General features: G+C 72.9%; 101 protein-coding genes and 5 tRNA genes (2 of these 106 only partly in view). 38 read left to right on the top strand and 68 right to left on the bottom strand.

Annotated elements, in window-relative coordinates:
- Positions 1–467, bottom strand: the 5' portion of a protein-coding gene (locus tag FHX39_RS04745) for a hemerythrin domain-containing protein (RefSeq protein WP_183337023.1). The gene continues 43 nt to the left of window position 1, outside the view; only the first 467 of its 510 coding nucleotides appear in the window; its start codon is at positions 465–467; its stop codon lies off the left edge, out of view.
- A gap of 21 nt (positions 468–488) precedes the next feature.
- Positions 489–989: a methylated-DNA--[protein]-cysteine S-methyltransferase gene (locus tag FHX39_RS04740; RefSeq protein WP_332836667.1), complete on the bottom strand. Its 501-nt coding sequence runs from the start codon at positions 987–989 to the stop codon at positions 489–491.
- Positions 990–1,022: 33 nt separating this feature from the next.
- On the opposite strand from FHX39_RS04740, the gene FHX39_RS04735 reads away from it, so the two are divergent.
- Positions 1,023–1,523, top strand: coding sequence for an SRPBCC family protein (locus FHX39_RS04735; protein WP_183337021.1), 501 nt, complete (start codon positions 1,023–1,025; stop codon positions 1,521–1,523).
- A gap of 4 nt (positions 1,524–1,527) precedes the next feature.
- On the opposite strand, the gene proB is transcribed toward FHX39_RS04735, so the two are convergent.
- The 4 genes from proB to rplU form a co-directional block, all read right to left on the bottom strand.
- Entirely contained in the window at positions 1,528–2,661 is a 1,134-nt protein-coding gene (proB, locus tag FHX39_RS04730) for a glutamate 5-kinase (protein WP_183337020.1), read from the bottom strand.
- Positions 2,645–4,123 carry a GTPase ObgE gene (obgE, locus tag FHX39_RS04725; protein WP_183337019.1) on the bottom strand — a complete coding sequence of 493 codons (1,479 nt, stop codon included), beginning with the start codon at positions 4,121–4,123 and terminating at the stop codon, positions 2,645–2,647. Before obgE ends, proB begins: the two co-directional genes overlap by 17 nt.
- Before the next feature lie 107 nt (positions 4,124–4,230).
- Entirely contained in the window at positions 4,231–4,539 is a 309-nt protein-coding gene (gene rpmA, locus FHX39_RS04720; RefSeq protein ID WP_183337018.1) for a 50S ribosomal protein L27, read from the bottom strand.
- 9 nt (positions 4,540–4,548) lie between these two features.
- Entirely contained in the window at positions 4,549–4,857 is a 309-nt protein-coding gene (gene rplU / locus FHX39_RS04715; RefSeq protein ID WP_183337017.1) for a 50S ribosomal protein L21, read from the bottom strand.
- 160 nt (positions 4,858–5,017) lie between these two features.
- On the opposite strand from rplU, the gene FHX39_RS04710 reads away from it, so the two are divergent.
- From FHX39_RS04710 to FHX39_RS04695, 4 genes are read left to right on the top strand one after another with little or no spacing between them, the layout of a single operon-like run.
- Positions 5,018–5,761: an NAD-dependent epimerase/dehydratase family protein gene (locus FHX39_RS04710; protein ID WP_183337016.1), complete on the top strand. Its 744-nt coding sequence runs from the start codon at positions 5,018–5,020 to the stop codon at positions 5,759–5,761.
- On the top strand, positions 5,758–6,558 hold the full coding sequence (locus tag FHX39_RS04705; protein ID WP_332836666.1) for a HipA family kinase: 801 nt from the start codon (positions 5,758–5,760) through the stop codon (positions 6,556–6,558). The genes FHX39_RS04710 and FHX39_RS04705 overlap by 4 nt, the downstream gene beginning before the upstream one ends.
- Positions 6,555–6,971, top strand: a complete 417-nt coding sequence (locus FHX39_RS04700; RefSeq protein WP_183337015.1) for a DUF3037 domain-containing protein — start codon at positions 6,555–6,557, stop codon at positions 6,969–6,971. The genes FHX39_RS04705 and FHX39_RS04700 overlap by 4 nt, the downstream gene beginning before the upstream one ends.
- 31 nt (positions 6,972–7,002) lie before the next feature.
- Positions 7,003–7,917, top strand: a complete 915-nt coding sequence (locus FHX39_RS04695; RefSeq protein ID WP_183337014.1) for an aldose 1-epimerase family protein — start codon at positions 7,003–7,005, stop codon at positions 7,915–7,917.
- A gap of 32 nt (positions 7,918–7,949) precedes the next feature.
- Here the strand turns inward: FHX39_RS04695 and FHX39_RS04690 are convergent, their stop codons facing one another.
- From FHX39_RS04690 to FHX39_RS04640, 11 genes are all read right to left on the bottom strand, one after another.
- Positions 7,950–8,360: a BLUF domain-containing protein gene (locus FHX39_RS04690; protein WP_183337013.1), complete on the bottom strand. Its 411-nt coding sequence runs from the start codon at positions 8,358–8,360 to the stop codon at positions 7,950–7,952.
- 44 nt (positions 8,361–8,404) lie between these two features.
- Positions 8,405–9,961 carry a xylulokinase gene (locus tag FHX39_RS22005; RefSeq protein WP_183337012.1) on the bottom strand — a complete coding sequence of 519 codons (1,557 nt, stop codon included), beginning with the start codon at positions 9,959–9,961 and terminating at the stop codon, positions 8,405–8,407.
- Positions 9,958–11,202: a multiple monosaccharide ABC transporter permease gene (mmsB, locus tag FHX39_RS04680; RefSeq protein WP_183337011.1), complete on the bottom strand. Its 1,245-nt coding sequence runs from the start codon at positions 11,200–11,202 to the stop codon at positions 9,958–9,960. The genes FHX39_RS22005 and mmsB overlap by 4 nt, the downstream gene beginning before the upstream one ends.
- A 4-nt stretch (positions 11,203–11,206) precedes the next feature.
- Entirely contained in the window at positions 11,207–12,739 is a 1,533-nt protein-coding gene (gene mmsA / locus FHX39_RS04675; protein WP_183337010.1) for a multiple monosaccharide ABC transporter ATP-binding protein, read from the bottom strand.
- Positions 12,740–12,836: 97 nt separating this feature from the next.
- A complete protein-coding gene (gene chvE, locus FHX39_RS04670) occupies positions 12,837–13,970 on the bottom strand; it encodes a multiple monosaccharide ABC transporter substrate-binding protein (RefSeq protein ID WP_332836665.1) in 1,134 nt (377 codons plus the stop codon).
- Between the two features lie 85 nt (positions 13,971–14,055).
- Positions 14,056–15,558: an L-arabinose isomerase gene (araA, locus tag FHX39_RS04665; RefSeq protein WP_183337009.1), complete on the bottom strand. Its 1,503-nt coding sequence runs from the start codon at positions 15,556–15,558 to the stop codon at positions 14,056–14,058.
- Between the two features lie 66 nt (positions 15,559–15,624).
- The gene (locus tag FHX39_RS04660) at positions 15,625–16,305 is read right to left on the bottom strand and encodes an L-ribulose-5-phosphate 4-epimerase (RefSeq protein ID WP_183337008.1); all 681 of its coding nucleotides are present in this window, start codon (positions 16,303–16,305) and stop codon (positions 15,625–15,627) included.
- Entirely contained in the window at positions 16,302–17,357 is a 1,056-nt protein-coding gene (locus tag FHX39_RS04655) for an ABC transporter permease (RefSeq protein WP_183337007.1), read from the bottom strand. The genes FHX39_RS04660 and FHX39_RS04655 overlap by 4 nt, the downstream gene beginning before the upstream one ends.
- Complete coding sequence (locus tag FHX39_RS04650) at positions 17,354–18,385, bottom strand: ABC transporter permease (protein WP_183337006.1); 1,032 nt, start codon at positions 18,383–18,385, stop codon at positions 17,354–17,356. The genes FHX39_RS04655 and FHX39_RS04650 overlap by 4 nt, the downstream gene beginning before the upstream one ends.
- Complete coding sequence (locus FHX39_RS04645) at positions 18,382–20,004, bottom strand: sugar ABC transporter ATP-binding protein (RefSeq protein WP_183337005.1); 1,623 nt, start codon at positions 20,002–20,004, stop codon at positions 18,382–18,384. The genes FHX39_RS04650 and FHX39_RS04645 overlap by 4 nt, the downstream gene beginning before the upstream one ends.
- Before the next feature lie 87 nt (positions 20,005–20,091).
- Positions 20,092–21,276 carry a substrate-binding domain-containing protein gene (locus FHX39_RS04640; RefSeq protein ID WP_183337004.1) on the bottom strand — a complete coding sequence of 395 codons (1,185 nt, stop codon included), beginning with the start codon at positions 21,274–21,276 and terminating at the stop codon, positions 20,092–20,094.
- Between the two features lie 291 nt (positions 21,277–21,567).
- Between FHX39_RS04640 and FHX39_RS04635 the strand changes: the two genes are divergently transcribed.
- On the top strand, positions 21,568–22,590 hold the full coding sequence (locus FHX39_RS04635) for a LacI family DNA-binding transcriptional regulator (protein WP_183337003.1): 1,023 nt from the start codon (positions 21,568–21,570) through the stop codon (positions 22,588–22,590).
- On the opposite strand, the gene FHX39_RS04630 is transcribed toward FHX39_RS04635, so the two are convergent.
- The 3 genes from FHX39_RS04630 to FHX39_RS04620 form a co-directional block, all read right to left on the bottom strand.
- Positions 22,587–23,954 carry an NAD(P)-binding protein gene (locus FHX39_RS04630; protein WP_332836664.1) on the bottom strand — a complete coding sequence of 456 codons (1,368 nt, stop codon included), beginning with the start codon at positions 23,952–23,954 and terminating at the stop codon, positions 22,587–22,589. The two genes, FHX39_RS04635 and FHX39_RS04630, sit on opposite strands and share 4 nt — an antisense overlap.
- 14 nt (positions 23,955–23,968) lie before the next feature.
- On the bottom strand, positions 23,969–26,941 hold the full coding sequence (locus tag FHX39_RS04625) for an Rne/Rng family ribonuclease (protein ID WP_183337002.1): 2,973 nt from the start codon (positions 26,939–26,941) through the stop codon (positions 23,969–23,971).
- Between the two features lie 515 nt (positions 26,942–27,456).
- Positions 27,457–28,173, bottom strand: coding sequence for a TIGR03936 family radical SAM-associated protein (locus FHX39_RS04620; RefSeq protein WP_198423257.1), 717 nt, complete (start codon positions 28,171–28,173; stop codon positions 27,457–27,459).
- A 120-nt stretch (positions 28,174–28,293) separates the two neighbouring features.
- Between FHX39_RS04620 and FHX39_RS04615 the strand changes: the two genes are divergently transcribed.
- Positions 28,294–29,805: a Dyp-type peroxidase gene (locus FHX39_RS04615; RefSeq protein WP_183337001.1), complete on the top strand. Its 1,512-nt coding sequence runs from the start codon at positions 28,294–28,296 to the stop codon at positions 29,803–29,805.
- A gap of 44 nt (positions 29,806–29,849) precedes the next feature.
- On the opposite strand, the gene FHX39_RS04610 is transcribed toward FHX39_RS04615, so the two are convergent.
- Positions 29,850–30,500 (bottom strand): pyridoxamine 5'-phosphate oxidase family protein, encoded by a 651-nt coding sequence (locus FHX39_RS04610; RefSeq protein ID WP_183337000.1) that lies wholly within the window; start codon positions 30,498–30,500, stop codon positions 29,850–29,852.
- 41 nt (positions 30,501–30,541) lie between these two features.
- A complete protein-coding gene (locus FHX39_RS04605) occupies positions 30,542–32,509 on the bottom strand; it encodes a TIGR03960 family B12-binding radical SAM protein (protein WP_183336999.1) in 1,968 nt (655 codons plus the stop codon).
- Between the two features lie 107 nt (positions 32,510–32,616).
- Here FHX39_RS04605 and FHX39_RS04600 point away from each other — a divergent pair, with 107 nt between their 5' ends.
- Complete coding sequence (locus FHX39_RS04600; protein ID WP_183336998.1) at positions 32,617–33,453, top strand: alpha/beta fold hydrolase; 837 nt, start codon at positions 32,617–32,619, stop codon at positions 33,451–33,453.
- Complete coding sequence (locus tag FHX39_RS04595; RefSeq protein ID WP_183336997.1) at positions 33,446–34,024, top strand: TetR/AcrR family transcriptional regulator; 579 nt, start codon at positions 33,446–33,448, stop codon at positions 34,022–34,024. Before FHX39_RS04600 ends, FHX39_RS04595 begins: the two co-directional genes overlap by 8 nt.
- Here FHX39_RS04595 and mnhG read toward each other — a convergent pair.
- From mnhG to FHX39_RS04540, 11 genes are all read right to left on the bottom strand, one after another.
- Positions 34,017–34,430: a monovalent cation/H(+) antiporter subunit G gene (gene mnhG / locus FHX39_RS04590; RefSeq protein ID WP_183336996.1), complete on the bottom strand. Its 414-nt coding sequence runs from the start codon at positions 34,428–34,430 to the stop codon at positions 34,017–34,019. The two genes, FHX39_RS04595 and mnhG, sit on opposite strands and share 8 nt — an antisense overlap.
- Entirely contained in the window at positions 34,427–34,768 is a 342-nt protein-coding gene (locus FHX39_RS04585) for a monovalent cation/H+ antiporter complex subunit F (RefSeq protein ID WP_183336995.1), read from the bottom strand. Before FHX39_RS04585 ends, mnhG begins: the two co-directional genes overlap by 4 nt.
- Positions 34,765–35,421 carry a Na+/H+ antiporter subunit E gene (locus tag FHX39_RS04580; RefSeq protein ID WP_183336994.1) on the bottom strand — a complete coding sequence of 219 codons (657 nt, stop codon included), beginning with the start codon at positions 35,419–35,421 and terminating at the stop codon, positions 34,765–34,767. The genes FHX39_RS04585 and FHX39_RS04580 overlap by 4 nt, the downstream gene beginning before the upstream one ends.
- Positions 35,418–36,998: a Na+/H+ antiporter subunit D gene (locus FHX39_RS04575; protein WP_183336993.1), complete on the bottom strand. Its 1,581-nt coding sequence runs from the start codon at positions 36,996–36,998 to the stop codon at positions 35,418–35,420. Before FHX39_RS04575 ends, FHX39_RS04580 begins: the two co-directional genes overlap by 4 nt.
- On the bottom strand, positions 36,995–37,579 hold the full coding sequence (locus tag FHX39_RS04570; protein ID WP_183336992.1) for a Na(+)/H(+) antiporter subunit C: 585 nt from the start codon (positions 37,577–37,579) through the stop codon (positions 36,995–36,997). The genes FHX39_RS04575 and FHX39_RS04570 overlap by 4 nt, the downstream gene beginning before the upstream one ends.
- A complete protein-coding gene (locus FHX39_RS04565; protein WP_183336991.1) occupies positions 37,576–40,515 on the bottom strand; it encodes a Na+/H+ antiporter subunit A in 2,940 nt (979 codons plus the stop codon). Before FHX39_RS04565 ends, FHX39_RS04570 begins: the two co-directional genes overlap by 4 nt.
- A 91-nt stretch (positions 40,516–40,606) precedes the next feature.
- Positions 40,607–41,029: a nucleoside-diphosphate kinase gene (gene ndk, locus FHX39_RS04560; protein WP_183336990.1), complete on the bottom strand. Its 423-nt coding sequence runs from the start codon at positions 41,027–41,029 to the stop codon at positions 40,607–40,609.
- A complete protein-coding gene (locus FHX39_RS04555) occupies positions 41,026–41,982 on the bottom strand; it encodes a phosphotransferase (RefSeq protein ID WP_183336989.1) in 957 nt (318 codons plus the stop codon). The genes ndk and FHX39_RS04555 overlap by 4 nt, the downstream gene beginning before the upstream one ends.
- A 21-nt stretch (positions 41,983–42,003) precedes the next feature.
- On the bottom strand, positions 42,004–43,806 hold the full coding sequence (locus FHX39_RS04550; RefSeq protein ID WP_183336988.1) for an ABC transporter ATP-binding protein/permease: 1,803 nt from the start codon (positions 43,804–43,806) through the stop codon (positions 42,004–42,006).
- Between the two features lie 149 nt (positions 43,807–43,955).
- Positions 43,956–44,345, bottom strand: a complete 390-nt coding sequence (locus FHX39_RS04545) for a DUF4233 domain-containing protein (protein WP_198423256.1) — start codon at positions 44,343–44,345, stop codon at positions 43,956–43,958.
- Positions 44,342–45,829: a bifunctional folylpolyglutamate synthase/dihydrofolate synthase gene (locus FHX39_RS04540; protein WP_183336987.1), complete on the bottom strand. Its 1,488-nt coding sequence runs from the start codon at positions 45,827–45,829 to the stop codon at positions 44,342–44,344. Before FHX39_RS04540 ends, FHX39_RS04545 begins: the two co-directional genes overlap by 4 nt.
- Positions 45,830–45,876: 47 nt before the next feature.
- On the opposite strand from FHX39_RS04540, the gene valS reads away from it, so the two are divergent.
- Positions 45,877–48,477 carry a valine--tRNA ligase gene (valS, locus tag FHX39_RS04535; RefSeq protein ID WP_332836663.1) on the top strand — a complete coding sequence of 867 codons (2,601 nt, stop codon included), beginning with the start codon at positions 45,877–45,879 and terminating at the stop codon, positions 48,475–48,477.
- A gap of 39 nt (positions 48,478–48,516) precedes the next feature.
- Here the strand turns inward: valS and FHX39_RS04530 are convergent, their stop codons facing one another.
- Positions 48,517–49,551, bottom strand: a complete 1,035-nt coding sequence (locus FHX39_RS04530) for an NADPH:quinone reductase (protein ID WP_183336985.1) — start codon at positions 49,549–49,551, stop codon at positions 48,517–48,519.
- 50 nt (positions 49,552–49,601) lie between these two features.
- Here FHX39_RS04530 and FHX39_RS04525 point away from each other — a divergent pair, with 50 nt between their 5' ends.
- Complete coding sequence (locus FHX39_RS04525) at positions 49,602–50,081, top strand: glutathione peroxidase (RefSeq protein WP_183336984.1); 480 nt, start codon at positions 49,602–49,604, stop codon at positions 50,079–50,081.
- 518 nt (positions 50,082–50,599) lie between these two features.
- A complete protein-coding gene (locus FHX39_RS04520; RefSeq protein WP_183336983.1) occupies positions 50,600–51,307 on the top strand; it encodes a hypothetical protein in 708 nt (235 codons plus the stop codon).
- 297 nt (positions 51,308–51,604) lie between these two features.
- Here FHX39_RS04520 and clpX read toward each other — a convergent pair whose 3' ends face one another.
- The 6 genes from clpX to FHX39_RS04490 all read right to left on the bottom strand — a co-directional run bounded on the left by clpX (position 51,605) and on the right by FHX39_RS04490 (position 58,427).
- Positions 51,605–52,894 carry an ATP-dependent Clp protease ATP-binding subunit ClpX gene (gene clpX, locus FHX39_RS04515; RefSeq protein WP_183336982.1) on the bottom strand — a complete coding sequence of 430 codons (1,290 nt, stop codon included), beginning with the start codon at positions 52,892–52,894 and terminating at the stop codon, positions 51,605–51,607.
- A 184-nt stretch (positions 52,895–53,078) separates the two neighbouring features.
- Complete coding sequence (locus FHX39_RS04510; protein ID WP_183340911.1) at positions 53,079–53,681, bottom strand: ATP-dependent Clp protease proteolytic subunit; 603 nt, start codon at positions 53,679–53,681, stop codon at positions 53,079–53,081.
- Positions 53,682–53,782: 101 nt separating this feature from the next.
- Positions 53,783–54,433 (bottom strand): ATP-dependent Clp protease proteolytic subunit, encoded by a 651-nt coding sequence (locus tag FHX39_RS04505; protein ID WP_183336981.1) that lies wholly within the window; start codon positions 54,431–54,433, stop codon positions 53,783–53,785.
- Between the two features lie 286 nt (positions 54,434–54,719).
- Positions 54,720–56,192, bottom strand: coding sequence for a trigger factor (gene tig, locus FHX39_RS04500; protein ID WP_183336980.1), 1,473 nt, complete (start codon positions 56,190–56,192; stop codon positions 54,720–54,722).
- Between the two features lie 124 nt (positions 56,193–56,316).
- The gene (locus FHX39_RS04495) at positions 56,317–57,840 is read right to left on the bottom strand and encodes a flotillin family protein (RefSeq protein WP_183336979.1); all 1,524 of its coding nucleotides are present in this window, start codon (positions 57,838–57,840) and stop codon (positions 56,317–56,319) included.
- Positions 57,841–57,923: 83 nt separating this feature from the next.
- Positions 57,924–58,427 (bottom strand): hypothetical protein, encoded by a 504-nt coding sequence (locus FHX39_RS04490; RefSeq protein ID WP_183336978.1) that lies wholly within the window; start codon positions 58,425–58,427, stop codon positions 57,924–57,926.
- Between the two features lie 101 nt (positions 58,428–58,528).
- On the opposite strand from FHX39_RS04490, the gene FHX39_RS04485 reads away from it, so the two are divergent.
- Positions 58,529–59,077, top strand: a complete 549-nt coding sequence (locus FHX39_RS04485; RefSeq protein WP_183336977.1) for an AAA family ATPase — start codon at positions 58,529–58,531, stop codon at positions 59,075–59,077.
- A gap of 4 nt (positions 59,078–59,081) precedes the next feature.
- Here FHX39_RS04485 and FHX39_RS04480 read toward each other — a convergent pair whose 3' ends face one another.
- The 6 genes from FHX39_RS04480 to glgX form a co-directional block, all read right to left on the bottom strand.
- Complete coding sequence (locus FHX39_RS04480) at positions 59,082–59,441, bottom strand: hypothetical protein (RefSeq protein WP_183336976.1); 360 nt, start codon at positions 59,439–59,441, stop codon at positions 59,082–59,084.
- 173 nt (positions 59,442–59,614) lie between these two features.
- Positions 59,615–59,688: transfer RNA gene (locus tag FHX39_RS04475), tRNA-Gly, on the bottom strand.
- A 36-nt stretch (positions 59,689–59,724) separates the two neighbouring features.
- Positions 59,725–59,797 (bottom strand) — tRNA-Pro (locus FHX39_RS04470).
- A gap of 76 nt (positions 59,798–59,873) precedes the next feature.
- Positions 59,874–61,550, bottom strand: coding sequence for a purine-cytosine permease family protein (locus FHX39_RS04465; protein ID WP_183336975.1), 1,677 nt, complete (start codon positions 61,548–61,550; stop codon positions 59,874–59,876).
- A 152-nt stretch (positions 61,551–61,702) separates the two neighbouring features.
- Complete coding sequence (locus FHX39_RS04460) at positions 61,703–62,551, bottom strand: aldo/keto reductase (protein ID WP_183336974.1); 849 nt, start codon at positions 62,549–62,551, stop codon at positions 61,703–61,705.
- Positions 62,552–62,636: 85 nt separating this feature from the next.
- Entirely contained in the window at positions 62,637–64,832 is a 2,196-nt protein-coding gene (glgX, locus tag FHX39_RS04455; protein ID WP_183336973.1) for a glycogen debranching protein GlgX, read from the bottom strand.
- Positions 64,833–65,141: 309 nt separating this feature from the next.
- Here glgX and FHX39_RS04450 point away from each other — a divergent pair, with 309 nt between their 5' ends.
- Positions 65,142–66,518 (top strand): DNA polymerase IV, encoded by a 1,377-nt coding sequence (locus FHX39_RS04450; RefSeq protein ID WP_183336972.1) that lies wholly within the window; start codon positions 65,142–65,144, stop codon positions 66,516–66,518.
- Between the two features lie 34 nt (positions 66,519–66,552).
- Here FHX39_RS04450 and FHX39_RS04445 read toward each other — a convergent pair whose 3' ends face one another.
- Complete coding sequence (locus FHX39_RS04445) at positions 66,553–67,257, bottom strand: gamma-glutamyl-gamma-aminobutyrate hydrolase family protein (protein ID WP_332836662.1); 705 nt, start codon at positions 67,255–67,257, stop codon at positions 66,553–66,555.
- A gap of 177 nt (positions 67,258–67,434) precedes the next feature.
- Here FHX39_RS04445 and FHX39_RS04440 point away from each other — a divergent pair, with 177 nt between their 5' ends.
- Positions 67,435–67,731 (top strand): DUF503 domain-containing protein, encoded by a 297-nt coding sequence (locus FHX39_RS04440; protein ID WP_183336971.1) that lies wholly within the window; start codon positions 67,435–67,437, stop codon positions 67,729–67,731.
- A gap of 30 nt (positions 67,732–67,761) precedes the next feature.
- On the opposite strand, the gene FHX39_RS22000 is transcribed toward FHX39_RS04440, so the two are convergent.
- On the bottom strand, positions 67,762–68,577 hold the full coding sequence (locus FHX39_RS22000) for a DUF4261 domain-containing protein (protein ID WP_183336970.1): 816 nt from the start codon (positions 68,575–68,577) through the stop codon (positions 67,762–67,764).
- 86 nt (positions 68,578–68,663) lie between these two features.
- Between FHX39_RS22000 and FHX39_RS04430 the strand changes: the two genes are divergently transcribed.
- Positions 68,664–69,068 (top strand): hypothetical protein, encoded by a 405-nt coding sequence (locus FHX39_RS04430; RefSeq protein WP_183336969.1) that lies wholly within the window; start codon positions 68,664–68,666, stop codon positions 69,066–69,068.
- Here FHX39_RS04430 and FHX39_RS04425 read toward each other — a convergent pair.
- From FHX39_RS04425 to FHX39_RS04415, 3 genes are all read right to left on the bottom strand, one after another.
- Positions 69,050–69,952: an alpha/beta fold hydrolase gene (locus tag FHX39_RS04425; RefSeq protein ID WP_183336968.1), complete on the bottom strand. Its 903-nt coding sequence runs from the start codon at positions 69,950–69,952 to the stop codon at positions 69,050–69,052. The genes FHX39_RS04430 and FHX39_RS04425 overlap by 19 nt on opposite strands.
- Positions 69,949–73,263, bottom strand: coding sequence for a bifunctional lysylphosphatidylglycerol synthetase/lysine--tRNA ligase LysX (lysX, locus tag FHX39_RS04420; protein WP_183336967.1), 3,315 nt, complete (start codon positions 73,261–73,263; stop codon positions 69,949–69,951). The genes FHX39_RS04425 and lysX overlap by 4 nt, the downstream gene beginning before the upstream one ends.
- Before the next feature lie 118 nt (positions 73,264–73,381).
- Positions 73,382–74,965 (bottom strand): hypothetical protein, encoded by a 1,584-nt coding sequence (locus FHX39_RS04415; protein ID WP_183336966.1) that lies wholly within the window; start codon positions 74,963–74,965, stop codon positions 73,382–73,384.
- An 86-nt stretch (positions 74,966–75,051) separates the two neighbouring features.
- On the opposite strand from FHX39_RS04415, the gene FHX39_RS04410 reads away from it, so the two are divergent.
- The gene (locus FHX39_RS04410; protein ID WP_183336965.1) at positions 75,052–75,279 is read left to right on the top strand and encodes a hypothetical protein; all 228 of its coding nucleotides are present in this window, start codon (positions 75,052–75,054) and stop codon (positions 75,277–75,279) included.
- Here the strand turns inward: FHX39_RS04410 and FHX39_RS04405 are convergent.
- Both FHX39_RS04405 and FHX39_RS04400 read right to left on the bottom strand, forming a co-directional pair.
- Positions 75,276–75,737 (bottom strand): ribose-5-phosphate isomerase, encoded by a 462-nt coding sequence (locus tag FHX39_RS04405; protein WP_183336964.1) that lies wholly within the window; start codon positions 75,735–75,737, stop codon positions 75,276–75,278. The two genes, FHX39_RS04410 and FHX39_RS04405, sit on opposite strands and share 4 nt — an antisense overlap.
- 32 nt (positions 75,738–75,769) lie before the next feature.
- Positions 75,770–76,552 (bottom strand): polysaccharide deacetylase family protein, encoded by a 783-nt coding sequence (locus FHX39_RS04400; RefSeq protein ID WP_183336963.1) that lies wholly within the window; start codon positions 76,550–76,552, stop codon positions 75,770–75,772.
- 42 nt (positions 76,553–76,594) lie between these two features.
- On the opposite strand from FHX39_RS04400, the gene FHX39_RS04395 reads away from it, so the two are divergent.
- Positions 76,595–78,064, top strand: coding sequence for a YcaO-like family protein (locus tag FHX39_RS04395; RefSeq protein WP_183336962.1), 1,470 nt, complete (start codon positions 76,595–76,597; stop codon positions 78,062–78,064).
- A gap of 66 nt (positions 78,065–78,130) precedes the next feature.
- On the opposite strand, the gene FHX39_RS04390 is transcribed toward FHX39_RS04395, so the two are convergent.
- Entirely contained in the window at positions 78,131–78,898 is a 768-nt protein-coding gene (locus FHX39_RS04390; protein ID WP_332836661.1) for a mycothiol-dependent nitroreductase Rv2466c family protein, read from the bottom strand.
- Between the two features lie 72 nt (positions 78,899–78,970).
- Between FHX39_RS04390 and pepN the strand changes: the two genes are divergently transcribed.
- Together pepN and FHX39_RS04380 are read left to right on the top strand one after the other, a co-directional pair.
- Positions 78,971–81,538 (top strand): aminopeptidase N, encoded by a 2,568-nt coding sequence (gene pepN, locus FHX39_RS04385; protein WP_183336961.1) that lies wholly within the window; start codon positions 78,971–78,973, stop codon positions 81,536–81,538.
- Complete coding sequence (locus FHX39_RS04380; protein ID WP_183336960.1) at positions 81,520–82,404, top strand: DNA-3-methyladenine glycosylase family protein; 885 nt, start codon at positions 81,520–81,522, stop codon at positions 82,402–82,404. Before pepN ends, FHX39_RS04380 begins: the two co-directional genes overlap by 19 nt.
- Positions 82,405–82,428: 24 nt before the next feature.
- Here the strand turns inward: FHX39_RS04380 and FHX39_RS04375 are convergent, their stop codons facing one another.
- Positions 82,429–82,824 carry a DUF5130 family protein gene (locus FHX39_RS04375; RefSeq protein ID WP_183336959.1) on the bottom strand — a complete coding sequence of 132 codons (396 nt, stop codon included), beginning with the start codon at positions 82,822–82,824 and terminating at the stop codon, positions 82,429–82,431.
- Positions 82,811–83,131, bottom strand: a complete 321-nt coding sequence (locus tag FHX39_RS04370) for a hypothetical protein (protein ID WP_183336958.1) — start codon at positions 83,129–83,131, stop codon at positions 82,811–82,813. The genes FHX39_RS04375 and FHX39_RS04370 overlap by 14 nt, the downstream gene beginning before the upstream one ends.
- A 9-nt stretch (positions 83,132–83,140) precedes the next feature.
- Here FHX39_RS04370 and pyrR point away from each other — a divergent pair, with 9 nt between their 5' ends.
- Genes pyrR through FHX39_RS04350 form a run of 4 tightly spaced genes read left to right on the top strand, consistent with a single transcriptional unit; the run spans position 83,141 to position 86,886 of the window.
- Complete coding sequence (pyrR, locus tag FHX39_RS04365; RefSeq protein WP_183336957.1) at positions 83,141–83,710, top strand: bifunctional pyr operon transcriptional regulator/uracil phosphoribosyltransferase PyrR; 570 nt, start codon at positions 83,141–83,143, stop codon at positions 83,708–83,710.
- Positions 83,710–84,690, top strand: a complete 981-nt coding sequence (locus tag FHX39_RS04360) for an aspartate carbamoyltransferase catalytic subunit (protein ID WP_183336956.1) — start codon at positions 83,710–83,712, stop codon at positions 84,688–84,690. Before pyrR ends, FHX39_RS04360 begins: the two co-directional genes overlap by 1 nt.
- Positions 84,687–85,994: a dihydroorotase gene (locus tag FHX39_RS04355; RefSeq protein ID WP_183336955.1), complete on the top strand. Its 1,308-nt coding sequence runs from the start codon at positions 84,687–84,689 to the stop codon at positions 85,992–85,994. Before FHX39_RS04360 ends, FHX39_RS04355 begins: the two co-directional genes overlap by 4 nt.
- A 1-nt stretch (position 85,995) precedes the next feature.
- Entirely contained in the window at positions 85,996–86,886 is an 891-nt protein-coding gene (locus tag FHX39_RS04350) for an aldo/keto reductase (RefSeq protein WP_183336954.1), read from the top strand.
- Here the strand turns inward: FHX39_RS04350 and FHX39_RS21995 are convergent.
- The gene (locus tag FHX39_RS21995; protein WP_332836660.1) at positions 86,883–87,821 is read right to left on the bottom strand and encodes a DMT family transporter; all 939 of its coding nucleotides are present in this window, start codon (positions 87,819–87,821) and stop codon (positions 86,883–86,885) included. The two genes, FHX39_RS04350 and FHX39_RS21995, sit on opposite strands and share 4 nt — an antisense overlap.
- A 64-nt stretch (positions 87,822–87,885) precedes the next feature.
- On the opposite strand from FHX39_RS21995, the gene FHX39_RS04340 reads away from it, so the two are divergent.
- On the top strand, positions 87,886–88,536 hold the full coding sequence (locus FHX39_RS04340; protein ID WP_183336953.1) for a mechanosensitive ion channel family protein: 651 nt from the start codon (positions 87,886–87,888) through the stop codon (positions 88,534–88,536).
- 3 nt (positions 88,537–88,539) lie between these two features.
- On the opposite strand, the gene FHX39_RS04335 is transcribed toward FHX39_RS04340, so the two are convergent.
- Positions 88,540–88,965 carry an OsmC family peroxiredoxin gene (locus FHX39_RS04335; protein WP_183336952.1) on the bottom strand — a complete coding sequence of 142 codons (426 nt, stop codon included), beginning with the start codon at positions 88,963–88,965 and terminating at the stop codon, positions 88,540–88,542.
- A gap of 146 nt (positions 88,966–89,111) precedes the next feature.
- Between FHX39_RS04335 and FHX39_RS04330 the strand changes: the two genes are divergently transcribed.
- Positions 89,112–89,591: a globin gene (locus FHX39_RS04330; protein WP_183336951.1), complete on the top strand. Its 480-nt coding sequence runs from the start codon at positions 89,112–89,114 to the stop codon at positions 89,589–89,591.
- Positions 89,592–89,759: 168 nt separating this feature from the next.
- Here the strand turns inward: FHX39_RS04330 and FHX39_RS04325 are convergent, their stop codons facing one another.
- Complete coding sequence (locus tag FHX39_RS04325; protein ID WP_183336950.1) at positions 89,760–90,620, bottom strand: acyl-CoA thioesterase; 861 nt, start codon at positions 90,618–90,620, stop codon at positions 89,760–89,762.
- A gap of 2 nt (positions 90,621–90,622) precedes the next feature.
- A complete protein-coding gene (locus FHX39_RS04320; protein ID WP_332836659.1) occupies positions 90,623–92,521 on the bottom strand; it encodes an AMP-dependent synthetase/ligase in 1,899 nt (632 codons plus the stop codon).
- Between the two features lie 180 nt (positions 92,522–92,701).
- On the opposite strand from FHX39_RS04320, the gene FHX39_RS04315 reads away from it, so the two are divergent.
- From FHX39_RS04315 to FHX39_RS04305, 3 genes are read left to right on the top strand one after another with little or no spacing between them, the layout of a single operon-like run.
- Positions 92,702–93,172 (top strand): MarR family winged helix-turn-helix transcriptional regulator, encoded by a 471-nt coding sequence (locus FHX39_RS04315; RefSeq protein ID WP_183336949.1) that lies wholly within the window; start codon positions 92,702–92,704, stop codon positions 93,170–93,172.
- Positions 93,173–93,219: 47 nt separating this feature from the next.
- A complete protein-coding gene (locus FHX39_RS04310) occupies positions 93,220–96,189 on the top strand; it encodes an FAD-binding and (Fe-S)-binding domain-containing protein (RefSeq protein ID WP_183336948.1) in 2,970 nt (989 codons plus the stop codon).
- A 31-nt stretch (positions 96,190–96,220) separates the two neighbouring features.
- Positions 96,221–97,699 (top strand): hypothetical protein, encoded by a 1,479-nt coding sequence (locus FHX39_RS04305; RefSeq protein WP_183336947.1) that lies wholly within the window; start codon positions 96,221–96,223, stop codon positions 97,697–97,699.
- A gap of 80 nt (positions 97,700–97,779) precedes the next feature.
- On the opposite strand, the gene ettA is transcribed toward FHX39_RS04305, so the two are convergent.
- The 6 genes from ettA to FHX39_RS04275 all read right to left on the bottom strand — a co-directional run bounded on the left by ettA (position 97,780) and on the right by FHX39_RS04275 (position 105,533).
- Positions 97,780–99,462, bottom strand: coding sequence for an energy-dependent translational throttle protein EttA (gene ettA, locus FHX39_RS04300; protein ID WP_183336946.1), 1,683 nt, complete (start codon positions 99,460–99,462; stop codon positions 97,780–97,782).
- A gap of 180 nt (positions 99,463–99,642) precedes the next feature.
- Positions 99,643–101,310, bottom strand: a complete 1,668-nt coding sequence (locus FHX39_RS04295) for a GTPase (protein ID WP_183336945.1) — start codon at positions 101,308–101,310, stop codon at positions 99,643–99,645.
- A complete protein-coding gene (locus FHX39_RS04290) occupies positions 101,310–103,172 on the bottom strand; it encodes an ABC transporter (protein ID WP_183336944.1) in 1,863 nt (620 codons plus the stop codon). The genes FHX39_RS04295 and FHX39_RS04290 overlap by 1 nt, the downstream gene beginning before the upstream one ends.
- Before the next feature lie 11 nt (positions 103,173–103,183).
- Positions 103,184–104,668 (bottom strand): PrsW family intramembrane metalloprotease, encoded by a 1,485-nt coding sequence (locus FHX39_RS04285; protein WP_183336943.1) that lies wholly within the window; start codon positions 104,666–104,668, stop codon positions 103,184–103,186.
- Positions 104,669–104,717: 49 nt separating this feature from the next.
- A complete protein-coding gene (locus tag FHX39_RS04280) occupies positions 104,718–105,407 on the bottom strand; it encodes an alpha/beta fold hydrolase (RefSeq protein WP_183336942.1) in 690 nt (229 codons plus the stop codon).
- 52 nt (positions 105,408–105,459) lie between these two features.
- Positions 105,460–105,533, bottom strand: a tRNA-Arg gene (locus tag FHX39_RS04275).
- 47 nt (positions 105,534–105,580) lie between these two features.
- On the opposite strand from FHX39_RS04275, the gene FHX39_RS04270 reads away from it, so the two are divergent.
- The 9 genes from FHX39_RS04270 to FHX39_RS04230 all read left to right on the top strand — a co-directional run bounded on the left by FHX39_RS04270 (position 105,581) and on the right by FHX39_RS04230 (position 112,873).
- Positions 105,581–106,783, top strand: coding sequence for an MFS transporter (locus FHX39_RS04270; RefSeq protein WP_183336941.1), 1,203 nt, complete (start codon positions 105,581–105,583; stop codon positions 106,781–106,783).
- 37 nt (positions 106,784–106,820) lie between these two features.
- Positions 106,821–107,441: an oligoribonuclease gene (orn, locus tag FHX39_RS04265; protein ID WP_198423603.1), complete on the top strand. Its 621-nt coding sequence runs from the start codon at positions 106,821–106,823 to the stop codon at positions 107,439–107,441.
- 79 nt (positions 107,442–107,520) lie between these two features.
- Positions 107,521–107,596: transfer RNA gene (locus FHX39_RS04260), tRNA-His, on the top strand.
- Between the two features lie 49 nt (positions 107,597–107,645).
- On the top strand, positions 107,646–108,185 hold the full coding sequence (locus FHX39_RS04255) for a superinfection immunity protein (RefSeq protein WP_183336939.1): 540 nt from the start codon (positions 107,646–107,648) through the stop codon (positions 108,183–108,185).
- Between the two features lie 148 nt (positions 108,186–108,333).
- Positions 108,334–109,464, top strand: a complete 1,131-nt coding sequence (locus tag FHX39_RS04250; RefSeq protein ID WP_183340901.1) for a MurT ligase domain-containing protein — start codon at positions 108,334–108,336, stop codon at positions 109,462–109,464.
- A 23-nt stretch (positions 109,465–109,487) separates the two neighbouring features.
- Positions 109,488–110,252: a type 1 glutamine amidotransferase gene (locus FHX39_RS04245; RefSeq protein WP_183340899.1), complete on the top strand. Its 765-nt coding sequence runs from the start codon at positions 109,488–109,490 to the stop codon at positions 110,250–110,252.
- A 48-nt stretch (positions 110,253–110,300) separates the two neighbouring features.
- A complete protein-coding gene (locus FHX39_RS04240) occupies positions 110,301–111,185 on the top strand; it encodes an aldo/keto reductase (protein ID WP_183336938.1) in 885 nt (294 codons plus the stop codon).
- A 9-nt stretch (positions 111,186–111,194) separates the two neighbouring features.
- A complete protein-coding gene (locus tag FHX39_RS04235; RefSeq protein ID WP_183336937.1) occupies positions 111,195–112,748 on the top strand; it encodes a phytoene desaturase family protein in 1,554 nt (517 codons plus the stop codon).
- Positions 112,749–112,800: 52 nt separating this feature from the next.
- Positions 112,801–112,873, top strand: a tRNA-Lys gene (locus tag FHX39_RS04230).
- 69 nt (positions 112,874–112,942) lie between these two features.
- Here FHX39_RS04230 and FHX39_RS04225 read toward each other — a convergent pair.
- Positions 112,943–113,563, bottom strand: coding sequence for an NADPH-dependent F420 reductase (locus FHX39_RS04225; RefSeq protein WP_183336936.1), 621 nt, complete (start codon positions 113,561–113,563; stop codon positions 112,943–112,945).
- A 48-nt stretch (positions 113,564–113,611) separates the two neighbouring features.
- Positions 113,612–114,009 carry the 3' portion of an SDR family NAD(P)-dependent oxidoreductase gene (locus FHX39_RS04220; RefSeq protein WP_183336935.1) on the bottom strand. 337 nt of this gene lie beyond the right edge of the window, so the window shows 398 of its 735 coding nt (coding positions 338–735); its start codon lies beyond the right edge, outside the window; its stop codon occupies positions 113,612–113,614.

Genomic DNA, 114,009 nt, shown 5'->3' with positions numbered 1-114,009 from the left:
ATCGGCACGCCGTCCACGTGCTCGGCCTCGTACGCGGCGAAGGCGACGCCGATGCGGTGGCGGGTCTCGAGGTCGACGTGCTCGCGGAACTCCTTGAGCCCCTCGTGCTCCTCCTCGCCCATGTGCTCGTCGTTGGCCTCGCGGGCGTCGTTAACGCCCTTCCACCACGCGTCGCTGCCGACCTCGGCGGCCTGGCTGGCCAGGATCCCGTCACGGATGTCGTTGTGGTCGCCGATCGCGTCCTCGGTCTCCTCGATCTCGGCGTGGTCGTGCAGGCGCTCGCCGAGCTTGAGCAGCTCGGGGTAGAAGATCTCCTCCTCGCCCTGGGCGTGCACCTCGAGCATGGTCGAGAGCCGCTTCCACAGCGCGCCGAGCGCGTGGGTGTCGTCCTTGGCCACGTCGTCGAGCATGGCGAACATCCGGCGCTGCTCGTGGTGGTCGGAGAGGATCAGCTCGCAGATGTCCATGTGGGCAGCGTAGGAGATCGATCAGACGAGGACCGGGGGCAGGGCGCCCTCGTTCTCCAGGAGCCAGCGCTTGGTCTCGAGCTCGTGGCCCGGGTCGCCGCCCGAGAAGCCGCCGAGCCCGTCGGCGGCCACGACGCGGTGGCACGGGATGACGAGCGGCACCGGGTTGGCGGCCATGATCGAGCCGATCGCGCGGGCCGGCACCCCGGTCCCGCTGCGCCGGGCCAGCTCGCCGTACGTGACGGTCTCGCCGCAGCGCACGCCCTGCAGCGCGGTGAGGACGGTCAGGGTCGTCGGCTCGAGCGGCGGCAGGTCCAGCGGCAGGTCGAAGTCGCCGCGCTGCCCGCCGAAGTACTCCCGCAGCTGCCCGAGCACCAGCTGCACGGTCTCGTCGGGCTCGCGCGACGCCGTACCGGGGTCGAGGCCCCAGCCGATCCGGCGCAACCCGGCCGGACCGGCCAGCACGCCGACCAGCCCGACCTGCGTGTCGTACGCGTCATAGAACAGCTCGGGCTCGGCCACCCGGCCATCCTGGCGCACTGCCAGACTGCCGCCATGTCCGAGCCCGCCACCGCCCCCGAGCGCCTCGAGGTACGCCGCACCATCCACGCCCCGGCGTCCGCGATCTTCGCGCTGCTCCGCGACCCGCAGGGTCACGTGGCGATCGACGCCTCGGGGATGCTGCAGGACGCCGAAGGCGACCTCGTGTCCGCCGTCGGCGACACGTTCGTGGTCCACATGGACCGCGAGGCGCTCGGCGACCGCCCCGACCTCACGACGTACGACGTCACCGTGACCATCAGGTCCTACGAGGCCGACCGCGAGATCTCGTGGGTCGTCCGGGGTCCCTCACGCCCGCCGGTCGGCCAGGTCTACGGCTACCGGCTGGCCCCCGTCGACGCGGGCACGACCGAGGCGACGTCCTTCTACGACTGGTCCGACGCCCACCCGGAGTGGAAGGCCCGCGGCATCTTCCCCGTGATCTCCGAGACCGCCCTCAAGGGCACGCTCGGCATCCTCGACCGCACGGTCCGCCGCGGGTACGTCCGCCCCTGAGCCGCTAGTCCGCGAGGACCACCAGGGCGTCACGGTGCACGACCGTGCGCTCGTAGCTGGCCCCGAGCTCCTCGACCAGGTCGCGCGTCGTCCGGCCGAGGAGCGCGGGCAGCTCGTCCGAGTCGTACGCGACCAGCCCCCGCGCGACGACGACGCCGTCGGGCCCGACCAGGTCGACCGGCTCGCCGGACGCGAAGTGGCCCTCGACCTCGGTGATCCCCGCCGGAAGGAGGGACGCCTTGCGCTGCACGACCGCCCGTACGGCGCCGGCGTCGAGGACCAGACGGCCCTTGGCGTCGCTGGCGTGGCGCAGCCAGAGCAGCCGCGTCGGGCGCCGCTTGCCGGTGGGCGTGAAGAGGGTGCCGACCCGCTCCCCCGCCAGCGCCGCGGCGGCGTGGGGGGCGTCGGTGAGGACGACCGGGATACCGGCCGAGGTGGCGATGCCCGCGGCCTCGATCTTGGTCTGCATGCCCCCGGTGCCCACGGCGGAGCCGCGGCGGGTGACGTCCACGCCCGCGAGGTCGACCGGGCCGCCGACGACCTCGATGCGCTGCGCCCCCGGTGAGGCGGGGTGGGCGGTCCAGAGGGCGTCGACGTCGCTGAGCAGCACGAGCGCGTCGGCGTGCACGAGGTGCGCGACGAGGGCCGCCAGCCGGTCGTTGTCGCCGAAGCGGATCTCGTGGGTGGCGACGGTGTCGTTCTCGTTGACGACCGGCACGACGCCGAGCTCGAGGAGCCGGCCGAACGTGCGGAACGCGTTGCGGTAGTTGCCCCGCCGCGTGACGTCGTCGACGGTGAGCAGCACCTGCCCGACGCCGAGGCCCGCGCGGGCGAACAGCCGCCCGTAGTGCTCCATGAGCAGGCTCTGCCCCACGGAGGCCGCGGCCTGCTGGTTGGCCAGGTCGTGCGGCCGCGACCGCATGCCCAGCGGGGCCAGCCCGGCCGCGATGGCGCCCGACGACACCAGCACGACCTCACGGCCGGCCAGCCGGGCGGCGACCAGCGCGTCGACGAGCGCCCCGATGCGGTCCGGGTCGATGCCGCCGGCCGCCGAGGTGAGCGAGGAGGAACCGACCTTCACCACGACCCGGTGGGCGGTGGCGACGACGGCCCGGTCGCCCTCAGCGGCGGTGTCCACCGCGCGATCCGTCGTCGACCTCCGCCTCGCGGGCCGCGTGGTACTCGCGGTCGAGCTCGCGGCGGCGCGTGACGGCCGGGCGCTGGGGCTCCTCGAGCCGGACGTCCTCGCCGCGACGGCTCAGGATCTCGGCGCCGACGTCGATCTGCGGCGCGAAGTCGAAGACGACCGCGCCGTCCCCGTCCGCGTTCCCCCCGATCGCCACGCCGTCGCCGGCGCGGGCGCCGAGCTCGAGCAGCCGGTCCTCGATGCCGATCCGGTTGAACCGGTCGGCGAGGTAGCCGACGGCCTCCGGGTTGCCGAAGTCGGTCTGCCGCACCCAGCGCTCGGGCTTGTCCCCGCGGACGCGCCAGAGGTCGTTCTCGCGGGTGACCACGAACGGCTTGCCGCCGCCGCCGCGGACCGGCTCGGGCCGCAGCACGATGCGCTTCGGCTCGGGCGGGGGCATGGCGGCACGACGCTGGGCGACCAGGTCGGCCATCGCGAAGGTCAGCGACCGCAAGCCCTCGCCGGTCTTGGTCGAGATGGGGAACACGCGGTACCCCTGGGCCTCGATGTCGGCGCGGGCGATCTCGGCGAGCTCGGCGGCGTCGGGGACGTCGACCTTGTTGAGCGCGACGAGCCGCGGGCGGTCCTCGAGACCGCCGTGCGCGGTCAGCTCGGCCTCGATGACGGCGAGGTCGGTGACCGGGTCGCGGCCGGGCTCGAAGGTGGCGCAGTCGACCACGTGCACGAGGGCCGCGCAGCGCTCGACGTGACGCAGGAAGTCGAAGCCGAGCCCACGTCCCTCGCTCGCGCCCTCGATCAGCCCGGGCACGTCGGCCACGGTGAAGATGACGTCCCCGCCGACCACGACGCCGAGGTTGGGGATCAGGGTGGTGAAGGGGTAGTCGGCGACCTTGGGCCGGGCGCGGGAGATCGACGCGACCAGCGAGGACTTCCCGGCGCTGGGGTAGCCGACCAGCCCGACGTCGGCGACGACCTTGAGCTCGAGGAGGACCGTGCGCTCGAGCCCGTCCTCGCCGAGCAGGGCGAAGCCGGGTGCCTTGCGGGCGGAGGAGGCGAGCGCGGCGTTGCCGAGACCCCCACGACCGCCCTGCGCGACGACGAGCTCGGCCTCGGGGCCGGTGAGGTCGGCGAGCCGCTCGCCCGTGTCGGCGTCGGTGACCACGGTGCCGTCGGGGACCGGCAGCACGATGTCCTCGCCGTTGGACCCGTTCTGGTGGTCGCCGCGGCCGGGGGCGCCGCTGGTCGCGCGCCGGTAGGACTGCCGGTGGTAGTCGACGAGGGTCGTGACGTCGGGGTCGACGCGGAGGATCACGGAACCGCCGTGACCGCCGTTGCCGCCGTCGGGGCCACCGAGCGGCTTGAACTTCTCACGGTGGACGGAGGCGCAGCCGTGCCCGCCGTTCCCGCCGAAGGTGTGCAGCGTCACCTGGTCGACAAAGCTGGGGATGGCCATGCGGGGCGCCTCCTTTCAGGAGTGCGAGGCAGGAGGAACCTGCCGGTAAAGCGACGAGAGGGTGGCCCGGAAGGGCCACCCTCTCGACAAGACGTGCGTTGGTCGGGTCAGACCGCGACGGCCTCGGGAGCGACGGCCACCGGAGCCTCGGCGGCGACAGCCGCCGGGACCAGCGTGATGTTGACGACCCGGCGCCCGCGACGGGTGCCGAACTCGACCGCACCGGCGCGGAGGGCGAACAGGGTGTCGTCCTTGCCGCGGCCGACGCCCTCGCCCGGGTGGAAGTGGGTGCCGCGCTGGCGGACGATGATCTCGCCGGCGTTGACCTGCTGGCCGCCGAACCGCTTGACGCCGAGGCGCTGGGCGTTGGACTCGCGACCGTTACGAGTAGAGCTTGCGCCCTTCTTGTGTGCCATCTGCCTGCCTCAGCTCTCGATGCCCGTGATGCGGATCTGGGTGTGCTTCTGACGGTGACCCTGACGCTTGCGGTAACCCGTCTTGTTCTTGAACTTCATGATCCGGATCTTCGGACCCTTGGTCTCGGCCAGGACCTCGGCGGTGACCGAGGCCGACGCGAGCGCCGACACGTCCGAGGTCACCGAGGTGCCGTCCACCAGCAGCAGCGGCACGAGCGCCACCGATGCGCCGGCCGCCTGGTGGATGCGGTCGACCTCGAGAACGTCGCCGACCGTGACCTTGTGCTGGCGGCCGCCACTACGCACGACTGCGTACACGCCTGACCTACTTCCATAGTTTCTGGGTAACCGCACGGCCTCGCCGATCTGCTCGTCGCAGCGCGCGGTCCGTACGTGGGCGCACCGGAGCGCGCACCGAGGGTCCAGGTTACGTGCCGTTCTCAAGGTGGGTCAAACGCCGACCACTACCGTGTCCAGCATGCCCGACACGAACCGTACGACCACCCGGCGCCGCGTCGTCGTCACCGGGGCGGCGGGACGCATCGGACGGGCGCTGGCGGGCCCGCTGGACGAGCGCTGGGACGTCCTGCGCACCGACCTCCCCGAGGCGGCCGACGCGGCCGGGATCGCGCCCCTCGACGTCACCGACCTCGAGGCCTGCCGGGCCGCCTTCGCCGACGCGGACGCGGTCGTGCACCTGGCCGCCGACCCGGGGCCGGGCGTCTCCTTCGACGAGCTGCACGGCCCCAATCTCGTCGGCCCGTACGCCGTGGCCCAGGCCGCGGCGGACGTCAGGGTGCGGCGGCTGGTGCTCGCCAGCAGCCTGCACGCGATGTCGGCGCTCCCCGCCTCGGTCCAGCGCCGCACCTCCGACCAGCCCCGGCCGGGCAACCTCTACGGGGCGGCCAAGGCCTGGTCCGAGGGCCTCGGGGCCTGGATCGCCGCGACCACCGGCACGTCGGTGGTGGCGCTGCGGATCGGCTACTTCTCCGAGCAGCGTCCGGGGCCCGACACCCTGCCGCAGGACCGCACGGCCTGGCTGAGCACCCGGGACGCGGTCGAGCTGGTCCGCGCCTCCGTCGAGGCCGACCTCCCGGCGGGGGTCGACGGCTTCGTCGTCGCGCACGGGGTGTCGGCCAACCGGCACAACGTCGCCGAGCTCGGGGCGACCCGGCGCGACATCGGGTACGTGCCGGTCGACGACGCCTGGAGCGAGGAGTGAGCGCGCTCGACCCCGCGCTCGACGGGACGCCGGCGCCCGAGCTGCCGTACGTGCACGCGACCGCCTACCTGACCCCGCTGCGGGAGGGCGGGTCGCTGCCCGGGCTCGTCGAGGCCGACGACCTCGGCACGTACGTCGTGAAGTTCACCGCGGCCGGGCAGGGACCGAAGGCCCTGGTCGCCGAGATCGTCGTCGGCGAGCTCGGCCGGACGCTCGGGATCGACATCCCCGACCTCGCGCTGATCGACGTCGACGCCGAGCTGGGCCGGCGGGAGCCGGACGAGGAGGTCCAGGAGCTCGTCACCGCCAGCGCCGGGCTCAACCTGGCGGTCGACTTCCTGCCCGGTGCGGTGGGCTACGACGCCGGCTTCGACGTCGACCCCCGGCAGGCGGCGCGGATCGTCTGGCTCGACGCGTTCGTCGCCAACGTCGACCGCAGCGCCCGGAACACCAACCTCCTGGTCTGGCACAAGACGCTCTGGGCGATCGACCACGGCGCCTGCCTGCGGTTCCACCACGCGTGGGGACGTCCGGAGGCCTTCGCGACCTCGGCCTACCGCTACGACGACCACGTCCTCGCCGGCGTCGGCGACCCGCGCAGCGTCCATGAGGAGCTGGCCGCCCAGGTGAGCCGGGGCCTGCTGGACGACGTGCTGGGCCTCGTCCCCGAGGCGTGGCTGCTGCCGGACCCCCGACGGCCCGACCCGCAGGCCCCGCCTGACGCCGCGAGCGCGCGGGCGGCGTACGTCGACTACCTGCTGGCCCGCCTGGCGCAGGCCGAGCGGTGGCTGCCGTGAGCGGGCAGACCGAGAGCGCTACGTCTGGAAAGCGGCACGCCTTCGTCTACGCGACGCTGCGCGCGGTCCCCCGCGTCGACCGGGGCGAGTTCGTCAACGTCGGGGTCATCCTCTACTGCCAGGCGCTGGACTACCTGGCCGCGTCGGTGGTGCTGGACCCGGTGCGGCTTCGGGCCATCGCGCCCGACGTGGACCTCGACGCCGTCCGCACGTCCGCGGAGGCGGTGGTCGTCGCGTGTCGCACCCCCGTCGGCCTCGCCCGGGAGAACGAGGGGCAGGCCGTCCGCTTCGGCATGCTCACGGCTCCGCGCAGCACCGTCGTCCAGCCGTCGCCCGTGCACGCGGGCATGACGACCCACCCCGAGCGGACGCTCGGCCAGCTCCTCGACCGGCTGGTCGCACCACCGGTCTGATCGGCCCGTGCGACCGGGCAGACTCTGAGCCATGTCACACCCCTTGACCGGCGAAGAGATCCTGCTCCAGCACGGCCCGTACGCGGCCTCGGTCGTCACGCTCGGGGCGAGCCTGCGCTCGCTGGAGCACGACGGACGACCGCTCGTCGTGCCCTTCCACGTGGACCGGATACGGCCCGTGTTCCGCGGGGCGCTGCTCGCGCCGTGGCCGAACCGGGTCGTCGACGGGCGGTACACCTTCGACGGCGAGGAGCAGCAGCTGGCGCTCAGCGAACCCGACCGCGGCCACGCGCTGCACGGGCTGCTCGGCTGGGCCGACTGGTCGGTCTCCTCGCGCGCCGACGACACGGTCACCCTCACCGCCGAGCTCCCGCCCGGCTCCGGCTACCCGCACCGCATCGTCCTCGAGTGCGTCTACGCGCTGGCCGACGACGGCCTGACCACGACGGTCACGGCCCGGAGCCTGTCCGGCCGGGCCCCGTACGGCGTCTCCGCGCACCCCTACCTGACGGCCGGCGGCGCCGCTCTGGACGCCACGGTCCTCACGCTGCCGGCGGACCGCTACGTCGAGACCGAGGGCGAGCGGCTCCTGCCGGCCGGCGGGCGCGACGTCGTCGAGGCGCCGTGGCCGGACTTCCGGACGCCGACCGCGATCGGCGGCGCTCAGGTCGACCACGCGTTCACCGGTCTGCGCCGCGAGGCCGACGGGCAGGCGCGCGTCCGGCTCGAGGGCCCCGACGGCTTCGCGGTCGAGATGACCTGGGGTGCCGAGCTGGCCTGGGTGCAGGTCCACACCGCCGACCGCCCCGAGCCGGAGCTCGACCGCGCCGGCCTGGCCGTGGAGCCGATGACCTGCCCGCCCGACGCCTTCAGCACGGGCGAGGACGTCGTCGTGCTCGACGGCGACCAGCGCCACACGGCGAGCTGGCGGATCAGCGCGGCCTGACCTCCGCAAGGGCAGGCCGTCCGGGTCGGGGCTCAGTCCTCGCTGGCGAAGAGGGCGAGGAGCTCGAGGAACTTCTCGCTCTCCTGACCGTCCGGGCCCTGCACGGTGGTCAGCACGTCGTTGAAGCCGTCGACGTCGCCCAGCTCGCCGGCGACGTCGGCGAACCCCATCGTCCAGTCCGGGAAGCGGCGTTCGGACCGGTCCTCGGCGAGCACCGTGCTGACCGCGTGGTGCCGGGAGTCGCGCGCGATCGTGGCGTAGAGCGCCTCGACCCGGTCGCGCGGGCCCTCGAGGACCTGCAGGAAGGTGCCGTGGCGGTACAGCAGGATGCCGGTGACCCCCGCGCGGGCGTTGTTCGCCCGGCTGTGGTCCAGCAGGTCCAGCAGGTCGGGCGCCGTCAACGGGACCGAGGCCTGGCTCTCGTACGCGAGCGAGTAGAACACCGCCAGATCCTACGGTCCCGCTGGAGGACCCGGCGGGCGTGCCGTCAGCGCAGGGCGTCGACCGCCGCGCGCTGGACGGCGAGGCCGGCGACGTAGCGCTCGAGGAACGCGTCGAACCCGGCCGCGTCGTCGGCGTCGGGCTCGACCGTGACGAGCTCGACGTCGGCGAACACCCGGGTGTCGAGGTAGTCGGCCAGGGACTGGTCGGCCGTGCGGTGCTGACCGAACGCGGCCAGCACGGCGATGCCCCAGGCTCCGCCCTCGCCGGCCACGTCGCCCACCGACACCGGCACCCGGATGGAGGCCGCGAGGAAGCGCTGCGCGACGCCCTTGGTCTTGAACAGGCCGCCGTGCGCGAACATCGTGTCCAGCTCGACGCCCTCGTCCTTGAGCAGCACGTCCATGCCGATCTTCAGCGTCGCGAACGCGCTGTAGAGCTGGGTCCGCATGAACGTCCCCAGCTCCAGCGGGCTGCCGGGCGTGCGGACGACGAGGGGACGGCCCTCCTCGAGCTCGGTGATGGGCTCGCCGGACAGGTAGTTGTACGCAAGCAGCCCGCCGCCGTCGGGGGCGCCCTCGAGCGCGGCGCCGAACAGCGTGGCGAAGACCTTCTCGCTGCTGGCCTCGACGCCGAGCGCCGTGGCGAACTCGCCGAAGAGGTTCGCCCAGGCCTGCAGCTCGCTGGCCCCGTTGTTGCAGTGCACCATCGCCACCGGGTCGCCGGCGGGCGTGGTCACGAGGTCGAGCTCGCGGTGGGGCCGACTGAGCTCGCGCTCCAGCACGACCATCGCGAAGATGCTGGTGCCGGCGCTGACGTTGCCGGTGCGCGGGGCGACCGAGCCGGTCGCCACCATGCCGGTCCCCGCGTCGCCCTCGGGCGGGCAGAGCGGCGTGCCGACGGGGACCAGCCCGCCGAGGCGGGCAGCGCCGGCCTCGGTGAGCTCGCCGGCCGGGTCGCCCGCGAGGCGGACGGTCGGCAGCAGGTCGACCAGCGGGGTCTCCAGGCCCAGGCCGGAGGCCAGCTCGTCGAACCGGGCCAGCATCGCCTCGTCGTAGCCCCGGGTGACCGGGTCGATCGGGAACATCCCGCTCGCGTCCCCGACGCCGATGACCTTCTCCCCCGTGAGCTGCCAGTGCACGTAGCCCGCGAGCGTGGTCACGTACGCGACCCGCCCGACGTGCTCCTCGTGGTCGAGCAGCGCCTGGTAGAGGTGCGCGACGCTCCAGCGGTGCGGGATGTTCGTCCCGAGCATCTCGCTGAGCTGCCTCGACGCCGCGTCGGTGTTCGTGTTGCGCCACGTGCGGAACGGCACGAGCAGCTCGCCGTCCGCGTCGAAGGCGAGGTAGCCGTGCATCATCGCCGAGATCCCGACCGATCCGACGGCCCCGAGGTCCCCCAGCTCGGCGCACGACGCCCGCAGCCCGGCCCAGGCGTCGTCGAGCCCGTAGGTCCAGAGCCGGTCGACGAACTGGTTCTCCCAGTCGTGCCCCCCGGTCGCGAGCACCTCGTGCTCGCGACCGATCAGGACCGCCTTGATCCGGGTCGAGCCGAGCTCGATCCCGAGGGACGCGGTCTCGTCGACCGGCTCCGGGGTGCTCACTTGGACGCGTTCGCCGCGCGGCGCTTGTTGAAGATGTCGAACGCGACGGCGAGCAGCAGCACGAAGCCCTTGATGAAGGACTGGATCTCGGTGCCGAGGCCGAGCAGCGACATGCCGTTGTTCAGCACGCCCATGATCAGACCGCCGATGATGGCGCCAGTCACGGTGCCGACACCACCGGTGACGGCTGCGCCACCGATGAAGGCGGCGGCGATCGCGTCCAGCTCGAAGCCGGTGCCGGCCCCGGGCAGGGCCGAGTTGCTGCGCGCGGTGAAGGCGATGCCGGCGATGCCCGCGAGGACGCCCATGTTGACGAACAGCAGGAAGTCGACCTTCTTGGTGTCGACGCCGGACAGCTGGGCCGCGTGCAGGTTGCCGCCACGGGCGTAGATGTGGCGGCCGAAGACGAACTGGTGCATGACCGTGCTGTAGATCAGGATCAGCGCGGCCAGGATGACCAGGACGATCGGGGTCCCGCGGTAGCTGGCCAGCACGAAGGTGATCAGCAGGATGAACACCGCGGTGAAGATCGCCTGCGAGAGGAACCACGAGCGCGGCTCGTCCTCGAGCCCGAGCTTGACCCGCTTGGCGCGCTCCCGGACCTGCGTGCCCACCAGGCCGATCGTCGCCAGCACCCCGAGGATCACGGTCAGCGGCTCGAAGGTCGAGGTGCCGCCGCCGAGGTCGGGCAGGAAGCCGGAGCCGATGGCGACGTACGCGTCCGGGAACGGCGTGATCGGGACGTTGTGCAGGATCATCTGCGTGAGGCCGCGGAAGGTCAGCATGCCGGCCAGCGTCACGATGAAGGCCGGGATGCCGACGTAGGCGATCCAGAACCCCTGCCAGGCGCCGACCACCCCACCGACCAGGATCGCGGCGATGACGCCGAGCCACCAGGGCCAGCCCCACTGCACGATCATGATGCCGCTGACGGCACCCACGAAGGCGACCACCGAGCCCACGGACAGGTCGATGTGGCCGGCGATGATGATCATCACCATGCCGATGGCCAGGATCAGGACGTAGGCGTTCTGCCCGATGATGCTGGTGACGTTGCGCGGCGTGAGCAGCGTCCCGCCCGTCAGCACCTGGAACAGGATGACGATCGCGATCAGGGCGAGGAAGATCCCGACCTGGCGCAGGCGCCCGCTCAGGAAGGCGCCGAGACCGGCACCGCCCTGCTCGGGGGCCGGAGGGATGACGGGCGTGTCGTCCGTCAGAGTCTGCGTCGAGGCGGACATGCCGCTACTCCTTCTCCTGGGTCATGTACTGCATGAGCTTTTCGGGTTGGGCGGTGGCGACGTCGACCTCGCCGGTCACCCGGCCGGCCGACAGCGCGTAGATGCGGTCGCAGATCCCCAGCAGCTCGGGGAGCTCGGAGGAGATGACGATGATCGCCTTCCCCTGCGCCGCCATCGTGTTGATGATCGTGTAGATCTCGTACTTGGCGCCGACGTCGATGCCGCGGGTGGGCTCGTCGAGGATCAGCACGTCGGGGTCGGTGAACATCCACTTGCTCAGGACGACCTTCTGCTGGTTGCCGCCGGAGAGCTTGCCGGTGACGACCCCGACGTCGGGCGCCTTGATGCGCATGCTCTTGCGGTAGCCGTTGGCCACGACCGTCTCGGCGTTCGCGTCCACGTGACCCCAGCGGGCGAGCTTGCCCAGCGCGGAGCCGGAGATGTTCCGCTTGATGTCGTCGAGCAGGTTGAGGCCGTAGCGCTTGCGGTCCTCGGTCGCGTACGCGATGCCGTGGGCGATCGCCGCCTTGACCGTGGGCGCCTGGATCGGCTGGCCGTTCTTGTAGAGGTTGCCGCTGATGTCGCGGCCGTACGAGCGGCCGAAGACGCTCATGGCCAGCTCGGTGCGGCCCGCGCCCATCAGCCCGGCGATGCCGACGACCTCACCCGCGCGGACGTAGAGGTTGGCGTGGTCCACGACGACGCGGCTGTGCTCGAGCGGGTGGTGCACGGTCCAGTCCTCGATCCGCAGCACCTCCTCGCCGATGGTGGACTCCCGCTCGGGGAACCGGCTCTCGAGGTCGCGCCCGACCATGCCGCGGATGATCCGGTCCTCGGAGATCTCGTCGGCGTGCAGGTCGAGGGTCTCGATCGTGCGGCCGTCGCGGATGATCGTCACCCGGTCGGCGATGGCTTTGATCTCGTTCAGCTTGTGGCTGATGATGATCGAGGTGATGCCGTGGTCGCGCAGGCCGTCGATCAGACCGAGCAGGTGCGCGGAGTCGGTGTCGTTCAGGGCCGCGGTCGGCTCGTCGAGGATGAGCACCTTGACCTCTTTGGAGAGCGCCTTCGCGATCTCCACGAGCTGCTGCTTGCCGACGCCGAGGTCGGTGATCTTGGTGATCGGGTTCTCCGCGAGACCGACGCGGCGGAGCAGGTCCGCCGCCTTCAGGTTCGTCGCGTTCCAGTCGATCCGACCGCCGCGCTGCTGCTCGTTGCCGAGGAAGATGTTCTCCGCGATCGACAGGAACGGGCTGAGCGCCAGCTCCTGGTGGATGATCACGATGCCGGCGTGCTCGGAGTCCCGGATGCCGGAGAACGCCGCGGGCTTGCCCTCGAAGACGATCTCGCCCTCGTACGACCCGTGCGGGTAGACGCCCGAGAGCACCTTCATCAGGGTCGACTTGCCGGCGCCGTTCTCGCCGCAGATCGCGTGGACCTCACCGCGCTCGACGGTCAGGTTGACGTCCTGCAGGGCCTTGACCCCGGGGAACGTCTTGGTGATGTCCACCATCTGCAGGATGGGGTCGTTCGTCATCAGGCTCCGTCTTCCTTCGTGCTGCTGTGCTGCTGTGCTGGACGAAGGTCGGTGCCCCTCTCCTCGCGGAGAAGGGCACCGACCACCTCATCGAGAGCTATTCGCCCTTGTCGATCTCGGCCTGGGTGTAGTAACCCGAGTCGATGATCTCCTTCTGCAGGTTGTCCTTGGTGATGATCACGGACTGGTGCAGGTAGGCCGGCACGACCTTGACCTTGTTGTTGTAGGTCGTCGTGTCGTTGGTCTCCGGCGTCTTGCCGGTGAGGATTGCGTCGACCATCGTCGAGGCGGTCTCGGCCAGCTTGGACGTGTCCTTGAAGATCGTCGAGTACTGGACGCCGTCCTGGATCAGCTTGTCCGACGCCTTCTCCGCGTCCTGACCGGTGACGATCGGGTTCGGGATGCCGGCGGCCTTGGTGGCGTTCAGGATGCCGCGCGAGAGGCCGTCGTACGGGGACAGGACACCGTCGAGCTTGGTGTCGCCCTTGGCGTAGAACCCGTTGAGGATGGTCTCCATGCGGGCCTGCGCGGTCTCGAGCTTCCACTGCTGGATGGCGACCTGGCTGAAGTCGGTCTGACCCGAGACGACCTTGAGCGTGCCCTTGTCGATGTAGGGCTGCAGGACGCTCATCGCGCCGTTGAAGAAGAACTGCGCGTTGTTGTCGTCGGGGCTGCCGGCGAAGAGCTCGACGTTGAACGGGCCGGCCTTGCCGGTGTCCTTGCCGTCCGCGTCGAGGATCCCGAGGCCGGTCAGCAGCGACGTCCCCTGCTGCACGCCCACCTTCTGGTTGTCGAACGTGACGTAGTAGTCGACGTCCGGCGTGCCGTTGATCAGGCGGTCGTAGGCGATGACCTTGACGCCGTCCTTGCCGGCGTCGGCCAGCTGGGTGGTCAGCGCGGTGCCGTCGATCGAGGCGACGATGAGGGCCTTGGCCCCGTTGTTCAGCATCGACTCGATCTGCTGCTGCTGCTGCGGCACGGAGTCGTTCGCGTACTGCAGGTCGACCTTGTAGCCGAGCGCCTCGAGCTTGGACTTGACGTTGTTGCCGTCGTCGATCCAGCGCTCGGAGGTCTTCGTCGGCATGGCGACGCCGATGAGGGCGCCCTTGTTGGCGCCGGCGGCCGGCGCCTCGCTGCTGGCCGTGCCGGCGCGACCGCCGCCGCAGCCGGCGGCCGTCATGGTGAGGGCGGCGGCCACGGCCACCACCGACATGAGCTTGCGTGCTTTCACTACGAGATCCTCCTTGATTCCTGTGTACGCGTCGTGCGTCTCTTGCGTGGGTCTCGGCGCCCGGACGTTCCGGGCACCGCGGGGGTCAGAAGCCGGCGGCGAGCCGGTGGTAGGCGTTGTTCCAGCGCAGCTCCTGCGTGAAACGCCGCGGGCGGGTGTCGGCGTCGATGACGGCGAGCTCGACGCCGAGCATCTCGGCGAAGTCGTCCATCACGTCGGTGCCGATCGCGCTGGAGAGCACGCTGTGGTGCGGTCCCCCGGCGGCGATCCAGCACTCGGCCGAGGTCGGCAGGTCCGGCTTGGGCTCCCAGACCGCACGGGCCACGGGCAGCCTGGGCAGCGGCTCGTCGGGGGTCGTCACGTCGATCTCGTTGAGCACGAGGCGGAAGCGGTCGCCGAGGTCGCAGATCCCGACCACCACGGCCGGGCCCGCGGCCGCGTCGAAGACCAGGCGGACCGGGTCCTCCCGGTCGCCGATGCCCAGCGGGTGGATCTCCACCCGCGGCTTGGCCGCGGCGATGCTCGGGCAGACCTCGAGCATGTGCGAGCCGAGGATCTTCTGCGGGCCCGGGCCGAGGTGGTAGGTGTAGTCCTCCATGAACGAGGTGCCCTGCGGCAGCCCGACGCTCATCGCCTTCATCGTGTGGAGCATGACCGAGGTCTTCCAGTCACCCTCGCCGCCGAAGCCGTAGCCGTCGGCCATCAGCCGCTGCACGGCCAGGCCGGGCAGCTGGCGCAGACCGCCGAGGTCCTCGAAGTTCGTGACGAACGCGCCGAAGCCGCCGGCCTCGAGGAAGCTCCGCATCCCGGCCTCGATGCGCGCGCCGTAGCGCAGCGACTCGTGCCGGTCGCCGCCGGGCAGCAGCTCGGGGGCGATCTCGTACAGGTCGCCGTAGGTCTCGACGAGCGTGTCGACCTCGGCGTCCGACGCGGCGTCGACGGCCGCGACGAGGGCGTTCACGCCGTACGCGTTGACCGAGACGCCGAAGACGCGCTGCGCCTCGACCTTGTCGCCCTCGGTGACGGCCACGTCGCGCATGTTGTCGCCGAAGCGGGCCAGCTTGAGCGAGCGGACCGCCGCGACGCCGAGCGCCGCGCGCTGCCAGTCGGCGACCTTGCGGACGACGTCGGGGTTGCTCACGTGACCGACGACGGTCTTGCGACGCACGCCGAGCCGGGTCTGGATGTAGCCGAACTCGCGGTCGCCGTGGGCGGCCTGGTTCAGGTTCATGAAGTCCATGTCGATCTCGGACCACGGCAGCGAGACGTTGGCCTGCGTGTGCAGGTGCAGCAGCGGCGTCTGCAGGGCGTCGAGGCCCGCGATCCACATCTTCGCCGGGGAGAAGGTGTGCATCCAGGCGATCAGCCCGATGCAGTCCGGGTCCGCGTTGGCGGCCAGGACGAGGCGGTGGATGGCGTTCGAGTCGGTCAGGACCGGCTTCCACTCCACGCGGACGGGGAGCACGTCGGAGGCGTCGAGCTGGCGCACGACCTCCTGCGACTGCTGCTCGACCTGAGCGACGATCTCGGGGCCGTACAGGCCCTGGCTGCCGGTCAGGAACCACACGGTGGGTGTGGAGTCAGGCATGGAGCTCCTTCGTGGTGGATCGGTGCGTGGTGGATCGGTGCGGGGCCGGCGTGGTCGCGGGGACCATCAGTGCTGGCCGTAGGCGTTCTGGTAGCGGTCGTAGAGGGCGTCCACGTGCGTCTGGTCGATGGGGATCGGCTCGCCGAGCTGGCGGGAGATGTGCACCGTCCGGGCGACCTCCTCGCACAGCACCGCGGCCTTGACCGCCGCGCGCGCCGAGCGACCGACGGTGAAGACCCCGTGGTTCTGCATCAGCACCGCGGGCGACCGGTGGTCCGCGAGCGTGGCGACGATACCCCGTCCGATGGAGTCGTCGCCGATGATCGCGAAAGGTCCGACCGGCACGGGGCCGCCGAACTCGTCGGCCATCATCGTGAGGACGCACGGGATCGCCTCGCCCCGGGCCGCCCAGGCGGTCGCGTAGGTCGAGTGCGTGTGCACGACGCCGTTGACGTGGGGCATGTTCGCGTAGACGTACGCGTGGGCCGCGGTGTCGGAGGACGGGTTGCGCTCCCCCTCGACCAGGCGGCCCTCGAGGTCGGTGACGACCATCGTCTCGGGGGTGAGCTCGTCGTAGCTGACGCCCGACGGCTTGATGACGAGCAGGTCCCGGCCGGGGACGCGCGCGGAGACGTTGCCCGCGGTCCAGACGACCAGCTCGTTGCGGGGCAGCTCGGCGTGGAGCTCGGCGACCTCGCGGCGGACCTCGAGGAGGGTGGCCGCGACGTCGGCGGTGATGGTGCTCATGTGGCCTTTCCGGATCGGCGGCTGACGGTCGCCTGGAGGATGACGACGACGAGCAGGAAGCCGCCGGAGACGACCTGCTGGACGTAGGAGTTGAGGTTCGCGCCCTGGACGATGAGGTTCTGGATCACGAAGAGCAGCGCGACGCCCGCCGCGGTACCGACCATCGAGCCGACGCCGCCGGCGAGCAGCGTGCCGCCGATGACCACGGCCGCGATCGCCTGCAGCTCGTACGCGTCGCCGATGCGCGCCTCCTGGCCGCCGCCGGAGAGGGCGGTGGTGAGGACGCCCGCGATGCCGGCGCACAGGCCGCTGATCACGTAGACCGTCGCGGTCGTGCGACGGACCGGCAGGCCCATGAGCTCGGCGGCCTGGGCGTTGCCGCCGACGGCCTGGACGCTCTGGCCGAAGGCGGTGCGGTTGAGCACCCACCAGCCGATCGCGAAGAGCACGACGGCGATCCAGACCGGGTTGCCGATGCCGAGGAAGGACCCGGTGCCGAGGATCTCGAAGACCTTGAAGCCCGGGATCTGCGGGACGTCGTTGCCCTCGTGGGTGATGAGGAAGACGAGCCCCCGGATCCCGGTCAGCCCGGCCAGGGTGACGATGAAGGCGGGCAGCCGGAGCCGGGCGATGATCAGGCCCTGGAGCAGCCCGACCGCGGCGGTGACGACCAGCGGCACGAGCACGGCGGCCAGCGACCCGTACGGCGACGCCATCGCGCTGAGGATGACCGCCAGCGCGTACGTCGAACCGACCGAGAGGTCGATGCCGCCGTTGATGATCACGAAGGTCATGCCGACCGCGATGATGGCGATGAACGAGGCCGCGAGGGCGACGTTGCGGAAGTTGTCGACCGAGCCGAACGTCGGCACCAGGACGATCCCGACGATCACGACGACGGCGAGGCCGACGACGGCCGCGTTCCGGGAGACGATCGAGGTCAGGTTCCGGGTGCGCAGGAGGTCGGCGGCGCGGCCGCCGCGATCGGGGGCCGTCGCGACGACGGCGGTCCCGTCCCCGGCCGCCCGGACCTCGTCACGGTCGACGGTCATGAGCTGCTCCTCGAGCGCTGGACGTAGATGGCGGCGATGATGATCAGCGCCTCGACGATGCGGGCGCCGGAGTCCGGCACGTTGTGCGAGACCAGCGTGGTCTCGAGCAGCTGGATGAACACGGCCCCGACCACGGTGCCGAGGATGCGCACCTGGCCCCCGGCGAGCGCCCCGCCACCCACCACGACGGCGGTGATGGCGGTCAGCTCGATCAGCAGGCCGGTGAAGGACGGGTCGCTCGCCCGGAGCCGCGCCGTGGCGATGACCCCGGCCACGGCGGCGAGCCCGCCGGAGATCGCGTAGACGGTGATCAGGGTGCGCTGCACGGGCAGCCCGGCGAGGACGCTGGCGCGCCGGTTGCCACCGATCGCGAGGAGCCGGTAGCCGAACGCGCTGCGGCGGACGAGCACCGCCGCGGCGACGGCGAGGATCGCGGCGACCCACATGACGTACGGGACGCCGAGGAGCTTGCCGAGCCGGACGGTGCGGAAGAACGGCACGAAGAGCTCGATCAGCGCACCGCCGGTGATGACCAGCGCGATCCCTCGCCCGGCCACGAGCATGCCGAGCGTGGCGACGATGGGTTGCACCCGGGCGACCGCGACCACCGTCCCGTTGAACGCGCCGACCAGGACGCCGGCGACCACGGCGAAGAGCATCGCGACGCCGATCGAGGCGCCCAGCCCGCCGTCGCCGGGAGCGAGCACGAAGCGGGCGAGCACCGCGCTCGCGATCGCCATGATGGCGCCCACGGAGAGGTCGACGCCGCCGGTGCCGATCACCAGGGCCATGCCCAGGGACACGATGATCACGGGCGGCAGCTGGGCGAACAGCAGCTGGATCGTCGCCAGGGTGAGGAAGTTGAAGGTGAAGAAGGCGTTGTACGCGACCAGGACGATCAGCGCGAGGTAGACCCCGCGCGCCCGCAGCCACGCCGCCCAGCCGTTCGTCAGCCCGAGCCGCGCCTTGAGCGCGGACGGCTCGCGGGGCTCCGGGGTGGTCGGTGCGGTCGTGGTGGCGGCGCTCATCGTCCGGTCTCCTGGTCGGCGTCGACCTGCTCGGCGTGACCCGGCTCGGCGGGGGCGATCTCGGCGGGGGCGGCCTCGGCGGCCACCTCGGAGTCGGCCGCCTCGGCGATCATGTCCATGATGTTGTCCTCGGTGATCTCGTCGCCGAAGAGGGCGCCGAGCTGGGCGCCGTCGCGCAGGACCACGACGCTGTCGGACCCCTCGACGACCTCCTCGAGCTCGGAGGAGATGAGCACCACCGCGAGGCCCTTCTCCGCGAGCTCGGCGATCAGGCCCTGGACCTCGGCCTTGGCCCCCACGTCGATCCCGCGGGTCGGCTCGTCGAGCAGGAGGACCCGGGGGTTGAGGCAGAGCAGCCGGGCGAGCAGCACCTTCTGCTGGTTGCCGCCGGAGAGCTCGGAGACCTTCTGGCTCGGCCCGTACGCCCGGATCCGCAGCCGGTCGAAGAAGACCTTGACGATCGCGTCGAGCTTGGACCGGTTGACGAAGCCGAGGCGCGTCAGCTGCGGCAGCGCGGCGAGCCCGATGTTGTCGCGGATCGACAGCTCCGGGATGATCCCCTCGGCCTTGCGGTCCTCGGGCAGGAAGGCGATCTTGTTGCGGATCCGCGAGGCGGGCGTCTGACGGCGCAGCGGGCGGCCGTCGATGCTGATCTCGCCGGAGTCGAGCGGCAGCGCGCCGAAGACGGTCTTGGCCGTCTCGCTGCGCCCCGAGCCGAGCAGGCCGGCGAGCCCGACGACCTCGCCCGGGCGGACGACCAGCGACACGTCGTCGAGGACGAGGCGACGGCTCAGGTGGCTGGCCCGCAGGACGGGCTCGGCGTCGGCGACCGGCGGCCGGCCGGCCAGGCGGGTCAGCCTGCCCTCGTCCAGCTCGGCGGCGTCGCGGCCCAGCATGCGGGAGATGAGCTGGCGGCGGTTCGTGTCGGCGGTCGGCCCGGTCCAGACGAGCTTGCCGTCGCGCAGCACCGTGATGGTGTCGCAGGCGGCGAAGACCTCGTCGAGCTTGTGCGAGACGTAGACGACGCAGACGCCGGACTCCTTGAGCAGCGCCACGACCGAGAGCAGCCGCTCCACCTCGCGGGGCTCGAGCGACGACGTCGGCTCGTCCATGATCACGACACGGGCCTGCGTGGAGACGGCGCGGGCGATGGCCACCATCTGCTGGATGCCGAGGCCGAGCTCGCCGAGCGGACGGCGCACGTCGACGGCGATGCCGAAGCGCTCGAGGCCCTCGGCCGCCTCGGTGTTCATCCGGCGCAGGTCGAGCGAGCCGCGACGCTTGAGCTCGCGACCGAGGAAGAAGTTGCGGGCGACGGAGAGCTGGGGTGCGAGGTGCACCTCCTGGTAGATCGTCGCGATGCCCGCCTGCTGGGCGGCACGCGGCGACGCGAAGCTCGCGGACTCGCCCTGGTACAGCACCTCGCCGCTGTCGATCGGGTAGACCCCGGTCATCACCTTGATCAGCGTCGACTTGCCGGCGCCGTTCTCGCCGACGAGCGCGTGCACCGAGGCCGGCATCAGGTCGATCGACACGTCGTCGAGGGCGCGTACGCCGCCGAACGTCTTGCTGAGCCCCCGCACGGCGAGCGTGGGTGCCTGCACCGCGGTTGCGGTCATGGCGTCATCTCCGGGTCATCTGGGGTGGGCGGGTCGGACGAGCACGCGGGCGGCCGTCCCTGGGGACGGCCGCCCGCGTGCGGCGGCTCAGTAGGCGGCGCCGGAGTCCAGCGCCTGCTGGGCGTTCGACAGGTCGTACTGGTTGTCGGTGGTGATCGTCACGGCCGGCGCGCCGTCACCGTTCACGTACGCGTCCAGCGCGGCCTGCGCGGAGGGGCCGTACGCGGGGTTCGACTCGATGACCGCGTCGAAGTTGCCCTCGACGATGGCCTGGACCGCACCCTTGGTGCCGTCGATGGAGACGATGTGCACGCTGTCGGTGCCCGCCTTGCCGGCGTCGTCCAGGGCCGCGAGGGCGCCCAGACCCATCTCGTCGTTCTCGGCGTAGATCGCGTTGACGTCCGGGTGCGCGCGCAGCAGGGTCTCGGTGACCGACTTGCCCTTCTCGCGGGTGAAGTCGGCGGTCTGCTGGAAGACGACCTCGATGCCCGTGGCGTTCTTGGCCTTGAGCTGGTCGAGGAAGCCGGCCGTGCGGTCGTCGGTCACGTTGACGCCCGAGGCGCCGAGCAGGATCGCGAGCTTCGCGTTCCCGCCGGTGGCCTTGATCATGGCGTCGGCGGCGCGACGGCCCTGCTCGACGAAGTCCGAGCCGAGCTGCGGGCCGACGGTCTCGCAGCCCTTGACGCCGGTGATGTTGCGGTCGACCGGGATCATGGCGACCTTCTTCTCCTTGGCGTAGGAGATGGCGTCGCCGAGGCCCGTGGAGTTGATCGGGGAGAAGATGATCGCCTTCGCGCCCTTGTCGATCATCCCCTTGATGTCGCTGTTCTCCTGCTGCACGTTCGACTGCGCGTTCGTGGTCAGCAGCTTCCAGCCCTTGGCCTTGGCGGCGTCGACCTGCGACTTGGTGGAGGCGATCCGGAAGGGGTTCGCCTCCTTCTCCGACTGCGCCCAGCCGATCGTGTCGGTGGTGAAGTCGATCTTGCCGATGCCGAGGTCGGAGCCCTTGCAGATGGGCCCGTACTCCGCCGCGACGCCCTCCGGCACCGCGGTCGTGAGCTTCTCGGTGCCGCCGGCGGCGGTGATCGCGGCCGGGACGCCGTTCTGGTCGGCCCCCAGGGACTGCGAGACCGAGGCGCTGGGCTCCGCCGCCGCGGACGAGGCGGGAGCGCCGCTGCCGGCGGTCTGGCCGGTGCTGCACGCGGCCATCAGGAGCAGCGCGGACGCGGACAGCGCGGCTGCGGAGAGGGAGGACTTGCGGAAGTGGACCATGACGACGTTTCCCTTGCCTTCGTTGGTGGGTGCTCGCTCGTTGGCGCGCCGTCTTCCCAGGCATCCGCGCCGATGTGAGCGATAACATTTCACCGCTATGCGGCGAAGTCAAGCGAGACCCGGCTACTCCTGAGAGAGCCCGTAGATCGTGATCTGCCCGTGATCAGGCGTGTTCATGTCGGATCGACGACAGCTGGAGGGCCCAGGCTCAGTTCTGAGATTTCTTGATGTTCGCGATAACATCGCGCCATCAGCCGGGATCGTGGCTGGTTCGGCGACGGGAGGCGCGCGATGGGGACGTCCTCGGCGCCGCGCGCCCGGAGCTCACCGACGATCTTCGACGTCGCCCGGCTCGCCGGGGTCTCGCACCAGACCGTGTCACGGGTGATCAACAACCACACGAGCGTCCGGGAGACGACGCGTCAGCGCGTCCAGCAGGCGGTGGCCCAGCTCAGCTACCGGCCCAACGCCGCGGCCCGGGCGATGGTCGGTGCCCGGTCCCGCAACATCGGGCTCATCACCACGGGTTCGTCCGACTACGGGCCCAGCAGCACGGTCCTCGGGCTGCTGTCGGCGGCCCGCTCCGCGGACTACTCGATCTCGCTCGCCACCGCCGTGGACACCGAGCCCGAGTCGGTGCGCGCGGCGATCGACCTCGTCCTGGGCCAGCACGTCGAGGCCGTGGTCGTCGTCGCCTCGCGGATCCGCCTCCTCGACGCCCTCGCCGGGCTCAGCCTGCGGGTACCGGTGCTCGTCATCGAGTCGAGCGGCCGGACGAGCCCCTCGCTCTCGATCGACCAGTACGCGGGGGCGCGCACCGCCACCGAGCACCTGATCGGCCTCGGGCACCGCGACATCGCGCACGTGGCCGGGCCGGGCGACTCGATGGACGCGACCGAGCGCCTGCGCGGCTGGCGCGACACGATGGCGGAGCACGGGCTCGTCGCCCCACGCCCGCTCGAGGGCGACTGGACGCCCGGCTCCGGCTACCGGATCGGGAACGCGCTGACGCAGCGCGGGTCCCGCTTCACGGCGCTCTTCGTGGCGAACGACCAGATGGCCCTGGGCTGCGTCCACGCCCTCGCCGGGCGGGGCATCAGCGTGCCTGACGACGTCAGCGTGGTGGGCTTCGACGACATCCCCGAGGCGGAGCACTTCGCACCGCCGCTGACCACCCTGCGCCAGGACTTCCGCCAGCTCGGCACCAACATCCTCACCACCGTCCTCGACGTGATCGAGGACCGGCCGGTCGAGCCCGTGCTGCGGCTCACCCCCACCCTCGTCGTCCGCCGCTCGACGCGGCGCCGCGCCTAGGACTCCCCGGGCTCCGCGGCCTCGAGCAGCTCGCCGCGGTGGGCCAGGGTCGTCCGCAGCCGTCCGTGCTGCTGGCCACGGGCCACCTCGGCGGCGTCGATGCGGTGCCACTCGGGCATCCCCAACGGGTGCAGGCCACGCTCGGCGAGCAGCGCACCGAGCGCCCCCTCGCGGCCTCCGGGCACCAGCAGACCGCGGTCGACGTCCTCGAGCAGGGACACCACGGTCTCCACCGCGTCCGAGCGGTTCGTCCCGATCACCCCGGTCGGGCCACGCTTGATCCAGCCGGTCACGTACTCCCCCGGCGAGAAGGCGCCGTCGCGGATCACGCGCCCCTCGGCGTGCGGGATCCGGCCGGTGCTCTCGTCGTACGGGGCGCCGGGCAGGCGCAGCCCGCGGTAGCCGACCGCCCGCACGACCAGCTGCGCGGGGATCGACCAGGGCTCGCCGACCGGGCGGACGAGCCCGGCCGGGTCGACCGCCGACCGGGTCACCTCGATCCCCTCCACGCGGTCGGTGCCGAGCAGGGCGAGCGGGCTGGTCCAGAAGTGCAGGTGCACGCGGTGCGCGGCACCCGTCGAGGAGCGTCCGGCCCACTCCGCCAGGACGGCGAGGTTGCGCGCGGCGACCTTGTCCTGCTCGGCGACCAGCGTGCTGGAGACGTCGAGGACGAGGTCGGCCGGGTCCACGAGCACGTCGAGGTCGGCGAGCTCCCCGAGCTCGCGCAGCTCCTTGGTCGTGAAGGCCGTGTACGCCGGTCCGCGCCGGGCGAGCACGTGCACGTCGCGCACGCCGCGCGTCCGGAGGGCGGCGAGCACCTCGTCCGGCATGTCGGTGGCGGCCAGCTCGTCGACACCGCGGACGAGCACGCGGACGACGTCGAGCGCGACGTTCCCGGCGCCGATGACGACGACCTCGCGGGCCTCGGAGATCAGGCCGGGCACCCACGGGTGGCCCGGGGCGACCCCGCCGTGGTCGGGGTGGACGTCGGGGTGGCCGGTGTACCAGGTGACGAGCTCGGGCGCGGCGACGCTGCCCGGCAGGTCCTCCCCCGCGATGCCGAGCCGACGGTCGCTGCCCGCGCCGTACGCGTAGACGACCGCGTCCACGCTGGCCCGCAGCTCGGCGACCGTGAGGTCACGCCCGATCTGCACGTCGCCGTAGAAGGTCACGCCCGGCGCGTCGAGGGTCCGCTCCAGCGTGCTGCGGATGGAGCGGATCGACGGGTGGTCGGGCGCGACGCCGTAGCGGACCAGGCCGAACGGGACCGGCAGGCGGTCCAGCACCGCGACGCTGACGTCGACGTCGGGCTGCCGGGTGAGCGCCTCGGCGGCGTAGACACCCGACGGGCCCGCGCCGACCACGGCGACGGCGAGGGTCAGCTGTCCGCCTCGTCCGTCGACCGCGCGGAGGCGGCCACCTCGGCGATCGCGTGCTGCACGGCGGCCTTGATGGCCGGGTCGGTGCCGCCGGAGGTCTCCGGGGCGTCCGCGGTGGGCTCCGGGGCGTCGTCCGAGCGACCACGTCCGCGGCCGCCACGGCTGCGACCGGAGCGGCCCGAGCCGGGTGAGTCCTGGCCGGAGGAGTGGTCGTGGCCGTTCCCCGAGGAGCGGCCGTTGCCGTTGCCCCCGTTGTCGGAGGAGCGGTTCCCGCCACCGTTGCCCGAGCCACCACCGTTGCCGGAGTTGGCGCCGTTGCCCGAGCCGCCGTTGCCCGAGCGGCCGCTGCCGCGCTGCTCGCGCGCCCCGCCGTCGGCCTGACGCTGGCTGTCGACCGGCTCCTCGTGGATCTCGTAGCCGCGGCCGTGGCAGACCGGGCACTCGGAGCTGAAGGCCTCCAGCAGCCCGGTGCCGATCTTCTTGCGCGTCATCTGCACCAGCCCGAGGCTCGTCACCTCGGCCACCTGGTGGCGCGTGCGGTCCCGGCCGAGGCACTCCACCAGCCGGCGGAGCAGCAGCTCGCGGTTGGCGGGCAGGACCATGTCGATGAAGTCGATGACGATGATGCCGCCGACGTCGCGCAGCCGGAGCTGCCGCACGATCTCCTCGGCCGCCTCCAGGTTGTTGCTGGTGACGGTGGCCTCGAGGTTGCCGCCGCTGCCGGTGAACTTGCCGGTGTTGACGTCGATGACCGTCATCGCCTCGGTGCGGTCGATGACCAGCGAGCCACCCGAGGGCAGGAAGACCTTGCGCTCCAGCGCCTTGGAGATCTGCTCGTCGATGCGGAAGCGCGAGAAGGCGTCGCCGTCGTCGCCGTCCTCCGGCTCGTAGCGCTTGAGGCGGTCCGCCAGGTGCGGGGCGACGTGCTGGACGTAGCCGTCGATGGCGTCGTACGCGTCGTCCGGCCCGGCGTTGCCGGACACGATCAGCTCGCTGAAGTCCTCGGTGAAGAGGTCGCGGACGATGCGGACGGTGAGGTCCGGCTCGCCGTAGAGCAGCTGGGGCGCGTGCCCACCGGCGACCTTGGCCTCGATGTCGGACCACTGGGCCTTGAGCCGGTTGACGTCGCGGACCAGCTCCTCCTCGCTCGCGCCCTCGGCCGCGGTGCGGACGATGACGCTCGCCTCGCCGACCAGGCCGGAGAGGATGTCCTTGAGCCGCTTGCGCTCGTTCTCCGGGAGCTTGCGGGAGATGCCCGACAGGTGCCCGCTCGGGGCGTAGACGATGTAGCGGCCCGGGATCGAGACGTGGTTCGTCAGCCGGGCGCCCTTGGCCCCGACCGGGTCCTTCGTGACCTGGACCAGGATGGTCTGGCCCGACTTGAGGACCTTCTCGACCTTGCGGTTCTGGCCCTGCGCACCGAACGAGTCCCAGTCGACCTCGCCGGCGTAGATGACGGCGTTGCGCCCGCGACCGATGTCGACGAACGCGGCCTCCATGCTCGGCAGGACGTTCTGGACGCGTGCGAGGTAGACGTTGCCGATCAGCGACGTCGCGGACTCGCGGTCCACGTAGTGCTCGACCAGGATGTCGTCCTCGAGGACGGCGATCTGGGTCAGGTCGTCGCGCTGCCGGATGATCATCCGGCGCGTGACGGCCTCGCGGCGGGCCAGGAACTCGGCCTCGCTGAGGATCGGCGCGCGGCGACGGCCGGCGTCGCGACCCTCGCGCCGGCGCTGACGCTTGGCCTCCATGCGGGTCGACCCGGTGATCCCGGTGACCTGGTCGTCGGCGGGCTTGGCCGCCCTGGACGACTTGCGGGGCTCGCGCACCCGGACGACGACCTCGGTGGGGTCGTCGGCCGCGGGCTCGGCCTCCTCGCCGCGACGACGACGACGACGACGGCGACGACGCGTGCCGTCACCCTCCTCGCCCTGCTCCTCGCCGGACTCGTCGCCGTCGGCGGCCGGGGTCTCCCCCGCCGCGTCGGTCGGCTCGTCGCCCTCGGACGCCTCGGTGTCCTCGGCGCTGTCGTCGCTCTCGCCGTCACCGGTACGGCGACGGCGGCGCCCGCCACGGCGGCGACGGCGGCGACGGCTGCCGTCCCCGCTCTCGGCGGAGGCGTCGGAGGACTCGTCCTCGTCGTCGTCGGAGTCCTCGTCGGTCTCGTCCGTGGGCTCGTCGGTCGTCTCGCTGGTCGTCTCGTCGGTCGTCTCGTCGCCGTCGGTGCTCTCGGCGTCGTCCTCGAGGGGCGCCTCGACCGCGGGCTCGTCCTCGACCACGTCGACGGCGGCGACCACGAGACCGGGGGCGTCGTCCTCGAGCGCCGCGGAGATCTCCGCGACGTCGGCCTCGGCGGCCGCGACGTCGGCGGGGGCATCGTCCGGCCGGGCGTCGGACCCGAAGTCGGTGGAGGCTTCCTGCTCGGCGGTCGCGAGCTCGACCTGCGCGTCGGGGCTCAGCACGTCGACCTCGACGACCGGCTCCGGCGCGGGTGCGGCGGTCTTGCGCGCACGACGTCGGGTGGGGCGCTCGACCGGCGCCTCGGGCGTGGCCTCGGGGGTGGCGCTCGCGTCGTCGGGCGCCGGCACGACCGGGGCCGCGGCCTTGCGGGTGGCCGCCTTGCGCGTACGCCGGGCGGGTCGTGCCTCGGGCTCGGCGGTCTCGGCGCCGACGGGGGCGGGCGCCGCGGGTGCTGCCGCCTCGGACACGAGGGCGTCGAGACGGTCGGCGACCGGGTTGCCGACCGGGTCGGCGGCGGTGCTGGTGGCGGGCTCGAGGCCGCCGGGCGGCGGTGCGTCGTCCGCGGTCTCGGTCACCGAGGTCTGGGCCACCGGAGCCGCAGGCTCCGTGACGACCGGGGCCGCGGCGGGCGGCCCGGCCGGGCGGCTCGCGGCGCGGCGGCGGCGCGGCGGCGTCGTGGCCGCGGGGGTGGTGGGGGTCTGCTCTGCGTCGGGCTCGTGGTCGAGCACTCGAACTCCATTCGCGGCGCGGAGGTTCGCGCCGATGTCGGTCGCCCTCCGGCGTGGCCGGGAGGACGGAAGCCTGCGGGACTGGCGCCGCGCACGGGGACCCGCGGTCAGGCACGGGCCCGAGGGGCCGCCCGTCGCGGTGGAGCTCCGTGGTCACGCGGAGCCGCGGGCTGTCACCCCGCGACCTGGTGTCGCCACGACCGATGGCTGCTGAGCCTTCGGTCTGGACCGAGTATCCCACACCCGGACTAACAGGCCTTCAGGACAGGGGTTCCGGGAGCGCCAGCGAGCGGAACCCACGCGGGGGTGTGGGGGTCGCCCCCCACAAGACAGGGTTCCGCGAGCGCCAGCGAGTGGAACCCACGCGGGGGTGTGGGGGTCGCCCCCCACAAGACAGGGTTCCGCGAGCGCCAGCGAGTGGAACCCACGCGGGGGTGTGGGGGTCGCCCCCCACAAGACAGGGTTCCGCGAGCGCCAGCGAGTGGAACCCGCGCGGGGGTGTGGGGGTCGTCCCCTCAGGACGCAGCTTCTTCGCGCGGGTCCGTGATCCTGCCGCTGTTGTGGTCCAGCACCCCCTGGCTCAGCCGGGTCAGGACGGGCGGGTCCGGCAGCACGAGCGCGTCGTCCACCGCCACGAGGGCGGAGAGGACGTCGTCGGGCCGGACGAGCGGGGTGACGTGGGCGATCACGAGGTCGAGACCGTCCGGCGTCATGGTGGCCGAGACGACGCAGCCGCGGGCGTCGAAGGACCGCAGGCCGTTCTTCGTCATCCGCTGGACCTCCACGGCCTCGCTCCCCAGGAACGTCGCCAGCGCGGCCTCGACCCGGACGAGGTCCGCGCCGGGCAGCCGTACGGACCAGTGCGAGCCGGTCAGCCGGTCGGCCAGCGCGCCCGTCGGGGCCACCCACACCTCGACGACGTCCAGGCCCGCCGGCATCGCCGTGTCCAGCGCCTCCCGGACACGGTCCGGGTCGCACGGGGCGGTCAGCCCGATCTCGCAGTACTCCGCCTCGCTCGCCGCCCCGGTGGCGCAGGCGTTCGCGTACGAGATCCGCGGGTGCGGCGAGAAGCCCGAGGAGTACGCCATCGGCACGCCGGCCCGGCGCAGCGCCCGCTCGAAGGCCCGGCTGAAGTCCCGGCTGCTGGTGAACCGCGCGCGGCCCCGCTTGGCGTAGCGGATCCGCAGCCGCTGCACGGGCGGCGCCTGCTGCTCCGGCTGGTCTCGGGCCATGGGCGAGAACCTACCGCCGCGTCCGACGACGTCACCTCGTGCACGTATCACCGGCCGGGGCGGCGGCTCCTGCTTGGCGACGGTTCGCGTCAGGGCGGCCGCACGACCGAGGGGACGACCATGACGCGTGACGTGCACGCCGAGCCGGTGCTCGCGACGACCAGGATCCAGGGGGACATCCTCCCGGGGCTGCTGAAGAAGAACGAGCTGCTGCTGTTCTTCCGGATCGACTCCGCCGCGGACTTCCTGCCCTTCCTGAAGGGGCTGCCGATCACGAGCATGGAGACGGTGCTCGACCAGCGCGCCGAGGTCGCCGACCGGCGCACCCGGGGCGTGACGGCGCTGATCCCCGCGCCCGGGCTGAACGTGGCCTTCACCTTCACCGGGCTGACCAAGCTCGGCGTCGCTGGGCTGTCGGGGGCACCCGGGCTTGCCGAGTTCGAGGCGGGCATGGCGGCGCGGCAGGCCGTGCTGGACGACCCGGACCCGACGCACTGGCGCTCGGTCGGCCCGGAGCGTCACGCGGACGGCGTCTTCGTCCTCGCCGGGGCGAGCCGGGCCGAGATCGACGACACCATCGCGCTGCACCTGGCGCCCGCCGGCGCGAACGGCTGGACCGTCGTGCGGGAGGAGGCCGGCGTCGTCCGCCCCGACCCGGTGCACGGGCACGAGCACTTCGGCTACGCCGATGGCGTCTCCCAGCCCGGCGTCCGGGGCACCACGCCGGACGGCTCGATCCTCACGCCCTCGGTCGACGCCGACGACCGGCCCGAGCAGGGAGCGCTCGGCCAGGACCTGCTGTGGCCCGGGGAGTTCGTCCTGGGCTACCCGGGCCAGGACCCCCAGCTGGGCGAGACCGACCCGGACTTCGCGAGGCCGGGTCCCCTCTCCGTCCCACCGGTGCCGTTCATGGACCAGGGCTCGTTCCTCGTGTTCCGCCGGCTGGCCCAGAAGGTGCCGGAGTTCGACGCCTCGGTGAAGGCGCTGGCGAAGCAGACGACCGGGGCGGACGCGGTCTCCGCCGAGCTGCTCGGCGCCCAGCTCGTCGGGCGCTGGAAGAGCGGCGCGGCGCTGGAGCTGTCGCCGGTCAAGGACGACCTCTCGCTCGCCGAGGGGACGCCGCGGGAGAACGACTTCGAGTTCGGCGACGACCGGGAGGGGGCGCGCTGCCCGTGGGCGGCGCACGTGCGCAAGGCGTACCCGCGCGACGACGTCCGGCACACCACGACGCCGAGCGAGCTGGAGGTCGCGCACGCCGAGGCCTTCACCCAGACGCACCGGATGATGCGGCGCGGGATCGCGTACGGGCCCGAGCTGTCCCACGCCGAGGCGCTGAGCGGGCACACCACGCAGCAGCGGGGGCTGCTCTTCCTCTGCTACGTCAGCTCGATCGCCGAGCAGTTCGAGTTCGTGCAGCAGGCCTGGGTCGACGCGCAGGACTTCCCCCAGGTCGGCAGCGGCGCCGACCCGATCATCGGGCAGCCCCACCCGGGGACGCTCCCCTTCCTGGGGGCGGCGCCCTTCAGCGAAGACCCGACGAACAAGCCGCAGCTCGACGTGGCCCACTTCGTCACGATGGAGGGCGGCGACTACTTCTTCGCCCCGGCCCTGGACGCGATCCAGAGCCTCTGACCGCCCGGACCGGCGCCCCTGGGGGGCGGGCGCCGGTTCGCGGCTCAGTACAGCTGTTCGCCGTAGGTCGGGCCGTAGTGCTGCTCGACCTCGGCCAGGCTCTGGTCGGCGCGCTCGAAGGTGTGGGCGACGACGGCCCGGCTGGGCGTGCTCTCGGGCTCCCAGGTCTCGGGGTGCCACAGCTGTGCACGCAGGAACGCCTTCGCGCAGTGGGTGAAGACCTCCTCCACCTCGACGACGAGGCCGAGGATCGGCCGGGAGCCCTTGACCCTCATGTCGTCGAACCACGGCGCGTCGGAGACGAGCCGGGCCCGCCCGTTGACCCGGAGGGTGTCGTCGCGGCCGGGGATCAGGAAGATCAGCCCGACATGCGGGTTGGCGAGGACGTTCTTGTAGCCGTCGACCCGCCGGTTGCCGGGGCGTTCGGCGATGGCCAGGGTCGTCTCGTCGAGGACGTGCACGAGCTGCCCGGCCGGGTCGCCCTTGGGCGAGGTGTCCAGGCGGCCCTCGGCGTCCGAGCTCGCGAGCACGCAGAAGGGCGAGGCCGCCAGCCACTGCCGGTCGAGGTCGTGGAGGCGGTCGCGCACCTTGTCGCGCACCCTCGGGATCGGCTCCCCCACGACGGCGACGAGCTCGTCGAGCGTGGTGACGGGGGTCTCGGTGGCGGGAGTCTCGGTGAGGGCGGCGACGACCATGCCCGCAGCCTAGGGCGACCCGGCCGGTCGCCTCGACGCGATTACGGCGAGGCGGTGACGCCCTGCTTGACCTGGGCGATCGGGAGCAGCGTCCGGCCGGTCGGGCCGATCTGGATCGAGGTGTCCATCTGCGGGCAGACGCCGCAGTCGAAGCACGGGGTCCAGCGGCAGTCCTCGACCTCGCGCTCGTCGAGGGCGTCCTGCCAGTCCTCCCACAGCCAGTCCTTGTCCAGCCCGGAGTCGAGGTGGTCCCAGGGGAGCACCTCGGCGTACTCGCGCTCGCGCGTGGTGAACCAGGCGACGTCGACGCCCGTCCCGTCGAGGGCCTCGGCGGCGCAGCGCATCCAGCGCTCGTACGAGAAGTGCTCGCTCCAGCCGTCGAAGCGGCCGCCGTCGCGCCAGACCGCCTCGATGACCCGCCCGACCCGGCGGTCGCCGCGGCTGAGCAGGCCCTCGACCACGCCGGGCTTGCCGTCGTGGTAGCGGAACCCGATGGCCTTGCCGTACTGCCGGTCGCTCTGCACCATGGCCCGCAGCTGCCGGAGGCGGTCGTCGATCACGTCCGCCTCGCACTGCGCGGCCCACTGGAACGGGGTGTGCGGCTTGGGCACGAAGCCGCCGATGCTCACCGTGCAGCGGATGTCGCGACGGCCGCTGACCTTGCGGCCGGTGTCGATCACGCGCTTGACCAGGGTGCCGATGGCGAGGACGTCCTCGTCGGTCTCGGTCGGCAGCCCGCACATGAAGTAGAGCTTCACCTGGCGCCAGCCGTTGGCGTACGCGGCGGCGACCGTGCGGATCAGGTCCTCGTCGGTGACCATCTTGTTGATCACCTGGCGCAGCCGCTGGGACCCGCCCTCGGGCGCGAAGGTCAGCCCGGAACGTCGCCCGTTGCGCGACAGCTCGTTGGCCAGGTCGATGTTGAACGCGTCGACGCGGGTGCTCGGGAGCGAGAGCGAGACGTTCGTGCCGTCGTAGCGGTCCGCCAGCTGCTTGGTCACCTCGGCGATCTCGGAGTGGTCCGCGCTGGACAGGCTCAGCAGGCCGACCTCCTCGAGCCCGGTCGCCTCGAGCCCGCTGGCGACCATGTGCCCGATCGTCTCGATGCTGCGCTCGCGCACCGGGCGGGTGATCATGCCCGCCTGGCAGAAGCGGCAGCCGCGGGTGCACCCGCGGAAGATCTCCACCGAGTAGCGCTCGTGCACCGTCTCGGCCATGGGCACGAGCGGCTTGCGGGGATACGGCCACGCGTCGAGGTCCATCAGCGTGTGCTTGCGCACCGTGTACGGGACGCCGCTGCGGTTGGGCGCGATGCGGCGGATCCGGCCGTCGGGCAGGTAGTCGGTGTCGTAGAACTTCGGCACGTAGACGCCGCCGCTCGCGGCCAGCCGCATCAGCAGCCCGTCGCGGCCGTCGGGGCGGCCCTCGGCCTTCCACTCCCGGATCACCTCGGAGATGGCGAGCGCGATCTCCTCGCCGTCGCCCAGCACCGCGGCGTCGATGAAGTCGGCGATCGGCTCCGGGTTGAAGGCGGCGTGACCGCCCGCCAGCACGATCGGGTCGTGCTCGCGGCGGTCGACCGCGTGCAGCGGGATGCCGGCGAGGTCGAGCTCGGTGAGCATGTTCGTGTAGCCGAGCTCGGTGGCGAAGCTCAGGCCGAAGACGTCGAACGCCCCGACCGGGCGGTGCCCGTCGAGGGTGAACTGCGGGACCCCGCGCTCGCGCATCAGGGCCTCCATGTCGCCCCACACCGCGTACGTGCGCTCGGCCAGGATCCAGTCGCGCTCGTTGAGCACCTCGTAGAGGATCGCGATCCCCTGGTTCGGCAGCCCGATCTCGTACGCGTCGGGGTACGACAGGCACCAGCGCACCTCGGTCGAGCCCCACTCCTTGACCACGCTGTTGAGCTCGCCGCCGACGTACTGGACGGGCTTGCTGACGCGGGCGAGCAGCGGCTCGATCCGCTCGAAGAGCGAGTCCGGGCTGGGCGCGTGATCGAGGACCGTCATGGTCCGCCCAGCCTAACGGCGGGGAGCCGGAGCGCCTCTTGACCACGCTGGCTAATTACATTAGCCTTCTGCCTAACACCACAAGCCAAGCAGAGCTGGAGCACCTCATGACCGAGACCCTGACCGTCGGCACCGGCACCCTCGCGTACGACGTCGCCGGCGAGGGACCCCTGGTCGTGCTCGCCCACGGCATCGGCGACAGCCGCCACGCCTACCGCTTCGTCGCCCCGGCGCTGGTCACGGCCGGCTACCGCGTCGCGAACGTCGACCTCCGCGGCTGCGGCGACTCCAGCCTCGGCTGGGACGGCTACACCCGCACCGACATCGCCGCGGACCTCGTCGCGCTCGTGCGCCACCTCGGGGACGGGCCGGCCGTCGTCGTCGGCCAGTCGATCAGCGGCGGCGCCGCGACCATCGCGGCGGCGACCGCGCCCGACGCCGTCGTGGGCGTCGTCGAGCTGGCCCCCTTCACCCGGAAGGTCTCCTACTCCCTGACCGGCCTGCTCCGCGTGAGCCGCTACCGTCGCGGCTTCCTGCTCCTGGCCCGGACCCTGCTGGGCAGCCGGTCCGCCTGGAAGGGCTACCTCGACCTCGCCTACCCGACCAAGCCGGTCGACTGGGACGCCGAGCTGGGCCGCATCGACGCCAAGCTCCGCGAGCCCGGGCGCATGAAGGCGCTGCAGGCGATGTGCCAGGCCAGCCCGACCGACGCCGGTGCGCAGCTGGCGAACGTGCGCTGCCCCGTCCTGGTCGTCGAGGGCGACCTCGACCCCGACTTCGTCGACCCGCGCGCCGAGGGCGGACGGATCCTGGCCGACCTGCCTGCGGGGCTCGGGGAGCTCGTCGTCCTCGAGGGCGTCGGGCACTACCCCCACGCGCAGACGCCGGACCGGTTGCTCGACGTGGTGCTGCCGTTCCTCGCCCGGGTGCTGCCGCGTGCCTAGGGCCGGCCTCGACGCGGCCTCGGTCACCGAGGCCGGGGCGGCGCTGGCCGACGAGGTCGGCTTCGCCGGGCTGAGCATGGGCCTGCTCGCGGAACGTCTCGGCGTCAGGACACCGTCGCTCTACAAGCACGTCGACAACCTGGCCGACCTGGGCCACCGCATCGCGGTGCTGGCCGCGACGGAGCTCGGCGACGCGCTGCGCGACGCCACGCAGGGCCGGGCGGGGTCCGACGCCCTCAGCGCCGCGGCGAAGGCGATGCGCGCGTACGTCAGGGAGCACCCCGGCCGGTACGCGGCCGGCAACAGCGTGGCGCCGGGCGGGCCCGACGACCCGCTCGGCCCGGCCATCGACCGGATGCTCGGCTCCTTCTCCGCCGTGCTCCGCGGCTACGGGCTGGAGCCGGACGTCCAGGTGCACGCGCTGCGGACGCTGCGGAGCGCGCTGCACGGCTTCGCGGTGCTCGAGGCCGAGGGCGGGTTCCGCTTCGCCACCGACGTGGACGAGAGCTTCGCCTTGCTCGTCCGGCTCCTGGACCAGGGGCTGCGGTCGGCGGGGGCCGCGCCTAGCTGAGGCGCGCGTCGTCCTCGGGCGGCTCGGTCTCGTCGTCCGGGGCCGGCCCGAGGTGGAATCCGGCGGCCTCGAGGTCGACCGCCAGGTCGTCGCGGGCCAGCAGGTCGTGGCGGACCTGGTCGGTGCGGTAGACGGTGCGGCCCACGAGGTGCGCCGACACCGGCGCCGTCGCCAGCTGCAGCGCGGCGATGAGGACCAGCGTGCCGAACGACGACCACGTGCGCAGGGAGAGCTCGACCCCGGCGGCGAGCAGGATCAGCCCGAGCGTCTGGGGCTTGGTGGCGGCGTGCATGCGGGAGATGACGTCGGGGAAGCGCAGCAGCCCGAGGGCGGCGGCGAAGCAGAGGAAGCAGCCGAGCAGCACCAGGAACGCGCCGACCAGGTCGAGCACGTCTCCCGCGCTCACTGCTGCCTCCGCCCGGAGCTGTCGGGGTCGGGCCGGTCGGCGTGGCGCCACCGGATGGCGAGATCGCGCTCGGCGACGAACCGCGCGATGCTCACCGCGCCGGCGAAGCCCAGCAGCGACAGCACCAGCATCACCGGCAGCGTGGTCGAGTGGTCGTTGATGATCGCCTCGGCGGCCAGCGTGGCGATGACCACGGCGACCAGCACGTCGGCGGCGACGACCCGGTCGAGGCTGCTCGGGCCGCGGGCCATCCGCGCGACCGTCAGGGTCGCGGCCCCGACCAGCAGCACCGCACCGAGACCGACCATCACGAGCACGGCGATGTGGACGGGACTCATCGGGTCCTCCTCGTCGGGGCGTTCTTCGGGGCGTTCTTCGGGGTGGGCCGCGGGCGGGTCGGGGCGCCGGGGAGCGGTACGCCGGCGTCGAGCGCGGCGATCTCGGCGTCGGTGCCGAAGGCCCGCAGGGCCCGGGCCTCGGCGTCGAGGACGTCCTGCGCGGCCTGCTCGAGCGCCGCCGGCTCCACCGTGTCGAGCACGTGGAGGTAGAGCGTGCTGCCCGCGCGACGCACCTCGAGCACGATGCTGCCCGGGACGAGGGACACGAGCTCGGTGGTCACGGTGGTGATGAGGTCGGAGCGGCTGCGCAGCTGGACGCGGATGATCGCGCTCCGCGGCGTGCGCCGGGAGAACGCCAGACCGACGACGCGGACGCTGGAGCGGACGACGTCGAGCAGGAGCTGCCCGACCAGCCGCAGCAGCGGGATCGCCCGGACGTGCCCGTCACGCTCGATCCGGGGCAGCGGGAAGACGAGGAAGACGAGCACCGACAGCAGCACGCCGGTGATCACCAGGAACAACGAGATGCGGTCCCACAGCAGGACCCAGGTCAGGGTCAGCACGACGACCGCGGCGAGGCTCGGTCGGCGACGCGCCAGGTCGGCCTCGTCGGTGCGCCCGGTCTCGACCCCCGGCTCGGGCTGCCCGCTCATCGCGTCCCTCCCGGCAGGACGGCGCGGACGTACGAGGTCTGGCCGACCAGGTCCGCCGCGGACCGCTGCGCGTAGCCGTAGAGCGGGCCGGCGACGACGGTGAGGCCCACGCCGACCAGCACCAGGACGACGGTGGTCGCGACCATCGGCCACGGCATCCGCCGGCCCTGCGGCAGGTCGTCGGAGTCCTCGTCGCGCGGGTCGCCCGCCGACTGCCCGGCGGTCTCCTCCGGGGTCAGCTCCGCCTCGTCGGCCTCGGTGCGCAGCGGGCGCCAGAAGGCGCGGTTCCAGACCTTGGCCATGGCGTAGAGCGTCAGCAGGCTGGTCACGACACCGCCGCCGACGAGGAGGTACGCGAGGAACCCCCCGTGCTGCACGCCCGCGTCCAGCAGCCCGACCTTGCCGATGAAGCCCGAGAACGGCGGGATGCCGGCCAGGTTCATCGCGGGCACGAAGAAGAGGATGCCGAGCACCGGGGAGAGGGCCGCCAGCCCCCCGAGCCTGGTCAGCGACGTGCTGCCCGCGCGGATCTCGACCAGGCCGACCACCAGGAAGAGCGTCGTCTGGATCGTGATGTGGTGCGCGGTGTAGAAGATCGCGCCCGCGTAGCCGGCCGTGCTGGCCAGCGCGACGCCGAAGATCATGTAGCCGATGTGGCTGACCAGGGTGAAGGAGAGCATGCGCTTGACCTCGGTCTGCGCGATCGCCCCCAGGATCCCGACGATCATCGTGATCAGCGCCGCCCACATCAGCAGCCGGGTCAGGTGGCTGTCGCCGAAGAGCAGCGTCTGGGTGCGGATGATCGCGTACACGCCGACCTTGGTCAGCAGCCCGGCGAACACGGCGGTGACCGGGGCGGGCGCCGTCGGGTAGGAGTCCGGGAGCCAGGCCGACATGGGGAAGACCGCGGCCTTGATCGAGAACACGGTGAGCAGCAGCAGCTGCAGCACGAGCGCCACGTCGGGCGGGAGGTCGCGCAGCCGCATCGACAGCTGCGCGAGGTTGACCGTGCCCGTGGCCGCGTAGACGGCGGCGATCGCGATCAGGAACAGCGTCGAGGACAGCAGGCTGACCAGGACGTACGTGCTCCCGGCCCGGACGCGGGCGCCCGTCCCGCCGAGGGTGAGCAGCACGTACGAGGCGAAGAGCAGCATCTCGAAGCCGACGAACAGGTTGAACAGGTCGCCGGCCAGGAAGGCGTTCGACACGCCCGCCGACAGCACCAGGAACGTCGGGTAGAAGATCGAGATCGGCGTCTCGCGGCGACGTTCCGCCTCGGGCGCGCCCATGGAGAAGAGCAGCACCGACAGCGTCACGACGGACGACACGAGCAGCATCAGCGCACTCAGCCGGTCGGCCACGAGCGCGATGCCCAGCGGCTGCGGCCAGTTGCCGACCCACAGCACGAGCGGTCCGCGCGCGTCGGTGAGCCACACGAGCAGCCCGGCGATGGTCGTCACGCTCACCAGGACGAGCGTCGCGACCACCCGCTGGGCCCGTGGACGGCGGTTCAGCGCGAGCGCGAGCCCGGCCCCGAGCAGCGGCAGCAGGACGGGCAGGGGCAGCAGGTTGTTCACGTGCCCTCCCCCGCGCGCTCGTCCCGGCTGACCGGGTAGCCGGCCGGCACCGGGGCGGCCTTGGGGACCTCCGGCGGCGGCTCGGGCTCGAACCCCACCGGGTCGGCGTCGGAGCCCTCGGGGTCGGCGGTGACCCGCTCCCCCTCCTCCTCGCCGGTGGCCTGGCCCTCCTCGTCCGGGTGCCCCTCGACGTCGGAGTCGTAGCTGCCGGACGTCTCGTCGTCGACGGCCAGGCGGCGGATCGCCGCGTCCTCGACGTCGTCGGAGACCTCGTCGTGCCCGGTGATCTGGAAGCTGCGGTAGGCCAGGGTCAGCAGGAAGGCGGTGACCGCCAGGGTGATGACGATCGCGGTGAGGACGAACGCCTGCGGCAGGGGGTCGCTCATGTCCTGCGGCTCGGTGACCCCGGTGATCGGGGCGCCGCCGGCGGCACCGCTGGCGACCAGGAACAGCACGTTGACCCCGTTCGAGGCGAGCAGGACACCGACGAGGATGCGGGTCAGGGAACGTTCCAGGACGAGGTAGACGCCGGCGGCCACGAGCGCGCCCGCGACGAGCGCGAGCGTCAGGTTGGGGCTCATGCCGCCACCCGCCCCGGCGACGGCGCGCGGTCCTCGGCCTCGTGGGTGTCGATCCCGGCACCGAGGCTGCGGGCCAGGTCGAGCATCACCCCGATGACGACGAGGTAGACGCCGACGTCGAAGAAGACCGACGTGACCAGGTGCGGCGAGCCCATCAGCGCCAGCTCTCCGAACGGGGTCGCCACGGCCTCGAGGGCGCCGAAGTCGACCGAGATGTCGTAGCTCTGCCCGATGCGACCACCGAACGCGGCCGGTCCGAGCAGCCCCAGGGCGGCCAGCGCGAGGCCCGCCCCGAGGACCTTGCCGGCGTCGACCGGCGCGGCCTCGTCGAGCTCGCGGCTGCCCGCGGCGAGGTAGCGGATCATCAGCGCCATGCCCGCGACGAGGCCCCCGGCGAACCCCCCGCCGGGCGCGTTGTGCCCGGCCATCAGCAGGTAGACCGAGACCACGATCATGACCGGGAAGAGGACCCGCGTCACGACCTCGAAGACGATCGAGCGCCGCGCCGGGGACAGCGCCTCGCCGCCGCGGAGCCACACCGTACGACCGCTCGGGAGGTTGCCGGGCACGGGCGCCTCGGGTCGCAGCGGCAGCGCGGAGTAGCGGCTGCGCAGGAAGATCAGGCTCGCGACGCCGGTGGCGGCGACGACGAGGACCGAGATCTCCCCCATCGTGTCCCACGAGCGGATGTCGACGAGCGTCACGTTGACGACGTTGCGGCCGTAGCCGAACGTGTACGCGACCTCGGGGTAGGTCGCCGACACCGGCACGGCGATGCGCGCGCCCGTGGTGACCAGGCCGATGCAGACCACGACCGCGCCGACGGCGACGGCCATGACCAGGCGCCACCACCGGCTCGACGACAGCGGCCGGCTCGTGAAGTACTTCGGCAGCTTGCGCAGGACCAGCGAGAACACGACGAGCGTGACCGTCTCCACCAGCACCTGGGTGAGCGCCAGGTCGGGCGCCCCGTGCAGCAGGAACAGCACGGCCACGCCGTAGCCGGTGACGCCCGCGAGCATCACGGCCCGCAGCCGCCCGCGCGAGCTCGCCGCCGTCACGGCCGCGACGACCATGAGGATGCCGGTCAGCAGCTGGGCGGGGGTGTCGAAGAGCCGGACCGTCGGCCACTGCCGCACCATCAGCAGCGCGCCGCCCGGGAAGACGATGAGCACCAGCAGGATCGAGCCCAGGTAGACCGGGACCGAGCCGCGCTGGGTGATCGCGGTCGTCTCCACCGAGAGCCGGTCCAGCCCGCGCATGACCCGCTGGTAGGCGGTCTCGGCCTCGTACGGGGCGGGGAAGGTCGACTGCGCACGGGCGATGAAGCCGCGCTGCCAGAACAGCAGGACGCCGCCGGCGAGCGAGATCGCCGTCATGCCCAGCGGCGCGGTGAAGCCGTGCCAGAGCGCGATGCCGTGGCTCTCCTCGCCGACGGAGAAGGCCGAGACGTAGCCCTCGAAGGCGTCGGTCATCGGGTGGCCGAGGAAGCCCCCGACGAGGCAGGCGAGCCCGAGCAGCACCGGGGCCGCGGCGAAGGCGGCCGGCACGCGGTGGTCGGCCGTGGTCGGCGACTCGGTGCCCGTGGGGTCGAGGAAGTAGTCGCCGGACTTGCCCATGAACGCGCCCCACCAGAAGCGGAGCGTGTAGGCGACGGTGAGCGCGGAGCCCGCCACGAGCGCGGCGGCGAGGATCACCGCGGGCAGCGGCAGGACGCGGGTGCCGTCCCCGCCGACCAGGTAGGTCAGGCTCTCGAAGCCGGCCTCCTTGGCCACGAAGCCGAGCGTCGGCGGGACCGCGGCCATCGAGGCGCAGGCCAGCAGCGCCGCGCCGGCGACGACCGGCATCCGCCGTCCGACGCCGTGGAGGCGGCGCAGGTCGCGCGTCCCGGCGCTGTGGTCGACGATGCCGACGACCAGGAAGAGCGTGGACTTGAAGAGCGCGTGCCCGACGAGCAGCGCGAGCCCGCCCAGCGCCGCGGAGCGGGTGCCGATCCCGCAGAGGACCATCAGGAAGCCGAGCTGGCTGACCGTCCCGTACGCGAGCAGGACCTTGATGTCGTACTGCCGCAGGGACCGCCAGCCGCCGATGATCATCGTCGCGGCACCGAGCGTCAGCAGGACCGGCCGCCAGCCCGGCGTGCCGGCGAAGACCGGCGCGAGCACGGCCACGAGGTAGACGCCGGCCTTGACCATCGCCGCCGCGTGCAGGTAGGCGCTGACCGGCGTCGGGGCCGCCATCGCCCCCGGCAGCCAGAAGTGGAACGGGACCAGCGCGGACTTGGTCAGGGCACCGACCAGCAGGAGCAGCACGGCCGTGACGACGTACGCCGAGCCGACCCCGGACGCGGCGGCCGCGTCGAGCACGCCGGAGAGCGAGAACGTCTCGTAGCGGACGCCGAGCAGCACGATCCCGGTCAGCATCGCCAGGCCGCCGAAGGTCGTGACCATGAGCGCGGTGAGCGCGGCCCGGCGGTTGGCCGCGAAGCGCGGGTTGTGCCCGACCAGCAGGTAGGAGAAGACCGTGGTCAGCTCCCAGAAGACGTAGAGCCCGACCAGGTCGTCGGAGGTGACCAGGCCCGTCATGGCCCCCGCGAAGGCGAGCAGCACCGCGCCGGTGCGGAGCGGCGGGTCGTCGTGGGAGAAGTAGCTGCGGCAGTAGAAGAGCACCAGGGCACCGACGCCGCTGACGACGAGGGTCAGCACCCACTGCAGGACGCCCATGCGGAACGACACGTCGATCCCGAGCGCCGGGATCCACGCGTAGCTCTCGGTGACCACCCCGCCGGCCAGCACGGTGGGCCCCTGCAGCGCCGTCCACACCGCGGTGGCCGCCGGCACGAGCGCCATCACGTAGAAGGCGCGGCAGCGCAGCCGTCGCAGCAGCCACGGCGCCACGAGGGCGACGCCGAGGTGCAGGACGAGCAGCGGAATCACGAGGGTCCTCGTCGGGATCGGCGGCGGGGACCCCCGACCTTAGTCGGCGTCGGCGGTGCCGCCGAACCTCACGAGCACCGCCCCGCCGGGCTCAGCCGAGCTCGGGGAACCAGAACGCGATCTCGCGGGCGGCGGACTCCGGGGAGTCGGAGCCGTGCACGAGGTTCTCGCGGTTGGACAGCGAGAGGTCCCCGCGGATGGTGCCGGGGGCGGCCTTGCGCCCGTCGGTGGCGCCGTTGAGGGCGCGCACGACCTCGATCGCCTCGTCCCCCTCGACGACCAGGGCGACCGACGGGCCGGAGGTGATGAACGTGCGCAGCGGCGGGTAGAAGGGCCGGTCCACGTGCTCGGCGTAGTGCTGGTCCGACTCCTCGCCGGTCACCTGGCGGAGCTGGAGGGTGACGAGCCGCAGGCCCTTGGCCTCGAAGCGCGCGAGCACGGCCCCCACGAGGCCGCGGCGGACCGCGTCCGGCTTGATCAGGACGAAGGAGCGCTGCGTGGGCGTGTCAGTCATGCGCGAAACCCTAGCGGGGCAGCACCCCAGCGCAGGCCCAACCAGCGCAGGACCACCTCGCCCTGCGCCCGCTGAAACGCCCGGACGGTGGGCAGGCCCGGCGGGTCGGGCCGGCGGGCGACGTCGACGAAGTACGCGCCGAGCCCGGCCAGGACCGCGTCGACGTCGTCGGCCGCGACCTCGGGCAGCCACGCCGCGCGCAGGTCCTCCAGCGGCGCGTGCGGGTCGTTGAGGCCGACGTTGACGAGCAGCGCGAGGCGGTCGAACCAGCCCGCACCGCGCGTGGCCCACGGCCAGTCGACGACGACCACCGACCCGTCGGGGCGGACGAGCAGGTTGTCGGCGCGGACGTCACCGTGGACGAGCTGGTCGCCCGCGAGGGCCGCCTCGCCGCGGTCCGCCGCCGCCGTCAGCCGGTCCAGGTGGCGGGCGGCCCAGGGGTCGAGGGCCGGTGACGGGTCGGCGCGCAGCCGGTGCCAGCCCGCGAAGTCCTCGGCGAAGCCGGCGCCGGTCTCCGGCAGCTGTGCGAGCCCGTCGGTCAGGGGGATATCGGCCACCACCTCCAGGGCCTCGCGGACGGCCTCGAGCTCGGCCCGCCGCCAGGGCAGGTGCGGGTGGCGTCCGTCGACGTCGGCGAGCACGAGCGCGACCCAGTCGCCGTCGTCCCAGCTGCCGAGGAGCGTGGGCACGGAGCCGACGGGGGGCAGCGCCGCGCCGAACGCGATCTCGCGGCGGTGGAGCACGGGCGACTGCGGGTTCAGCGACCCGCCCACCGCCTTGGCGAACGCGCGGCGGCCGTCGGCGGTGACGACCCGGTCGGCGCTGCCCGGCGAGAACCCGCCGGGCTGCGACACCGCCTCGACGACGGGCGACCCGAGGATCTCCTCGACCGCGAGCCGGACGCTCGCGGGCAGGTCGGCCCACCCCACGCGTACGCCCGCCGCCTCGACCACGGGGGCATCGTCCCTCAGCGGTCAGCCGACGAGGGAACCGGTGGTCCAGGCCCCCTGGCCGAGCAGCACGAGCTCGCGCTGGTGCAGCGGGCTCAGGCTGCTGCGGTGGCCGACGCTCACGACCGTCGTTCGCGGCAGCCGCTCACGGACGAGGCTGTAGAGCGCGTGCTCCATGCCCTCGTCGAGCGCCGAGGTGCTCTCGTCGAAGAAGACCAGGGTCGGCTGCAGGAGCAGCACCCGACCGAAGGACAGGCGCTGCCGCTCGCCCGGCGAGAGCGTCGTCATCCAGTCCTTGGTCTCGTCCAGGTGGTCCGCGAGGTGGCCGAGCTGGACGTCGGCCAGCGCCTGCCGGACGGCCTCGTCGGGCAGGTCCTCCGCGGGCGCCGGGTAGGTGATGGCGGAGCGGAGCGCGCCCATCGGCAGGTACGGCTGCTGGGAGCAGAAGATCACGTGCCCCTGGGGCCGCGAGACCACGCCGCGGACGTACGGCCACAGCCCGGCCAGGCTGCGCAGCAGCGTCGTCTTGCCGGTCCCGGAACGACCCCGGACCAGCAGCCACTCCCCCGGCTCGACGGTGAGGTCGAGGCGGTTGATCAGCGGCTCGCCGCTGGGCATGAACACGTCGAGACCCTCGACCTCGATCCCCACGGTCCGGTTGGAGCGCAGCGGGACGGGCAGGTTCCGCGCCTGGTCGTTGGCGTCGAGCAGGCCGGTGAGGCGGTCGAGCGTGGCGCGGTACCGCGCGAAGTTGTCGTAGGTCGTCCGGAAGAACGAGAGGGCGTCCGAGACGTTGCCGAACGCCGTGGCCGACTGCTGCAGGTCGCCCAGGGTGATCTGCTGGCTGAGGAACCTCGGTGCCTGCACGACGAGCGGGACGATGTTCGCGATCTGGCTGATCACGGAGTTGAAGGCGATGAACTTCAGGTTGCGGAAGACGAGGGCCCAGGCGTTGGCGATGACGGCGGAGAACCGGTTCTGCAGCCCGGCCTCCTCGACCCCCTCGCCCCCGTAGAGGGCGATCGGCTCCGAGTTGTCCCGCACCCGGGTGAGCGAGTAGCGGTAGGAGGCCGAGAGCCGCTCCGAGAGGAAGTTGAGCTTGATGAGAGGGCGACCGATCCGGATCGCGATGAAGGTCGAGACGATGATGAAGACGTAGGCGATGACCACCAGCGCGCGGGGGATGGTGACCGGGCCGAGGGTCAGCGGGCCCGACAGCTGCCACAGGATGGCGGTGAACGAGACCAGCGTCAGCATCGACCCGATCAGGCCGAGGACGAGGTCCTGGCTGTCGTTGGTGAAGGAGGCGACGTCGGCCTGGATCCGCTGCTCGGGGTTGTCGATGGGATCGCTGAGGAACCGGCCCCGGTGGTACGCGGTCCCGCTCAGCCAGTCCGTGAGGACCTGCGTGTTCGTCCACTGGCGCCAACGGATGATCTGCAGGTTGCTGATGTAGATCGCGACGAGGTTCACCGCGATGTAGATCGCCGCGATCACGCAGAAGATCACGACGGTCACCCAGAACGCCCGTGCGTCGAGGTTCTGCAGGGCCGTGTAGAGCGCGTTGCTGTTGTTCGACAGCAGCACCGAGATCCGCACGTTCACCACGGTGACGAGCAGGAGCAGGAGCACGGTCAGCAACGGACGCCAGCTGCGACGCTCGCCTCTGCGGGGCTTGAAGTACGGGCCCGAGAGGCGCCAGAACTGACGGCCGAACTTCGTCTTGCGGCACAGCAGGAGACCGAGCAGGAACGACCCCACGACGCACAGCACGAAGGCACCGACGACCCACAGCAGGCTCGAGCCCAGCTCGTTCAACCAGTTCACCGAGGGCTCCTCGTGCTCGCGACCGGAAGCGGTCGGGCAGGAGCATCCCGTGGTCCGGTGGGAGCACCGTAGTGGGCGCGGCGTACCGACACGTGCAGATCGCGTTACGGCGCCGCTACGCCGCTACGCCGCTCGCGCGGCTGCTCCCCTCAGGCGACGGGGCGCGCGTCCAGCCGCTTGCCGAGCACGAAGGAGGTGATCCACAGCGCCAGGAACATGCCGCCCACGACGAACATCGCCGGTGTCAGGAAGCCGAGCAGGATCCCCGCGAGCTGGGTGACCCAGCCGATCGGGTAGCCGACCGGTTTGCGCAGCAACGCGGCACCGAGCAGCGCCAGCACGGCCGCCCCGCTGCCGAGCAGCGCGGCGGGCAGCGGGTCGGCGTCGGAGACCAGGATCATCACGGGGATCGCCAGCGCGAAGACGACGACCTCGAAGAACAGGACCGACAGCAGCACGACCCGCATCGGGTTGCGCGGCGACAGGGTGATGGGCGACTCGGGCGGGACGCCCGCCGCGGCCGGGCTCGACGTGCTCATGTCCAGCTCTCCCGCTCCTCGTCGGTGGGCTCCTCGCCGCCGAGGTCACGCTCCAGGGGGTCCCAGTCGGCGTCGGCGTCGTCCTCGACGGGCGTGGCCGGCGCACCGGGGGCGCGCTCGGTCACCAGCAGGCCGCGCGCCTCGCCGACGAGCACGACCGAGCCGCTGAGCAGCACGCCGGGCGTGCCGACACCCTCGACCTCGGCCATCCCGACGGCCGCCTCGATGGCGTCGTCGAGGCGCGGGGCGACGGTGACGCGCTCGGCGCCGAAGATCTCGGCCGCCAGCTCGCCCAGCTCCTCGGCCGGCATGCCGCGGCTCGTCGAGGCGACCTGGGTGACGACCACGTGGGTCAGCGCGGGCTCGAACGTCTCGAGCAGCCCGCGAACGTCCTTGTCGGCCATCACGCCGATCACGCCGACGAGCGGGTTGAGGTCGAAGGCCTCCTCGAGCGCGGCGACGACGGCAGCGGCTCCGTGGGGGTTGTGCGCCGCGTCGAGCAGGACCGTCGGCGAGCGGCGGACGACCTCGAGCCGCCCGGGCACGGTGACGCTGGCGAAGCCGTCGCGCACCACGTCGGGGTTGAGCGCCTTGAGGCCGAGGAACGCCTCGACCGCGGCCAGGGCGAGCCCGGCGTTGGACGCCTGGTGGGCACCGTGCAGCGGGATGAAGACGTCCTCGACCGGGCCCTCCGCGCCGTTCAGCCGGACGAGCTGGCCGTCGACGGCGAGCTGGCGGCCCAGCACGCCGAAGTCGATGCCCTCGCGCTGCGGCAGCGCACCGACCTCCGCGCAGCGCTCGAGCAGCACCTGGGCCGCCTCGAGCGACTGGCCGGCCAGGATCGCGTGCGCGCCGGGCTTGATGATCCCGGCCTTCTCACGGGCGATCTCGGCGACGGTCGAGCCCAGCAGGTGGGTGTGGTCGAGGTCGATCGGGGTGACGACGGCGACGCCGCCGTCGGCCACGTTCGTCGCGTCCCACGTGCCGCCGAGCCCGACCTCGATCACCGCGACGTCCACCGGGGCGTCGGCGAAGGCGGCGAAGGCCATCGCGGTCATGATCTCGAAGAACGTGCAGGCGACGCCGTCGATCTGCTGCTCGTCGACGATGGCCACGTACGGCTCGAGCTCGCCCCACACCTCGTCGAAGCGCTCGTCGGAGATCGGCTCGCCGTCGATGGTGATGCGCTCGGTCAGCGCGGTCAGGTGCGGGCTGGTGAAGCGGCCGGTGCGCAGGCCGGCGGCGCGCAGCAGCGACTCGATCATGGCGGTCGTGCTGCCCTTGCCGTTGGTGCCCGTCACGTGGATCACGGGGTAGGCGCGCTGCGGGTCGCCCAGCAGCTCCGTGAGGGCCGTGATGCGGCCGAGCGAGGGCGCGACGCGGTGCTCCGGCCAGCGGCTCGTGAGGTCCCGCACGACGGAGGCGTGCGTACGGTGCTCGGTAGCGGTGGCGGAGGTCTCGACGGGCGTCGCGGTGTCAGGCATGGCGCTTGCAAGTCTAGGTCCGCGCCCGTTACCTAAGATTGCTCCTCGTGACCACCACCGCCCCCGCACCGGCGATCCCCGACCGCCCCGCCCTGGAAGGGCTCGAGGAGCGCTGGCTCGACACCTGGCGCACCGAAGGGACGTACGCGTTCGTGCGGCCCGAGGGTGACCCGGCCGCCGCCCGGACCCAGGTCTTCAGCATCGACACCCCGCCGCCGACGGTGTCCGGCTCGCTGCACGTGGGCCACGTCTTCTCCTACACCCACACCGACCTGGTCGCGCGCTACCAGCGGATGACCGGCAAGCACGTCTTCTACCCCATCGGCTGGGACGACAACGGCCTGCCGACCGAGCGCCGCGTGCAGAACTACTACGGCGTGCGCTGCGACCCGACGGTGGCGTACGACCCCGACTTCACCCCGCCGGAGAAGCCCGACCCCAAGCACCAGCTGCCGATCAGCCGGAAGAACTTCGTCGCGCTGTGCCACGAGCTCACCCACCTCGACGAGCGCACGTTCGAGGACCTGTGGCGCCGCGTCGGGCTCAGCGTGGACTGGTCGAGCCTCTACACGACGATCTCCGACGACAGCCAGACCGTCGCCCAGAAGGCGTTCCTGCGCAACATCGCCCGCGGCGAGGCGTACCTCTCCGAGGCCCCGACCCTGTGGGACGTGACCTACCAGACCGCGGTCGCCCAGGCCGAGCTCGAGGCGCGCGACTACCCCGGCGCCTACCACCGGGTGGCGTTCACGCGCACCGACGGCGGCGGGCCGGTCTACGTCGAGACCACGCGGCCCGAGCTGATCGCCGCCTGCGTCGCCCTGATCGCGCACCCCGGCGACGAGCGCTACGCCGACCTGATCGGCCAGACGGTGATCTCCCCGCTGTACGGGGTGGAGCTCCCGGTGATCGCGCACGAGGCCGCCGAGCCCGACAAGGGGTCCGGCCTGGTCATGTGCTGCACGTTCGGCGACCTGACCGACGTCACCTGGTGGCGCGAGCTGCGGCTGCCGACGCGGGTGATCATCGGCCGCGACGGACGCATCCTGCGTGAGCGGCCGGAGTGGATCACCGACGGTCCCGCCGTCGCGGCGTGGGACGCGATCACCGGCAAGACGACGTTCTCGGCCCGCGAGGCCGTGGTGGCCGGGCTGCGCGAGGCGGGCGCCCTGGACGGCGAGCCGAAGCCGACGCAGCGCATGGCGAACTTCTACGAGAAGGGCGACAAGCCCCTCGAGATCGTCTCGACGCGCCAGTGGTACATCCGTAACGGCGGCCGGGACGCCGCGCTGAAGGCCACGTTCCTGGAGCGCGGCGAGGAGCTGGCCTGGGTCCCGCAGCACATGAAGTACCGCTACGACAACTGGGTCAACGGCCTGAACGGCGACTGGCTGGTGTCGCGGCAGCGGTTCTTCGGGGTGCCGTTCCCGGTCTGGTACCCGGTCGACGCCGACGGCGACCCCGTCTACGCGCACCCGATCGTGCCGACCGAGGACCGGCTGCCGGTCGACCCCAGCAGCGACGTGCCCGACGGCTACACCGAGGACCAGCGCGGGCAGACCGGCGGCTTCGTGGCCGACCCCGACGTGATGGACACCTGGGCGATCTCGTCGCTCTCGCCGCAGATCGTGTGCGGCTGGGAGCGCGACCCGGAGCTCTTCGCCCTCACGTTCCCGATGGACCTGAACACCCACGCGCACGAGATCATCCGGACCTGGCTGTTCTCCCGCGTCGTCCGTGCCCACTACGAGAACCACTCGCTGCCCTGGACGCGTTCCATGATCAGCGGGTTCGTGATGGACCCCGACCGCAAGAAGATGAGCAAGTCGAAGGGCAACGTCGTCGTGCCCACCGAGATCCTCGAGCGCTACGGCTCCGACGCCGTGCGCTGGCGGGCGGCGAAGGCCCGCCCGGGGATGGACTCCCCCTTCGACGAGCGAGAGATGAAGGTCGGTCGCCGCCTCGCGCTGAAGGTGCTGAACGCGAGCAAGTTCGTGCTGACGTTCGGCGTCGGCGCCGGCTCGCTCGACGCGTCCGCCGTGACCGAGCCGGCCGACCAGGCCCTCCTGGCCGGGCTCGCCCGGGTCGTGGAGTCGGCGACCGCGTCGTTCAAGGCGTACGACTACACCGGCGCGCTGGACGTGACCGAGTCGTTCTTCTGGTCGTTCTGCGACGACTACCTCGAGCTGGTCAAGGAGCGTGCGTACGGGGCGCAGGGCGAGCAGGCCGCCGCCTCGGCCCGCGCGACCCTGGGTCTCGCGCTCGACGTGCTGCTGCGGCTGCTCGCGCCGATCATGCCGTTCTGCACCGAGGAGGTGTGGTCGTGGTGGCAGGAGGGCTCGATCCACCACGCGGCCTGGCCCTCCGCGGCCGAGCTCGACCGCGGGCTCCAGGGTGCCGGCGACCCGGCTCTGCTCGAGGACCTCGCCGCCGCCCTGGCCGCCCTCCGCGGCGCGAAGTCCTCGGCCAAGGTCTCCATGAAGACCGAGGTGACGAAGGCGTCGTTCACCGGGAGGGTCGACCGGCTGCGGCTGATCGAGGCCGACCTGCGGGCCGTCGGCCGGATCACCGGCGAGGTGACCTGGGAGCCCACCGACGCGCCGGTGAGCGCCGAGGTCACCCTCGCCGAGGCGAGCAACGCTCCCTGAGCCTGTCGAAGGGCCTCGAAGAGGTTGGCGTCCTGACGCCTACGCGACGTCGATGAGGACCTTGCCGACGGCGTCGTTCTCGACGGCGTCGTGAGCAGCGGCCGTCTGCTCGAGCGGGAACCGGATGATCGGCAGCCCGGCGGCCTCGCCGACGTCGAGGACGCCGGCCTTCAGTGCCGCCGTGATGTCCTCGGCCGCGACCTGCAGGGCGTCCTCGCCGACGGTGTAGAGCAGCAGGCCCTGGAACCGCAGGTTCCGGGCGAAGAACGGCCGTACGTCCAGCTCGACGCTGTCGCCGCCGTTGTTGGCGTAGACCGCGATGGTCCCGTGTTTCTTGGTCACGGCCAGGTCGAGAGCCGCGTTGGGGCCGGGCGCCACCTCGACGACGATGTCCACGCCGTCGGGGACGACCTCGAGGACCGCCGCCGCGGCGTCCGACTCGCGGTAGTTGACGACGTGGTGCGCACCCGCGGCCCGGGCCAGCGCGGCCTTGGCCTCGCTGCTCACCGTGGTGACGACGGTGGCGCCGGCCCAGCGGGCCAGCTGGATGGCGGCGTGCCCGACGGCGCCCGCTCCCCCGGCGACGAGGACGACCTTGTCGGTCAGAGCCCCGGGCGCAAGACGCGACGGGCCCTGGTCGGAGACGGTGAGCGCGCGGTGCGCGGTCATGGCCGGGACGCCGAGCGAGGCGGCGACGTCGAAGGAGATGCCGTCCGGGAGCCGGACGACGTGCTCGACCGGGATGGTCACGTACTCCTGCGCGGTGCCCGAGGGCGACCGGTGCTGGGAGAGGAAGAGCCAGACGCGGTCCCCGACCTCGAGCTGCGGGTTGAGCTCGGCCGCCTCCGGGCTGATCGCGTCGACGGTGCCGGCACCGTCCTGGTTGGGCGTCACCTCCGCGAAGGGGAGGTCGTCGCCGGGCTTGCTGCCCACGCGGGACTTCCAGTCGGTCGGGTTGACGCCGGAGACGGCGATGTTCACGCGGACCTCGCCGGGTCCGGGCTCGGGTACGGGACGCTCGACGAGCTCGAGGACGGACGGGTCGCCGGTGGTGCGGTAGACGATGCTCTTCATGTCTGGTCAAGTCCGGCGGCGGCGCAGTTCTTCCCGCATAGGCTTCGCGGGTGCTTCTCTCCGACTTCACCGCCACCTCCCTGACCGGCGTCGAGACCCCGCTCTCGACGTACGCCGGCCAGGTCGTCGTGATCGCCAACACCGCCTCGAAGTGCGGGCTCACGCCGCAGTACGAGGGCCTCGAGCGCCTCTACCGCGAGCACAAGGACGAGGGCCTCGTCGTCCTCGGCTTCCCGTGCGACCAGTTCGGCCACCAGGAACCGGGCGAGGCCGAGGAGATCTCCGACTTCTGCACCATGAACTACGGCGTCACGTTCCCGATGTTCGCCAAGATCGAGGTGAACGGCGACGGCGCCCACCCGCTGTTCCAGTGGCTCAAGAAGGAACGTTCCGGGCTGCTCGGCGGCGCGATCAAGTGGAACTTCACCAAGTTCCTCGTCGGCCGCGACGGCACGGTCCTCGATCGCTTCGCCCCGACGACGACCCCCGACGCCCTCGAACCCGACGTGAAGGCCGCCCTGTCCGCCTGAGTCGCGGGTGACCGGCCGCGCCCTCGCCCTGGTGACCACTGGTCACTCCCGGCAGCAGCGCACTGACCACTGGTCACTCCCGGCAGCAGCGCGCTGACCACTGGTCACTTTGGCCTTGTCTTCGAGGTCTCCTGGGCTCGTCACTGACCACTGGTCGTTGACGCCGCGGTCGCCGGCCACCTCCTGAGTTCAGCGCACCGGCGCGGTTCCAGGTCGGTCACGTGCTCCTCGGGGACTTTTCCCCAGGACACCAGGCGCTTCGTCCACAGGTCACGGCACCAGCGGCACGGCACGACGTACGGCGACCAGACTTCACCGTGGACCCCGTGCGAGGCAGTGCACCCGCTTCTCGTTGGCAGCGAGTTGCTCGGGGACTGTGGTCGCCACCGGTCGACGCGCTCTCCTTCGACCAACAGCTTCGGGCCTGGTCCCTCGTGCTGCCTCCAGCCGCCGGGTTCACCCATCTGACGGCCGCCGAGGCCTACGGCTGGTGGCTCCCCGAGGCTCCCCCGCACCCCGTGTTCGCGGCCATGTCGGCAGCCGAACCGCGACCCCGCCGCCCGGGCCTTCTCGTGTTCCGTCATCCCTGTCCGCCAGCTGTTCAGGAAGTCCGCGGCCTCCGACTCACGACGCCGGCCGAGACGCTTCTCGCCCTGGCCCGCGACCTGGCGCCGCTCGACCTCGTGGTGCTGGCGGACTCGGCGGTTCGACGAGGCGACGTCAGCGTCGACGAGCTCTGCACCATCGCGACCGGGACAAGACGTCGCGGGGCGCCGGCTCTGCGTGCGCTGCTACCCCTGATCGACCCACGGAGCGAGTCGGCGTGGGAGTCGATCATGCGCCTGCTGCACCGGGCGGCTGACATCCCCGTCGAGCCTCAGCACGAGCTGTTCGGCAAGGACGGAGGGTTCGTCGCACGCGCCGACCTGTGGGTCTGCGGAACGCGACGCGTGCACGAGTACGACGGCGGCGGCCACCGGGACCCGGAGGTCCACGAGTCCGACCTCGCCCGCGACCGAGCCATCTCCCTGGCGAGGTGGGAGCGGCACGGGTTCACCCGTCGGCATCTGCTGAATGGCGGCGCGTCGATCGTCAGGGCAACCGACGAACTGCTGGGCCGGCCCCACGAGCCGAGCCGCGTGGATCACTGGGAGAACGCGCTCAACGCCTCGATGCTGCGGCGCCCCGGACTCACTCGCGTACGGCGCCGCTGGGGTCTGATCTAAGCGTTCAGCGCCACGAGGCGGCCACTGGTCGCTTCTGAGCCCGCGGAAGTAGCCAGTGGTCGGTGCGGCCTCCGGAACGCTGGTCAGTCTCGGCGGCATCGACCACTGGTCATTCCCGGAGCAGCAGAAGTGACCAGTGGTCAGTCAAGACCGGTACCCAGTGCCTGGAGCCGCCGAAAGTGACCAGTGGTCACTGGGGACGTGCGCTCGCTCCTCGACGCAGAAAGTGGTCAGCCTAGGCAGCTTCAGACGGGTCTGAAGGGCTCGGACTGACCACTTTCGGGAGAAGCGGAGGGGCTAGGCGGACTTCTCGCGACGCTCGCGCTTGGCGAACTTCTCGCGCGGGACCAGCGTGGGCAGGGCCGCATCGCGGACGACCTCGCCGGTGATGACGACCTGGGCGATGTCCTCGCTGCTGGGGACGTCGTACATGACGTTGAGCAGGACCTCTTCGAGGATCGCGCGAAGGCCGCGGGCGCCGGTCCCGCGCAGGAGCGCGAGGTCGGCGATCGCCTCCACCGCGTCCGGGGAGAACTCGAGATCCACCCCGTCGAGCTCGAAGAGCTTGCGGAACTGCTTGATCAGCGCGTTGCGGGGCTCCACCAGGATGCGGATGAGCGCGTCCCGGTCGAGCGGGGCGACCGACGCGATCATCGGGAGCCGTCCGATGAACTCGGGGATCAGGCCGAACTTCACCAGGTCCTCGGGCCGGACGTCCGCGTACGGGTCCTCGCTCTCGGGCTTGCGTGACATCAGGGCGTTGTTGAAGCCGAGCGGCCGCTTGCCGACGCGGGAGGACACGATGTGCTCGAGGCCGGCGAACGCGCCGCCGACGATGAACAGCACGTTCGTGGTGTCGATCTGGATGAAGTCCTGGTGCGGGTGCTTGCGCCCGCCCTGCGGCGGGACCGACGCCGAGGTGCCCTCGAGGATCTTGAGCAGCGCCTGCTGGACGCCCTCGCCGGACACGTCGCGGGTGATCGACGGGTTCTCGCTCTTTCGGGCGATCTTGTCGACCTCGTCGATGTAGATGATCCCGGTCTCGGCCTTCTTGACGTCGAAGTCCGCCGCCTGGATCAGCTTGAGCAGGATGTTCTCGACGTCCTCGCCGACGTAGCCCGCCTCGGTGAGCGCGGTGGCGTCGGCGATGGCGAAGGGAACGTTGAGCATCTTGGCCAGCGTCTGCGCCAGGTACGTCTTGCCGCAGCCGGTGGGGCCGATCAGCAGGATGTTGCTCTTGCCGAGCTCCACCCCGTCGTCATCGCCACGCTTCCCGGCACCGTTCGCCTGGGCCTGCACGCGCTTGTAGTGGTTGTAGACCGCGACCGCGAGCGCCTTCTTGGCGTTGCCCTGCCCGATCACGTAGCCGTCGAGGAACTGACGGATCTGGTGCGGCTTGGGCAGCTCGTCGAGCAGCCCGACCTCACCGGTCTCGGAGAACTCTTCCTCGATGATCTCGTTGCAGAGGTCGATGCACTCGTCGCAGATGTAGACGCCGGGCCCCGCGATGAGCTTCTTGACCTGCTTCTGGCTCTTGCCGCAGAACGAGCACTTGAGGAGGTCGCCGCTCTCGCCGATCCGGGCCACGCTGTCTCCTCTACTTCGCTGCACCAGCGGCACAGTCGTGTCCGCCCGGGGGGGATTCCGTGGTGCCCCACACCCTAAGCCCCGGGCGATCCGGATGGGGGGACATCAGCAGGAGAGCCGGAGCCGCTCCTGCCGGGACGGGGAGCCGCGCCGGAGGTCTCCGAGCGCGGCGCCCCGTGCGCGGTCAGACCGGGACGGCCTTCAGCGAGGTCAGGATCTCGTCGATGATCCCGTACTCGAGCGCCTGCTCGGCAGTCAGGTACTTGTCGCGCTCGATGTCGTGGCTGACCTCGTCGGTCGTCTTGCCGGTGTCGGTCGCCAGCATGTCCTCCATGAGCGAGCGGATCCGGAGGATCTCCCGCGCCTGGATCTCGATGTCGGAGGACTGGCCGTAGCCGCCCTCCGTCGCCGGCTGGTGGATGAGGATGCGGCTGTTCGGCAGCGCGAGCCGCTTGCCCTTGGTGCCGGCCGCGAGGATCACGGCGGCCGCAGAGGCGGCCTGACCGAGGCAGACCGTACGCACGTCGGGCTTGATGTAGCGCATCGTGTCGTAGATGGCGGTCAGCGCGGTGAACGAGCCGCCCGGGGAGTTGATGTAGATCTCGATGTCGCGGTCGGCGTCCATCTGCTGCAGGCAGAGCAGCTGGGCCATCACGGCGTTCGCGATCTCGTCGCTGATCGGGGTGCCGAGGAAGATGATCCGGTCCTCGAACAGCTTGGTGTACGGGTCGATGCGCCGCATCCCGTAGGAGGTGCGCTCCTCCCACTGCGGGATGTAGTAGTCCATCGTCGGCGCGAAGGGCTGGCCCTCGGCCGTGGGCCCGGCGAAGCCGAGCGGCGTGGCGAACGTGCTCACAGGGATTCGCCCTTTCTGAGAAGTCGAGGGGGTCACTGGTTGGGCGCTTCGGCCTGGCTGGCAGGGATCTGCGCCGCGGAGGTGTACACGTGGTCGATCTGGCCGTACTTGAGCGCGTCCTCGGCGGTGAACCAGCGGTCGCGGTCGGAGTCGGCCTCGATCTGCTCCAGCGTCTGGCCGGTGTGCTCGGCGATGAGCTTCTGCATCACCGACTTGATGTGCAGGGACTGCTCGGCCTGGATCCGGATGTCGCTCGCCGTGCCGCCGAGGCCGCCGGAGGGCTGGTGCATCATGATCCGGCTGTGCGGCAGGGCGTACCGCTTGCCCTTGGTGCCGGCGCAGAGCAGGAACTGCCCCATCGACGCCGCGAGGCCCATGGCCACGGTGGCGACGTCGTTGGAGATCCAGTTCATGGTGTCGTAGATCGCCATGCCCGAGTCGACTGAGCCGCCCGGGGAGTTGATGTAGAGGAAGATGTCGCGGTGCGGGTCCTCGGCGTTGAGCAGGAGCATCTGCGCGCAGATCGCGTTCGCGTTCTCGTCGCGCACCTCGGAACCGAGGAAGATGATCCGGTTGGCGAGGAGCGACTGGTAGACGTTGTCGTCCAGCCCGATGCCACCGCTGCGGCCGGCGGCACGAGGCCCGGGAACCGCGGCGTGGGGGCCGTTGTAGGAGGCGTTCACGGTCCCGAACCTACCCGGAGGGACTGACACAACGGGGGGGTCGCGGCTGCTGTTCGCTGTCGGCGCAGTGCGCGGACGCACCTGCGGACAGGCCGAGGGGCGACCCGGCCTGGTGGCCGTGCCGCCCCTCGCTCCCGTGTCACGACGAAGCCGGCGGTGCTCCCCCGAGCCGCTCCCCGACCGTCGTGCCTGGGCTCTTCCAGTGTGGCGCGGAAATCTCGGTATCGGCTCTGCGACCTGTCAGCCTTGCGTCAAGGTCGCGCGCCGGTCCCGCGCCGGCGTCGTGTCAGGCCTGGCGACCCTCGTCCTCGTCGCCGTCCTGCTGACCCTCGGTCTCGGCGTCCTGCTGCCCCTCGTCCTGCACGTCGGCCGTGACCGCCGCGGCGACGGCCTCGTCCTGGAGGTCGCCCTCAGGCGTGCCCAGCGAGCCGTCCTCACGGATCTGGGTGAGGTCGAGCCGCTCGCCGTTGCCGTCCGTCACGGTCGCGGCCTCCACGACCGAGGCCAGCGCCTTGCCGCGCCGGATCTCGACCATGTACTCCTCGATGTGGTGCGGGTGCTCTTGGAGGTGCTCCGCGATCTGCTGCGGCGCGGTGCCCTCCGCCTGCGCCTTGCGCAGGATGTGCTGGGTGAGGTCGTTCTGGTCGACGCCGATCTCGGAGCTCTCCGCGACCTTGTCGAGCACCATCTGCGCCTTGAGAGACTGGGTCGAGCGACGCTCGACGTCCGCCCAGAACTCGTCCTCGGTCTGCGTGCTGTCCTCGCTGTCGGTGAGGTACTGCTCCAGCGTCAGACCGGCCTGCGCGAGCTGGTTGGTGATCTGCTGGCGGCGGCCGTCGAGCTCGCCGGCGAGCAGGTTCTCGGGCACCGCGACGTCGATGGCGTCGACGAGCGCCTCGAGCACCGCGTCGCGGGCCTGCGTGGCCTGCTCGAGCCGGGCCGCGTTGGTGGCCATCGTGGTGATGCTCGCCCGCAGCTCCTCGAGCGTGTCGAACTCCGACGCCTCCTGCGCGAAGTCGTCGTCGAGCTCGGGCAGCTCCTGCGCCTGCACCTTGGTCACCGTGACCTCGATGTCGGCGTCCTCGTCCTTCAGCGGCCCGCCGACCAGCTTGGAGCGGAACGCGGCGGACTCGCCGACCGACAGGCCGGTGACGGCCTCGTCGAGCCCGTCGAGCATCTGACCGGAGCCGACCGTGTACTCGATGTCCTCGGCGGTCGCGTCCGGCAGCGCCTCGCCGTTCTCGCTGGCCACGAGGGACAGGGTGACGATGTCGCCGTCGGCGGCGGGGCGCTCGGCGGTGGTGCGGCTGCCGAAGCGGCGACGCAGGACCTCGAGCTGGTCGTCGACGATCCCGTCGGCCACCTCGAGCGTGTCCACCTGCACGGAGATGCCGGCGGGGTCGGGGACCTCGAACTCGGGGCGGACGTCGACCTCGGCGGTGAACTCGATGAGGTCACCGTCCTCGAGCTTGGTGACCTCGACCTCGGGCTGCGCCAGCGGGGTCAGCTGGTTGGCCGTGACGGCCTCGCCGTAGAAGCGCGACCACGAGTCGTTGAACGCCTCCTGGATCACCACGCCGCGCCCGAAGCGCTGGTCGATGACCATCGGCGGCACCTTGCCACGACGGAAGCCCGGGACGTTGATCGTGCGCGCGATGTCGGCGTACGCCTTGTCCAAGCTGGGCTTCAGGTCCTTGAAGGGGACCTCGACGGTGATCTTGACCCGCGTGGGGCTGAGCTGCTCGACGGTGCTGGGCACGGTGTTCGGGACTCCTGGAGATCTGGGCTGGGGTGACGGCGCGCGGAGGTACCCCTCGCGCCCGCTCGACGTTCAAGCGTACGGGGCGCCCGGGCACGTGCACCAATCCAGGCGCCCGGTCCGCTCAGCGTGCGCCCGCACCGTCCCCGTTCGTCGTCGCCGGGCCGGTCAGGCCCTGCGTCATCTTCGTCGCCGACCGCTCCACGAGCGCCTGCAGGTCGAGGCCGGTGGCGGTCTTCAGCATCTGCAGCGTCTGGGCCACGTTGTCGGTGACCTGCCGGGGCAGCGCACCGGCCCCGTCCGAGGAGATGATCGTGAGGTTGTCGATCGCGGAGATCGGGGCCGCCACCTCCTTCGCGATCTGCGGGAGCACCTCGATGAGCATCTGCAGCACCGCGGCCTCGTTGTAGTGCGCGAACGCGTCGGCCCGCTTGTTCATCGCCTCCGCCTCGGCCTGGCCCATGGCGAGCGTCGCCGCCGCCGTCGCCTCGCCCTCGGCCCGCGTCGCCTCGGCCTGGGCGATGCGGAGCGCCCTGGTCGCCTCGCCGCGCTTGATGCCCTCGATCGCGTCGGCCTCCGCCAGCGAGGCGCGCCGCGCGCGCTCGGCCTCACCGGTGAGCCGGTCCTCCTCCGCCTTGGCCTGCGCCCCCGCGATGGTGGCGGCCTTGCGGGCCTCCGCGGCCGCGATCTGCGCGTTGCGCGAGCCCTCGGCCTCCTGCTCCACCTTGTAGCGGTTGGCGTCGGCGGGCTTGCGCACCTGCGTCTCGAGCTGCCGCTCGGTCAGGGCTGCCTGCCGTACGGCGACCTTCTCCTGCTCGAGCAGGATCGCCTGGTCGCGGTCGGCCTGGGCCAACGGACCTGCGGAGGCCGCCCGGGCCGAGGCAGCGTCGGTCTCCGACTTGATCTCGGCCACGCGCAGCGCGAGCGCCCGCTGGGCCACGGCGATCTCCTCCTCGGACTTGATCCGGGCCTGTTCCGCGGCCTGGCGCGCGTTCGCCTCCGCGATGGCGGCGGTCTGACCGATTCGGGCGGCCTCGGGACGTCCGAGGTCGGCGAGATAGCTGCCGTCGTCGGTCACGTCCTGGATCTGGAACGTGTCGAGGATGAGGCCCTGACCGGTGAGCGAGTTCTCCGACTCGTCCGCCACCCGCTGCGCGAACGCCGCCCGGTCGCGGATGATCTGCTCGACGGTAAGCCCGCCGACGATGGAGCGCAGCGCGCCGGCCAGCACCTCCTGCGTGAACGGCTCGATCTCCCCCTGCTGCGACATGAAGCGCTGCCCGGCGAGGCGGATCTGGTCGGCGTTGCCGCCGACCTTGACGATCGCGACGCCCTCGACGTTGAGCTTGATCCCCTGCCCGGACACGGCGCCCCGGATCTGCACCGAGATCCGCCGGCTGGACAGGTCCATGGTGGCGAGGCGCTGGACGAACGGGATCACGAACGACCCGCCGCCGAGCACGACCTTCTGCCCGGACAGGTCGGTGGTCAGCTCCCCGGTCTCCGGGTTGAGCACCGCCTTGCCCTTGCGGCCGGTGACGATGAAGGCCTGGTTCGGGCCCGCGACCTTGTAGCGGCTCGTCACCAGGAGGACCAGCAGGATCACGAGGACGACGAGACCGGCGATCGGGTACAGCAGGTCGGGCACGGAGGGGCCTTTCTACAGGGCGGTGCCGGAGGACGGACGTGCGTGTCGCACGTCCGGGAGGACCAGGGTCGAGCACGGGAGGGTCACGCGAGCTCGCCGCGTACGGGGGCGACGGACACGGCCGTCGGCGAGAGGACGGCGGTCACGTAGACCTCGGTGCCCGGCTCGACCGCGCGCTCGGCGCGGGCGTTGAGCTGGAGGGAGTGACCGCCCACCACGACCCGCACCACGCCGAAGCCGCCCTCGGGGATGCCCGTCACGACCTTCGCGTCGCGCCCGACCGCGTCCGCGGTGGTGACGGTCGCGTCGCTCCCGCCGCCCCGGACGAGGCGGGTGAGCCAGGAGGCGAACCAGCCGAACGCCGCCCCGACGACCGCGCCGACGGTGACGGCGAGCCAGAGCGGCGCGTCAAGACCCTCGCTGAGCGCGGCCCCGAACCCGAACGCGGACACGAAGCCGCCGATGACCGCGCTCGAGAAGACGTCGCCGGCCAGCGCGTCGAGCGCCCCGCCGAACAGGTCCCCGAGGACCAGCGAGAGGGCCAGCAGCACGAGCCCCACCACGCCGAGGACCAGGAAGACCGTCACCGTCGACTCCTCCTGGGCCGGACCGGCCCTGCGACAGGATCGTAGGGCTGACCGGCTCCGCGCGGGGGCACTTCGGCCCACGGCGCCGCTAGGGTCGGCCGGTGCCCACCCTCCTTCACCTGAACGGGCCGCCGGGGATCGGCAAGTCGACGCTGTCCGCGCTGTGGGCGGAACGTCATCCCGGCACGCTGAACCTCGACATCGACGTCCTCCACCCGCTGGTCGGGGGCTGGCGCGACCCGGAGCAGGACACCCACGCCCTCGCGCGACCGCTGGGCAAGGCGCTGGCGGCGACCCACCTCGGCGGCGGGAACGACGTCGTGCTCCCCCAGCTCCTCGCCCGGCTGAGCGAGGTCGAGGCGTTCGAGCGGATCGCGCACGAGCAGGGGGCGACGTTCCGCGAGGTCGTCCTGCTGGACGACCGTGCGGCGGCGATCGCCCGCTTCGACCGACGCCGAGACGAGACGCCCTGGAACCAGCACAACCGCCGGGTCGTCGCCGACCTGGGCGGGGACGCGTTCCTGGGCGAGATGTACGACCGTCTGCTCGCGGTGGTGGAGGCCCGCACGACCGCGGTGGTCGTCCGCAGCGTGCCGGACCGGGTCGAGGAGACGTACGCGGCACTGGAACGGGCCCTCGCGGCGCACTGAGCGCTCAGCCCGGTCGTGGCGAGGTGCGCCAACCCCACCGGAAGTGGCCCCCACGCGTCATGGTGGCGATCCGGTGGCAGTTGGCGCACCGTACGTCGCACTTGGCGATCTCCACGAGGATGCGGCCCCAGGGAAGCCCCATCCCGACCATCGCCGACACGTTGGCCGACTTCGCCTCGTCCGGGCGATGGTCGAACTCCAGGACGCGGACGTCGGTCGTCCCGCAGTCGACGCACGGGTGCGCGCGCAGGTAGGTCTCGAGACCCTCGGCGGCCACCGTCTTCCGGCGCAGGTTGTCCTCCCGTACACGAGCGATGTGGCGGGACCGGTTCCGGCCGTAGTGCGCAGCCTGGTAGGCCCTCATGCAGCTCCGGCACGTCGCCTGCAGACCATCGCGCGTGGTGGCGTTGCGGTTGAAGTCAACGAGAGGACGTGTCTCTCCGCATCGCCCACAACGCTTGGTGGCCTCCTCCACGGGAAGGAAGCTAGTGAGAGGCACTGACAGATCCACTCGCGACGAGCCCTCGTTCAGCACGCTGGAGCGGGTGACGGGAATCGGACCCGCGTAGCCAGTTTGGAAGACTGGGGCTCTACCATTGAGCTACACCCGCAAGGCCCGGAAACGGGCCGACGAACACCCTAACGGGTCGGGGCGACAGGACTCGAACCTGCGATCTTCTGCTCCCAAAGCAGACGCGCTAGCCACTACGCTACGCCCCGTCCAGCCGGCGCTCCTGCGTAGGAGCACCGACCGGCGACGGCCGAGTCTACGGGCCCCGCGAGCCCCGCGCCCGGTTCAGACCACGGCGGGGCGCTGCTCGGGCAGGACGTGCTCCGCGTGCGTGTCCGTGCTGAGGCACAGCGAGCAGACGAAGGCGTCGTGCGCCGCGCAGGCGCACATGTCCGGCCGCTCGAAGCGCTGGCCGCAGACGTGGCAGTCCATCATCACGTCGGACGGGTTGCCGAAGTCGTCGTACATCGGCAGCGTGATGCCGTCGTCGGTGCGGCGGAGGTACCAGCGGCCCTTGGTCGCGAAGGCGATGACCGGCGGCAGCACCAGGGCCAGCGAGATGGCCACCAGCGGGGAGAAGGGCGCGAGCCCCTCGCCCAGCCCGCCGAAGAAGCAGATGATCGAGAGACCACCGGCGACCAGCAGCGTGCCGAAGCCGACCGGGTTGACCGCGTAGAGCATCCCCCGACGGAACTCGGGCTGCTTCGGCGAGAGCTTGAAGACGTACTTGTTGAAGGTGATGTCGGAGGCGACCGCGACGACCCAGGCCATGCCGAGGTTGGCGTAGAAGCCGAGGATCGTGTTGAGGAAGCTGAACATGTCCGCCTCCATCAGCACGAGCGCGACCGCCAGGTTGAAGGCGAGGAAGACCAGCCGGCCGGGGTAGCGCTTGGTGATGCGGGTGAACGAGTTCGTCCAGGCGAGCGAGCCGGAGTACGCGTTGGTGACGTTGATCTTGACCTGGCTGATCACGACGAGGATCACGGCCAGCGCGAGCGCGACGCCCACCGGCATGATGTCCTTGTAGATCTCCAGGAACTGGTGCACGGGCTGGTTGGCCACGGTCGCGCCGTCGGCGACGTTCGCGATGATGTAGACCGCGAGGAAGAGCCCGATCACCTGCTTGATCGCGCCGAAGATCACCCAGCCCGGCCCGGCCAGGATCACCGCGCGCCACCACTTCGCGGAGTTCTCCGGCGTCCGGGGCGGCATGAACCGGATGTAGTCGATCTGCTCCGCGATCTGCGCGATCAGCGAGAGGCAGACCCCGGCGGCGAGCATGACCGAGCCGAGGTTCGGCGTGCCGGCGCCGTCCTCGCCCTGGTAGGCGAAGAACGAGCTGACCGAGTCCGGGTGGCTGACCAGCAGGTAGACGAACGGGATGACCATGAGGACCAGCCACAGCGGGGTCGTCCACAGCTGGAGCTTGGACAGCACCTTCATGCCGTAGATCACCAGCGGGAAGATGATCAGCGTGGAGACGGCGTAGCCCGCCCACAGCGGCACCCCGAGCCCGAGGTTGAGGCCCTGGGCCATGATCGAGCCCTCGAGGGCGAAGAAGATGAAGGTGAACGTCGCGAAGATGACGTTGCTGACCACCGAGCCGTAGTAGCCGAAGCCGCTCCCCCGCGTGATCAGGTCGAGGTCGAGGTTGTACCGCGCGGCGTAGTAGGCCAGCGGGAAGCCGGTCAGGAAGATCACGACCGCGAAGACCGCGATCCCCCACAGCGCGTTGGTGGTGCCGTACGAGATGCCGATGCTCGCGCCGATGGCGAAATCGGCCAGGTAGGCGATGCCGCCGAGGGCGGTGACCGCGACGACGCCGGTCGACCACTTGCGGTAGTGCCGAGGAGCGAACCGGAGGGTGTAGTCCTCCAGCGTCTCCTTGGTGGCGCTGCCGACGGCGGGGGCCGGTGGGGCCGCGACGTCGGCGGGGCTGGCGGGCGTGACGTCCGAGGTCATGGGCGCTCCTGGGTGAGGGTGTCGGCACGACACTGCTCACCTGCGATGTCAGGAGCGTTTCGGCGGTGTTGAGTTCAGGTGTCGACATAAACAGACCCTGAGAGCAGCACGGGCCCGCCGCCGCAGCGACGGGCCCGTACGGGGGTCGATCCTCAGTCGGGGATCATGTCGAACGTGTCGGGGTTCGGCCCGGTGCGCCCGGCCTCGCCCTGGTCGAGGGCGCTGATCAGCGACAGCTCCTCGTCGGTGAGCTCGAAGTCGAAGATCTCGAAGTTGGCCTGCACGCGCTCGCGCGTGACCGACTTCGGGAACACGATGTGGCCCAGCTGCACGTGCCAGCGCAGCGTCACCTGCGCCGTGCTCTTGCCGACCCGCTCCGCGATCGCGGAGATCGTCGGGTCGTCCAGCACGCCGCCCTGGGCGATGGGCGACCAGGCCTCGGTGGCGATGCCGTGCTCGGCGCCGTACGCCCGCACCTCGTCGTTGGTGAAGAACGGGTGCACCTCGACCTGGTTGACCGCCGGGATGACCTCGGTCTCGCGCGCCAGGCGGCGCAGGTGGTGCGGGGTGAAGTTGGAGACGCCGATCGAGCGGGCGCGCCCGTCGCGGTAGAACTCCTCCAGCGCCTGCCACGTCGACACGAAGTCGCCGTCGTAGCGCGTCGGCAGCGGCCAGTGGATGAGGAACAGGTCCACGTGGTCGAAGCCGAGGGCCTCCAGCGTCGTGTCGAAGGCGCGGCGGGCGTCGTCGGGACGGTGGAAGCTGTTGTTCAGCTTGCTCGTCACGAAGACGTCGTCGCGGTCGACGCCGGAGGAACGGATGCCCTCGCCGACCTCCTTCTCGTTGCCGTACATCTCCGCGGTGTCGATGTGGCGGTAGCCGACCTCGAGCGCCGTGCGCACGGCCTCCGCCGTCTCGGCGGGGTCGATCTGGAAGACGCCGAACCCCAGCTGCGGGATCGTGCGGCCGTTGTTCAAGCTGACGTCGGGGACGTCGGTCATAGAGCGTGCTCCTCGTGTTCGGTCGGGGCGGGTGCCCGACGATCCACCGTAGTCGGGCGACGGGCCCGACCCCGGGCTGGTCGGGTCAGGCCTGGCCCGACACCCGGGCCAGCGTCGGCCGAGCCTGGTCCGCGCGGCGCTCCGCGTCCTGGCGGGAGGACTCGGGGACGGCCGTGGTCGAGAGCACGACCATCGAGTGCGCCGGCACCGCGTGCTTGCTGCGCGAGCGCCACGGCTTGACCGCCGGGTCGATCTCGCCGTTGGCGGTGTTCAGCCGCACGGTCCAGACCTCGCCGTACGCCTTGGCCGGGGTGGTGAAGGTGATCGACTCCGCGCTGGCGTTGAACATCAGCAGGAAGTGGTCGTCGGTGATGCGGCGGCCGAGGTTGTCGGTCTCGGGAATCGCGTCGCCGTTGAGGAAGACCATCAGCGACTGCGAGTAGCCCGTGTCCCAGTCCGCGTCGTTCATCTCGCCGCCGTCGGGCTTGAGCCAGACGATGTCGCCGAGCGAGCTCTGCCCGCCGTGGCTGGCGTCACCGGCGAAGAAGCGACGGCGGCGCAGCACCGGGTGCGCGCGGCGCAGGGCGATGGCGGCGGTGGTGAACTCGAGCAGCCCGCGCTGGTCGGCGTCGAGGTCCCAGTCGACCCACGCCGTCGGGTTGTCCTGCGCGTAGACGTTGTTGTTCCCGCCCTGGGTGCGACCGAGCTCGTCGCCGTGGGCCAGCATCGGGACGCCCTGGCTGACCAGCATCGTGGTGATGAAGTTGCGGATCTGCTGCAGCCGCAGGCGCTGGATCCTGGGGTCGTCGGTCGGGCCCTCGACCCCGCAGTTCCAGGAGCGGTTGTGGCTCTCGCCGTCGTTGCCGCCCTCGCCGTTCGCGTCGTTGTGCTTCTCGTTGTAGGAGACGAGGTCGCGCAGCGTGAAGCCGTCGTGCGCGATGACGAAGTTGATCGACGCGGTCGGGCGGCGGTCGGAGTGGTTGTAGAGGTCGCTCGAGCCGGTGATGCGCGAGGCGAACTCCCCCAGCGCCGCCGGCTCGCCGCGCCAGTAGTCGCGGACGGTGTCGCGGTAGCGCCCGTTCCACTCGGTCCACAGCGGCGGGAAGTTGCCGACCTGGTAGCCGCCGTCGCCGAGGTCCCACGGCTCGGCGATGAGCTTGACCTGGCTGATCACCGGGTCCTGCTGGATGATGTCGAAGAACGCGCTCAGCTTGTCGACCTCGTGGAACTGGCGGGCCAGGGTTGCCGCGAGGTCGAAGCGGAAGCCGTCGACGTGCATCTCGAGCACCCAGTAGCGCAACGAGTCCATGATCAGCTGCAGCACGTGCGGGCTGCGCATCAGCAGGCTGTTGCCGGTGCCGGTGGTGTCGTAGTAGTGCGCCTGGTCGCCGTCGACGAGCCGGTAGTACGAGGCGTTGTCCAGCCCGCGGAACGCGATGGTCGGGCCCCGCTCGTTGCCCTCGGCCGTGTGGTTGTAGACCACGTCGAGGATGACCTCGATGTCGGCGTCGTGCAGGGCCTTGACCATCGCCTTGAACTCGGTCGTCTGCTGGCCGCGCTGGCCCGAGTTGGAGTACGCGTTGTGCGGGGCGAGGAAGCCGATCGTGTTGTAGCCCCAGTAGTTCGAGAGGCCCTGGTCCACCAGGTGCGAGTCGTTGACGAACTGGTGGACCGGCAGCAGCTCGACCGCGGTGACGCCGAGGTTCTTGAGGTGGTCGATCGTGGCCGGGTGGGCGACCGCCGCGTACGTCCCGCGGATCTCCTCGGGGATGTCCGGGTTGGTCATCGTGAGGCCCTTGACGTGCATCTCGTAGAAGACCGACTCGTGGTACTGGTGGCCCGGCGGGCGGTCGTGGCCCCAGTCGAAGAACGGGTTGATGACGACGGAGAGCATCGTGTGCTCGCGGGAGTCGTCGGCGTTGAAGGCCGCGTGGTCGGCGAAGTCGTAGCTGAACAGCGACTGGTCGCCGTCGATCATGCCCTCGATGGCCTTGGCGTAGGGGTCGAGCAGCAGCTTGGCCGGGTTGGCGCGCTGGCCCTGGGCGGGGTCGTACGGCCCGTGGACGCGGAAGCCGTAGCGCTGGCCGGGCTGCACCCCAGGCACGTACGCGTGCCAGACCGAGCCGTCGACCTCGATGAGCTCGAGGCGTGTCTCGGTGAGGTCCTCGTCGAGCAGGCAGAGGTCCACCCGCTCGGCGACCTCGGAGAAGACGGCGAAGTTGACGCCGGTGCCGTCGTAGGTGGCACCGAGGGGGTAGGGCCTGCCGGGCCAGAGATCCATGTCCACCTCGCGGGGATCGTGAGCGCACCACGTCAGGGCGCGCTCGTGGGGTCGGCCCGCGTCGTCGGGGGCGGCACGAATTGCGCACGCGATCGTGCCACAGAACATCCGGACGACCCGGCCCCGACCTGCTCAAGGAGCTGGTGGGAGCGCCCGTGGACATCGCCCCCACCAGCCGCGTGACCAGGCCGTCGGGCCGCGATCGCGTGCTTCCCCATGATGTTGACCGATCAACCTCGGGACAACGGTGTCAGAGTCTCGGCGTCCGCTCAGGATTACCTCATTCCTCGTCGGGGAGAGGATGGGGGCGTGCGACGCGAGGCCTCGGTGCTCCACCTGGACCTCGACGCCTTCTACGCCTCGGTCGAGCAGCGCGACAAGCCGTCGCTCCGCGGGAAGCCGGTGGTGGTGGGCGGGGTCGGCCAGCGCGGCGTCGTGGCGACCGCCTCGTACGAGGCCCGCGTCTTCGGCGTCCGGTCGGCGATGCCGTCGCACGAGGCCCGGCGGCGCTGCCCCAACGCCGCGTTCATGGTGCCGCGCTTCGACGTCTACCGGACGGCCAGCGCGCAGGTCATGGGCCTGCTCCGCGCGCTGTCGCCGTTGGTCGAGCCGCTGTCGCTGGACGAGGCGTTCGTGGACCTGCGCGCCGCCACCGAGCCCGTCGACCTCTCGCTCCCGGGACTGACGGCGCTGGTGCAGCGGCTCAAGGACGACGTCCACGAGGTCACCGGCGGGCTGACCGCGTCGGTCGGGGCCGCCTCGTCGAAGTTCCTGGCCAAGATCGCCAGCGAGCTGGAGAAGCCCGACGGCCTGTGCGTGGTCGAGCCGGGGACGGAGGTGGACCGGATCGGGCCGATGGGCGTGGGCGTCATCTTCGGCGTCGGGCCGGTGACCCGGGAGCGGCTGGACCGGATCGGGGTGCGCACGGTCGCCGACCTGCGCCAGGTGGAGCCGGCCGAGCTCGCCCAGGTCGTCGGCAAGGCCCACGCCGAGACCCTCGCCGGGCTCGCCTGGGCGCGGGACGACCGGCCCGTCGAGGCCGAGCGGGAGGCCAAGTCGATCTCGACGGAGGACACCTTCGCGACCGACGTGACCGACTCGGCCGAGCTGTCCGACATCCTGCGGCGCCACGCCCGCCAGGTCGCCGCGCGGCTGACCGCGGCCCAGCTCTTCGCGCGGACCGTGACGATCAAGGTCCGCCACCCCGACTTCTCGACCCTGACCCGCGCCCGCACGCTGCGGGGGGCGACCGACCGGGTCGACGTGATCACCGGCGTCGCCCAGTCGCTGCTCGACGCGCTCGACGTCTCCGGTGGCGTCCGGCTGCTGGGGGTCGGGGTGACCGGGCTCACCGACCTGCTCCAGGACGACCTCTTCACCTCGGACGCGCCGGCGGAGGAGCCCGACCCCTCCGCGACGCCCAACGCGGAGCCCGAGCTGGCGCCCGGCTCGACAGCCGCGGTCGTCGGGCCGGAGGAGGCGTCCGAGGAGCACGCGTTCGGCCCGGTCACGCCGGGCTGGGCCCCCGGCCTCGACGTCGAGCACGACCTCCACGGACCCGGGTGGGTGTGGGGCGCCGGCCGCAGCCGGGTGACGGTGCGCTTCGAGACGCGCGACACCCCGCCCGGGCCGGTCCGGACGTTCGCCGACGACGACCCGGCGCTGCGCCTGCGGGTCGTGTCCTGACGGGGCTCCGCCCTCGACCTCGCGGCGGGGGTGGCTAGCCGGCCGCGCGGCGGGCTGCGGCCCCGACGAGCCCGGCGAACAGGCCGTGGTCGTCACCGCTCTCGGGGTGCCACTGGACCCCGACCCAGTAGCCGCGCGCCGGGTCCTCGATCGCCTCGATCGTGCCGTCGGCGGCGTGGGCCGAGACCTCGAAGCCCGGGTGCTCGAGCACGGCCTGGTGGTGGTGGCAGCTGACCTGCATCGACTCCCCCACCATGGTCGACACCATGGAGCCGGCGACGGTGCGCACGGAGGTCCAGCCGTACGCATCCCCGTCGGGCCCGTGCTCCGCGTGCCCGACGACGTCGGGCAGGTGCTGCTCGAGGCGCCCGCCCCCGTGCACGGCCAGCAGCTGCATCCCCCGGCAGATCCCGAGCGTCGGGACCTGACGCTCCAGGGCCGCGTCGAGCAGGGCGAGCTCCCAGGCGTCGCGGTCGGGACGGACGTACGTGTGCGGGCCGGGCTCCTGGCCGTAGCGCTGCGGCTCGACGTCGGCCCCGCCGGTGACGATGAGGCCGTCGAGGCGGCCCACGAGGGTGTCCGCGCCCTGCCCCTGGGGCGGCAGGAGCACCACGGTGCCCCCGGCGGCCTCGACCGAGCGCGTGTACGTCGCGCTCAGCAGGTCGGCGACGTCGGTCCACACGCCCCAGCGGGCGGTCTCGCGGTAGGTGCTCAGTCCGATGACGGGACGCGGCAGCACGCGCCCATGATCACAGACGCGACCGCGCGATCGGCGGCGACCGGCCGCGAGCGTCGGGAACCGGGCGCCGGTCCGTCTGGACGAGCTCCTGGTCACGGCAACGTTCTTCCGCCGTGACCAGGAGCGAGGAAGACGGAGCGCTCGAGCGCCCGGTGCGCGAGCGGCCACAATGAGGGTGTGTGGACCGGGACGTTGGAGCTGGACCTGCTGCTGGGTGACGTGCACTCGCTCAAGGAGAAGCGCTCGCTGGTGCGACCGCTGGTGGCGGAGCTGCGGCGCCGCTTCGACGTCAGCGCGGCCGAGGTCGGCCACCTCGAGCTGCACCGGCGTACGGCGATCGGCGTCGGCCTCGTCGCCGCCGACCGCGCCCACGTGGTCGAGGTGCTGGACGCGGCGGAGCGGCTGGCGGCCTACCGCCCCGAGGTCGAGCTGCTGTCGGTGCGCCGCCGGCTCGTGAGCAGCGACGACGAGTAGCGGAGGCCGGTCGGGCCGGTCCGCGCGGGCTCAGCGGGCGCGGCGCCCGGCCGCGTACGGGTCGCCCGGGTCGACGTCGAGGACGGTCCGCTCCGGGGCGACGAGAGCCGTCTCGTGGTGGCAGACCCAGTGCTCGTCGTCCGTCAGACCGGAGATCGTGTTGCCGTCGGCGATGACGTCGCCCTCCTGAAGCAGGTAGCCCGCGGTGGCGTAGAGCTGCCCGGCCAGCCGGCCCGGCTCGAGGTCGCGGAAGTGGATCTGCAGGTCGGGGAGGTCGAAGGGCGCGAGGCCGCGGGTGTCCATGACGAGCTCGTCCGGGTCGTCCGACACCGCGAAGAGGCGGACGTTGACCAGCCCGCCGAGGCCGTCGGCGGCGGGCGCGGCCGGGTCGGTGACGCGCTGGCTCGTCGGCCAGCTGACCGCGACGGGAGCGGTGGCGGCGCTCAGCGCGGCCACGACCGCGACGAGCGCCGCGGCCCGGTCGCGGGCACCGTACGGTCCGGCGAACATCTCGGTGACCAGCACGCTGGCCCGGGCCCCGGCGAGCGCGTCGTCGACCTCGGGCCAGTCCCAGGTCTGGCTCGCGTCGGGCAGGGCCTTGCCCTCGTGGCCCAGCGCCGACCCGGGCAGGACGACCGTCACGAGGGGCGGCGTGACGCCGTCGCCGCCCGCGGGCGCGGCGGTGCGGGTGGGCAGCTCCGCACCGTCGTAGGGGACGACGATCGACCCGTCCTGCGCCTCGACGCCCGGGGCCACGGCCCGCAGACCCTCGAGCAGGAAGCGGTCGGACAGGTCCGGCGCGGTCGCGTACCAGAGCTCGGCGACCAGGCTCTCGCGCTCGGGCACGCAGGCTCCCTCCCGTGGGTCACCACGGAGGAACCTCCGTGGTCGTAGGCCGAGACTAGGGGACCTCGCGGCCCCCAGAATGAGGTGTGCCCACCGAGACCCCCCGTCGCGTCGACCCGCGGGTCCCGCTCGCCGTCGTCGGCCTGGTGCTGCTGGCCGCCATGGCGTTCCTGCTGCTCCACGGCCCCCGGTTCGAGACCACCGCCGCCTTCGACGACGAGTCCGTGGCCGTGAGCTGCGGCTCGGTCCTCACGGTCGGCTGGCCCACGGACCACTCGTCGCTGTCGAGCGAGAACTCACGCTCCTACGGCGACCACATCCGGAGCGGGAAGACCGACTTCGCGGGTCGGGACGGCATCGCCCGGGACTGCTCGGAGCGCCGGGACACCTACCTCGGCTTCCTCGCGGTGCTCGCGGTGCCGACCTCCGTCTGCCTGTCGGCGCTCCTCCGGCCGGGGCGGCGGTCCACGGGTCAGACCACGTCGGTCTGACGCTCCGGCTCGGGCAGCAGCGAGACGACCGCCTCGGCGACGGCGTCGGGCCGGTCGACCATCATCAGGTGGCGGCTGTCGTCGACGACGACGTGCCGCGCCCCGGTGCGGTGCGCCAGCACGCGCTGCTTGCGCACCCAGCCGGGCCGGCGCCCGGCCGTGAGCACGACGCCCGGGGTGCTCGGCCACGTGGTCGTCTCCAGCAGGTCCTCCAGGTCCGCGAGCTGGTCGCCGTACGCGGCCTGCTCCGCCACGAGGCTGGCCAGGGTGTCCGGGCGGCGGAAGAGCTCCTCCGTGCCCGGCGGGCGGCTGTAGTTGATCCGCAGCCGCTGGCTCTGCGACCAGACCGCGACGCGGGTGGAGAGTGCAGCGGCGACCGCGAAGGGCGGCAGCCGGGACCCCTCCAGCGCGAGCTTGGACGCAGCCAGCCACGCCCGGTCGAAGGCGGCCGACGGCCGCTGGGCGTCGACCTCGATGCTGGCGTCGAGCAGCACCAGACCGCTCACGGCGCCGGGGTGCTCCCGCGCGAGCGCCTCGGCGTGGGGCCCGGCCATCGAGTGGGCGACCACGACGGGCGGGGTGCCCACCGCCTCGCACAGCGCGAGGAGCGTGGCGACCTCCTCGGCGAGCGTCGGCAGCCGTCCGGGCCAGGGCGTGTCCAGCATCCCGGGACGGTCGAGCGCGACCATCCAGCGGCCCGGGAGCGCGGTCTCGACCGGTCGGAAGGCGTACGAGGGCACCGCGCAGCCGGGCAGTAGCAGGACCGGCGTGCCGGCGCCGGGCACCACCCACAGGTGGACGAGTCGTCCGCCGAGCTCCGTGACGTGGGAGCCGGCGGTCCGGACGAGCTCGCTGACCGGAGGGCCGGCCGCCTCGGGGCTCACCGTCCCTCCGTCCGCGGTCGCACGAGCGGGAACGCGATGGTCTCCCTGATCGAGGCCTGCGTCAGCATCATCACGAGCCGGTCCATCCCCATCCCCAGGCCGCCCGAGGGCGGCATCGCGTGCTCGAGCGCGAGCAGGAAGTCCTCGTCGAGCTCCATGGCCTCAGGATCGCCGCCGGCCGCCTGGAGCGACTGGGCGGTCAGCCGGGCCCGCTGCTCGACCGGGTCGACCAGCTCGGAGTAGGCAGTGCCGATCTCGGCCCCGAAGGCCACCAGGTCCCAGCGCTCGGCCAGCCGCGGGTCGACCCGGTGCTGGCGGGTCAGCGGCGACACCTCGGCCGGGAAGTCGGTGTAGAAGGTCGGGCGGACCGTGCGCGACTCGACCAGGTGCTCGTACAGCTCGAGGAGCACGTTGCCGCGGGTCCAGGACGAGTCCACCGCGATGCCGAGCGTGCGGGCGAGCTCGACGAGCGCCTCGCGGTCGGTGTCGGCGGTGACGAGGGTGCCGGCGGCGGCGGAGATCGCGTCGTTGACCGTGACCACGGGCCACTCGGTGGCGAGGTCGACCTCGTGCGCGACGCCCTGGGCGTCCGTGCCCCGGACGAGCGTCCCCCCGCTGACCGCCCGCGCCGCGGCCAGCACGATCTCCTGCGCCACATGGCGCATCGTCGTGTAGTCGCCGTACGCCTCGTAGGCCTCGAGCATCGTGAACTCGGGGTTGTGGGTCGCGTCCGCGCCCTCGTTGCGGAAGTTCCGGCCGATCTCGAAGACCCGGTCGACGCCGCCCACCATCAGGCGCTTGAGGAACAGCTCGGGCGCGATCCTGAGGTAGAGGTCGAGGTCGTACGCGTTGATGTGGGTCCGGAACGGGCGGGCGTTGGCCCCGCCGTGGATGGTCTGGAGGATCGGGGTCTCGACCTCGAGGAAACCGCGAGAGTCCAGCGTCCGGCGCACCGCACGCAGCACCGCGGAACGTGACCGGAGACGTTCCCGGGCGGCGGGGTTGACCGTCAGGTCGAGGTAGCGCTGCCGGACGCGCGTCTCCGGGTCGCTGATCCCCCGCCGCTTGTCCGGCATCGGGCGCAGGGACTTCGCGGTCAGCAGCCAGTCGGCGACCCCGAGCGACACCTCGCCGCTGCGCGAGCGGACGATGCTGCCCTCGGCGCCCAGGTGGTCGCCGAGGTCGACGTCGCGGCGCAGCCGGTCCATGGCCTCCCCGCCGACGCCGTCGCGGCTCAGCAACAGCTGGGCGTCGCCCGTCCAGTCCCGCACGACGACGAAGAGGACACCACCGAGGTCACGTACGGCGACCACGCGGCCGGCGACGCTGGCCGGTTCGCCGAGCACGCCGGCGGCCACCTGCGCCGCCGTCTGGTGCGGGCGGAACGACGGCGGGTACGGGTCGGTGCCCTCGCTGATCAGCCGCTCCCGCGTGGCCATGCGCTGCCGCACCTGCTCGGGCAGCCGGGGGCCGAGGTCGGCCGGGGCGACCGGCAGCGGGGCCGGCGCTGGCGCAATCGCAGGTCGGGCGACCAGCGCGTCCGGGCCGGGGCCGACGTCGATCGGCGGGCGCAGGAAGGAGGGCAGGTCGATGAAGCCCTCGGCGACGCCGAGCGCGGTGCCGACGAGGGCGATGTCGCGCGTCTCGGCGAAGCACAGGAAGCGGGGCTGCCACTCGGGGCGGTACTTCACGTTGGAGCGGTAGAGCGACTCGAACTGCCACCAGCGCGACGCGACGAGCAGCAGGCGCCGCCACAGCCGCAGGACGGGACCGGCACCGATCCGCGCACCCTCCTCGAAGGCGCTGCGGAACACGGCGAAGTTGAGCGAGACGCGCCGGATCCCGAGCTCGGCGCTCGCGCCCATGACCGCGCTCACCATCAGCTCGGTGACGCCGTTGTCGGCGTCCGGGCTGCGCCGCATCACGTCGAGGGAGAAGCCGTCGGTCCCCCAGGGGACGAAGGACAGCAGCCCGGCCACGTCGCCGGCCGGGCCGGGCTCGTGCCGCCCGGGCGGGAAGAGCGCCTCGACCATCAGGCAGTCGGCGTCGGCGGGGTCGCCGAGGCGGCCCAGCGCCATGGAGAAGCCGCGCTCGCTCTCGGTGTCGCGCCACGCGTCCGCCCGCTCGACCAGCGCGGTCAGCTCCGCGCCCGGCAGGTCGCGGTGGCGCCTGACGCGGACCGTGTAGCCGAGGCGCTCGAGACGCTGCACCGCCTGACGCACCGGACGCATGTCCCGGTCGCCCAGGTGGAAGTCGCGAGGGTGGAGCACGGCCTCGTCGCCGATCCGGATGACGCGCAGGCCGAGGTCGCGGGCGTACGCGGTCGCGCCGGCCTCGCTCGCCCCGACGACCGCGGGCGTCCAGCCGTACGTGTCGATCAGGCCCTGCCAGGCGCGGATGGCCGAATCCCACCGTGCGGGCGGCCCGATGGGGTCGCTGCTGGCCAGGCAGACCCCGAGGTCGACCCGGTAGGTCACCGCTGCGCCGCCGTCGGGGGCGAAGACGACGGACTTGTCGCGCCGGGTGGCGAAGTAGGCCAGCGAGTCCTCGCCCGACTGCGCCACCAGGGCGCGGACCAGGGGCTCGTCGGCCGGCGACATCAGCGCTGCCAGTCGCTGCGAACGGGTGAGCATCACGACGGCGGCGAGCAGCGTCAGGCCGAGCAGGAGGCCGACGACCGTGCTGATCCAGCCGGGTGGGCTCGACACCGGCTGGGCCACGAGGTCGCCGTCGGTGCTGCTGAACAGCGCCCGGCCGAGCCGCTCGAGGATCCAGGCCAGGCGGCCGCGGGGCCCGACGAGCTCGTTCGGGAAGACCGTCACCAGCGTCATCGCCACGCCGACGGTCACGCCCAGCCCGACCAGCAGGGTCAGCAGCGCCTTGCGGACGCTGCCGGGCGCGCGGCGCGCGGTGAACTCGGCGCGGTAGTGCACCAGGCAGGCCGTGAGCGCGCCGAGCGCGGCGAGGTTGAAGGCGAAGCGGGCGTAGACGGGCACCGCGCTGAAGTCGGTCTGCAGGGCGAAGAGCGACGCCACCAGGCCGGTCACCACGGCGAGGTCGGTGATCAGGAAGAACCCGAAGATGACCAGCGCCAGGACCCAGCCGACCCGCTTGCGGCGGGCGAGCGTCGCGCCGAGGAGCAGCAGGAACACGCCGAACCCGATCGAGCCCTCGTCGACGGGGAAGAGCAGCGTCGAGCAGACGTCGACGAGGAACCCGACCCAGGCCACCCCGGGAAACAGCGTCTCGAGGATGAGCAGGACGCCGGCGACGAAGAACAGCCGCGACACCAGGGCCGGCAGACGGGGCATCCGGGGCGGGGTGCGACGGGCCGCGGGCCGAGGACCTTCGGCCGGGGGTGCGTCGCCGGCCACGACCGATGGGCCCACGGCCGCCGTGCTCGTCACGCGCCCACTCTTCCAGACCCGGTCAACGGCGTCCGAGAACCAGCCAGGACAGGGCGCGCCGGTCCTCCGGGCCGTGGTCGCCCGTCGCGACCCGGGCCCGTACCTGTGCCGCCGTCACCCGCGCCAGCCCGGACGCGGTGACGCCCCAGCGGTCCTGCAGGCGCTGCCCGGTCGGCTCGTCCACGAGCCCCAGCAGCGTGGACGCGTACGCCACCGCGGCGGTCGCCGCCGCGGGCACGACCCGTCCCGGCAGGCCGGCCCCGAGCGAGACGGCGAGCCGGTGCAGGGCGGCGAGCACCACGTCCCCGGCGACCTCCTCCCGCGGCCGCAGCAGCAGCGCGAGCTCCATGTGGACGTCGGCCGACCCGCCCCCCGCCGTGCGCAGGGCGTCGAGGTGGGCGACGACGTCGGTCGCCGACCGTCCGGCACGGACGAGCGCCAGCGCGAGCCCCACGCCCGCCAGCCCCAGCCCGGGGACCGGAGCCGTCGTCCGCCGGAGCCGTTCCACGGCGACGTCGAGCAGCGCCGTGCCGGTGGACTCCTCGACCGTCCGGTCGGCCTCGCGGGCCAGGAAGGCGAGCGTCACGGAGTCGACGGCCTCGGGCTCCCCCGCCTCGTCCGCGGGCTCGTCCAGCCGCTCGACCAGCTCGCCGGCCAGCAGCTCGAGGGCGTCGGCGAGGTCGTCGGTCGGGCTGGCCGTGCGACGGGCGAGGGCGTCCTGCACCAGCAGTCCCGCGTCGGCGTCCGCGAGCCGCACCGTGCCGGCCGGGGTGGTCGGGCCGGCGAGCAGCTGCCGGACGCGGTCGTCGACGAGGTCGTCGAGGTCTGGGGCCCAGTCGAGCGCGTACGCCGTCGTGCCCCGGGCCGAGCGCAGCTCCACCACGGAGGCCCCGGGTTCGAACGCCTCGACCTCGACCCGGTCGTCCTCCAGCTCCACGTTCAGCCCGGGAGCCACGACGGCGACGTCCGGGCCGCCGGGAAGGACGGCGCTCTGGCCCAGGTCGAGCCAGGTCGAGCGCGGCAGGTCGTGCGCGACCACGCGGCGGGCGTCCGGGACGACCTCCCAGCGCCAGGCCACGGCCCAGCGGTGGTGCGGGGCGAGCACCAGCGGCCCCAGCAGCAGACCGGCGTCGTCCACCCCGGGCTGGGCGCCCGCGCGGAGCCGCCCGGCCAGGACCGGTCCCGCCCCGTCCGCCGGCTGCACCGCGTACGCGGCCTGGGCCCCGGCCGCGAGCGCGGTGACCACCGTGCCGGGCGCCGCCCGCCACCCGAGGCGCACGTGCTCGAGGGCCAGCGGGGCGTCGGACTCGTTGGCGAGGACCACGCGCACCGTCCAGCCCTGCTCGACCGAGTGCCGCACGACCGTGCGGAGGCCGCCCCGGGAACGTTCCGTCTCGACCTCGTCGACGTCCACGACGACCCGCGGCGGGCCGAGCACGACCGGGCCGTCGGCGGTCGTCAGCGCGAGCGCACCGCTGGGCCCCAGCCAGTCGATCCGGGACCCGGCCACCCCGACCCGGACCACCGTCCCGTCTCCGTCGAGGTGGACGTCGAGACCCGGGGCCCGCAGGACGGTGTCCGTCCCGGACACGCGTTCGTCCGTCATTCGTCCGTCCCCTGAATCATCGCGGCTCCATAACGCTTGCGTGTCCGCGCTCCGCCCGGCGCGTCCGGGCTCCTAGCGTGGACGTCGTGCCGACCGATCAGGGCCGCCGACCGCACCAGGGCCACGCCGAGCGCGAGCTCTGGCCACGCGACTTCGGCCGTGACGGGGCCTCGGGCCTCGTCACCCTCGACCGGGCCATGCGGGCCCGGGACGCCGCCCGGCCCACGATGGCCGACGAGCTCGAGGCCGCCGAGGTGGTCGACAGCCTGCTCGCCCGCATCGACGGCCGCCGGCCCCGGGCGTACGCCCGCTAGCTGCCCGCTCCGCGCTGGGCCTCGTAGCGGGCCAGCAGCTCGATGCGGCGGGCGTGCCGCTCCTCGTTGCTGAACGGGGTCGACAGGAAGACCTTGGCCAGCTCCACGGCCTCGTCGTCGGTGTGCATGCGGGCGCCGATGCCCATGACGTTCGCGTCGTTGTGCTGACGACCGAGCGAGGCGGTGTCGTGGTCGTAGACGAGGGCCGAGCGGACGCCCGTCACCTTGTTCGCCGCGATCTGCTCGCCGTTGCCGGAGCCGCCGACGACGATCCCCAGCGAGCCCGGGTCGTTGACCACGGCCTCGGCGGTCGGGATGCAGAAGATCGGGTAGTCGTCCTCGGGGTCGTACTCCACCGGCCCGTGGTCGACGAGCTCGTGGCCCTCGGCCCGCAGGGCCTCGATCAGGCGCCCCTTGAGCTCGAACCCGGCGTGGTCGCTGCCGATGTGTACGCGCATGGCGGCAGTCTGGCAGACCCGTCCGAGCCGGGTCAGACCCGCTCGACCGACCAGTTGGACACGAGGTGCGTGAGGCCGAGGTCGACCAGCGCGGGGTTGCCCGGCCGGTCGGGGTCGAAGCGGCTGCCGAAGCACCAGGCGCCGATCCGCGGGGCGCGCCCGGTGACCTGCTCGATCCGGCGGAACGGCTCGACGACCTCCGTCTCCACGTCGTCGGCGTCGACCTCCTCCGCGCCCATGTGGTTGGCGGTGTGCCAGCCGACCTCGTGCGCGGTCGCGAGGTCGGCCAGCTCGACGTCGGTCACCAGCCGGGCGCCGTGCTCGGCGGAGGTCAGCGGGAAGAAGACCGCCCGCAGCCCGAGGTCGTGGCACACGTCGGCCGCGAAGGCCGCGGTGTCGGCGAAGCCGTCGTAGAAGGCGAACAGCACGCGGACCTCGCCGACCGCGTGCGTCGCGTCGAGGTCGAAGGTCGGCCCGAGCGAGGCCGCCCGGGTGAGCTGCTCGCGGACGACGTCGAAGTGCTCCGGCTCGATCCCGTGGAAGTTGAGCGCCAGCAGGGGTCGCTCCAGCAGGCGCGGCGCCACGTCGCGCGCGGCCGGGTCGTCGACGACGAGGCGGTCGAGCGAGCCGGCCTCCATGAGCCGGGCCGCGAGCCCGACCTGCACGCGGTAGGACTCCTCGCCGAAGGGATCGACCTCCTCGGGCCCGGGCGCACCGGTCCGCAGCAGGACGGGCACGCCGATCCCCAGGGCGGTCTGGGCGAGGATCAGCTGGTTGAGGGCGGGCAGGGGCCCGCCGTCCGGGTCGACGTCCACGTGCTGCACTGTGCCTCCACGCAGCGACCAGGAGGTGGGCGGGTGCCCCAGCAGGGTGGATCGACCGGTGCGGAGGCCGGGGACGCGGTCACGGCGTACGCGGAGGTGCTGGGCCGTTCCGGGCGGGTCCTCGACTTCGACATCTCGTCGCTGGACCACCTCGGGGTGCCGGTGACCAGCTGCTCGCTGCTCGTCGACGGCCGGATCACCATGAACGGGAACGGCTACGGCCTGACGACCCGGGCGGCTCGGCTCAGCGGGCTCGGCGAGCTCGCCGAGGGCGTCCTGGCCGGCCAGCACCTGGCCGCGCTGCGGACGCGGGCGCAGCGGGGCTCGTTCCGGGAGCTCGTCGGGCGCGAGGGCGCGGACCACGTGGCCGACCCCGCAACCCTCTGCCTGCCCGCGGGATCGCCCTGGCGCCCGGACACGGTCATCACCTGGGTCCCGGTCGTCCGGGTCCGCACCGGCGAACCGGTGTGGGCGCCCCTCGACCTCGTGGCCAGCGACGCGGCCGACCGGGGGTCTGCCGTCCCGGCGGACGAGCCCCTGCTCGTGACCCCGGTGACGAACGGCCTGGGCGCCGGGCTCGACGACGAGCGGCCGGTCCGGCACGGGATCCTCGAGGTGCTGCAGCGTCACACCAACGGCCTGCGCTTCCGGGCGCTCGACGCCCGCTCCCCCGAGATCGACCCGACGAGCCTCGACCCGGCCGGGGAGACCGCCATGCTGGCGGCCCGCTTCGCGTCCGAGGGCGTCGAGGCGGTCTTCAAGCACGCCGCGACCGCGTACGGCGTGTGCTCGACCTACGTCATGGGGGTCGACGCCGACGACTCCTCGCCGATCCGCCTCACCGCCTGCGGCGAGGCGGCCGACCAGTCGGTGGACCGCAGCCTGCTCAAGGCGCTGCTGGAGCACGCGAACTCACGCGCCCGCAAGGCCTTCTGCTTCGGTGACCGGGCCGCGGCGCGAGCGGTGGCCGACCCCGACTACTGGGCGGCCGTCGAGCGCGGCGGGGCGACGGGCGAGCCGCGGGCCGTAGCGGCCATGCGGGCCTGGCACGACCTCGGCGCCGACCGCCTCCGTGCGCTGACCGCACCTGACCGCAGCCGGACGGTCGACCGCGCGGCCGTCAAGGTCCCCGAGGCCGAGCGGGGGGACGGCTCGCTCGCGCGGCTGCTCGCCACGCTGGAGGGCCACGACGTGCTGGCCGCGCGCACCCGCACCGGCGAGGTGCAGGTCGCCAAGGTCATCGTCACCGGCCTCGAGGTCGAGACGCTGTCGTACGGGCGCATCGGCGAGCTCGGCGCCGCCGACCTGCTGGGCACCGACCTGGACCTGGTCCGCCGCGGCGACGGGCCGACCGAGAGCCACCCGGCTCGGGTCGTGCTCACCGCGGAGGCGGAGGAACGGCTCGGCGGGCCGGTCTGGTACTCCTACGCCACCGCCGAGCGGATCGTCGGCGCGCGCTACCCGCTCTACCGCGAACCGCCCCGCCACCTCGTCGAGGTCTGAGCAGGAGCGCGTCGACCTGTGCACCGACGTCGGTGCACAGGTCGACGCGGTGGTCCTGCGGGCGGCTCAGTCGAAGATCGGGTCCACCGTGCGCGTGCGCTTGAGCTCGAAGAAGCCCGGGTACGACGCCAGCGCGAGCACGCCGTCGTACACCCGGCCCGCCTCTTCGCCCTTCGGCGCGGGCGACATCACGGGACCGAAGAAGGCGACGTCGCCGACGTGGATGACGGGGGTGCCGACGTCCTGGCCCACCGGGTCCATCCCCTGGTGGTGCGACGCGCGCAGGGCCTCGTCGTTGTCGCCGACGTCGCCCGCGTCCGCGAGCTCGACCGGCAGGCCGACGTCGGTCAGCGCGCCCTCGATCGTGGCGCGGTCGAAGCCCTCCTGCCGGGGGTGGATCCGGGTGCCGATCGCGGTGTAGAAGGCGCGGAGCTGCTCCTGGCCGTAGCGCTCCTCGACGGCGAGCGCGACGCGCACCGGGGCCCAGCCCTGGTCGAGCATCGCGCGGTAGCCGTCGGGGATGTCGCGCCCGCTGTTCAGCACCGACAGGCTCATCACGTGGAAGACGGTCTTGACCGGCCGGACCTTCTCGACCTCCAGCATCCAGCGCGAGGTCATCCACGCCCAGGGGCAGATGGGGTCGAACCAGAAGTCCACCGTCTGCACGGAGGTCGTCGACGCCACCGGGGTGGGGGCGGCCGCGGACGTCCGCGCACGGAGCTCCTCGGCGACCTCCCGGACCTCGGCCAGCACGGCCTCGACCGCCTTGCGGGTCTGCTTGCCCAGGGCCTCGAGCTCGGCCTTCGCGTCCGCCTGCTTGTTCTTCTTCGCCATGGTCACAGCGTAGGCAGCCGCCGGCCACGCACGGCACGGCGCCCGAGGCCGGGTGCGTGGAAGGATCGACGCATGTTCCCCGACAACCTCACCCGAGCCGAGGCGCAGGCGCGCGCGGCCCTGATCGGCACCCACACGTACGAGGTCCGCGTGGACCTGTCCGGTCGCGAGGTCGAGGACCCGACCACGCTCTTCACCTCGTCGTCGCGGATCCGCTTCACCGCGCGCGAGGCCGGCTCGCTGCACGTCGACCTCATCGCCGAGAGCGTCCGCGCCGCCGAGCTCGACGGCGTGGCGCTCGACCCGGCGACGTTCGTGGACTCCCGGCTCCCCTTCGACGTGTCCCCCGGCGAGCACGAGCTCCACGTGGACGCGGTCGTGCGCTACAGCCGCAGCGGGGACGGCCTGCACCGCTTCGTCGACCCCGCCGACGGGCTGGTCTACCTCTACACGCAGTTCGAGCCGGCCGACGCCCGCCGCGTCTACGCCTGCTTCGAGCAGCCCGACCTCAAGGCGCGCTACACGATCTCGGTCGTCGCCCCGGCGGACTGGGCCGTCGTCTCGGGTGGCGCTCTCGAGACCCAGGAAGACGCCGGTGATGGGAACCTGCTGACCACCTTCGCCACCACCGAACCGGTCTCGACCTACCTGACCTCGCTGCTCGCGGGCCACTACACGATCGTGGACGGCGAGCTGGAGACGGCGAAGGGCACCATCTCGTCGCGCGTCATCTGCCGGCGCTCGCTGGCCGAGAGCCTGGACACGGACGCGATCCTCGAGGTCACCCAGGGCGGCTTCCGCACCTTCGAGCACCACTTCGGGCTGCCGTACGCCTTCGGCAAGTACGACCAGGCCTTCGTGCCGGAGTACAACGCCGGGGCGATGGAGAACATCGGCCTCGTGACGCTCCGCGACGAGTACATCTTCCGCAGCCGCGTCACCCAGGCCTCCCGCGACTACCGGCAGGAGGTGATCCTGCACGAGCTCGCGCACATGTGGTTCGGCGACCTGGTGACCATGCGCTGGTGGGACGACCTGTGGCTCAAGGAGTCCTTCGCCACGTGGTCCTCGAACTTCGCCGTCGGCGAGCTGACCGACGACCCGGCGTCCAACTGGGCCTCCTTCAGCGCCGGCTCCAAGACCGGCGCGATCCGGGCCGACCAGCTGCCCTCGACGCACCCGATCGCGGCCGACATCGTCGACCTCGAGGCGGTCAGCACGAACTTCGACCAGATCACGTACGGCAAGGGCGCCTCGGTGCTCGCCCAGCTGGTCGCGTTCGTGGGGCGCGACGCGTTCCTCGAGGGCGTCCGCGCCTACTTCGCCGAGCACGCCTTCGGCAACACCAGCCTGGCCGACCTGCTCGCCGCCCTCGAGCCGCCGTCCGGGCGCGACCTCACGGCCTGGTCCCAGCGCTGGCTCGAGACCGCCGGCGTCAACACCCTCGCCCTCGAGGTGGAGACCGACACCGAGGGTGCCGTCACCGCCGCCGCGATGGTCCAGACCGCGGCACCCGAGCACCCGACGCTGCGTCCGCACCGGGTGGGCGTGGGCGCGTACGACGTCGTCGACGGCCGGCTCACCCGCACGCTGGCGGTCGAGATGGACGTCGACGGCGAGCGGACGCCGGTGCCCGAGCTGGTCGGCCGCCCGCGGCCCGCGCTGCTCCTGCCCAACGACGGCGACCTGACCTTCGCCAAGGTGCGCCTCGACGCGCGGTCCCGCGCGACGGTGCTGGAGCACCTGCCCCTGCTGGCCGACCCGCTCGCCCGGGCGGTCGTCTGGGCGTCGCTGTGGGACGCCTGCCGCGGCGCCGAGCTGCCGGCCCGCGACTACGTCGACGTGGTCCTGCGCACCGCGGCCGTGGAGACCGTCCCGACCCAGCTGCGGAACGTGCTGGCCCAGGCCTCGCTCGCCGCGAACTCCTACACCGGGCTGGGCGAGCGCGGCGCGGTGCAGGAGCAGCTGGAACGGGGCCTGCACGAGCTGCTCGGCGCGGCCCCGGAGGGCTCCGACGCCCAGCTCGCCTTCGCCCGCTCGTTCGCGGCGGCGAGCAACCCCGGCTGGGGCGCCGACGTCGTGGCCGGGTGGCTCGACGGGCGCGACGTGCCCGAGGGGCTGGCGGTCGACCGCGACCTGCGCTGGCTGCTGGTCGGGCAGCTGGCGCGGCTCGGGCGCATCGACGGGGCCGGCATCGACGCCGAGCAGGCGCGGGACAACTCCAGCGCCGGCGCGGAGCTCGCCGCCGGGGCCCGGGCGGCCCGACCGACGGCCGAAGCGAAGGCCGAGGCGTGGCGGCTCGCCACCCAGACCGACGAGGTCACCAACAGCGTGCAGTCCGCGATCTGCATCTCCTTCGGCCCGCGCGGGCAGGACGACGTCCTCGCCCCGTACGTCGAGCCGTACCTCGCGATGGTCGAGGACGCCTCGGCCCTGCGCGGGGTGTGGGCGACCAAGGGCGAGGCGCTCCGCACCACCGCGGTGCGGAACCTCTTCCCCGTGCCCGCCGAGCGCGAGCCGTTCCTGGCCCGGCTGGACGCCTGGCTCGCCGACGTCGAGCTGTCCGCGTCGCTGCGCCGGATCGTGGTCGAGCGCCGCGCCGACTCGCTCCGCGCGCTGAAGTGCCAGCAGGCGTCCTAGGGCCGTTCGGGGCGCCGCAGCGCCTGGCGACGACCGAGCCGTACGACGGGGCGACGCTCTTCGCCTTCCTGCGCCGGTTCGCCGTGCCCGGGGTCGAGGCGCACGACCCGGTCGACCCGAGCGACCCGTGCGCCCCGCTCGGGCTGACCCGCACGCTCCGGCTGGCCCACGGGCCGGCCGCGGTGCGGGTCACGTGGGACGGCAACGAGCTGGGCCTGGCGTACGCGGGTCACCCCGACGACGAGGCCGACGCCGTCGTCCGGGTGCGGCACCTCGTCGACGCGGACGCGCCGGTGGCGGACGTCGTCGCCGCGCTCGGGCGTGACCCGCACCTCGCCGAGGACGTGGCGAGCAGCCCGGGCCTGCGCCTCCCGGGGGCGACCGACGTCGCGGAGGCCGCGGTGCAGGCCCTGGTCAGCCAGCAGATCTCGATGGCGGCGGCCGCGCGCTGCTCGGCCAAGCTGACCGAGACGTACGGGGACGAGGTGGTCGTCGACGGGGGCGCCGTCTCGCGCCTGTTCCCCACGATGGAGAGGCTCGCGGAGGCGGACCCGGAGGTGCTGCCGATGCCGCGGGCCCGGGGTCGGGCGCTCGTGGCGCTCACCGACGCGCTCGCGTCGGGCGCGCTCGTGCTGGACCGGGGACGTTCCTGGGCCGACCAGCGTCGCGAGCTGCTGGCCCAGCCGGGCATCGGGCCCTGGACGGCCGACGTGGTCGGGCTGCGGGCGCTCGGTCAGGCCGACATCCTGCTCACCACCGACCTCGCCGTACGCCGTCAGCTCGAGGCGCGCGGGATGACCGACCCGGCCGCGTGGGCACCGTTCCGGAGCTACGCGACCGTGCACCTCTGGCGGCCGTACGTCTGACCGCCCGGCGAAGTGACGGGACGACTACTCGTCGGTGGTGGGACCGTGCAGCGTCCGCGGCTGGCGGGCCGCCTCACCCAGCTGGGTGATGCCGTTCCAGAGGCCGCCGACGATGTCGCCGGCGGCGAAGGACGAACGCATGGTCGCGGCGGCCAGCGCGCAGACCCGGTCGGGCAGGGCACGGCGGGCGTTACGGCCGGTGACGATCTCGAGGACCTTGAAGCCCGGGTCGCACAGGAGGAGGACCGACCGGTCGGGCTCGTCGAGCGCGCCGTGCAGCCGGAGGGCGTACGCGCGGGAGTCCTCCTCGGACGTGGTCAGGTAGAGCGCGAAGTCGAGGCCCGAGACCTCCCGGGCGATCCCGATGGCCCGCTCCAGCCGCTGCCGGTCGGCCGGGACCAGGTCGTCACCAGCGAGCACTGGCCCCACCGGCCTCGGCGTCGAGGGCCGGCGTCTTCGGCGTCGTGGTGAGCTCGCGGCGCTGCGCCTCGATCTCGTCGGGCGCCTGGTCCTCGGCGCCCCCCATGATCGAGAGCGCGCGGCCCCCCATCCAGACCGGGTCCTCGGGCTGGGGGCCCGGCCCGCGCCGTGAGGCCTGCAGCACGGCGTTCGCCTTGGAGACCGCGAAGATCAGCGCGATCACCACCAGGGGGACGCCGGCCAGCAGGCCCAGCGCCTCGAGCGGGGTGACCGTGGGGACCTGCGGCCAGCCGAACAGCGTGTCCATGGCACTAGCATGCCTGACGTGATCGGGCCGGAGCACACGACCTCGCTCGCTCGACAGGTGCTGGACGCGGACCAGATCAGCCGGGCCTGCGCGCGCATGGCCCACGAGGTCCTCGAGGCCAACCGGGGTGCCGCCGGCCTGGTCCTGCTCGGCATCCCCACGCGTGGGGTGCCGCTGGCCGAGCGCCTCGGTCGGGCGATGGCGGAGGTCGAGTCGACCCCGATCCCCGTCGGGGCCCTGGACGTGACCATGTACCGCGACGACCTGCGCCGCCACCCCACCCGCGCCCCCGGGCGCACGGAGGTGCCGGTCAGCGTGGACGGCGCCGTGGTGGTGCTCGTCGACGACGTCCTCTTCTCCGGCCGTACGGTCCGCGCCGCCCTCGACGCCCTCGGCGACCTGGGGCGGCCCCGCGCCGTCCGGCTGGCCGTGCTGGTGGACCGTGGCCACCGCGAGGTGCCGATCCGCGCCGACCACGTGGGCAAGAACCTCCCGACCCGCTCCGACGAGCGCGTGTCCGTCCGCCTCAGCGAGGTCGACGGGACCGACGAGGTCACGATCACCGGGGGCGCCGCGTGATGCGCCACCTGCTGTCGGCCGCGGACCTCGACGCCGCGGAGACCACCGGCATCCTCGACCTGGCCGAGGAGATGGCGCTCGTCCAGGGCCGCCCGGTCAAGAAGCTGCCGGCCCTGCGCGGCCGGACCGTCGTCAACCTGTTCTTCGAGGACTCCACCCGCACCCGCAGCTCCTTCGAGCTCGCGGGCAAGTGGCTGTCCGCCGACACGATCAACATCAGCGCCAAGGGGTCGTCGGTCTCCAAGGGCGAGTCCCTGCGCGACACCGTCCTCACCGTGGCCTCGATGGGGGTCGACGCCCTCGTCATCCGGCACATGGCCAGCGGCGCCCCGCTGCAGGCGGCCCGCTGGTTCGCCGAGCTCGGGCTCGGCGTCCACGTGGTCAACGCCGGCGACGGCACCCACGAGCACCCCACGCAGGCGCTGCTCGACGCCTTCACGCTGCGCCGCCACTTCCGGGCGTCCCAGCCGGACGCCGGGCGTGACGACCACCAGCCGTTCGCCGGCCGCCGGATCGCCGTGGTCGGCGACATCACCCACTCCCGGGTGGCCCGGAGCAACGTCGAGCTGCTGACGACCCTCGGCGCGGGAGTCGTGCTCGTCGCCCCGCCCACCCTGCTCCCCGCGGGCGTGGACACCTGGCCGGTCGAGGTGCGCGACGACCTCGACCGGGTGCTCGGAGAGGTCGACGCCGTGATGATGCTGCGCGTGCAGCGCGAACGCATGTCGGGGGGCTACTTCCCGACCCCCCGCGAGTACACCGTGGGCTACGGGCTCACCCGGGCCCGGCTGGGGCTGCTGCGCCCGGGCACCGCGATCTGCCACCCCGGCCCGATGAACCGCGGGCTCGAGATCTCGGCGGACGCCGCCGACTCGGCCGGCTCGCTGATCCTCGACCAGGTCGCCGCGGGGGTGTCCGTCCGCATGAGCGTGCTCTACCTGCTGCTCGGCGGGGCCGACGAGAGCGGGGCGGTCCGATGAGCCCCACGAGCCCCCTGACCAGCACCCCGACGACCACCGACGTCCTCGTCCTCGGCGCCGACCTGGCTGGTGCAGGTCCGGCCAACCTCCTCATCCGCGACGGGGTCTTCGCCGACCCCGCGGACGCCCGCCCCGATGCCGTCCGGGTGGACGCGTACGGGCTCGTCGCCCTGCCCGGGCTCGTCGACCTGCACACGCACCTGCGCGAGCCCGGCCGCGAGGACGCCGAGACGGTCACCACCGGGACCGCGGCGGCGGCCCGGGGCGGCTACACCGCCGTCCTGGCCATGGCCAACACCTCCCCCGTCACGGACACCGCCGAGGCCGCCGAGCACCTGCTCGACGTCGGCCGGGCGACCGGCACGGCGCAGGTCGTGCCGATCGGCGCCGTGAGCAAGGGCCTGGCCGGCGAGGAGCTCGCCGAGCTGGGTCTGATGGCTCGGTCCCCCGCGCAGACCCGGGTCTTCTCCGACGACGGCCGCTGCGTCGCCGACGCCCGGCTGATGCGCCGGGCGCTGGAGTACGTCCGGGCCTTCGACGGCGTGATTGCCCAGCACGCCCAGGACCCCCGGCTCGCCGGTCCCGACGCCTGCTGCGACGAGGGTCCCGTCTCGGGCCGCCTCGGCCTGCCCGGCTGGCCCGCCGTCGCGGAGGCGGGCATCGTCGCGCGCGACGTGGGCCTGGCCGAGCTGACCCGCTCGCGCCTGCACGTGTGCCACGTGTCGACGGCCGAGACCGTCGACGTGCTGCGCTGGGCCAAGGCGCGCGGCATCGCCGTGACCGCCGAGGTCACGCCGCACCACCTGCTGCTCACCGTGGACGAGCTGCTCGGCTACGACCCGACGTTCAAGGTCAACCCGCCGCTGCGCAGCGCCGAGGACGTCGCCGCCGTGCGCGAGGCGCTGACCGACGGCACGATCGACGTCGTCGCGACCGACCACGCCCCGCACGCGCGCCACGACAAGGAGCACGCCTTCGTCGACGCGGCGCCCGGGATGCTCGGGCTGGAGACCGCGCTCGCCGTGGTCGTGGAGACCATGGTCCGCCCCGGCACCCTCGGCTGGCGCGAGGTCGCGACCCGGATGTCGTCCGTCCCTGCGCACATCGCCCGGCTGGGCGGCCAGGGCCGCCCGCTGGCGGTCGGCGAGCCGGCGAACCTCACGCTGGTCGACCCCACGCGCCGCGCCACGGTCGACCGCGCCGCCTCGGTGTCGCTCTCGCGGAACAACCCCTGGCACGGTCGCGACCTGCCCGACCCGGTCGTGGCGACCTGGTGGGCGGGCCGGGCCACGTACGGGCGCTGACGTGGAGCAGCGACCGCTCGGCGGGACGACCCTCGACACCTCGGTGGTCGGGCTCGGCGCCGGTCAGATCGGCGAGGCCGACGTCACCGAGGCCGAGGCAGGCGCGTTGCTCAACGCGGCCCTCGACCTCGGCGTCACCCTCGTCGACACCGCGCTGGGCTACGGCACGAGCGAGGAGCGCATCGGACGCCACCTCGGCCGGCGGCGTCACGAGTTCGTGCTCTCCAGCAAGGGCGGCTCCGGCGTCCCCGGCTACGAGGACTGGTCGTCGGCCAGCGTGCGGGCCGGCCTCGAGCAGACGCTGCGCCGGACGCGCTCCGAGCGCGTCGACGTCTACCTCCTGCACTCCTGCCCGCTCGAGGTCCTCCAGCGCGGCGACCTGCAGGAGACGCTCGACGACGCGGCTGCCCAGGGCCTGATCGGCGTCGCGGGCTACAGCGGCGACAACGACGCGCTCGCGTACGCCGCGTCCTCGGGCCGCTTCGCCGCGGTCGAGTGCAGCGTCAACGTCGTCGACCGGTGGAACCTGCACCACGTCGTCGGCCGTGAGCCCGAGCTCGGCGTGATCGCGAAGCGCCCGATCGCGAACGCGCCGTGGCGCTTCCCCGAGCGGCCGACCGGGCACTACGCCGAGCTCTACTGGGAGCGGCTGCAGGCGCTGGACCTCGACCCCGGAGACCTCGGCGGTGCTGATCTGGACTGGCCCGAGCTGGCCCTCCGCTTCACCGCGTACGCCCCCGGGGTGCACACCGCGATCGTCGGCACGGCGAAGCCGGACCACCTGCGCCGCGCCGTCGAGGCCGCGAGCCGCGGTCCGCTGCCGCCCGAGGTCCTCGCGGAGCTCGACGCGGCCTGGGACCGCGTCGGGCGGGACTGGCCCAGCTCCACCTAGCGTCGGCGGGAGATCGCGACGCCCACGAGGCTGACCGCGCCGCCGATGACGGCCAGCGGGAGCGGCACCTCGCCCAGGAACAGCCAGCCCAGGCCGATGGCCACGGGCGGGACCACGTACGTCGTCACCGACAGCCGGCCGGCGTCGCTGCGGCCCATGGCGAAGGCCCAGGTCGAGAAGGCGATGGCCGTCGGCACGACGCCGAGGTAGACCACGGCCCACCAGACGCTCGCCGGGGCCACCGCCAGCTCACGGACGAGCTCGCCGGCGAAGGGGAGGCAGGCGACGCAGCCGACCGCGCACGCGGCCCAGGTCACGACCAGCCCGGACACCCGCCGCAGCACCACCTTCTGCGCGACGAGCGCGACCGCGTACACGAGGGCGCTCACGAGCACCAGCACCACCCCGAGCCCGCGTGACCCCTGCGCCGACGGCGCCGCCGTCCCGGCGGCCACCCCGATCAGGATCGTCCCCAGCAGGGCGACGGCCACGCCCACCACCAGCGGCCGGGGGAAGCCCTCGCGCAGGAGGGTGCCGGCCAGCACGGCGACGATCACCGGCGCGAGCTGGATGATCATCGAGGCGGTGCCCGCGTCGACGTGGCGCTCGCCGGCGTTCAGCGCGACGTTGTAGACCGCGAACCACGCCAGCCCGACGAGGACGAGCAGCCAGCGCTCCTTCCGGTCCAGCGCGCGCAGCCGCTCCAGGCGGTGACCGCCGCCGAGCCGGGGGAAGGACGACAGCACGGTCAGCGCCACGGTGGCGACGAGCAGCCGGCCGAGCGTGAGCGCGCCGGGGCCGAGCCAGGGTGCGGCGAAGCGGATGACCACGAACGCGGAGGCCCAGGACAGCACCGTGACGACGACGGCGACCACCCCGGCGCGGCCGAGCCCGGAGGTGGTGGGTGGACCGGAGGGGGACGACGGGTCGGGCACCGCACGAGGATGGCAGGCCGGCGCGACGGGCGCGGGGCGGCGCGCAGGCTCCTAGGGTGAGGCCATGCCGACCTGGTTCCCCCGCACCCTCGCCGACGCCGTGCAGTTCGTCCCGCTGCGGGTCGCGTTCCTGATCGTCCTCGCCCTCGTCGCGCGGGCGGTGGTCAACGGGCTCATCGACCGCGCCGTACGCCGCTCGACCGGGGACCGGAAGCGGCTGCGGATCAAGGCCCTGCAGGTCCTGCGGGACTCGGAGTCGGACGTCGGCGACGGCCGCCGGGACTCGCGGATCAGGGCCCTGGGGTCGCTGGCCCGGAGCGCGGTGTCGGTGGTCATCACGCTCGTCGCGCTGCTGATGATCTTCTCCGAGCTGGGCTTCAACATCACCTCGATCATCGCCGGGACGTCGATCATCACCGTGACCATCGCGTTCGGGCTCCAGAACGTGGTCAAGGACCTGGTGTCGGGCGTGTTCCTGCTGGTCGAGGACCAGTTCGGCGTCGGCGACTACGTCGACATGAAGGAGGCTTCCGGCACGGTCGAGGCGATCGGCCTACGGACGACGACGCTGCGCGACGACAGCGGCAACACCTGGTACGTGCGCAACGGCGAGCTCGTCCGCGTCGGCAACTACAGCCAGGGCGGGACCGGCCGCCCCCCGACCACCGACACCGTGCAGACGGTCCGGCTGGTCGAGGGGTCGGCCAGCACCTGAGGCTCAGCCCTTGAAGCTGACCTCGAGCGTGATCGGCACCGAGAGGGCCTGCGAGACCGGGCAGTTCTGCTTGGCCTCCTGCGCGGCGGCGTCGAACTCCTCGGCGGTGATGCCGGGGACGTCGCCGACGACGGTCAGCTTGACGCCCTTGATGCCCTCGCCGGCCTGGAAGGTGACGTCGGCGGTGGTGTCGATGCTGGTCGGGGCGTGACCGGCACCGGCGAGCCCGTGCGACAGCGCCATCGAGAAGCAGGTGGAGTGCGCGGCGGCGATGAGCTCCTCGGGGCTGGTCTTGCCGTTGGGCTTGTCCGCGCGGGACGGCCAGTTGACCTCGAAGCTCCCGGCCTCGGACGAGACCAGCTCGACCTCGCCCTGGCCCTCCATCAGCGAGCCCTCCCAGTGCGCCTGCGCGGTACGGACGACAGCCATGTGTTGCTCCTTGCGTGCTTGCCGGACCGTCTCGGCCCGGCGTGGGACGTGCGGGTGACCAGATCGGTCGCCCGCGACCCATCGTGCCAAAGGGCTGGGAAGCGCGCTGACCTGGTGGCTCGGCCGGGCGAGGGATGATGGTCCCGATGTCCGAGCCAGCCAGCCCCGCCGCCCCCACCACGTTCTACGACGCGGTGGGCGGCCACCCGACCTTCGTCGCCCTGGTGCGCCGCTTCTACGAGGGCGTCGCCGCCGACCAGCCGCTGCGCGACCTGTACCCCGAGGAGGACCTCGCCGCGGCGGAGGACCGCCTGCGCGGGTTCCTCGAGCAGTACTGGGGCGGGCCCACCGCGTACAGCGAGGAGCGCGGCCACCCGCGCCTGCGGATGCGGCACGCCCCGTTCGCCGTGACGCCGGACATGCGCGACCGCTGGATCACCCACATGCACGCCGCCGTCGAGTCGATCGACGTCACCGAGGCCCAGCGCGCCGAGATGTGGACCTACCTCGAGCGCGCGGCCCACTTCATGGTCAACACCGAGGGACCCTCCCCCGCCATGACCTCGATGGGCGGGGGCGTGACGTCGTCCGTCTCCCTGTCCCCGAGGCGCCCGGACGCGGGCTGAGCCCTCCGCCCGGGGCGTGAGGCCCGTACGCCTCGGCCGGCGGCACACCCTGCTCACGCGGGCACCCTCTTCGCCCAGGCATACCGAGCTGACGTCGGCACACCCTGCCGGGTGTGCGGAGACGAGCTGGGTATGCCGGCACCAGCAGGGTGTGCCGGCGCTGGAGGTTCAGGCCTGCGGAACGCCCGCCGCGTCCGGCAGGGCCCACGTCGACAGGGCCGTGCGCTCGGCGTCGTCGAGCGGGCGCGGGCCGACGGCGACGGTGCGGGACCGGGCGTGGACGGTGCCCGAGGCCGGGTCGCGGATCTCGGCCGCGAGGGTGAAGGAACGCGACCCGACCGCGACGACGCTCGTGGCGACCTCGTACGGCTCGCTGCGGAAGTCGAGCGGCGCGAGGTGCTCGAGGTCCTGGCGCACGATCGACCAGACGACGCCGGCCGACCAGTCGAGACCGGCGGTCATGATCGCGACCCGCGCCTCCTGCACGTAGTCGTAGAACTTGACGTTGTTGACGTGCCCGAAGGCGTCGAGGTCGGACCAGCGCACGGTCAGGGGGTAGCGCGCGGCTCCCTCCCCCACCCCGACCTTCGGGAGCGGGCGCAGCGGCTCCGCGGGGTCCAGGTAGGCCTCGAACGCCGCGCGCTCGACCTCGTTCAGCCGGCGCACCCGGCCGGCGTCGAGGTCGTACGGCACGAGCGTCGTCCGCGCCCGGGCCGCGAGCGTGTCGCCGTCGAGGACGTCGTAGCCCACCGTGAACCGGCTGGCCCCGAGCGCGTCGATCCAGAGCGAGACGACCAGCGGCTCCGGGCCGAAGCCGACCGGGGCGAGGTACTCGACCTGGTGCGCCACGACGAGCACCCCCGTGCGCAGCATGTCCGCCAGGCCCGGGGCGCCGGCGTGCAGGAACGCGACGCGCGCGTCCTGCAGGTGGTCGAGGTAGACCGCGTTGTTGACGTGCCCCTGGGCGTCCAGGTCACCCCAGCGGCGGGGCGAGTCGTACCGGAAGCGGGGTCGGGTGGGACCGGGCACGCCTAGTCGCGGTCGTAGAGGGAGTCGAGCAGGTCGCCGTAGCGCCGCGTCACCTCGGCGCGCCGCACCTTCATGCTCGGGGTGACCTCGCCGTGCTCGACGTCCAGCTCCCCGGGCAGGAAGGCCCAGCGCTTCACGGTCTCCCAGCGCTCCAGCTTGCGGTTCGCGGCCTGCACGCACCCGTCGACCAGGTCCCGCACCTCCGGCGCCTTCGTGAGGTCCTCGACCGAGGCGTACGCGAGCCCCTTCGCGTCGGCCCACTCCTTGATCGCGCCCGGGTCGAGCGCGATCAGCGCGCTGATGTACTTGCGCCCCTCGCCGTGCGCCACGACCTGGCTCACGTACGGGCAGGCCGCCTTGATCACGCCCTCGACCTCGGAGGGGGCGACGTACTTGCCGCCGGAGGTCTTGATCAGGTCCTTCTTGCGGTCGGTGATCTTGAGGTAGCCGTGGTCGTCGACGTGCCCGATGTCGCCGGTGGCGAACCAGCCGTCCGCCATCACCTCGGCCGTCGCCTCCGGCTGGTGGTGGTAGCCGCGCATCACGCCGGGACCCTTGACCAGGATCTCGCCGTCGTCGGCGATCTTGAGCTCGGTCCCCGGGATGGGCGGGCCGACCGTGCCGAAGCGCGGCGCCCGTGGGTTGTTCACGCAGGTCAGCGAGCTCGTCTCGGTCAGGCCGTAACCCTCGAGCAGGAGCAGGCCGGCCGCGTAGAACCACTCCTGCACCTCGCGGTTCAGGCCGGCCGACCCGGACATGAAGAACCTGATCTTCCCCCCCATCCGCGCCTTGATCGCTGAGAACACGAGGCGTTCGGCGACCGCCTGCTGGACGGCCAGCAGCCCGCGCGGCCGCCCGCCGGCCAGACGCACGGAGGCCGTCCGGCGCCCGACCCCGAAGGCCCAGTCGACGATGCGCCCCCGGGGGCCCGAGGAGGCGCTCGTCATCACCCGGCTCCGGACCTTCTCGAAGATGCGCGGCGCGCCGCACATGAACGTGGGCTGCACGACCCCGAGGTTCTCCACCAGGGTGTCGATGTCGCCCTCGATCGCGGTGGCGAAGCCGATCTTGAGCTGGACGGCGATCAGGCACTTGCCGAAGACGTGGCTGAGCGGCAGCCAGAGGTACTGCAGGTCGTCGCGCGAGATGATGTCGAACGCCTCGACCGAGGCCCCGTCGTAGGTCCAGCAGTCGTGCACGAGCCGGACCCCCTTGGGCCGGCCGGTGGTGCCGGAGGTGTAGATCAGCGTGGCCAGGTGGTCCGGGCCGGTCTGCGCGATGACGTCCTCGACGCACGAGGGGTCGACGGCGAGCCGCTCGCGCCCCCGCTCCCGGAGCTCGTCGAGGCTGATGGTGCGCGGACCGCGCGGCACCCCGGAGATCTGGACGATCGTCTCCAGCCCGGGCAGCTCGTCGGTGTGGAGCTCGATCTTGTCGACCTGGCCCTGGTCCTCGGCGAAGACGACCCGCGAGCCCGAGTCGCCGAGGATGAACGCGACGTCCTCGTGCTGCGTGGTGGGGTAGACGGTGGTCGTCGCGGCCCCGGCGGACATGATCGCCAGGTCGGCCAGCACCCACTCGATCCGGGTGCCGCAGGCGATGGCCACGCGGTCCTCGAGCTGCACGCCCAGCGCCAGCAGCCCGGCCGCGAGCTCGAAGGCGGAGTCCTTCGTCTGCGTCCAGGAGAGCGACTGCCAGCGGCCGCCGACGAGATGGCGGAAGGCCTCGCGGTCGCCGGACGCCTTGACCTGCTCGAGCAGCACCGCACCGACGGAGGTGGCGCGTTGCGCGACGATGTCGTCGGCCCGGTCCGGGTGCTGCTCTGAGGTCACTGTCGGCTCCGCGTGCTCGTACGGGGCCGCCTCGGCAAGCATCAGCCGGCCACGATGAAGGCTGGTCACGTCAGGTTACCGGACGGGGGCCTCGACGCTCGTCCGCCGGGCCGTCGCGCGCACCGTCCCCGCGTCGTCCCTGTGACTTCCCTGTGTCGTCCATGTGGACGACATGTGTCGTCCGGGCGTGTGACAAACCCGTGCGACCGGTGGGGATGATCGGAGAGTCGCCGTACTGTTGAAGATGCTATGACTCTCACCGCGGCCCCCCCGACCACGCGCTGGCTCTCCGACGACCAGCAGCGCGTGTGGCGCGGGTGGTTGCTGGGCAGCGCGATCCTCAACGAGCGGCTCGACGCGCAGCTCCGTGAGCACGACCTCGACCTCGCCGAGTACGAGATCCTCGTCACCCTCTCCGAGTCCGACGACCGCCAGCTGCGCATGGCCGAGCTCGCCGACGCCGTGCACCAGAGCCGTTCACGGCTCACCCACACGGTCACCCGCATGGAGAAGCGCGGCCTCATCGAGCGCACCACGTGCCCGGTCGACCGGCGTGGCGTGTGGGCGAACCTGACGGGGGCCGGCCAGCAGCTGCTCGAGGAGGCCGCCCCGAGCCACGTCGAGTGCGTCCGGCGCAACTTCGTCGACGCGGTCGACCCCGACGACTACGCTGCCGTCGGCCGGGCCATGGACGCCATCCTCCGGGCCTCGCAGGCCTGAGCCGGACCGTTCGGCCGCTCGCAGCGCCACTACCATCGGGGGCGATCATGTCCTCCGCCGCCCTGCTCGTCGCCCCCGGCGACGGAGACGTCCCCGAGCCCCTGCGCTATCTCGTCGCCGAGCTCGACCGGCGCGGAGCGTCGCGGGCGCTGGACACCTCGACGCTGGCCCGGGCCCTCTACTCCTCCGACGCCTCGCTCTACCGGGTCGTCCCGCAGGCCGTCGCCCACCCGCGCGACGTCGCCGAGCTCCTCGCGGTGCTGGACGCGGCGCGCGCCGCGCGGGTGCCCGTGACGACGCGGGGCGCCGGCACCTCGTGCGCCGGGAACGCGGTCGGCCCGGGCCTGGTCGTCGACGTCGGCCGGCACCTCACCGCGATCGGCGAGGTCGACCCCGAGGCGCGTACGGCCCGCGTCGAGCCGGGCGTCGTGCAGTCCTCCCTGCAGGCGGCGGCCGCCCCGTACGGGCTGCGCTTCGGCCCCGACCCGTCGACGCACAACCGCTGCACCATCGGCGGGATGATCGGCAACAACGCCTGCGGGCCCCGTGCGCTGGGCTACGGACGTTCCTCGGACAACGTGATGGCCCTCGACGTGGTCACCGGCCGCGGCGAGCGGCTGCACCTCGAGCACGGGCAGGACGCCCCGCTGGCGTCGAGCCTGACCCGGCTGCGCGACGTGGTGGCCGGCGACCTCGGGACGATCCGCACCGAGTTCGGCACCTTCGGGCGCCAGGTGTCCGGCTACAGCCTGGAGCACCTGCTGCCCGAGCGCGGCTTCGACGTCGCCCGCTTCCTCGCCGGCACCGAGGGCACCCTCGCCGTGATCACCGGCGCCACGGTCCGCCTCGTCGCCGACGCCCCGTACAAGCAGCTCGTCGCGCTCGGCTACGCGACCATGGCCGACGCGGCCGACGCCGTCATGGCCGTCCTGGCGCACCGCCCGACCGCAGTCGAGGGCCTGGACCGGCGCATCGTCGACGTCGTCCGGCGCCGGCGCGGCGACTCCGCGGTGCCGCCCCTGCCGCGCGGCGACGGCTTCATGCTCGTCGAGGTCGTCGGTGACGACCCGGGCGAGGTCTCGGCCCGGGCCGCCCGGGTGCTGGCCGACGCCGGTGCCCTCGACGGCTTCGCGGTGACCGACCCGACCGAGGCGCTCGCGCTGTGGAAGATCCGCGAGGACGGCGCCGGCCTGGCCGGGGTCAGTCTCGACGCGCCCGCCTACCCCGGCTGGGAGGACGCCGCCGTCCCGCCGGCCCGGCTCGGGGCGTACCTGCGCGACTTCGACGCGCTGCTGACCGAGTTCGGGCTCGACGCACTCCCGTACGGCCACTTCGGCGACGGGTGCGTGCACGCGCGGATCGACTTCCCGTTGACCAGCGCGGGCGGCTCCGACGTCTACCGCCGCTTCGTCGAGCAGGCCGCCACGATCGCGGCCTCGTACGGCGGGTCGATGTCCGGCGAGCACGGCGACGGCCGCGCCCGGGGTGCACTGCTGCCGGCGATGTACTCCCCCGGGGCGATCGCGCTCTTCGGCCAGGTCAAGGACGCCTTCGACCCCGACGACCTGCTCAACCCCGGCGTCCTCGTCGACCCCGCACCCGTCGACGCCGACCTGCGGAGCAGCGGCCTGGTCGGTCATCCGCTGCCGGTCAGCCGCGCCTTCTCCGCCGAGGTCCACAAGTGCACCGGCGTGGGCAAGTGCCTGGCCAACACCACGGGCGCGCAGGGCGTCATGTGCCCCTCCTTCCAGGCGACGCGCGAGGAGAAGGACTCGACCCGGGGTCGCGCCCGGGTGCTGCAGGAGCTGGTCAACGGCACGCTCGTCGGCGGCTGGCGCGCGCCCGAGGTGCACGACGCCCTCGACCTCTGCCTGTCCTGCAAGGGGTGCGCGCGCGACTGCCCCACCGGGATCGACATGGCGGCGTACAAGTCGATCGCGACCGACCACGCGTACGCCGGCCGGCTGCGTCCGCGCAGCCACTACGCGCTGGGCTGGCTGCCGCGCTGGGGTCGGATGATCACCCGCGTCCCGGGGCTCTCGTCCTTGATCAACCTGACCACGGCCACGCCGGGGCTGCGGAACCTGGTGCGCTGGAGCGCCGGGGTGGACCAGCGGCGCACGCTGCCCCGGTTCGCGGACCGTCCGGCGCGGAAGCGGGTCGAGCAGTCCGCAGCGCCTGACGGCGGTACGCCCGTGGTGGTCTGGGTCGACTCCTTCTCCGACTGCTTCGACGGCGACGGCGCCTCCTCGGTCCTCGACGTGCTCCGCGCGGCCGGCTACGCACCCGAGTTCCTCGAGCGGAACGCGTGCTGCGGCCTCACCTGGATCAGCACCGGCCAGCGCGAGGGCGCCCGGCGCCAGCTGCGCCAGGCCCTCGACGTGCTGCACCCCGTGGTCGCCGCCGGCGTGCCCGTCGTCGGTCTCGAGCCGTCCTGCCTCGCCGTCTGGCGCTCCGACGCGGGCGAGCTGCTCGACGACCCCCGGGTCGCCGACGTCGCCGCCGGCGTCCTCACGCTGGCCGAGCTCCTGGAACGCACCCCGGGCTGGACGGCGCCGGACCTCGCCGGGGTCGAGGTCGTCGCCCAGCCGCACTGCCACCACGCCTCGGTGATCGGCTGGCGCGCGGACGCCGCCCTGCTCGCCTCGACCGGCGCCACGGTGACCACCGTCGGCGGGTGCTGCGGGCTGGCCGGCAACTTCGGCGTCGAGCAGGGCCACTACGACGTCTCGGTCGCCGTGGCCGAGCACGACCTGCTCCCCGCCGTACGCCAGCGGCCCGACGCCGTGGTGCTGGCCGACGGCTTCTCCTGCCGCACGCAGCTGGCCGAGCTCGCGGACCGGCAGGCCGTCACCCTGGCCCAGCTCCTGTCCCCGGCGTTCCGCGCGCCGACGCCCCACCACGGACCGGCTCCGGTCGAGGTCGCCCCGGACCCGCACGACGGCTCCGCGACCGCCGAACCGCCGATCGCGCAGCAGCGGCCGACGCTGAGCCAGGGGTCCGTCGACGTCCCCTGAGCCGGAGCTGCTCGTCGCCGAGCCCCGCGCGGTGGACCGGCGTCTGCTCGTCGTCCTCGGGGTCGGGGTGCTCGTCGTCGCCCTCGTCCTGGGCGGGCTGGACGCGGTGGACCGGTTCCGCGGCGGCGCGTCGTCCCCGACCGCCCTCGTCGACCGGGTGCTGGCCGCCGCCGACCAGGAGGACGTGGGCGCCCTGCTCCGCCTCGTGGAACCCGACGAACGGGCCGCGCTGGTCCGGTTCGTCGGCGCCTGGTCGCAGCGGCTCGACGACCTCGCCCTGCCCGCGGCCGTCGTGGGCGACCCCTCCACCCCGACCGACGCGGGAGACGCCCTCGACGGCCTGACGATCGACGTCAGCGGGGCGACGCCCACGGTGGGGGCGCGGTCCGGCGGCCTCGCCGTGGTCGACCTCGGCGACGTCGCCGTCCGGGTCCGCCGCGACCCGGACCGGGCCCACGGCCTGCTCCGCGTCTGGTCGGCATACCGGCACGAGAACGGTCCGCAGGACCGGACCTACCGCGCCGAGTCGTTCCCCGCGGTCGGCGCGCTCCCCAGGCTCGTGACCGTGGAACGTTCCGGTCGCTGGTACCTGAGCGTGCTCGCCACGCTGCTCGGTCCGGACGTGGCGAACGGGGGCCTCCCCAGCGTGCGCGAGCTGGACCGCGCGCCGTCGCCGAGCGCGCGGGCCGCGGTCGAGGCGTCCCTGCGGGCGCTGCTCGACGGGACGGTCCGGACCGACGCGACCCGGCTCGCCGGGACGCTCGACCGCTCGGGCTCCGACGCCGTCCAGCTCTGGGCCGCCGAGGTCGCGACGACCGGGCTGGACCGTTCCCCGATCCCGATCGGCGCCCTGAGCACGTCGGACGGGCCGACCGACGGCGTCCGTACGGCGGTCCGGGTGGACACGCTCCGAGTCGGGGAGGACGTGGACCTGTCCGGCCGGTGCCTGACCATCACCGGGACGAAGAGCTGCCTGCACCCCTCGGGCTACCGCTACGGCGGCGGGCTCGGGTCGTTGAGCGCGTTCGAGGTGCTCGGGCGCGACGGGGCGTTCTCGCTCACCGCGGTGCAGGGCCCGGGCGGCTGGCTGACCAGCCTGCCCGAGAGCGTGGCCGACGCGCTCGTCGGCTACGCCGACGGCCTGACGCGCGAGCAGGTGCTGATGGTGCTGAACGAGGAGCGGCTCGACGCCCCGGCGGGCGCGCTCGAGCCCGACCGGGCGGAGGACGTGGCGTTCACCAGCGGGGGCTACGCGGTACGGACGGTGACGGTCGCGCGGGCCGGCCTTTACCGCGTGGTGCCGGGAACGGACGGTGCGACCCGCTCCACGCTCTACGAGCCGGACGGAGAGCCCTCGCTGCAGCCGTTCTTCCCCAACGACTCCGTCTACCGGCTCGCGGCGGGCGAGCACACGCTCCTGGTCTGGGCCGGCGACGGCTTCGACGCGACCCTCGACCGGACCGGCGGGGACCCGTATGTGGAGCGCGTCGAGGTGCGTTCCGTGCGCTAGGACCGACGAAACGGCAGGTCGCGACGCCCGGATCCGTTCTCCGAGCGCCGCGACCTGCCGTTGGTGGCCGAGCCGGACGCCTACGCGCGCGTCAGGCGGCGGTGCGTGGCGCGGTGCGGGCGGGCCGCCTCAGCGCCGAGACGCGTGATCTTGTTCGCCTCGTAGTCGGCGTAGTTGCCCTCGAACCAGAACCACTTCGCCTGCTCCTCGTCGTCGCCCTCCCACGACAGGATGTGCGTGGCGACCCGGTCCAGGAACCAGCGATCGTGGGAGATCACGACCGCGCAGCCCGGGAACTCGAGCAGGGCGTCCTCGAGCGACTGGAGCGTCTCGACGTCCAGGTCGTTCGTCGGCTCGTCGAGCAGCAGCAGGTTGCCGCCCATCTTGAGCGTCAGGGCCAGGTTCAGCCGGTTGCGCTCACCGCCGGAGAGCACGCCCGAAGGCTTCTGCTGGTCGGGGCCCTTGAAGCCGAACGACGCCACGTACGCCCGCGACGGCACCTCGAAGTTGGCGACCTTGACGAAGTCGAGGCCGTCGGAGACGAGCTCCCAGACGTTCTTCTTGGGGTCGAGGCCGGAGCGGCCCTGGTCGACGTACGAAACCTTGACCGTCTCGCCGAGGGTGAGGTCGCCGCCGTCTGCCTCCTCCTCGCCGACGAGCATCCGGAACAGCGTGGACTTGCCGACGCCGTTCGGGCCGATGATCCCGACGATGCCCGCGCGGGGCAGCGAGAAGTCCAGCCCGTCGAAGAGCAGCCGGTCGCCGAAGCCCTTGACGAGCTTGTGGGCGTCCAGCACCTGGCTACCCAGGCGCGGGCCGGCCGGGATGTTGATCTCCTCGAAGTCGAGCTTGCGGTTGCGGTCCGCCTCGGCGGCCATCTCCTCGTAGCGGGCCAGGCGGGCCTTGTTCTTGGCCTGGCGCGCCTTCGGGTTGGAGCGGGCCCAGTCGAGCTCGCGCTCGAGGATCTTGGCGCGCTTGGCGTCGCGCTTGCCCTCGACCTGGAGGCGCGAGGCCTTGGTCTGAAGGTAGGTGGAGTAGTTGCCCTCGTACGGGTGCGTCTTGCCGCGGTCGATCTCGAGGATCCACTCCGCGACGTTGTCGAGGAAGTACCGGTCGTGCGTGACGGCCAGGACGGCGCCGGGGTAGCTCTTGAGGTGGCCCTCGAGCCAGTTCACGCTCTCCGCGTCGAGGTGGTTGGTGGGCTCGTCGAGCAGCAGCAGGTCCGGCTGCTGCAGGAGCAGCTTGCACAGCGCCACGCGGCGGCGCTCACCCCCGGAGAGGACGTCGACGTCGGCGTCCGGCGGCGGGCAGCGCAACGCGTCCATCGCCTGCTCCAGCTGGGAGTCGATGTCCCACGCGTCGCGGTTGTCGAGCTCGGTCTGGACGTCGCCCATCTCGGCCATCAGCGCGTCGAAGTCGGCGTCGGGGTCGCTCATCGCCTCGCCGAGCTCGTCCATCCGGCGCTGCAGCGCCTTGACGTCGGCGACGGCCTCCTCGATGTTCTCGAGGACGGTCTTGCCGGCCGTCAGCGGGGGCTCCTGGAGCAGGATCCCGACCGTGGCGTCCTTGGCCAGGATGACGTCGCCGTTGTTGGCGTTCTCCAGACCGGCCATGATCTTGAGCAGGGTCGACTTGCCGGTGCCGTTGGGCCCGACGACGCCGATCTTGGCGCCCGGGTAGAAGGACAGCGTGATGTTGTCCAGCACGAGCTTGTCGCCCAGGGTCTTGCGGACGTTGTGCATCGAGTAGATGAATTCAGGCATGAGTGCTTTCCGGCTCGAGAGGCAACGGCCGCGCACAGTCACGTAGCGGCGCAGCCGACCGCCCAGTATGCCAGCGGAGCAGCGGGTGCCGGTTCCTCGACCCTCGCGGGGTGAAATCGCCGCTCGAGGCGGCAGATCAGGCAACGAGCGTCAGAAAACCGGCACGCTCCTCGAAGACGATCAGCCCCGCGCGCGCAGGATCGCGGAACGTGCGGTCTCGTAGCGCTCCAGCTCTGCGCGGACAGGCGTGACCACCTGGTCCGCGCTGACGCGCGACACCGCGGCGAGCAGGCGCTGGCGGGCGAGCCGGGCCCGGCGGCGGGCGCCGATCACGACACCGATCCGCGCCAGGGCGGCCACGAGCAGGCCGGCCGCGACCCCGCCGATCGTCAGCACCGTCGGGGCCGGGAATCCCCACCACGCGACCTTGGGCAGCGGCGGCAGCTGCAGGTAGGCCAGCAGGAACGCCGCCCCGAGCCAGCCCAGACCGACGAGCACGCCCGCGACGAGCACCCACTGCAGGACGCGGACCGCGCTCCACCAGCGGCGGTGTCGGTCGACGTCGAGGTCGGTGGTCGCGACCGCGCGGTCGAGGCTGTCGGACAGCCCGGCCGCCGAACGACGGGTCGTCGCCCGGACCGCGTCGGACCAGCCGCGCCGCAGCCCGTCGGACGCCTCGTCGGCCAGCGTCCGGAGCGCGGTGTCGACGCGCGCCTGCTGCACGCCGGAGCGACCTGGCAGCGAGGTCCGGGAGGTCGAGGTGGGCGAGGCGATCTCCTTGCGGCCGCGGGAGCTGCCGAGCCGCAGGCGGCGCAGCGGGTCGGGCTTGAACTTCGCCACCCACGCGAGCACGGGCCAGCCGGTGGCCAGGCCGCCGCGCAGCCGCCACGCCTGGTCGACCGCCTGCGTCACCACCGGTACGCCGGCGGCCTCGCCGAGCTGGGTGTCGAGCGTGGCGACCGTACGGCGGGACAGCTCGGGCGCGGGGTCGGTGCCGGACGCCGACTCGAGCTTCGCGGCCGCGTTCCCGACGTCGGCGGCCAGACGCGCCGCAGCTGCGCGCTTGCCGGCGACGACCCGGGCCAGCCGGGTGAGCAGGGTGTCGAGGCCCTCGCCCGTGACGGCGGAGACGCCGATGACCTCGACGCCGCCGAGGCCCTCGGCGTCGAGCAGCCGGCGCAGGTCGCGCAGGCACGCGGCACGGGCATCGGGGCTGAGCGTGTCGACCTGGTTGAGCACCACGAGCATCACCGCGGCGTGCCCGGCGAGCGGGCGCAGGTAGCGCTCGTGCAGGGCGGCGTCGGCGTACTTCTGCGGGTCGACGACCCAGACGAGGACGTCGACGAGCGCGACGAGCCGGTCGACCTCCGTCCGGTGCTCGGCGGCGGTCGAGTCGTGGTCGGGCAGGTCGAGCAGGACCAGCCCGTCCAGCGCGACGCCGCGACCCGGGGCAGCGTGCGCGTCGACGACGTGGCGACGGCGGACCTGCAGCCAGTCGAGGAGCTCCTCCCCCGCGTCCTCGCCCCAGGTCGCGGCCATGGACACGGACGTGGTGGGACGGCGTACGCCGACGGTGGCGAGGTCGGTCCCGGTCAGCGCGTTGAACGTGCTCGACTTGCCCGACCCCGTCGCCCCGGCCAGCGCGACCACCGTCGCCCCGCCGGACAGCGCGAGGCGCGTGTCGACCTGGAGGCTGACCCGGTACGCCTCGTCGACCACCTCGGTCGACACCCGGCCCTCGCACGCGTCGGCCGCCTCGCGCAGGGCGCGCACCCGGTCGGTGAGCGCGAGCGTCGGGTCCTTGCGGTGCAGCAGGTCCCGTCCACGCGTCACCAGCGAGCCGGCCATCAGCGCAGCTCGCGCGTCAGGTCCGGCTCCACGAGCTCGGCGTCCACCACGTCGTCGCCGCTGTCGAGGGAGTCGGTCCGCGGACCGACGGTCAGCGCCGGCACCTCCTCCGCCCCGCGGAGGGCGTTCGACGACGCACCGGTCGGCAGCACCGCCCGCGCGGCGTCGACCTCCGAGGCCGCCTCGCGCAGCGCCGGCCCGAGGCCGGCATCGACGCCCAGGCCGTCGAGCAGCGCGTGGTAGCGCAGCAGCTCCTCGGCCATCAGGGCCTGCACGCGGGCGTCGAGCTCGCCCTTGGCCGTCTCGGCGAGGCGCCGGACGGCCTGGTCGCCGAACACCGCCTCCAGCACGCGCTGGGCGAGGATCGCCGTACCCCCGGCGACGCCGACCTCGGCGCCGACCAGCCCGCCGGTGTGGGCGAAGACGAGGATCATCAGCGCGACGCCCACGCCGTTGACGCCGAAGGCGAGGAACCGGGCGCGGGAGCGCTTGGTCATCCCCTCGTCGGCGACGAGCGCGAGCACCGCGCCCTGCCAGTCGCGGATCATCTGCTCGGCCCGGAGCCGGAGCTCGGTCGAGCTGTGCGACAGGTCGGCGGGCGTGCGGCCCAGCACGTCGCGACCGGCGGCCGTCGACTGCCAGGACGACTCGGCGCGCTCGGCGGCGGCGTCGGCCTCCTGCACGAGCAGCGACTCCAGGCCCGACTCGACCGCGACCTTGAGGTCGCGCGCGCCGGACGGCTCACCCTTGATCGCGGAGACGACCCGGTCGCGCAGCCAGCCGACCTTCGCCTCCAGCGCCCGGAAGAACTCGCCCGTCCCGACGAAGTCGTGCCAGCGCGCGAGCACCTCGCCGCGCAGCAGCGTCCCGTCCTCGGTCTGCACCCCGACGGTCCGGACGGCCTCCGCGTACGAGCGGTCGACCTCGGCCCGCAGCTGGTCGAGGGCCTCGGCCTGCTCGTCCGCGGCCCGCGCGATGGCCGGGGTCCGCGCGACGAGCGAGCCGACGGCCCCGTCGAGCGTCTGCTGCACGACCGCCGCGCGGCGCGACCGGTCCTGGGCCAGGGCGGTCAGCCAGCCGCGGATGGGCGCGACGGCCGCGTCGGGCAGCAGGCCCTCGGCGTCGACCGCGACCTCCGGCACCGCGAAGAGCGGCGACTCGGCCAGGCCGCGCTCGCTCATCATCTGCCCGAGGTGCGGCGGGACGTCGCGCATCGCGCGTGGCGGCACCCGGTCGAGCACGACGGCGACCGCCGCGCTGCGCTCGGCCGCCGCGGCCAGGTAGTCCCAGGGCACGGCGTCGGCGTAGCGGGCGGCGGACGTGACGAACAGCCAGAGGTCGGCGGCGTCGAGCAGCTGGGCGGCGAGCTGACGGTTCTCGGAGACGACCGAGTCCACGTCGGGAGCATCGAGGATGGCCAGCCCCTGCGGCACGGCGGCGAGCGGCACGAGCTGCAGGTCACGCGCGCGGCGGCCCGAGCCGGTCGAGCGGGCGAGGCCGGGCAGGACGCGGTCGTCGGCGAACCAGTGCGCGTCGTCGGGGTGGTGCACCAGCACGGGTGCCCGGGTGGTCGGCCGGATGACGCCGGGCTCGGTGACCCGGTGCCGGACGAGGGAGTTCACGAGCGTCGACTTGCCGGCACCTGTGGACCCGCCGACGACGGTCAGCACGGGCGCGTCGATGGACGCGAGCCGGGGCAGGACGTAGTCGTCGAGCTGGAAGCCGATCTGGCCGGCCGCGGCCTGCTGGGCGGCGGCCTCGGGCAGCGGGAGCGGCAGGCGCGCCCGCGTCACGACCTCCTGGAGCCGCAGCAGGGCGAGCTCGAGCGGCGTACGCGTGTGAGGGGGGACGTCCGCCGCCAAGGCCGTGGCTCCTACTCGCCGGGAGGCTTCCAGCTGGGGTCGACCTCTGAGTACCGGGTTGCAGTCTGCCCCAACGGGCCCGGCGCTCCGGACGGCGCGCCCGGAGCCGGGAAGCTGCCGCCCAGCCCGGCCGGTCCGGGGAAGGCGGGCGGCGGGTACGCGGCGACGGCGGCGCGGCGACCGGCGCCGCGACGCAGGCGCTGCCAGGGGTAGGTCGGGTGCCCGACGGGGGTGATGACCGCCTGCGACCGCAGCGCGCGGAGCTGCTCGAGCAGGACCCGCTCGCGCCGCTGGCCGGCGGCGTCGACGAGCCCGCGGTCCATCGAGTCGCGCAGGTAGGCGAGCTCGGTCACCGCCCGCTGGAGCCGTACGGTCGCCAGGAACGTCGCCGGTCCGGCGAAGAGCGCGTGCCACAGGGCCCGGGTCCGCGTCCGGAGCCGGGACAGCGGCTGCGGGTCGTCGGGCTCCAGCCAGCCCACCCGGACGTAGTCGCCGAGTCGGGTCCGGATCAGGCGGCCCTCCTTGAACAGCGTCCGCACGATGAAGCCGACGAGCCCGAGGACGAGCGGCACGGCGACGAAGATCAGCACGAAGAGCTGCTGGCGGGTCGACAGCAGGCTCGCCGCGGTGTTGAACGACATGTGCAGCAGCGCGGCGCAGCAGAAGCCGGCGAGCGGGGCGACGACGCGCACCGTCTTCGACTTCGACCGCAGCGCGACGGCCAGCCCGATGCCGATCATCGAGGTGAAGAGCGGGTGGCCGAAGAAGGTGAGGAGCCCGCGCAGCACGAACGTCTGCTGCAGGGCCTGCTCGGGCGGCACCGCGCCGATGGTCCGCGCGGCGTACCGGTAGGCACGGCCGTAGTAGAGGATGTTCTCGACGAAGGCGAACGCGGCGCCCGACAGGCCGGCGAGGACGATGCCGCTGAGGCGGCTGACCCACGCGTTGCGCATGAGGATCGCGAGCCAGAAGAGGACCGTGCCCTTGGCCGCCTCCTCCACGAACGGCGCGACGAAGATCGCGGCGCGGGCCCCGGTGGCCGGGTCCCCGTCGCCGATGATCGACAGGTGGCTCGCGGCCCAGGTGTTGACCCCCGCGGCGACGTAGGTCGCGACGCAGGCGCCCCAGCCGAAGGTCATGATCCAGACCCAGAAGCGCTGCGGCCGGAAGCGGTCGGCCCACAGGAACAGCAGCGACAGCGGGATCGCCGTGATCGCCGCGTACCGGGCCGCGATCGGCACCGCGTCGCGACCGAGCCCCACGGAGACGCCGCCGGGGACCTCCTGGTCGGGCACCACCTGGCGGTAGAGGAGCACGAGGCAGACCGCGTACGCGATCGCCATCACCAGGGTCAGCCAGGCGAGCCGGGAGCGGAGCAGGCGGCGCGGCAACGGCTGGCTGCGGTCGGGCTCGACCGGGAGCCCGTTGCGCGCCAGGTCGCGGTCACGGCCCTGCCTGGCACCAGTCAGGGCACGCAGGGCGGCCGGGGCGGACATGGCATGAAGGATAGGCGGCGGTCGGTGCGCCCACCCCGGGAACGAGGGCCTACTTGGCCAGCGGGGCGAGGAACGGCAAGACGACCTGCAGGAAGGCGCTCGGTCGCTCCGTGTGCGGGGTGTGCCCGAGCTCGAGGCCGACGTAGCGCGCATCGGGCATCGCGTTCGCGAGGTCGCGCACGCGGCCCTGGTCGAACGGCCCACGGGTCGCGCCGACGACCAGCGTCGGGACGTTCAAGCGGTTGGCCAGGTCCCACCAATCCGGGTGCGCGGCGTTGAGCCAGCGCCGGATGGCGATCACGGCCTTCCAGTCGTAGCGGCCGGCCGGGTCGGGACCGAGCGGCAGCTCGAGCTGCGGCTTGGCGGCGTCGGGCGGCGGCAGCTCCTCGAGCACGAGCATCCGGAGCCGTTCCGGGTGGCCGCTCGCCACCAGGAACGCGACGACCGCGCCGCTGGAGTGCCCGACGACGACGGCGCCCAGGATCCCGAGGGCGTCCATGAACTTGACGACGTCGTCGGCCATCAGGGGCAGCGAGTAGACGTCGGGCCACTCGCTGTCCGCGCGCCCGCGCAGGTCGAGCGCGATCACCCGGAAGTGCTCGCCCAGACCGGGCGCGACGTTCGACCAGGTGGTGGAGTCCGACGTCGTGCCGTGCAGCATCAGCAGGACGGCGCCGTCGGGTCGTCCCCACTCGCGGTAGCGCAGCGTAGGACCGTCGGCCAGCTCCACGGTCGGCATGCCCCGAACCCTAGCGGAGCCCGTGATCATCACGGTGCCGCGCACGGAGGGGCACGCCTGGAGGGACTCGAACCCCCAACCGGCGGGGTAGAAACCCGCTGCTCTGTCCAGTTGAGCTACAGGCGCAAGACCTTCATCGTACGGGCCTGGACGCCCTCGGTACCTTCGGCACGGTGAGCCAGCCCGGGGACGCCGCCAGCTGGCGCAGGATCGCGGTCCCGGCGTACGGGCCGACGATCCTGGTGTCGATCGGGCAGGGCGCGACGCTGCCGCTGGTGGCGCTGTCGGCCCGTGACCTGGGGGCCAGCGTCGGCGTCGCCGCGTTCGTCGTGGCGCTGATCGGGATCGGGCAGCTCCTGGGCGACCTCCCCGCCGGCGCGCTCGCCGCCCGGATCGGGGAGCAGAAGGCCCTCGTCGCGGCCTGCACGGTCGACGCCCTCGCGCTGGCCGGCGCGTTCCTGGCCCGGTCGCTGTGGATGCTCGCGCTGGCGATCTTCGTCACCGGTCTGGCCGGGTCGGTGTTCAGCCTGGCGCGGCAGGCGTACCTGACCGAGACCGTCCCGCTGCGGATGCGCGCCCGGGCGCTGTCGACGCTGGGCGGGACGTTCCGGGTGGGGCTGTTCCTGGGCCCGTTCGTGGGCGCCGCGCTCGTGTCCCGCGGCGAGATCGGGCGGGCGTACGCCTTCGCCGCCGGGATGAGCCTCGCGGCGGCCGCGCTGACCGCGTTCCTGCCGGACGTGACCCGGACGAAGCGCAGCGCCCGGGCCGAGACCGGGGCCGCGCACTCGTCGGTCCTGTCCGTGCTGCGGGCGCACCGGCGGACGCTGCTCACCCTGGGCACGGGGGTTCTGATCATCTCGGCCGCCCGCGCGACGCGGCAGACGATCGTGCCGCTCTGGGCGGCGTCGCAGGGCCTCTCCCCCGCCACGGTCAGCCTGGTCTACGGGGTGTCGGCCGGCGTCGACATGCTGCTCTTCTACCCGGGCGGCGCGATCATGGACCGCTACGGCCGGGTGTTCGTCGCCGTCCCCTCGATGGTCGTGCTCGGCCTCGGCTTCCTCCTGCTGCCGCTCACCCACGTCACCCCGGCGATCGCCGTCGTCGCGGGGCTGATGGGCCTGGGCAACGGCATCTCGGCCGGCGTGGTGATGACCCTCGGCGCCGACGTCGCCCCGGCGGAGTCGCGGACGCAGTTCCTGGGCGGCTGGCGGCTGTGCGCCGACCTCGGCAACGCGGCGGGCCCGTTGATCGTCAGCGGCGTCACCGTCGTGGCCCCGCTCGCCGCGGCGGCCGTGACGATGGGCCTGCTGACCTGGACCGGCGTGGCCTGGCTCGCCCGGTGGATCCCCCGCCGGCCGGACACCTCACTAGAGTGAAGCGGTGAAGGACTACCTCGTCTGGGTCGACTGCGAGATGACGGGCCTCGACCTCGTGCACGACGAGCTCGTCGAGGTGGCCGCGCTCGTCACCGACGGACAGCTCAACGTCCTCGGTGAGGGCATCGACGTGATCATCAAGCCGAGCGCCGCCGCCCTGGACCAGATGGGCGACTTCGTCCGGACCATGCACGAGCACTCGGGCCTGCTGCCCGAGCTCGACGGCGGCACCACGCTGGCCGACGCCGAGGAGCAGGTGCTCGAGTACATCCGCACCTTCGTCCCCGAGCCCCGCCGCGCCCCCCTGGCCGGCAACTCCATCGGCACGGACCGCGCGTTCCTGGCCGTCGGCATGCCGACCCTCGAGGCGTACGTCCACTACCGCAACATCGACGTCTCCAGCGTCAAGGAGCTTGCGCGGCGCTGGTTCCCGCGGGCCTACTACGCGGCTCCGGCCAAGACGGGCAACCACCGCGCGCTCGCCGACGTGCAGGAGTCGATCGAGGAGCTGCGCTACTACCGCGACGCGGTCTTCGTGCCCCCGCCCGGCCCGGACTCGGCCAGCGCGCGCACCATCGCGGCGCAGCACCAGGCGGCGATCACCGGCGCCGCGGCCGCCGCCGCCTCGGCCACCGCGGTGGCCGACGCGGCGGAATGATTTCGGCACCCGGGCACCGGACCACTACACTCGTCGCTGCGCAGCGAGCCGGTCTGGTGGACGGGGTCGCGTCGTCTTGGTGGGTGTAGCTCAGTTGGTAGAGCACCTGGTTGTGGTCCAGGTGGCCGCGGGTTCAAGTCCCGTCACTCACCCCACGTCGTCGGACCGCCTGCGGGCGGTCCGCCTGGCCGTCAGGATCTGCTCATGACCCACCCGCAGCCCTACGGCTACCCGACCGGGCCCCTGTCGTCGCAGGTCCTCGTGCAGCACTACCGGTGCTCGACGGCCCACGTCGTCATCGCGTGGGTCCTCGCCGCGCTGACCGGCCTCTACCTCCTCCCCTGGGCGGTCTCGGCCACCCGCAACCGGTCGAACGTCGCCGCCACGGCGATGGTCAACCTCTTCCTCGGCTGGACGCTCGTCGGCTGGGTCGTGGCCCTGGTCATGGCCTGCGGGAGCGAGCGCCCGGTCGTGCTCGTGCAGACGTACGCCGCCCCGCCGCAGCCCTGGCTGCCGCAGCAGCCCCAGCCGCCGTACTGGGCCCCGGCGCCCCCGCAACCGCAGCACCAGGACCAGCAGCAGCCGTGGACCCCGCCAGTGCAGGAGTGGGCCCAGCCGCCCGCGCTCCCGGCCGCCGCGCCGCGCGCCTACGCCCCGGCCGAGCCCACGATGGTCGACCCGCTGGGCACCGAGCCGACGCAGCAGCTGCCCCGCTCACCGTGGGAGCCGGACCATCGGCGCTGACGTGCTCGCGCCCGCGCGGCCCCGGCCGGCGCTGCCGCCGCTGTCCCGCGCCCGGCTGCGCGGGGCCATCTGGGCCGGTCGTGCCGCCGCGACCGTCTCGCGCGTCGCCGGCCGGGGCTCCGGTGCCTCGATCCGGGGCCAGGTCATGCTGCGGCTCGACCCCGACGCCCTGGGCGAGCTCGTCGCCGGGCGCCGCGTCGCGATGGTGTCCGGCACCAACGGCAAGACGACCACCACCCACTTCCTCGCGGGTGCCGTCCGGGAGGCGCTCGGCCCCGACACGAGCCGGCTGGTCCACAACGCCGACGGGGCCAACCTGCACGGCGGCATCGCCTCCGCGCTCGGCGAGCACCCGCGCGCCGACCTCGCGATCCTCGAGACCGACGAGCGGGTCGTCGCCGACCTCGTCCGGCTCGGTCGCCCCGAGGTCCTCGTCCTGCTGAACTTCAGCCGCGACCAGCTCGACCGCAACCACGAGATCAAGGGCCTGGGCCGCAGCTGGCGCGAGGCGCTGGCCACGGCCGGCCAGGACGGCCCGGTCGTCGTGGCCAACGCCGACGAGCCGCTCGTCGTCTGGGCGGCTCAGACCGCCCGCCGGGTGGTGTGGGTCGACACCGCCGCCACCTGGACGCAGGACGCCTCGCTCTGCCCGCAGTGCGGGTCGCCCCTGGTCCGCGAGCAGCCGGGCGGCTGGCGCTGCACCGGGTGCGACCTCGCCCAGCCGGCGGCGACCTACCGGGTCGACGGCGACACGATCGTGCGGCCCGACGGGTCGGTGGTGACGCCGGCGCTGAACGTGCCCGGCAGCTTCAACGTCTCGAACGCCGCCTGCGCGCTGGCCGCGGCCGAGCTGTTCGGCATCGACGCCGAGACCGCGCTGCGCGGCATGCGCACGGTCACCGCGCCGGCTGGTCGCTTCGGCACCGCGACGATCTCGGGCAGCCGCGCCCGCCTGCTCCTGGCCAAGAACCCGGCCGGCTGGGCCGAGGCCCTGCCGCTGGCCCGGTCCGCGACCGTCGTGCTCGCCATCGACTCGGCCGCGGCCGACGGGCGTGACGTGTCCTGGCTGTGGGACGTGGAGTACGAGCAGCTGGCCGGCCGGTCGGTGGTCGCGACCGGGCCGCGGGCGGCGGACCTGGCCGTCCGGCTGACGTACGCGGGGGTCGAGCACCGCACGGTGCCCGACCTGGCCGAGGCGCTGCGCGGCCACGCCGAGCCGGTCGACGTCGTCGCGACGTACACGCCGTTCCAGCGGCTGCGAAAGCTGGGTGGCCTGTGAGCACCCCCGCGACCACGAACGACGTGGCCGGCGAGTACGGCCCGGTCGACGGTCCCCGCGTCGAGATCGTGCTGGTCTACCAGTCGCTGCTCGGGATCTACGGCGACCGCGGCAACGCGACCGTGCTGGCCCGGCGCCTGGCGTGGCGCGGCTTCGACGCGGTCCTGACCGTCGTCGAGCCGGGCGAGCCGCTCCCCGACACCGGTCACGTCTACCTGCTGGGGGGCGGCGAGGACGCGGCCCAGATCTCCGCGGTACGCGCCCTGCGGGCCGACGGCGGGCTGCACCGGGCCGTCGACCGTGGCGCCGTCGTCTTCGCGGTGTGCGCGGGCTACCAGATCGTCGGCCGCACGTTCACCGTCGGCGACCCGAGCGTCCCCGGCGGCGAGGACCAGGTCATCGAGGGCCTCGGCCTGCTGGACGTCACCACCACCCGCGGCCCGCGCCGTGCGGTGGGCGAGATCCTCAGCCGCTGGCGGGGTCGCGACGGCGAGACGTCGTTGCTCACCGGCTTCGAGAACCACGGCGGGTGGACGCGCCTCGGCCCGGACGCGCAACCCCTGGCCGACGTCGAGGTCGGGATCGGCAACTGCGACGACGGCACCGAGGGTGCCGTGGCCGGCACGGTCGTCGCCACCTACCCGCACGGGCCCGTCCTGGCCCGCAACCCGGCCCTGGCCGACCACGTGCTCGAGCTCGCCCTGGGCGAGGAGCTCGCGCCGCTCCCCCTCCCCGAGATCGACACGCTGCGCACGCAGCGGCTGGCGGCGGTCCGCAGCTCGCGCTGACCCGGGGCTGCACCGGACCGGGGCCGGCCGCTCGGTAGGGTCCGACGGGTGCAGACCCGACAGCTCGGCCCCTTCACCGTCTCGGCGATCGGGCTCGGCGCCATGCCGATGTCCATGAACAACGACAGCGTCTACCCCGACCACGAGGACGCCGTCGCCACCGTGCAGGCCGCCCTCGACGCGGGGATCACCTTCATCGACACGGCCGACGTGTACGCCCCGACCTGGGACACGATGGGCCACAACGAGCGGATCGTCGGCGAGGCCGTCCGGACCTGGAGCGGCTCGACCGACGACGTCGTCATCGGCACGAAGGGCGGCATCGTCCGGGGCGAGGGTGAGACCCGGCGCCGCGACGGGTCCCTCGACTACCTGCGCGCCGCGGTGGAGAAGTCGCTCGCCGCGCTGGGCGTGGACCGGATCGACCTCTACCAGTGGCACCGGCCCGACCGGTGGATGGTCTACGGGCAGGTGATCGAGAACTTCAAGACACTGCAGGACGAGGGCCTCATCACGGCGATCGGCATCTCGAACGCCAACGTCGAGGAGATCGAGGTCGCCATCCAGGTGCTGGGCGAGGGCGGCCTGGCCAGCGTGCAGAACGAGTTCTCGCCCCGCTTCCGCTCCAGCTCCGACGAGCTCGACCTGTGCGCCGAGCACGGCATCGCCTTCCTGCCCTGGAGCCCGCTGGGCGGCACCGGCGGCGGCGCGACCGGCATCGGTGCTGAGTTCGCCGCCTTCGCCGAGATCGGCGAGGCGCACGGCGTGAGCCCCCAGCAGGTGGTGCTGGCCTGGGAGCTGTCGCTCAGCGACGTCGTCATCCCCATCCCGGGCGCGAGGCGGGCCGCCTCGATCACCGACTCGGCCCGGGCGGCCGACCTGCGGCTGACCGAGGACGAGCTCGCCCGGTGCACCGCCACCGGGCGGCCGTGAGGTCGACAGGTGCCCGCCACGGGTGAGCCGGACGTCGTCGTCGTCGGCGGCGGGCACAACGCCCTCGTCGCCGCGACGTACCTCTCGCAAGCCGGCCGTCGGGTCGTGGTGCTGGAGGCGCGCGACGAGCTCGGCGGCGCTGTCGCCGGAGCACGGCTGTTCCCGGGGGTCGACGCCCGGGTCTCGCGCTACTCCTACCTCGTCGCGCTGCTGCCCGACCGCCTCGTCGCCGACCTCGGCCTCGACCTCGAGCTCCGCTCGCGGAGCGTCGCCTCGTACACCCCGACGCCGCAGGGCGACCTGCTCGTCGGTCTCGGGCCGGAGGCGACCCGGCGGTCGTTCGCCGCGCTGACCGGGGACGACGCGGCGTACGCGGCCTGGACCGACTTCTACGACCGCGTCGGCGAGCTGGCCCGCGTCGTCGCCCCGACCTTGACGCAGCCGTTGCCCCGCGCCGCGGACCTGCGGGCTGCGGTGGCCCCGCAGCTGTGGCGCGACCTGGTCGAACGCCCGCTCGGCGAGGTCCTCGAGCGCACGTTCACCGACGACACCGTGCGCGGGGTCGTGCTCACCGACGCCATCATCGGGACGTTCGCCCGGGCGGGCGACGCGAGCCTCGTGCAGAACCGCTGCTTCCTCTACCACCTGGTCGGCAACGGCACCGGCGAGTGGCGGGTGCCCGTCGGTGGCATGGGCCGGGTGGCGGACGAGCTCGTCCGCGTCGCCCGCCGCGCCGGCGCGGACTTGCGGACGAGAGCGGTCATCACGGGCCTCACCCCGCTCGACGGCGGCGGGGCCGAGGTCACGCTGGCGGACGGTTCCCGGATGTCGGCGCCGACGGTGCTGCTCGGCTGCGCCCCCGCCGTGGCGGCCGGGCTGCTCGGCGAGGAGGTGGACCCGACGGATGCGCCGGAGGGCAGCCAGCTCAAGGTCAACCTGCTCCTGCGCCGCCTGCCCCGGCTGCGGTCCGGGGTCGATCCGGCCGTCGCGTTCGCGGGGACGCTGCACCTCGGGCAGGGTTACGCGCGGCTCGACGAGGCGTACGCCGAGGCTGCGGCCGGTGTGCTTCCGGACCCGCTGCCCGGCGAGGTCTACTGCCACACGCTGACCGACCCGTCGATCCTCGGCCCCGACCTGCGGGCCGCTGGCTGGCAGACGCTCACCCTGTTCGGCGTGCACGCGCCGGCCCGGCTGTTCCGCGCCGACCCGGACGGCATGCGCGCCCGGGCCCGCGACGCCGCTCTGCGGGCGCTCCAGGCCGTGCTCGCCGAGCCGCTCGAGGACTGCCTCGCCCCCGACGTGGACGGCCGGCCCTGCGTGGAGGTGGTCACGCCGGTCGACCTCGAGCACGAGCTCCGCATGCCCGGCGGCCACATCTTCCACGGCGACCTCGCCTGGCCCTGGCTGCCCGAGGGCGCCGTCCCGCGTACGGCCGCCGAGGCCTGGGGCGTCGCGACGGCCCACCCCGGCGTCCTCGTGTGCGGCTCCGGTGCCGTCCGCGGTGGCGCCGTGAGCGGGTTGGGCGGGCACAACGCGGCGATGGCCGTGCTCGCCGGCGACTGACCCCGGTACCGATTCGGGTCTGGGGCTGCTCGCTGGTAATGTCTGTCCTCGCGCGCCGCTAGCTCAACAGGCAGAGCAGCTGACTCTTAATCAGCGGGTTGGGGGTTCGATTCCCTCGCGGCGCACGACGAGCCCTGGTCGACCTTCGGTCGGCCAGGGCTTCTTCGTGTCGCGTGCAGGTCGGGGAGGTCTGCTCAGCCGGTGACCTCGGCGACGCCCAGGGCGAAGTCCCCGTGGCCGACCCCGTGGCCGGCCAGACCCACCGTGACCAGGCCCATCCCCTCCAGCCAGTGCGCCATCGCGAGGCCGCCGACGTCCAGCGGGCGCAGCCCGATGCTCTCGACGAAGGCGCCGACGACCTTCTTGGCCTCGACGCCGTCGCCGGCGAGGAAGACGTCGGGCCGGCCCTTCTCCAGGACGCCGCGGAAGATCGTGTTGAACGCCTTCACGACGCTGACGCCGGCCGGGGCCACGTCCGCCACCTCCTGCGCGATCGAGCTCCCGCCGTGGTCGAGCCCGTCGAACGTCGCGTTGAACGGGTTGCTGATGTCGACGACGACCTTGCCCGCCAGGGCGTCCCCGTACTCGACGACGGCCGGGACGACGGCGTCGTACAGCAGAGCGGTGATGACGACGTCCCCGGTCGGGACGCCGCCCCAGGTCCCCACCGTGGCGCTGCGACCGAGGGCCGTGGCCAGGCCGTCGGCCTTGGACCGGTCGCGGCCCATGATCTCGACGGTGCCGCCGCCCGCGACCGCGAGCGTGCCGAGGGTCCGGGCCATGTTCCCCGTGCCGATGATCGTGATGCTGCTCATGAGGTTCTCTTCTCTCGTGATCTGGAGCTCGGGTGGTGGGGGACCGGGTCAGAGGGCGGTCGTGCCGCCGTCGGCGACCAGCTCGAGGCCGTTGACGTAGCTGGAGTCGTCGGAAGCCAGGAACAGGGCGACGGCGGCGATCTCCTCGGGCCGACCCATCTCCCCGCGGGGGATCAACGACTCGAACGCGGCCTTGGTCGCCTCGTCGAACAGCTCCTCCTGCTTGGCCGTCGCGACCTGGCCGGGGGTCAGGACGTTGACCCGGATCTTCCGGTCGCGCAGCTCGTTCAGCCAGACGCGGGCCCAGGCCTGCTGGACGGCCTTGCTGCCGGCGTAGAGGCTCCAGCCGGGGAAGGCGCTGAGCGAGGCTGTGGAGCCGGTCATGAAGATCGAGCCGTGGTCGTTGATCAGCGGCAGCGCCTTCTGCACCGTGAACAGGGTGCCGC

This window comes from Microlunatus antarcticus (genome assembly GCF_014193425.1).
In the GTDB taxonomy this organism is placed as follows: domain Bacteria; phylum Actinomycetota; class Actinomycetes; order Propionibacteriales; family Propionibacteriaceae; genus Microlunatus; species Microlunatus antarcticus.
The sequence above is the reverse complement of the archived record's forward strand: the minus strand, read 5'-3'. Positions and strand labels throughout refer to the sequence as shown.

Coding starts and splice junctions, on each gene's coding strand:
- FHX39_RS04735 (WP_183337021.1), top strand. CDS start 1,023: ATGTCCGAGCCCGCCACCGCCCCCGAGCGCCTCGAGGTACGCCGCACC.
- obgE (WP_183337019.1), bottom strand. CDS start 4,123: ATGGCCATCCCCAGCTTTGTCGACCAGGTGACGCTGCACACCTTCGGC.
- rpmA (WP_183337018.1), bottom strand. CDS start 4,539: ATGGCACACAAGAAGGGCGCAAGCTCTACTCGTAACGGTCGCGAGTCC.
- FHX39_RS04710 (WP_183337016.1), top strand. CDS start 5,018: ATGCCCGACACGAACCGTACGACCACCCGGCGCCGCGTCGTCGTCACC.
- FHX39_RS04695 (WP_183337014.1), top strand. CDS start 7,003: ATGTCACACCCCTTGACCGGCGAAGAGATCCTGCTCCAGCACGGCCCG.
- mmsB (WP_183337011.1), bottom strand. CDS start 11,202: ATGTCCGCCTCGACGCAGACTCTGACGGACGACACGCCCGTCATCCCT.
- mmsA (WP_183337010.1), bottom strand. CDS start 12,739: ATGACGAACGACCCCATCCTGCAGATGGTGGACATCACCAAGACGTTC.
- araA (WP_183337009.1), bottom strand. CDS start 15,558: ATGCCTGACTCCACACCCACCGTGTGGTTCCTGACCGGCAGCCAGGGC.
- FHX39_RS04660 (WP_183337008.1), bottom strand. CDS start 16,305: ATGAGCACCATCACCGCCGACGTCGCGGCCACCCTCCTCGAGGTCCGC.
- FHX39_RS04655 (WP_183337007.1), bottom strand. CDS start 17,357: ATGACCGTCGACCGTGACGAGGTCCGGGCGGCCGGGGACGGGACCGCC.
- FHX39_RS04650 (WP_183337006.1), bottom strand. CDS start 18,385: ATGAGCGCCGCCACCACGACCGCACCGACCACCCCGGAGCCCCGCGAG.
- FHX39_RS04645 (WP_183337005.1), bottom strand. CDS start 20,004: ATGACCGCAACCGCGGTGCAGGCACCCACGCTCGCCGTGCGGGGGCTC.
- FHX39_RS04640 (WP_183337004.1), bottom strand. CDS start 21,276: ATGGTCCACTTCCGCAAGTCCTCCCTCTCCGCAGCCGCGCTGTCCGCG.
- FHX39_RS04635 (WP_183337003.1), top strand. CDS start 21,568: ATGGGGACGTCCTCGGCGCCGCGCGCCCGGAGCTCACCGACGATCTTC.
- FHX39_RS04620 (WP_198423257.1), bottom strand. CDS start 28,173: ATGGCCCGAGACCAGCCGGAGCAGCAGGCGCCGCCCGTGCAGCGGCTG.
- FHX39_RS04615 (WP_183337001.1), top strand. CDS start 28,294: ATGACGCGTGACGTGCACGCCGAGCCGGTGCTCGCGACGACCAGGATC.
- FHX39_RS04610 (WP_183337000.1), bottom strand. CDS start 30,500: ATGGTCGTCGCCGCCCTCACCGAGACTCCCGCCACCGAGACCCCCGTC.
- FHX39_RS04605 (WP_183336999.1), bottom strand. CDS start 32,509: ATGACGGTCCTCGATCACGCGCCCAGCCCGGACTCGCTCTTCGAGCGG.
- FHX39_RS04600 (WP_183336998.1), top strand. CDS start 32,617: ATGACCGAGACCCTGACCGTCGGCACCGGCACCCTCGCGTACGACGTC.
- FHX39_RS04585 (WP_183336995.1), bottom strand. CDS start 34,768: ATGAGTCCCGTCCACATCGCCGTGCTCGTGATGGTCGGTCTCGGTGCG.
- FHX39_RS04580 (WP_183336994.1), bottom strand. CDS start 35,421: ATGAGCGGGCAGCCCGAGCCGGGGGTCGAGACCGGGCGCACCGACGAG.
- FHX39_RS04570 (WP_183336992.1), bottom strand. CDS start 37,579: ATGAGCCCCAACCTGACGCTCGCGCTCGTCGCGGGCGCGCTCGTGGCC.
- ndk (WP_183336990.1), bottom strand. CDS start 41,029: ATGACTGACACGCCCACGCAGCGCTCCTTCGTCCTGATCAAGCCGGAC.
- FHX39_RS04545 (WP_198423256.1), bottom strand. CDS start 44,345: ATGAGCACGTCGAGCCCGGCCGCGGCGGGCGTCCCGCCCGAGTCGCCC.
- FHX39_RS04540 (WP_183336987.1), bottom strand. CDS start 45,829: ATGCCTGACACCGCGACGCCCGTCGAGACCTCCGCCACCGCTACCGAG.
- FHX39_RS04530 (WP_183336985.1), bottom strand. CDS start 49,551: ATGAAGAGCATCGTCTACCGCACCACCGGCGACCCGTCCGTCCTCGAG.
- FHX39_RS04510 (WP_183340911.1), bottom strand. CDS start 53,681: ATGGACTACTACATCCCGCAGTGGGAGGAGCGCACCTCCTACGGGATG.
- FHX39_RS04480 (WP_183336976.1), bottom strand. CDS start 59,441: ATGAGGGCCTACCAGGCTGCGCACTACGGCCGGAACCGGTCCCGCCAC.
- FHX39_RS04465 (WP_183336975.1), bottom strand. CDS start 61,550: ATGACCTCGGACGTCACGCCCGCCAGCCCCGCCGACGTCGCGGCCCCA.
- FHX39_RS04460 (WP_183336974.1), bottom strand. CDS start 62,551: ATGACCGACGTCCCCGACGTCAGCTTGAACAACGGCCGCACGATCCCG.
- glgX (WP_183336973.1), bottom strand. CDS start 64,832: ATGGATCTCTGGCCCGGCAGGCCCTACCCCCTCGGTGCCACCTACGAC.
- lysX (WP_183336967.1), bottom strand. CDS start 73,263: ATGCCCCGTCTGCCGGCCCTGGTGTCGCGGCTGTTCTTCGTCGCCGGC.
- FHX39_RS04415 (WP_183336966.1), bottom strand. CDS start 74,965: ATGACGGACGAACGCGTGTCCGGGACGGACACCGTCCTGCGGGCCCCG.
- FHX39_RS04405 (WP_183336964.1), bottom strand. CDS start 75,737: ATGCGCGTACACATCGGCAGCGACCACGCCGGGTTCGAGCTCAAGGGG.
- FHX39_RS04390 (WP_332836661.1), bottom strand. CDS start 78,898: ATGGCGAAGAAGAACAAGCAGGCGGACGCGAAGGCCGAGCTCGAGGCC.
- pepN (WP_183336961.1), top strand. CDS start 78,971: ATGTTCCCCGACAACCTCACCCGAGCCGAGGCGCAGGCGCGCGCGGCC.
- FHX39_RS04370 (WP_183336958.1), bottom strand. CDS start 83,131: ATGGACACGCTGTTCGGCTGGCCGCAGGTCCCCACGGTCACCCCGCTC.
- pyrR (WP_183336957.1), top strand. CDS start 83,141: ATGCCTGACGTGATCGGGCCGGAGCACACGACCTCGCTCGCTCGACAG.
- FHX39_RS04360 (WP_183336956.1), top strand. CDS start 83,710: ATGCGCCACCTGCTGTCGGCCGCGGACCTCGACGCCGCGGAGACCACC.
- FHX39_RS04355 (WP_183336955.1), top strand. CDS start 84,687: ATGAGCCCCACGAGCCCCCTGACCAGCACCCCGACGACCACCGACGTC.
- FHX39_RS04340 (WP_183336953.1), top strand. CDS start 87,886: ATGCCGACCTGGTTCCCCCGCACCCTCGCCGACGCCGTGCAGTTCGTC.
- FHX39_RS04335 (WP_183336952.1), bottom strand. CDS start 88,965: ATGGCTGTCGTCCGTACCGCGCAGGCGCACTGGGAGGGCTCGCTGATG.
- FHX39_RS04330 (WP_183336951.1), top strand. CDS start 89,112: ATGTCCGAGCCAGCCAGCCCCGCCGCCCCCACCACGTTCTACGACGCG.
- FHX39_RS04315 (WP_183336949.1), top strand. CDS start 92,702: ATGACTCTCACCGCGGCCCCCCCGACCACGCGCTGGCTCTCCGACGAC.
- FHX39_RS04310 (WP_183336948.1), top strand. CDS start 93,220: ATGTCCTCCGCCGCCCTGCTCGTCGCCCCCGGCGACGGAGACGTCCCC.
- ettA (WP_183336946.1), bottom strand. CDS start 99,462: ATGCCTGAATTCATCTACTCGATGCACAACGTCCGCAAGACCCTGGGC.
- FHX39_RS04295 (WP_183336945.1), bottom strand. CDS start 101,310: ATGGCCGGCTCGCTGGTGACGCGTGGACGGGACCTGCTGCACCGCAAG.
- FHX39_RS04285 (WP_183336943.1), bottom strand. CDS start 104,668: ATGTCCGCCCCGGCCGCCCTGCGTGCCCTGACTGGTGCCAGGCAGGGC.
- FHX39_RS04280 (WP_183336942.1), bottom strand. CDS start 105,407: ATGCCGACCGTGGAGCTGGCCGACGGTCCTACGCTGCGCTACCGCGAG.
- orn (WP_198423603.1), top strand. CDS start 106,821: ATGACGGGCCTCGACCTCGTGCACGACGAGCTCGTCGAGGTGGCCGCG.
- FHX39_RS04255 (WP_183336939.1), top strand. CDS start 107,646: ATGACCCACCCGCAGCCCTACGGCTACCCGACCGGGCCCCTGTCGTCG.
- FHX39_RS04225 (WP_183336936.1), bottom strand. CDS start 113,563: ATGAGCAGCATCACGATCATCGGCACGGGGAACATGGCCCGGACCCTC.